Raw genomic sequence first — 113866 nt, 5'->3', positions numbered from 1 at the left:
GATCCAGCGCCAGTTCTGCCGGTTGTTGCCGTTGGGCGCCTGCAGGGCGATGCGCAGGCAGTCCTTGACGCGTTCCGGATCGACCGGCCGGTCCAGATCGAGGCCGCGCCGCACACACCGCGTGGTGGTCAGCAACTCCTCACAGGTCAACGGGAGTTCCGCGGTCATGAATACAGCACCGCCCGCACGACCAGCCCGAGGTACGTGAGCACGACGAAGCCGGTCGCGGTCGGCATCGGCCAGCCGCCGCGCCGCGCGGACAGGAACCTCCGGGTGCCCCAGGCGGGCAGGAGCGCCGCCAGGCAGGGCAGCAGCCCCAGGAGGCCGTCCGGCGCGCACAGCAGCACCTGGCAGCCGGCCGCACCCACCGCGAGCCCCGCGGTCACCGCCGCGCTCCGGCGCGGTCCGATGTCCGCCGCGTACAGACGGGCGCCGGGCGGCGCCTCCCACGCCGTCTTGCGGGCGAACTCGACGTGCAGGAACACGCAGGCGCTCAGGGCGAGCAGCGCCGCGCCGCGCCAGTCGGCGGTCACGGTCCCGGCGGCCACGAGCGAGCCGTACACATAGACGCCGAGCAGCACCTGCACCGGGTAGGCGACCGCCAGCCCGAGCAACTGACGGTCGCGTACCGCGGACGACAGCCGTTCCAGCACGGCGAGGAGCAGCCCGTACCCGAGGGCCGCGAGGAGCAGCAGGGCGGCCGTGGCCGAGAGGACGGCGGCGTTCAGGGCCGTCGCCCCAACAGTGATCGCCGTCATCGCTCCGCGCAGTTCGGCCGCGCTGATCGCGCCGGTGACGAGCGGCCGGTCCGGGTGGTGCACGCGGTCGTGGGCGAGGTCCTTCTGCTCGTCCAGCATCCGCAGGAACAGCAGCGCCAGTACGACGCTCGTGACCCGCACCCAGGTGGCGCCGGAGGGCCGCCAGGGCGTACCGGTGGCAACGACCGCCGTACTCTCCAGGGCGAGAACCCACAGCAGCCCGTAGGTGACGTAGAGATGCGGCCGGAATCTGTGCAGCACGAAACGGCCCAGTCTGGCCGGGGCCGGCGGAAGCGACGTCATACGGCTCCATGGGCTGCCCGGGCCGCGAGGACTCCCGCCCTGCCGGACCGGTCCGGGTCGGCCAGCCGGATCCGGGCCTCGGCGGCGACGGCGCCGGGCTGACGCAGGGTGCACGCGATGTCGGCGCCGGGCAGCACCGGGGCGGTCCGGCACCGGAGCGGCAGGTCCATCTCGGCGAAACAGCGGAACCGCGCGGTCAGGCCGACCGGCAGCGCCGTGGGTGTGCGGACGGCGCCGGCGGCGACGGCCGCGGTGAGAGCGAGCTGCCGGAAGGCCTCCAGCTCCAGCATGCCGGGCACGTGGTCGACCCAGTGGTCGTACAGGCTCGGATGCGTGGTGTCGACGACGAGCTGCGCCGTGCGGGTGCCGTCGCCTGCGGTGCACGGTGGGGAGATGACCGCGTTGGCCGGGTCACGCCGGCCGACGAGAGCGGGATCGACGCGTGGGCCGGGCAGGGCGACGGGCACGTCGGGCAGGCCGAGTGCGCCCCGCTGACGGGCCCGCAGGCGCGTCCAGTCCTCGGGGGGCATCCAGGAGTAGTCGATGCGGGCCAGCAGGGCTTCCTGTGTGCCGGTGGTGCAGGTGAAGCGCAGCCGCAGTCCCGTCACCGCGGCCCGGGTGCGGAACCGGTGCTCGACCCGGACCGATATGACGGCCTCGGTGGGAAGGCCACCGCGGGCGAGGGCCGTCGGGTCCGGCACCTCGAACTCGACCGCGCGCAGCAGGAACTTGTGCCCGAGGGGGACGTCGAGATAGCGGTGGGCCACCACGAAGATGCCCTGCCTGCACGCTTCGAGCAGCAGCAGTGGATCGTGGTGGGTACGGGGCTCCAGGGTGTCGTGGTAGTAGGCGTGGCTGCGGGGAAGTTGCGCGGCCAGCAGCAGCTCGTCCTCGCCGGGGCGCTCGGCGTCGGTCAGGAAGACCTCGGCGACCGCAGCCCGGTGCACCAGTTCCTTGGCGAGTGTCCGGGTGAAGCGCATGGACCGCTCCTCACTTCAGGCCGTCCAGGTGGCGGCGCCAGGTTTCGGCGTCGGCCCCGTCGAGCACGGGAACGCGGCCGGGCTGCCGCATGGGGAGCACCTTGGAGCCGACGATGACGGTGTCCCACGGGTCGAGGTCGATCTCCTGCTGCCACGCGGTCTCCAGCAGCAGGCGCGGGGCCGCCGTCGGATCGGTGCCCGAGCGCCGGGACACGGCGGTGCGCAGCCGTTCGACGGCGGGGTCGAAGTCGAGGTCCCGGGGCTTGGTGGCCGCGTACAGCCGTCCGGTCAGCCGCAGGGCCTCGTCGGTGCGGTCCTGGCCGGTGAGGGCGGAGCGGAAGAGGCGGTCGCGTGCGGTGTCGTCGAAGTGGACGGCCAGCTCCCGCAGCACGTCGGCGGGCTCGTCGGGGGTGTGCACCAGGTTCAGCAGGTAGCTGTGGCGGCCGAGGAGGTGCCGCAGCTGGCCCGGCCTGCGGGCGTCGGGGTCCGTGGGCCCCTTGAGCCGGGTGAGTTCGACCGACGCGGGAATGTCCAGCTGGTGGTCGGGGCGGACGAGCAGCACGAGGGCGTCCGCGTCCTCCAGGAACAGGGCGGCGAGCCTTCTGCGGTAGGGGGTGGCGAGGTTCCACTGGAAGTACCACAGAGCACGGATCATGGTCCGGGTCAGCCGGGTGACCGCCGCTCCGACGATCCTGAAACCCCGCCCGGTCGTCCAGTCCACGGCCGCCTCCAGCCTGCGGGCCACCACGGCGTCCGGCTTCAGCAGCAGCGCGGCGTGCCGGTGGGCGAACCCGGTGACGTCGTCGGTGAGGGCGGCGAGCTGGTCGTGACTCTCCTGGAAGTAGGTGTCCGCGCCGTACAGCCGCTGTTTGGCGGGGTGGCAGGTCAGCAGCGCGGACACGGGTATGCCGTGCGCGGGCCGGGTGAGGTGGGCGGGGGTCATCGGGGGGTGCTCCCGTCGGGTCGGACCGCGGCGGCCGGCGCCCGGCGCGGGGCCGGGCCGAGATAGCCGGTCGCGAGGCAGTGGTCGAGGAGGCGGCGCAGGTAGGGCCGTGCGCCCGTGAGCGCCGGGCGGCTGCTGAAGGCCGCGGCCTGGGCGTCGTCGAAGTGGACGCGCCGCCGGAAGTAGGTGTCGTACAGGGAGATGACACGGTCGTAGTAGGCGCGTTCGCGGTCCGACAGGGACGCGGCGGAGAACGCGGACGGCGGGACGAAGCGCGGCACCTGGAAGCAGGGGTATTCGGCGAGGACGTCGGAGAAGTCCCGCAGGGTCAGTTCGTGGCCGACGGCGTGCAGCGTGCGGCCTTCGGCGTCCTTCGTGCGGGTGGCGGCCTCGGTGACCAGGGCGGCGACGCGATCGACCGGGACCAGGTCGAGGACGGCGTCGTAGTGGCCGGGCACGGTCCTTACCAGGCCCTGGGTGAGGATCCGGAGCACGGGGTAGATGGTCTTGAAGTCGCGGACGCGGCCGCTGCGGGTGGCGCCGGTGACGATGCTCGGGCGCACCACGGACACCGGCAGGCCGTCCGACGCGGCGGTGCGGACCATGGTCTCGGCGGTGAGTTTGCTCTTCTCGTAGCCGTTGCCGGGGTGCTGGCCGACGTCGAGTTCGTCCTCGCGGGCCATGCCGTCGCGCTCCCCGCACACATAGGCGGTGCTGAGGTGCACCAGCGGGGTGCGGACGGCGCGGGCGAGGTCCAGCACGTGCCGGGTGCCGACGACGTTGATGCGTTCGTAGCGTTCGTCCGGCAGCCCGAAGTCGGTGACGGCCGCGCAGTGCACGATCCGGTCGGCGATGGCGGCGAGCCGCCGGTCGTCGTCGGTCATGCCGAGGCCGGGGCGGGTGATGTCGCCGGCGATCCGGGTCAGGGTGCCCGGGCCGGGGGTGAGTTTTCTGCCGTTGTTGCGGATGATGTCGGGGGTGTGGTGCAGCAGCGCCAGCACGGTGTGGCCCTCGGCGGTGAGCCGGGCGGTCACCTCCGCGCCCACGAAACCGCCGGCGCCGGTCACCAGCACCGTCATCGGGTCGGACATCGGTGGCTCCTCCGGACGGAAGGCAGGACGGGGACTCTCACGGGTCCTGGTGTCTGCTCGGGGCCGGGTGGGGCTGGGTGCCGTGGCCGGCCAGCAGGTCGCGGGCCTCTTCGATGGGCAGTTCCGCGTCGAGGTGGGCGCCGATGCGCAGCCAGTCGTAGCCGAGTTGCAGGGTGGCCCGCCAGGTGTCCGCGGAGTCGAAGGAGAGCGGGAAGGAGTCGGCGCCCACGGCGGCGCGGACCTGGGCGATGAAGGCGCGCAGCTCCGCGAGCAGGGTGGCGCCGTGGTCCGCCGAGTCGACGCCGCGCCGCAGCAGTTCGCCGGCTCGTGCCCCGATCGGCCGGGTGGCCGGTGGCAGCAGGTCCAGGCGGCGTACGAGGTCGGGGTCGACGGGCAGCGGATGGACGCCGTGGGCGCTGAACAGGGCGCGCAGCGCGGCGTGTACGGCGCGGCGGGCGGTGAGTGCGGCGACCCGCCACTGGCCGCGTCGCAGGGCACCGGTCAGATCCTCGACGGCGTTCTCGACGACCACGTTGGACCACACCAGCGCCATCGCCGCGGCGGCGAACCGGTCGGCGGGCAGCGGCATCAGGTCCACGGCACGGGGCCCGCGAACGGCGGCGCCGTGCACCGACAGCAGCGGCTGTGCGGTGGAGGGCGGCGGCGTGACGGGACCGGGCGGGGCGGCGAGCGGCAGCGAGGGGGTGACGGTGCCGCCGCCCTTCCAGGCGAGGCGGACCAGCCCGTAGCGCAGGAAGGCGGCCAGCAGCGGGCCGGGGTCGGCGACGCCGGTGTCGGCGGCCGTGGCGAGCACGCGGGGCAGCGGCCGGCCCAGGACGAGGGAGCGCCAGACGGCGCCGGCCTCGTCGCCCAGGGCGAACACGTCGCGCCGGCCGCGGATGACGTGGACCCGTTCACCGGCCTGCCAGGTGGTCACCCCGGCCACGCGTGCGACGGTGAGCCGCTCGGGGTGCCGGGGGACGCCGGTGAGCCCGAGCTCCGTGGCGAACGCGAGGCAGGCGCTGAGGTGCTCACGGGCGGCGTCCGCGTCACGGGATGCGGGGGCGGCGGTCTCCAGTTCCCAGTAGCGGTCGCGTACGTCCGTGCGGCCGGTCCGGTCCAGTTGCAGGGAGAGCCACTTGGGTTCGAGGTAGGTCTCGCCCATCCCGGCCGCCCAGGACTTGACGGTCTGGAGGAGTCCGGCGCGGGTCCAGTCGACCGCCTCGCCGCTCTCGCCGAGGCACAGCAGCGCCATGGCCTGCCGGAGGGACTGGCGGGCCCGGTGCGCCCACCAGTCGGCGGTGATCCGCCGGAACCGTTCGACGGGCAGCAGCGCCTTCACCTCCTCGACCAGGGCGTGCCCGCGCAGCGGGTGGCTGTGCAGCAGCCGCTGGCAGCGGTTGAGGAGGTCCTCGGAGAGCCGGCCGGGCCGTGCGGATGCCTGCTCCACCGCGCGGAACTGGTCGGCGAGTTGCCGTACCGACCGGGTGCGGATCTCCACCCGCCGGCCGTCCACGAAGAGCAGCGACGGCATGGTCGGCGGCTGGTCCGCGCAGCGGGCGACGAACAGGAAGTCGATGTCCGAGGAGGGGTTGCCGAACCCTTCCGCGATGGAGCCCTCGAGGGTCACGGCCCACTCGACGCCGCCCGGAGGTTCGGCGAGGGACTTGTCGAGCAGGTCCTGCAGTCGGTCCTCGGTGAGGATCACGGGTGTGCCTCCGTTCGGGGGCCGTTCCGGGTGGCGGTCGCGCCGTCGTCGGGCGGGTCGGAGAGTACGGTGACGGTCCCGGCGGCGCCGTCGACGCGCAGCCGGGTGCCGGTGCGGATCTCGGTGGTGGCGTCCTTGACCTGGACCACGGTCGGGATGCCCAACTCGCGTGCGACGACGGCGACATGGGTGAGCGGGCTGCCGCGTTCGATGACGAGGGCGGCGGCCGAGGGCAGCGCGGCGACCCAGCCGGGGTCGGTGCGGTAGGTGACCAGGATGCCGCCCCCGATGTCGTGCGGGTGGTCGGTGACCACGGCGGCCGCTTCGGCGACACCGGGGCCGCAGGGGGTGCCGCGCAACTCACGGGCACCGCTGCGGGCGGCGGGACCGCCGGCCCAGCCGGCCCGCTCCAGGTTGCCCGACCAGTACGGGGCGCCGTGCGTGGTGAAGCGGGACGGCGCGTGCAGGGCGGTGTCGGCGGCGAGTCGCCTGCGGCGCAGCGCGACCAGTTCACGCAGTTCGGTGTGGACGATCAGGCCCTCGTAGGCCCCTTTGATCTCCTCCAGGCGCAGCATGAACACGTCGTCCCAGGCATCGAGGGCACCGGTGCGCGCCAGGTCGCGGCCCAGGGCGCGCAGCATGCGCTTGGCCGCGCCGAAGGCCCGGGTGCGGCAGAACCTGAGCCGTTCCCGGTCGGCGAGCGCCGCCCGGGCCTTGCCCCGCACCCGCTCGTACAGCAGCCGGCGCGGGCCGCGCAGGTGCTCGTCGAGGTAGGCGCCGGCCTCACAATCCCGGTCCGGGGCGCCCCCGTTCGCGGTGTCCGGCAACGCGTCCCGCAGCAGCGCGAACAGTCCTGCCGGGTTCTCTTGCAGGTCCGGGACCTCCAGCTTGAGTTCGTCGGGGCTGCGATAGCCGTAGTCGGCGATGTAGGCGTCGACGGCGGCCAGGAACCGGGTGTGGCCGGCCTCGTGCAGCGCCCGGTGGGCCTCGGGGTCGGGGGTGCGCTCCAGCAGGTGCAGGATCTCGGGGTCGGCGCGTGCCCGGGCGGCCAGCTCGCGCAGTACCCGCACCGGTTCGGCCGATTCCACCGTGCCGCCGGGGGCGGCCGCGGCCCAGGTGAACCACTCGGGGGCGTCCGGCAGCCAGCGGCGGGTCAGCAGGGCCAGCAGTCCCACGGAGAGCAGGATGGTGGCGTCCAGGGCCTGCATCGGGCCCCATTTCTCGATGAGGTCGCGCTGCAGCCGGCGGAAACGGCGGTAGGTCTCGTCGCCGGGCAGGGTGTCGTAATCGACATTGTTGAAGATCGCGTACGCCCGGTAGAAATCCCGGTGGAAGGCAGCCACGGATTTCCGGATGGTGAGGAATCGCCAGGCGAAGACGCTCGTGCGGATGAGGCGTGACAACCGGGCGCGCGGCCCGGATCGAGGGGTGAACGGATGTAATGCGCCGGCGGTCTCGTCGGGAATGCTCTCGGCGACCCCGAGGGACTTCTCCAATACGCGCCGGTTGAGCGGGTACAGCGGAGCCAGTCGCACCATGCGGTACCAGTGGAGCAGGTTGTAGTAGACCCGGCCGTGGAAGTATCCGAGCAGGTGCGGGGTCCACTCCCCCACCTCGCGCAGTTGCTCCCCGCGCACGCCCAGGGCACGGGCGTAGCCGTCGTACACCTTGGCGTAGGTGTCGGCGGCGAAGCTGAAGGTGAGGGGGGAGACGACGCCGCTGAAGCTCTCGATGATGTTGGAGTTGTCCCAGATCCGCAGCTCTCCGCCGGGCTCGGGTGCGGGACCCGGGGTGGTGACCGGGCGGCTCTGCAGGATCCACAGGGTGCCTTCGGCGACGGCCCACTCGATGTCCTGCGGGGCGCCGTAGTGCGCGGTGATGCGGCGTCCGGTCTCGTACAGCAGGGCCAGGTCGGCGGTGGTCAGGGCCGGCGCGGCGCGGTCCTCGGCGGCGACGGGTGACACCGCGCAGCCGGATCCGGATCCGGCGTCGTAGCGCTCCTGCTTGTCGCCGATCACCGTGGTGAGGGGCCGGCCGGTGGCGGCGTCCAGGACGACGGTGTTGGCGTCGACCGCGCCCGAGACCAGCCCCTCCCCCAGCCCGTGGACGGCACTGACCACCTGGCGGTCGGTGCGGCCAGTCGTCGGGTCGGCGGTGAAGAGCACGCCGCTGCGCTCGGCCGGCACCATGTGCTGGACGATCACGGCGACACCTCCGGCGCCGGGCGGCAGCCGCCGCTGGGCCCGGTAGCGCAGGGAGCGTTCGGAGAAGCCGGAGGCCCAGCAGCGGCGGACATGGGCGGTGACGTCGTCCAGGCCCCGGACATTGAGGAAGCTGTCGAACTGGCCGGCGAAGGAGTGCCGTGTGCCGTCCTCCTCCGCGCCGGACGAGCGGACGGCCACCGCACCGCCGCCGGCCTGCCGGTAGGCCAGGGCGATGGCTTCGGTGACGCGCGCGCCGAGCGGCGCGTCTTCGATCAGGCGGGCGGCCTCCTCGGCGACCTGCCGGGCCTGCGCCTGCCGGCCCTCGGCGAGCAGCCGTGCCAGACGCTCGTCCAGTCCGCTGCCGCGGCAGAATTCCGCGAAGACGTCCAGACCGAGGACGGACCAGCGCGGTACGTGAAAACCGGACCTGGTCAGGGTGTGGAGGTTCTTGGCCTTTCCACCGGCCCATTCTGCGATCGCGGAATGGGCACTGGACGCTGTGAGAACGTGCAGGGGCAACTCGTTTCCCTTTCAAGGGGGTTACGCAACCGGTGCGCGTTATGCGATCTCGCCCGAATGTTTCACAGCATGGCGTGTCAAAACGTCCGGTGCGCCCGGCGCGGGTGTTTTTCGGCCGTCGTGACATTTTCAATTGTCTCGCCGTCCACACCGTTCCTGCTGTGGCAGCTCGCAGGCGCGTCCGTGGCAACCGTCGGGGCTGTGGGCGCCCACCGGCTTCGCCGTCGGCCTGTCCACCGTCCACGGCTGGGTCGTGAACGGCTGGATCCCGCGCGCGGGCATCTGGCTCATCGCGACCCCGTCGAGCAATACCTCGATGGGGCAGGCCGACCGTGGGCGACCGTCGCGGTGGTACCGTGCCGCACCACCGGTACGCGCCGGAGACGGCCCTCGCGGCCGTCAGGAACAGGAGACCAGTTCCGTGTCCGCGCCTGACTCCGAGCGGACGCGGTGGGACTAGCGGCGCCCCTGCGGCCGTTGTTCCCCTGCCCGGCCCCCGGGGACGTTCTCGTCGTGCAGGAGTCCTTCGAGTGCCGCGAGTACGTGGCCGCAGATCTCGTCCGGTTCCGCGCTCGCCAGCGGCTCCTGGCCGACCACGACCCGCATCAGGCCGATGCCGAGCAGCCAGGCCATGGCGAGCTGCGCGCGCAGCTCGCCGTCGTCGGCGGAGGAGAGGCCGGCGAGGGCGGCGGCGTACTCCTCCCCCAGGGCGCGTACGGTGTCCGGGGCGGCGTCGGCGCTGCCGATGGAGCGCAGGTAGACGGCCAGCAGCCGGTCCGCATCGGGTTTGCCGCCTTCGGCCAGGACACCGCGCAGCGCGGTCTCGAACAGCCGGTCCGCGGGCGTGCTGCTCAGCTGCTCCTTGCCTCCCTGGGCCATGACCTCGGTGAGCAGGGCTTGTTTGGATCCGAAGTAGCGGAATATGAGTGCCTGGTTCACCCCCGCGCGTCCGGCGATGTCACGGACGGTGGCTGCCTCGTATCCGCGCTCGGCGAAGACCGCGCCGGCCGCGTGCAGGATGCGCAGGCGGGTCCCGCGTGCGTCACGCGGGCGGCTCGGGGAGTCCTCGCTCGCGGGGCCGTCGCCGGGCCCGTCCTGCTGCCGCGTGTGCTCGCTGATGTCCACCCTCTGCTCCTTCTGCCGTCCGCCGTGAGCTCGCTCCGCGCCTGCCGAGGAGCCGTCAGAGTAACGGCCGGTTAGCGTGGTTGACCGCTCGGTGAGCGCCTTCTAGCGTTGTAAGCACGTGCTTACACAAGGGAGACAGCAGTGACAAAAACGGACCACACAGCTCTCGCCTATCCCTTCAACTCCAGCCAGGGCCTGGGCCTGTCCGACGCGTACGAACGAGCCCGTGACACGCCGGGGCTGTTACGGGTCCAGCTGCCGTACGGGGAGCCGGCATGGCTCGCCACCCGCTACGCGGACGCCCGGCTGGTCCTCGGCGACCAGCGCTTCAGCCGGGCCCTGGGGCTCGAACACGACGAGCCGCGCGCCTCCGAGGGCAGGCGGGACAGCGGGATCCTCAGCATGGATCCGCCCGACCACACCCGGCTGCGCTCCCTGGTCGCCAAGGCCTTCACCGTGCGCCAGGTCGAGAAACTCCGGCCGCAGATCAGGGAGCTGACGGCCACGCTGCTGGACGAGATGGAAGCGGCAGGGCCGCCGGCCGACCTGGTCGACCGCTACGCCCTGCCCATTCCGGTCGCGGTGATCTGCCGGCTCCTCGGGGTACCGGAGGAGGACCGCCCGCGGTTCCGCACGTGGAGTGACGCGGCGCTGTCCACCAGCTCGCTCACCGCCGAGGAGTTCGACCGCAACCGTGAAGAGTTGCGCGCATACATGGCCCAGCTGATCGCCGCCCATCGCGAGCGGCCCCGGGACGACCTGATGACGGCGCTGATCGAGGCGCGCGATCACGACGACCGGCTGTCCGAGCTGGAGCTCGTCGACCTGTGCGTCGGCATCCTCGTCGCCGGTCACGAGACCACCGCCACCCAGATCCCCAACTTCGTGCTCACCCTTCTCGACCATCCGAAGGCGCTGTCCCGCCTGCGTGCCGAGCCCGCGCTCATCACGAGCGCGATCGAGGAGCTGCTGCGCTTCGTGCCGCTGGGCAGCGCCGCCGGTCAGCCGCGCTACGCCAAGGAGGACATCGAGGTCGGTGGCACCCTGGTGCGGGCCGGGGAACCGGTGCTGGTCGCCATCGGCGCGGCCAACCGGGACGCGCTGCGCTTCACCGCGGCCGGCACGCTCGACATCTCCCGGAGCGGCAACGCGCATCTGGGCTTCGGCCACGGCGTCCACCACTGCCTCGGGGCTCCCCTGGCCCGCCTCGAACTGCAGGAGGCCATCGGCGCGCTGGTGGCACGCTTCCCCCGGCTGCGCGTCGCCGGGGACATCACCTGGAAGACCGAGATGCTGGTACGCGGCCCCCGCGTCATGCCGGTGGGCTGGTGAGGCGGCCATGAGCTGGCAGCTGCACATCGCCTCCGACCGCTGTATCGGCTCCGGGATGTGTGCCGGGGCCGCACCGGACCTGTTCGCCCTCGACGACGACCATGCCCGGCCCGTGCGCGAGCGCATCGCGGAGGACGACGACCGCGCTCTGGAGGCCGCCGACATCTGCCCGATGCTGGCCATCACCGTCCGGGACGCCGACGGGAGGGAGATCGGCCCTCGCGAGTGAACCTCCGCGCCGCGACCCGTCTCGGCACCGTCCCGCCGACGGTCAGCCGGTCGGCCCGCCGTCCGTGATCCTCCGCCGACGGGCCGGCAGCCGCCCCACCCGTACGAGCGGCACCGTCCCGGTCAGTGAGCCGTTCTGCCGGCATACGGGCGCGGACGGGCCCGGGGGGACCGGGATGTCTCACGCACGCGCGCCAAGGGTTGCGTGGAATGCTGGGGCGACGGCCCGGCCGCGACGAACCGGGAGGCGCGGAGGACACGATGGACTGGGCTCGGTTCGCACAGCAGATGGCGGCGATGGCACGGGACCTTCTGGCGCAGGAGTCGGTCGGCGCCACCCTGGAACGGATCACCGACTCGGCCACCGAGCTGGTCGAGGGCTGCGACGCGGCGGGCATTCTGGTGCTGCACGGCACGAAGGTGCAGACGCTCGCGCCCACCCGGCAGCTCGTCGTCGACAGTGACCGGCTGCAGGAGCGGTTGGGTGAGGGGCCGTGCTTCGACGCGGCGCGCAGCAGGGAAAGGGAGCCGGTTTTCCGCATCGCCGACTTCACCCGTGAGCAGCCGCGCTGGCCCGCCTTCGCCCCGATGGCCCATCAGCTGGGCGTGGGCAGCATGATGGGGTTCCTGCTGTACACCGAGGACGAAGAGCTGGGCGCGCTGAACCTCTACTCGCATGGGCCCGGCGCCTTCACGGAGGCCAGTGAACTGGCCGGCTGGCTGCTGGCCTCGCATGCGGCGGTCGCGTTCTCCAGCGCCCGCACACATGCCCAGATGGAGCACGCCGTCGCCACCCGCCACATGATCGGTGAGGCGATGGGCATTCTCATGGGAAGCCACCACCTCACCGAAGAGCAGGCGTTCGACGTGCTGCGCCGTTACTCGCAGGAGAACAACATCAAGCTCCGGGACGTCGCCCGCGGGGTGTGCGAGCGGGGCAGTCTGTCGTGACGGCAGGCAGAGCCGGCCACGTCACCGGCTCTGTCAGCCGCGTCAGAAGCGGGGGGACCGCGGTGTGTGCGGCGGCGCCGGGGCGATGCGGGAGGTCACTCCGGCGCTCTCGCGGCCGGACGGCTTGCAGGTGACATCCCGGGCCGGAAGCCTGCCGTTGCTCAGGTAGGCGTTGACGGTGCGGTCGGCGCAGGAGCGTGGGTCTGTCGCGTAGACGCCGTGCCCCTCGCCTCCCTTGACGTACACCATGCGGGAGCCCTTCAGGGCGCGATGCATACCGAGGCCGCTGGCCAGGGGGGTCTGGGAGTCCCACTGGTTCTGGACGGTGAGCACGCCGACGTTGTTGTCCACCGCGGTGACGGGCTCGGCCGGCTCGGTCCAGAACGCGCAGGGGGTGATGTTGGAGGCGAAGTCGCCGTAGAGGGGGTACTCGGCCTTGTCCCGGATCGCGTCACGCCGGTACTGCTCGGGGTCGCGTGGCCAGGCCGCGGTGTCGCCGCAGACCACCGCCCAGAAGGCCACGGAGGTGTTGTCGGCCGGCGGCTGTGCGGCGGGGGCCTTCGCGAAGCGCGGCTTCGGCTGCTGGTCCGGCACGGGGGAAGGGCGCAGGGCGGCATGGCCGTCGGCGGCCTTCTTGAGGCCGACGACCGCCTCGGCCGCGGACCTGGGGCTGAAGAACTCGGCGCGCAGGGTGGCCCGGATGTCGTCCCCGGTGAGTTTCTGGCCGCCTTGTTCGATCGGAGTGCGGTCGGCCCGCGCGATCAGGTCCCAGAACGTCTTCTTCACCTTGGCCGGGGTGCTGCCGAGTTTGTAGGTACGGTCCCGCTGGGCGGTCCACTTCGTCCAGCGGGTGAACGCCGGCTCGGTGCCCTCGGCCCAGACCTGGATCATGCCGCGCCACACCCGGGCGGGGTCGATCGCGCTGTCGAGTACGAAACGGTCGGTCCGCGCGGGGAACATCTGCGCGTAGACGGCACCCAGGTAGGTGCCGTAGGAGTAGCCCAGGTAGGAGATCTTCTTCTCGCCCAGAACGGCGCGGATGACGTCCATGTCACGGGCGGTGTTGCGGGTGGTGAAGTACGCGAGCCGGTCGCCGTTCCTGGCACGGCACTTGTCGGCCACGGTCCGGGCCCACTTGACGTCGCGGCTGAACGTCGCGGCCTTGTAAGGGTGTTCGGAGTTCTGTTGGGTGGGCGTGAGACCGCAGGTGAGCGGGGTGCTGCGGCCCACGCCGCGCGGGTCGAACCCGATGAGGTCGTACTGCTCGCGGACGTTCTTAGGCATCGCGTCCTTCATCACGACCGGCATGTCCAGGCCCTCGCCACCCGGTCCGCCGGGGTTGAAGAGGATCGCGCCGTGCCGTTTGCCGGGGACACCGGTCTTCATACGGGAGACGGCCAGCTTGATCGTCTTCCCGTCGGGGCGGCCGTAGTCCAGCGGTACCTGGATGGTGGCGCACTGGAACGCCGCGGGCTGCGACGCGGCGCACCGGTGCCAGGCGGCCTTCTGGTTCTCGAATCTCTTCAGCGGTTCCGCCGCGGATGCCTGTGCCGCCGGTGCGAGGGCGGGGAGCAGCGTTGCCGTGATCCCCACGGCGAGCAAGGGTGCCATGCGTCCTGTCCGCACGATGGCCGTTCCTTTCGGTCAACTGCCAGTACGGGACGACCCTTTCGCGTCTACTGGGCCCAAGGATCCCTCTGCAGGACAGACTTCCTACGACTCCCGGCGTACACAGAAAGAGACGTGCGGAGGAGAACCCGAACGGGCTGATCACCGTCCGCGCAGGCGTCCACGTCCCTGTCGCCGAACTCCCGCCTGCCCGCCTGCCTGGCGACGCCAGGCGGGACGGCGGGTGACGGTCCGGACGGCCAAGTCAGCGCCCGCGCAGGCTACTTGACCACTGGGAGGCGCCCAGGGTGAGACGCCGCAGCGCGGTGTGGGCGGGTGGGCCACAGGTGGGCTTGCCGCCGGGGGGGCGGCAACGGCGCCGTCCCGCCCCGCCCTTGGCGCAGCCTGCAAGATCAAGTAGTGTCCTACGTCGTGAACACCGGACCGGCGCTACGCCACACACGGATTGGTCTTCCGGTGGAAGACTGATCGCATGGCGGGTGCGCAGAACGCACCCCCTCCGTTCGGCACGTGGACCTCCTCGCGCTCGTGCACCGCGAGTCCGTTTCCCGTGCCGAACAACAGCGAGGTCAGCCGAATGACAGTCACGTTCAACCACACCATCATCGCCGCCAAGGACCGCCATGAGTCGGCCCGGTTCTTCCGGGACCTCCTGGAACTTCCGGAAGCACCGTCCTGGGGCCCGTTCACCAACATCCAGCTCACCGACGGCGTACTGCTCCAGTTCGCCGAGCCGCCGGTGGAGATCCAGATGCAGCACTACGCGTTTCTGGTCGACGACGAGCTGTTCGACCGGGCGTACCGGCGGCTGCGCGAGCGCGGCGTCGAGCACTGGGCCGATCCGCAGATGCGGCGCCCGGGCGAGATCAACAACGAGCACGGGGGCCGAGGGGTGTATTTCAAGGACCCCGCCGGGCACGCGATCGAGCTGATCACCCGCCCTTACCTGTAACCGGTGTCACCGGTCACGGCAGTCAGTCCGACGCGTGGGCGGATCCGCCCCGGAGGCGTGGCTGAGCTCTGGCGGTGATGTCCACGGCAACCGGTCAAGCGGGTGGCGACTCATCGTCTCCCGCTTGACCGTGACGCTTCCCGGACGTCGGCTCCATGGTGGTGCGCGAAGCGTGATGCAGCCTGCTCCCGCCGGGATCTAGACTCACTTGGTAGCCGCAAGCAACGGATAGTGAGTGATGAGCGACACGGGTAGCCTCCCAGCCGGGCAGTGCACGGGTGGCGGGGCGAGGCAAGGAGATCCGCACGCATGACCACGCCCGCGTCCCCGCCCCGCGGGGAAGCCACCGCGATAGCCCCGCCGGCCCCGCCGGCCGGCCGACTGACGCACCGCCAGATCATGACGATCCTCAGCGGCCTGATGCTGGGGATGTTCCTCGCGGCGCTCGACCAGACCATCGTCAGCACCTCGATCCGCACGATCGCCGACGATCTGCACGGACTCAGCTCACAGGCATGGGTCACCACCGCGTATCTGATCACGTCCACCATCAGCACGCCGCTGTACGGGAAGCTGTCCGACCTCTACGGACGCAAGCCCTTCTTCCTGGCAGCCATCAGCATCTTCATCGTCGGCTCGGCGGCCTGCTCGTTCGCCACCTCGATGACCGAGCTGGCCGCGTTCCGGGCCTTCCAGGGCATCGGTGCGGGCGGTCTGATGTCACTGGCGCTGGCGATCATCGGTGACATCGTGCCACCCCGCGAGCGGGCCCGGTACCAGGGCTACATGCTCGCGATGTTCGGCTCCTCAAGCGTGCTCGGCCCGCTGATCGGCGGTTTCCTGGCGGGCCGCAGCAGCATCCTGGCCATCGCCGGCTGGCGCTGGGTGTTTCTGGTCAACGTGCCGGTCGGCATCATCGCCCTGTTCGTCGTCGCCAAGGTGCTGAACCTCCCGCACACCCGGCGCGAGCACCGCATCGACTGGTGGGGCGCGTTCACCATCGCCGTCGGGGTGGTGCCGCTGCTGCTCGTGGCCGAGCAGGGCCAGGACTGGGGCTGGACGTCCACGAAGGCCTGTGTCTGCTACGCGGTCGGCGTGGTCGGCCTGGTGGTGTGGGTCTTCGTCGAGCGGGCCATGGGCGAGGAAGCCCTGATCCCGATGCGGCTGTTCCGCAGCTCGGTGTTCAGCAAGATGAGCCTGCTGTCCGTGCTCACCGGTATGGGCATGTTCGGCGGGATGATGATGGTTCCGCTGTACCTGCAGATCGTGAAGGGCGTCAGCCCCACCAAGTCCGGCCTGTTGATGCTGCCGTTGATGGTCGGGATGATCGCCGGGACCATCGTGGTCGGACGCATCATCCAGAAGACCGGCAAGTACAAGGTCTTCCCGATCGTCGGCACCGCGCTGATCATCGCCGCCATGCTGCTGTTCCACTACCGGGTGCAGTGGAACACCGCGCTGCCCGAGACCATGGCCTACATGGCGCTGTTCGGCATCGGCCTCAGCGGATGCATGCAGATCCTGACGCTGGCCGTGCAGAACGCCGTGGAGCCCAAGGACATGGGCGTGGCGACCGCGTCGGCCACCTTCTTCCGGCAGATGGGCGGCACCGCCGGTACCGCGGTCTTCCTCTCGGTGCTGTTCAGCACCCTCGGCGACAAGATCGGCTCCGCCTTCCGGTCCTCGTCCGAAACGCCCGCCTTCCAGGCCGCACTCCATGACCCGGCGGTACGTTCCAACCCCGCGAACGCACCGGTGCTGGAGATGTTCGAGCACCCCCGGGCGGGCGGCGGGAGCGGCTCGGGTGTGCTGAACGACTCCTCGTTCATCCAGCGGCTCGACCCGCGTCTGGCCCAGCCGTTCAAGGTCGGCTTCACCGACTCGATGCACCTGGTGTTCCTGATCGCGGCGGCCGTGACGGTGCTGGGCTTCCTGGTCGCGCTGTGGACCAAGGAGGTGCCGCTGCGCAAGGTCTCCGGTCTGGAGGCGCAGGCCGCCGAGGAGCGCGGCGGCCCGGCTGCGGAGGCCGGCCCGGATGTGCAGCCCGGCCCAGCTGTGCAGCCCGGCCCAGCTGTGGAGCCGGCCGCGACCGCCGCCGCGGGGTCAGCAGCCGCCGACGGGCCGGCCGCCGGTGGTGTCCAGGCCGTCGACGAGGCCGCCGTCACCGGTTCCGCCGCCCGAACCGGGCCCGTGGGCGAAGCCTCCGCCGAGCGGGTCGAACCCGCTCACGGCGCCCCGTCGTACGGCATCCGCGGCCGGGTGCTGGACGGCTCCGGCGTGCCGGTGCCCCAGGCCGTGATCACCTTGATCGACGTCGAGGGGCGGCAGCGCGACCGCGCCGTCAGCGGGGAGGACGGCAGCTATGCGGTGGGCGTCCCGCGCCCCGGCACCTATGTGCTGATCGGCGCCGCCGGCGCGCGGCAGCCGCAGGCCGTCACGGTCCTCGTCGGCGACGGGGATGTCGAGTGCGACCTCGCGCTGAGCGGCAGCGCCGCCCTCACCGGATCCGTCCGGGACGCTCTCGACGGACACCCGCTGCCGGGTGCCCTGCTCGTCGCCACCGACGTACGCGGCGAGGTCGTCTCCTCCGGCACCTCGGCCGCCGACGGTGCCTTCGTGCTCGCCGATCTGGTCCCCGGCAGCTATACGCTCGCGGTGAACGCGCCGGGACACCGCCCTGCCGCCCTCCCGGTCGAGGTCACCCCGGGAGCGACGGAGGCCTGCGAGGTCCGCCTCGAACCCGGCGCCCGGCTCAGTGGTGTGGTCGGCACCGCTACCGGCAGGGTGCTCGCCGACGCCAAGGTCACCCTGCTGGACGCGGCCGGTAACGTCGTCGGCTCGGCGGTCACCGGCCCCGACGGCGCCTACGGGTTCACCGACCTCGCCGGCGGCGAGTACACCGTCATCGCCGGCGGCTACGCGCCGGTCGCCGCATCACTGCACGTGGACGCAAGCGGCGTCACCGACCACGATCTCGAACTGTCCCACGAGGACTCGCCCCGGTAGCACACATCAGGGGTCGGGAGCGGTGATACGGATGGGGTGAGGCCCAGGGACCGGCGCGGGATCGGCCCGCTGGTCCCTGGGCGTGGCGCGTCATCCGGGAAGCTCGACAGCGAGGTCGTCCACCACGGCCTCCAGGCGGCCTTGGTACTGTTCCGCGACACGCCGCTGGCGGGCGGAGCCGGTCCCGTTGAGCTGGACATCGCTCAGCCAGTCGCCGACGCACTGGTCGTCGCCGTACCGGCTGAGGTGGGGCTCGACCCGTTTCCACAGCTCCTCGACCAGCCGGCCGACAGGTGTGGCGGCGCAGTCGCGGGTGTGGGTGGCGGGCAGGGTGCCGGTCGGACCGTACCGGGCGGCCTGCCAGCATGCCGCCCGCACCAGCAGGTCGGGGGCCTCCGGCGCGTATTCGCCGGCGCGTACCGCCTCGACGGCGTGCCCGACGAGGCCGCGGACGAGCAGCGCGTACGCGGTGGTGATCCCGGCGTCGGGCATCACGTCCGCTATGCGTACCTCGATGGTGGGAAGATGCGCCGAGGGCCGGACGTGCCAGTAGATCATGCCCGGGTCCATCGCCGCTCCGGTGGCCACGAGTTGGTCGACGACCCGTGCGTAGTGGGCCGCGCCCCGCAGGTAGGGGGGCGGACCCGCAGCGGGCCACCGGCTCCAGATCATGGAGCGCCAGCTCGCGTATCCGGTGTCCGATCCGCCGCTGTACGGGGAGTTGGCGGTGAGGGCCAGCAGCAGGGGCATCCAGCCGCGTAGGTGGTTGACCGCCTCCACGGCTTCTTCCCGGTCGGTCACGCCGACGTGCACATGGCAGGCGTTGACGCCCTGCTCCTGGACCAGGGGCCCGAAGCGGCGGGCGAGGGCGAGATAGCGCGGCTGGTCGAGGAGGGGTGGTGGCCCGGTGCGGCCGAGGACCGCCGTGCCGCTGGGCACCAGCAGGCAGTCGTACTCGGCGGCCGCGACGGCCGCACCCGCGCGTAATCGCAGGATCTCCGCCTCCAGTTCGGCGGCCGTACGGCACACCGCGCTGACGGTCTCCACCTGGGACTGCGAGAGTTCTGGGGTGGCGTGCGGCGCGCCGAGGTGCGTACGGGCGGCACGCACGACGGACAGGGACCTGTACACAGCCGACCTGCTGTGCCGGTCGGCCAGGACGAACTCCTCCTCCACACCGACCGTAGGCGGTGCGGTCGCCTCCGGCGGGAACACTGGCCCGCCGGCGGTAACAGGGGTCACGGCATCAAGCGGCTCTGGCACGTCCATCCCCTTCGGGAGACACGGGACACCGGCATCACTCGTCGCGGGCAGTGCGCCCGAGCTCGACAACGGGTGCGGGAACCGTCATGCTGCGCCTTCGGGCGAGGCCGCTGCAAGCGGTTGCCAAGCCACCCTCAGGGCACGCACCCGGCGCGTTCGGCGGGAGGTGCTGCACGACGAAGCAGGCGGCGAGAGGCGAAGCCGTCGGCCATCCGTCACATCAGTCCGTGCCACGAGCGCCGAGCAGGCCGGTGACCTGTGAGTGGACGGCTTGCCAGGCGGAGGCCGGCAGGTGACCGAGGGCGGTCTCGCTCAGCGCGCGCAAGGTGTCCTCGGCGTCGGTGTCACACGTGACGCTGCCGCTGAGCACGTCATGACCGTCACGGACGGCGACCCGCAGGCGGTGGCCACCGTCGTCGGCGTGGACGGCCGAGGCGACGACGAGGGGTGGCGGTCCGCCTGTCTCCCCGGCCAGTTTGCGGTACGCGGAGACGATCGGTGCACGCCAGCGCAGGCTGACGAGGACGGGACGCTTGGCCACCAGCTCGGCCATGTCCGTCTCCTGGACGCCGTCGGATTCCAGCACTGTCGCCCGGGCATCCAGGACGAGCGCCGCGGGCAGCAGACAGCGCAGCGTACTGCCGACGAGGTTGCCGCCGACCGTCGCCGTCCGCCGCACGGCCCCGGTGCCCACCATGGCGGCGGCCAGGCGGAGTACGTCCGGTACCCGGTCGTCGATCCGGTGCAGGACCACGGCGCCGCCCACCGTCTCCCGCCCCAGTACGTTGGCCTGCGGCAACTCCCGCAGAGACATGGCCAGTTCGGGGAATCCGTCCCGCTGCCAGGTGGCCCAGACAAGGGTCGCCCCGCCGATCGGCACGGCACCCTCGGCCAGGCACTCCTGGGCTTCGGACACGGATGTGGGCAGCCTCAACAGCACAGCAGCCGACCTGCCTTCCGGAGAACTCGGACCCATATCGGTGGGTGATGTTCTGGCCAACCACCCACCGCCAAGGCAGTCTTCTCGACCGGGCGGGGGCGCGTACAGGGCTCACACGAGCACGGCGTGCGCCGCACGGACCGCACCGCCCGGTGGCCGAGCTCGCCGGGCGCCTCCCCGAGCCGGACGTCAGGGCGCGCGGATCGTCTCGTGTCAGCGGATGCGGCGGAGGGCGTCGGGCGTGAGGTCGGCCAGGGTGGGGTAGCCGTCGACGGCCATGAGGAGGTCGGCCTCCGCAAGCAGGGAGCGCAGGACGTGGACGATGCCGTCGCTGCCGTCCAGGGCCAGGCCGTAGGCGTAGGGCCGGCCGATGCCGACGGCGGTCGCGCCCAGGGCCAGGGCCTTGACGATGTCGGCGCCGGAGCGGATGCCGGAGTCGAACAGGACCGGCAGGTCACCGGCGGCCTCGACGACGCCGGGCAGGCAGTGCAGCGCGGGCAGTCCGCCGTTGGCCTGGCGTCCGCCGTGGTTGGAGCAGTAGATGCCGTCCACGCCGGCGTCCTTGGCGCGGCGGGCGTCGTCGGGGTGGCAGATGCCCTTGAGGATCAGCGGCAGGTCGGTCATCGACCGCAGCCAGGGCAGGTCGTCCCAGGTGAGCGGGTTGCCGAAGGTCTGCGCCCAGCGCATCACCGCGGCTGCCGGGTCGTCCTCGGGGGACTGGGCGAGCCGGGAGCGGAAGACCGGGTCGCTGGTGTAGTTGGCCAGGCAGTGTCCGCGCAGCTGAGGGAAATTGCTGACGGCGAGGTCGCGGGGGCGCCAGCCGGTGATCCAGGTGTCCAGGGTGACCACGATGCCCTTGAATCCGGCCTTCTCGGCACGGTGGACGAGGCTCTCGGCCATTTCCCGGTCGGTGGGGGTGTACAGCTGGAAGAGGCCCGGGGTGTCGCCGAACTCGGCGGCCACCTGCTCCATCGGGTCGACGGTCAGGGTGGAGGCGATCATCGGCACGCCGGTTCGGGCGGCGGCGCGTGCGGCGGCGAGGTCGCCGTGGCCGTCCTGGGCGCACAGCCCGATAACGCCGATCGGAGCCAGGAACAGCGGCGCGGGCAGGCGCATGCCGAACAGGTCGACCGACAGGTCCCGTTCCTTCGCGCCGACCAGCATGCGCGGGACGAGACCCCACTCCTCGAAGGCGGTGACATTGGCCCGCTGGGTGTACTCGTCCCCGGCGCCGCCCGCGACGTAGGAGCGCACCGACGGTGGCATCGCGGCCAGGGCGGGCGGCTCCAGCTCCGCGTAGGTCATCGGCAGCCTCGGTGCCACGCCGTGCAGCCCGGCGAGGTAGATCTCGTTCTGGTAGTCGGCGAACGCCATGTTCCGCTCCTCCTCCGGGCCGCCCCGCGCGGGCCTGCCCCTTCAAGAATGCGAGACTGGCCATGGAGGGCGGGTAGATCGCAGGATTCTCGCCGCGGGACACGACATCCCCCGACGTCTGGGCCGAGCCGACGATCTGACAGGGAGGCGGTCTGGTGGCGCTGCCACCGTCGCCTCATCGCGGACTTCGCGGTCCTCGCCCGCGGTGTACCGGCCGACCACCTCATGCACAACGGCCGCATCAGCGCGCACACCGTGACGCCCGGCGTGCGTGTGCGCGAGGACGGGCTTGTCGTCTACGACGGCGCCTCGTAGCCCGCTCCGGCGTCGCGTCCCGGCCAGGGGTGCGGCGCGCCCGGACCGACGGGGGCTGACATTCACGGTGCGGACACCGCTATGTGCGCCATCATGGCGGGCCGGAGATGCCGGCCATGTGGAGTCCGGCCAGGTAGACGGTCGTGGTCGCGGCCTTTTTCGCAGCAGGTGGCGATGCCCCGCCACCGCTTCAGGCAGTTGACGAACCGGCCCCCCTGAAGATGCCGTGCTTGGCCCTCCGCCGGCCCAGTGGGCGTTTCCCGGTGGGGCGGTCGGGAAAACTGCAGTGCCATGGGTGACTCAGCGGACAAACCGGCACATGCGCCGAACGACGTCTGCCCGCCGTGGGTGCTGCGGGCCTACGCCGTCCTCGCCGACGGCGAACGCGGCGCCGTGGTGGACCCGGAGGGCCGGATCGTGTGGCTGTGTGCTCCCCGCTGGCACAGTGACGCGGTGTTCTCCGCCCTGATCGGCGGCGGGGGGTACTTCGGCGTCGAACCGGAGGACCACTGGCACGTATCGGGTGGCTACTACGAGGACGGCACGCTGATCCGGGTCAACCGGTGGGTGACCGCCGACTCCGTGATCGAGTGCCGCGACGCGCTGGCGATGCCGGCCTCCGTGGACCGTCTTGTGCTGCTGCGCCGGATGCGCGTCGAAGAGGGTGAGGCACGCCTGCGGCTGACCCTCGATGCGCGTCCGGGGTTCGGCGCGGGCGGGATGCGCGGCCTTCGCCTTGAGGGCGATGTGTGGACCGCGCACGCCGACGGTCTGCGGCTGCGGCTCCACGGAGCGCAGCGGGCCGCGTGGGACACCGAGTCCGTCCTGCGCGGTGAGTTCCGCCTGCGCAAGGGCGAGCAGCACGACCTGGTCCTGGAGTTGTCGGAGAAGGAGAGCACCGCCCGGCTGGATCCGGAGCGGCTGTGGGCGCGGACGGAGGAGGCGTGGCGGCGGGCCGTGCCCGACTGCTCCGGCCTGGCCGCACCGCGTGACGCCCGGCACGCCTACGCCGTCCTGCGCGGCCTGACGAGTTCGTCCGGCGGTATGGTCGCGGCCGTCACCACCTCGTTGCCGGAGCGCGCGAACACCGGCCGCAGCTACGACTACCGCTTCGCCTGGCTGCGCGACCAGAGCTACGCCGGCCTCGCGGTCGCCGCACACGGGCCGCACGAGCTGCTCGACACCGCGGTGCGTTTCACCGCCGAACGCGTTCTCGCCGACGGTGAGGGCCTGCACCCGGCGTACACCGTCGACGGCGGCCCCGTACCGGAGGAGAGAGGGCTTCCGCTTCCCGGCTACCCGGGAGGCCAGGACCGGATCGGGAACCGTGCGGGCGATCAGTTCCAGCTCGACGCGTTCGGAGAGGCGCTCCAGCTGTTCGCCGCCGCCGCTCACCACGACCGGCTCACGCCCGAGGCCGAGCAGGCGGCCACGGTCGCGGCCCGGGCGGTGGAACGCAACTGGCGGCGGCCCGACGCGGGGCTGTGGGAACTGGACGAACGGTGGTGGACCCAGTCCCGGCTGAGTGTGGTCTGCGGTCTGCGACGCGTGGCCGACGTGCTGCCGGGGCGGACGGGACAGCGGTGCGCCGACCTCGCCGAGGCCGTCTTCGCCGAGACCCGGCACCGCTGCCTGCGCGAAGACGGCCGGTGGCGGCGGGCCGCCGACGACGACGGACCGGAGGCCGCTCTTCTGACGCCTCTGGCCCGTGGCTTCCCTCCCGCCGACGACCCGAGCAACGCGATCACCCGTCGCTTCATCGAGGAGCAGCTGGCCGATGACGGGTACCTCTATCGCTTCGTTCACCAGGGAATCGCGCTGGGTGAGGCCGAAGGGGCCTTCCTGCTGTGCGGGTTCACCATGGCGCTGGCCACCGACCACCTCGGTGACCGCGCCGGCGCGCTGCGCTGGTTCGAACGAACCCGGGCGGCCTGCGGGCCGTCGGGGCTGTTCGCGGAGGAGTACGACGTACGCCAGCGCCAGCTGCGCGGCAACCTGCCCCAGGCCTTCGTCCACGCCCTCCTGCTGGAGTGCGCGGTCCGCCTCAACGACGCCGCGACGCTTCCGCTCTGAGGCTCGGCGCTTCCGCTCGGCGCCATGCCCCTGCCGGGCCGGGCCTCCCGCACGGCCGGAAGCCATGATTAGCTTGCCCGGCCATCACACCACCACCCGGCCCGGGTTCAGGAGGACTCCGCACATGAGCAGCGGCTACACGTACGAGTACAAGGTCGTCACCTTCCGGGAGTCGCTGATCGGCGACGCGCTGGACAGCGACAAGCTGGAGAAGGTCCTGAACAAGCACGCCGAGGACGGCTGGGGTCTCAAGGCCATCACCTCCGCCGACGTCAAGGGCCGCATAGGGCCCGGAGCCGTGGAGGGACTGCTGCTGACCTTCGAGCGTCCGCGCGGGTAACGCTCGGCACAGGACCGGGTGGTCGGCCCGGAGACACACCCGGGTCCATGTGAGACCGTGGTGTGAGAAAACCCGCCTGCGGATGCGGTCGACACCATGGGTCTGAGGGATCTGGACAACAAGCACCAGGACGATCCGTTCGGCATCACCTCTGCCGCCGTCGCCCTCGTGGACGGACACGGCCTGATCCGCTACTGGAATCAGCGGGCGGAGGACCTCCTCGGGTATCCGGCGTCCAGCGTGCTGGGGCGGCCGGCGACCTCCGTGCTGATGGCCGAGGACTCGCCGACGTCCGCGCTGTCCGCGGCGCAGCGGGTCGGCGAGGGCTGGGAGGGCCTGATCACCGCCCGTCACCGTGCGGGCCACCCGGTCGAGCTGGCCCTGCGGGCGTGTCCGCTGAGCGCGGAGCAGGGCTCCGCCTGGCTCGCCGTGGCCTGTGAGGTCTCCGACTCGCGGCGGTGGGAGCTCGATCAGGCAGTGGTGCGCGGCCTGCTGGAGGAGTCGCCGATCGGCATCGCCGTCCTCGACAGTGAGCTGCACTTCCAGTGGGTGAACCAGGCCCTGGTCGCCATGGAGGGCATGCCGGCCCAGTCCGGGGCCGACCGCATCTCCGCGCCCCCTGGACCGGGACAGGTGCCGTCCGGACCGGGACAGGTGCCGTCGGCCGTGGACTGGCAGGCGCGCCAGGCGCTGCTGTCGGGCCGGGTGACGCCCGCTGTCGAGCATGTGCCGCCCCCGCACGGCAGGTCCCGCCGGAACGCGCAGGGTCACCTCAGGCTCCGCTCGTCGTTCCCGCTGCGGGACGTCGGCGGCCGGACGCTCGGGGTGTGTCACACCGCCGTCGACTTCACCGCCCAGGACCGGGCACGTGAGCGGCTCGCCCTGGTCAACGAGGCGGCACAGCGTATCGGCACCACCCTGGACCTCGACCGCACCGTGCAGGAACTGGCCGAGGTCCTCGTACCGCAGCTCGCCGAATTCGTGGCGATCGACCTCTTCCAGGGCGTCCTCGCGGCCAGGGACCTCACCCCTGGACCGGTCGCCGGCGGCACGCTCCAGCGGGCGGTGCACCGGTCGATCCGCGAGGAGGTCCCGGAGGCGATCGTTCCCATCGGGGAGACGGCCGGGTACCCGGCCGTCTCCCCGCAACGACGGTGCCTGACCACGGGCCGGCCGATCCTCGATCCGGTCCTGGAACCGACGACATGGTGGCTGGCCGGTGATCCGGAACGCCTGGCCAAGATCGTCTCCCTCGGTGTGCACACGCACCTCGTGGTGCCGCTCCGGGCCCGGGGCGTGACCATGGGAGTGGTCACGCTGCTGCGCTGGGAGAACCCCAACCCGTTCGACGAGGACGACCTGCTGCTCGTGGAGGAGCTGGTGGCACGGGCCGCGGTGTGCGTGGACAACGCCCGGCGCTTCGTCCGTGAGCACCACGCGGCCCTCGCCCTCCAGACCAGTCTCCTGCCGCCCGATCTGCCCGATCACTGTGCCGTCGAGGTCGCCTACCGCTATCTGCCGACCGATGCCGAGGCCGGCGTGGGCGGCGACTGGTTCGATGTCATCCCGCTGTCCGGCGCCCGCGTCGCCCTGGTCGTCGGGGACGTCGTCGGCCACGGCATCCACGCGGCGGCCAGCATGGGCCGGCTGCGTGCGGCCGTACAGACCCTCGCCGACCTGGACCTGCCCCCCGACGAGCTGCTCGCCCGCCTCGACGACCTTGTCGTGCGCCTGGCGGACGAGGCGGAGGCCGCCACGGACGGACCGGTGGTCATCGGCGCGACCTGCGTCTACGCGGTCTACGACCCGATCTCGCGGAAACTCAGCGTGGCGCGGGCCGGGCACCCCACGCCCGCCATCGCCCACCTCAGCGAACCGGTCGAACTCCCCGACATCCCCGCCGGTCCCCCGCTGGGACTGGGCGGTCTGCCCTTCGAGTCGGCCGAGATCGAACTGGAGGAGGGCAGCGTCGTCGCCCTCTACACCGACGGGCTGATCGAGGCCTCGGACCGCGATGTCGATGTCGGCTTCGAGCGACTCTGCTTCGCCCTGGCCCACCCCGACCGGCCGCTGGAGGAGATCTGCGACACGATGGTCCGCATCCTGCTGCCGGACCATCCACACGACGACGTCGCCTTCCTCATCGCCCGGACGCGCGCCCTCGCCCCCGACCGCGTGGCCTCCTGGGAGGTGCCCGCCGATCCCCGTGCGGTGCACGAGGCTCGCGACAACGCCGCCTGTAAGTTGGCCGCCTGGGGTCTGGAGGACATCGCCTTCACCACCGAGCTGATCGTGAGCGAACTCGTCACCAACGCCATCACGCACGCCGGCGGACCGATCAGTCTGCGTCTGATCCACGAACGGGCTCTCATCTGCGAGGTGTCCGACGCCAGCAACACCTCCCCGCACCTGCGCCGTGCCCGCAGCACGGACGAGGGAGGGCGCGGCCTCTTCCTGGTCGCGCAGGTCGCCCAGCGCTGGGGCACCCGGTACACCGCCGCGGGCAAGACCATCTGGGCGGAGCAGCAGCTGCCGAGCGGCGTTTCCCGGCGACTTCCCTGAGCCGGCACTCCGCTGCCGTCCACTCCGGTGCGGAATTCCCGCAGATTTCCGGCCCGCGCATGATGACACCGTCCGCTTCGGGGAACCCGCAGGGACAGGAGCCATTCATCAACAGGAGGCGCGTCATGATCGCCCTCGGTATCATCCTGCTCGTCGTCGGTTTCGTCACAGGTCTGTCCATCCTGTGGACCATCGGGATCATCCTCGTGGTCATCGGCGCGATCTTCTGGATCCTCGGCTCGATGGGGCACGCGGTCGCCGGCCGACGGCACTACTGGTAGGCATCCAGCCCCTGCCCGGCTGCCGGGGCGAAACCTCCCAGGGCTCGCGTCAGCCCGCCGGTCCACGCAGGCGCGTGCCGGCCCCGGTGGCCACCGATCACGGGAGGCTCGCGTGAGGCTGTTGCCAGACACCGCGGCCCCGCCCGCGACGTTCGCGCTGAACCTCGCGGCGGGGCCGTCCGCAGCCTGACGCCGCCGGCAGGGACCGGCGTACGTACGATCACTCCCGACCGGAGGGAGAGCCGGGGTCTTCGGACCAGGTGCGGGCGCGGGCGGTGTGGTCACGGTCGTTGCAGGCGTCCTGCCCCGGGTCACCGATCCACGGTGCGGCAATGCCGACGAGTCCGAGTGCCTGCTTGCAGAGGTTGTCGGCGTTCAACGGCCGGCCGGCGACGTTGATGCGGCCGTGGTTGGGGTGGCTGCCGTCTTCGTCGGCGTGGGCCGGGGTGGCGAGGGAGAAACCGGCCACGGTGAGCGCGGCAAGCGCAGTGATCTTCTTCATAGCCTGGTCAACGACCTCGGACAGCCCCATGTCACGCCGGTGCTTCTCGTTCCATCGGGTGATCCCGTACGGTTCCGCCCGCGGCATCGCCGTTGGGTAGTTCCTCCGGGCGCCAGGTCTCGTCAGGTCGTCGACCCCAGTCTGTCCAGTTCGCCGCTGATCGTCTCCCGCAGCACGTCATGCTGCGGACCGAGCCGGAACTGCTCGTCTCGCCACCGGTCAGGCGGATACAGCCACACCGGCTTGCCCACCAACTCGTGCGGCTCCCACTCGAACCGCGGCCATACGTGCGCGTGCAGGAACGGGTCCGTGTTGCCCAGGATCTCCAGGTTGACCCGGCGGAAGGCGGAGTCCAGGTGCCGGCAGGCCCGCTCGACCGCCTCTCCGAGCCGGTCCATGTCGGACAGAAACGCCAGCCGCTTGGCCCTCGGCAGGTCGGACAGCCGTTGAACTCCCGGTTCGTCCACGAGGAGGACCGAGTAACCCGGCAGGAACTGTACGTCGCCGATCGCCGCGAACCCCGACTCGAGCCGCCGCAGCACCGTCGGGTTCTCGCCCCGCAGCGCGGCCCCGATCCGATCCGACCGCCAGTCATCATCCATGATCACAACCTAGTCGAGGCGCGCCTCCGTCGTCAGCAGGTGCGCGGGCGCTTGAGCTCGTGGACGTAGCGGGCCCATTGATCGGCGGCCAGCCCCCCACCTGCCCGGGCGCAGGCGAGGTCGCGGGCGTGGGTGCGTGCGTTGTTGAGCTTTTCCAGGCTGTTCAGGTTGACGATGCCGTCCGCGGAGGCGGTCAGGAGCGTCTTGTTGTCGGTGCTGATCGCCACGGACGTGACCGAGTCGGTGTGGCCGCCGCCGACCACGCCGAGGTCGTAGGGGTGGACGCGATCGGTGACGTCCCAGAGGATCGCTGTCTGGTCGGCGCTGCCGGATACCAGGGTGTGGCCGTCAGGGCCGAAGTCCAGTCCGAGGACCCAGCTGTTGTGCTGGATGAGCGGCGGGCCGAAGTGCTGGGCGTTGGCCGGGTCCGTGATGTCCCACAGGATGATGCTGGAGTCCAGGCTGCCGGTGGCCAGGGTGTGTCCGTCGGGACTGAAGGCCACGGAGGACACCCAGTTGGTGTGGCCGGCGAGTGGCTTGCCCAGGGGATGCGGCCGGGCCAGGTCGTCGATGTTCCACAGTCTGGCCGTACCGTCCCAGCTGCCGGTGGCCAGGGTGTGTCCGTCGGGGCTGAAGGCGACCGCGTCCACACCTGCGCGGTGCCCCCTGATCGGCTGGCCGATGGGCCGGGGACGGGAGGGGTCCGATGTGTCCCAGAGCGTGATCGCGGCATCCCCGCCCACGGTGGCGAGGGTATGGCCGACGGGGCTGAAGGCCAGCCCGTCGACTCCGCCGTTGTTGGCGGTGAACTGTGTGATCTTGCGGAGGTGGTGGACGTCAGCGGCGTCCCAGAGGATCACGGTGTGGTCCAGGCTGCCGCTGGCCAGGATGTGTCCGTCGGGACTGAAGGCCATCCCGAACACACTGCCTGTGTGGTGCACGCTCTTGCGTGTGACTCCGCGGGGATGCTTCGGGTCCGCCAGGTCCCACAGCGTCACCTTGCCGTCCACTCCGCCCGTGGCCGCCGCGTGGCCGTCCGAGCGCAGCGCCATCGACTGCACAGCACCGATGCCTCCGATACGGGCGGTGAGCGGAACGCTTCCGTTGTCGCTCTTTCCCTGCCAGAGGATCACCGTGTTGTCGGCGCTCCCGGTGGCGAGCAGGTCGCCGTGCGGGGCGAACGCCACTGCGCCGGTCCAGTTGGACGCCCCGGTGATGGAACTGTTGACCATGCGGGGAGCGGTGGGCCGCGAGGTGTTCCACACGGTCGTGTAATGGTCGGCCAGAGCCACGTCGATCTCATGCCGGAACACTTCCAGTGCCTTCACCGGGGCGTCTCCGACCGACATCTGGCTCACCCAGGTGGGGCGGTCCGGATCACCGGTGTTCCAGAGGTTGGCCTTTCCGTCTCCGCCGCCGGTGACGAGCGTACGACCGTCGGGGGTGAAGCCGAGAGCGGTCACCCCGTCGGGGTGGCTGATCGGGTTCTTGAGCCGCCGGGGGTGAGCGCGATCGGTGACGTCCCACAGCACCGCGGTGCCGTTGAGGCCGCCGGCCACGAGCAGGTGCCCGTCGGGTCTGAACGCCAGGGCCGACACGTCCGTGTCACCGACTGTCAGGGGCTGTCCGAGCCGGTGGGTTTGTCCGGGGTCGCTGGTGTCCCACAGCCAGACCTTGCCGTCCGGCGCGCCGGCCGCCAGCGTGTGTCCGTCCGGTGTGAAGGCCAGCGTGTGGACGTTGGCCGGGCCGGTCAACGGCTCGCCGAGACGGCGTGGTCGTCCCGGGTTGCTCACATCCCACATCTGTACGGTGAGCCCGGCTCGGTCGCTGCCGCCGGCCGCGAGGACACTCCCGTCCGGGCTGAACGCCACGGTGAACACGCCGTAGCTGGGGCCCTGCAGCCGGCTGAGCTTGTGGGGGCGTTGCGGGGAGCTGGTGTCCCACAGGATGACGGTGCCGTCCTGGCTTGCGGTGGCCAGGGTCCGCCCGCCGGGCGCGAACGCGGCACCGGCCACCGCGCCGCTGTGGCCCGAGAGGGTGCTGGCGTAGGGCGTGAACAGGCTGCTGAGGAGGTTCGCGGTGGTCGCGGGGGTGTGGTCCAGGCGGTCGGCGGCGATGCCGAGTTGCAGGGCCAGCCTGGGGTTGTTGGCCCGGGCGGAGTCCGCGTCGCGCACCAGCGCCTCGGCGATCGCCGAGCGCTGCTGTCGCTGCGCTTCGTTGCGGCCCTGCACGGCGAAGCCGGTCGCGATCAGTGATGCCACCAGCAACAGGATCAGTGTGACGGCTGTTCCCGTCCGTATGCGGCGGCGCCGCCGGTCGGCTCGTACGCTGGCGGCGAAGAACTCGGTTGCCAGCTCGCCGAGTTGGCCGTCGTGGCCGCCGTGCCGGCTGGTGTCGCCGAACTGGTCGCGGACGAGTTCCAGTTGGCTGCCCCGGTAGAGACCGCTCGGGTCGCGTCCGTCCCTCTCCCAGGATTCGGCCGCGTCGAGCAGCTTCTGCTGGACCAGCAGGCCCGCGCGGCTGGTGTCGATCCAGCCGCGCAGCCGGTCCCAGGCGCGCAGCAGCGCCTCGTGGGAGATCTGGGCGCTGTCGCCGTCGACGGTGATCAGGCGGGCGCCGGCCAGTGCGTCACGGGCGGCGGCGATGGCGGCGGCTTCGTCCGGCGGGCGTTGGGCCAGCAAGTCGGTGAGATCGAGCCGTCGACGGGTGTCCTCGGTGCTCTCGCTGATCCGGACCATGCGGAGCAGCATCAGCTTGGCGGCCCGCCGAGCCTCCGGGGTCAGGCTGTCGTAGGTGCGGTCGGCCTGTTGGGTGATCGCGTCCCAGATGCCGCCGGTCGCGCCGTACCCGGCGAGCGTCAGGGTGCGGCCCTCGCGGCGGCCCCAGGTCAGCCAGAGCGCGTAGGCCAGCAGCGGGAGGGCGCCGCCGGCGAACTCGCGGTCGGCGCGCAGATCGCGCAACAGCGTGTTGGCCAGGCCGTTCTCGAGCTGGAGACCGGCCACTTCGGCGGGTTTCTCGATTGCCTCGCGCAGTTGTTCCGGCGTCATGGGCTCGACCGGGAACTGACGGTGCTTGAGCACGTCGGCCAGCTCGGGGTGCGCCAGACAGGAGGCGTAGAAGTCCGCGCGGATTCCGAGCACGACCAGGGCGGGTGCGCCGGCGGCGGCCTCGTCGCCCGTCGCGGCCGAGCAGATCGCGCTGATGAAGTCCCGCTGCTCCTGCTCGTCCTGGCACGCGGTGAACACTTCCTCGAACTGGTCAACCACGAGCAGCAGTCGGCCGCCCGGTACGTCCTGGCCGCCGCTCCACCGGCGCAGGGCGCGGCGCATCAGGCCGGCCGAGCGGGTCGGGTCCGCGCGCAGCTCGGCGATCAGCTCGGCCTTCGTGCGTCCGGTCGGGCGGGCCAGCTGACCGGCCAGGCTGTCCAGCGGGTGTTCGCCGGGGGCGAGGATGAGCTGCGGCCAGGTACCGGCGCCGGGCAGCGGGAGTTCGCCGCGCTTGACGGCGGGCAGCAGGCCCGCGCGCAGCAGCGAGGACTTCCCCGCCCCGGACAGCCCCACCAGGGCGACCGGTCCGTCGTCCTGCGACCAGTCGGCGAGCTTCGTGAGCAACTCGGAGGTGACCTGGGCCCGGCCGAAGAAGAACCTGGCGTCGTCGGCGGTGAACGGATCGAGGCCCGGATACGGGCAGACCTGTTCGTCGGACTGCTCGTGCGGCGCAGGGGTGGCCGCCTGCCCGTGCTGAGGTGCGGCGGCCGGGTTGGCCGCCAGCACCAGGTCTCCGGCCCGGCCGCTGAGGTGCCGCTCCGGTGCGGGCAGGTGCCGGAGCGGCAGGACGCGGCGCAGATGCCGGTAGGCGCCCTCGATGGTGAGTCCCGGCGGGCCGCCCGGGTCACCCTCGCGCAGAAAGCGCAGCAGCTCTCCGGTGAACGCCGTGTACGGCTCGTCCGGCAGCGCCAGTGCCTGTTCGTCCCGCGAGGCGGAAGCCAGCACATAGCTGCCGCTGAGCGAGGCCAGCGCGAACGCGTCGGTCGCTGCCGTACCGAAGGATCCGTGTGCGCGTCCGGCGAAGCAGCAGTCCAGCACCACGATGATGGAGCGCGCCCGGCAGTTGCTGAACGCGTCGCGGACCGCCTGATACGGCAGCGCCTTGAACGCCAGCCCCTCGGCCAGGTCGTCCGTCGCGGCCGTGGCCAGATAGAGCTCGTTGCCCGGGCTGACCAGTCCGTGGCCGACGTAGTAGAGCAGGAGGACGTCCTCGGCCTGCTTGGCGGCCGTGACGACGGCGTTGCCGAACTCGATCGGGTCCTTCGGATCGAGGAGCGGCGGGAGAAGGTTCTCCGGCCGCAGCCCGCAGGTGTCGACCAGGGTGCGGCCGAGATCACGGATGGTGGCTGACACCGCGGGCACGTCGGGGAGTTGAGAGCCGGGGAGGTGACGTCCGGTGCCGATGAGCAGGGCGCGCGATCCGGGCGAGCCGAGCCCGGTCGCCAGGGACGCGCCGGGCGGCTCAGCCTGCGTCATCGGTTTCCCGATCGCCGGCGGGGTCGAGGGAACGGGAGAGTTCGGCAGTGATCCGCTGCACCTCCGCCGCGTCCAGGCCGAGGACGTTGGTGGCGCTGAACTCCGCCGCTGTCCCGTCCGGCCGGACCACCTTGACCGAGACGTTTCCGGTACGCCGGCGCAGCCAGGAGATCAGTACGCTCGCGGTGGCCGTCGCCACGCCACCGGGGCCGAGCGCGACCGTCAGGGCCGCCACCAGCGAGCCCAGGGCACCGGGTGCCGGCGGAGGCAGCTCCAGCCTTACCCTGCCGCGCAGTTCCTCCTCGGCCACCAGCCAGTCACGCAGCGACCGAAGCTCGTCGGCGGCCCGGTCACCGGCGACCTCGACCACTAACCGCTCGTCCACGCAGTCCTCCCGTCAGTCCTGCTCCCTTATGTGGTCATCCTGGCAGAGGGACCGGTTGTCAGTGGAGCGATTGGTGTGACTTGACGCGGACCTGCACCGTCGACTGCCCTACCGGACGCGTGGTTTGTCCAGTTGGAACCCCCGAGTTCGTGTGCCGTCGGGTTCGGTCGGTAGCGTGCGGGTCCTGGTGTCAGCGGCGCCGGGCGATGGTCCTCCTGGTAGGCGGGGTCGAAGACGCGGCCGCCGAGGAAGACGTTGTCCAGGACCACCGGCCCGCCGGGGCGCAGCCGGCGCACGATCTCCCTGTAGCACGCCGGGTAGCTGCCCTTGTCGGCGTCGATGAACGCGATGTCGACGACCGGCTCGTCGCCGAGCGCACGCAGTGTCTCGAGCGCGGGCGAGATGCGCAGGTCGATCCGGTCGGCGACGCCCGCTCGCTCCCTGTACGGCCGGCCGATCGCGGCCCATTCCTCGCTCACGTCGCGACGGCGGCCGGCTGTGGCGGGTGATCACGTCCTGTACCCGGCCCAGCGGCTCGGCGTCGACCGCGGTGGTGGCCTTGTGCCCCATGTGCGAGACCAGCTGCGTGAGGTAGCGCGCGGAGCGTGCGGTGGCGACATCGGCGTGGCGAGAGGGATCGGACTCCTTGGGGTCTCTCCGGGGTACGGCGTGGAAGCGCTCGTCTCGGCCGGCGACGCGTGCGGACTCGACGCCGACGGGGCGAAGGCCGGGGAGAGACTCCCCCCGTGCGAGGGCGACAGCGGCTCTACCCGATCGGCCGGTAAGTCCTCCGGCCGACGCGGCGCACCCGCCGTCTAGGATCCGTGCCCGTGGCAGAGGTCCCCGATGAGTTGATCAAGCTGGAACGATCCGCCGAGGTAGAGCGCGCGAAGCTGGCGGGCCTGACCGGTGACGAGTACGACGCCCAGTTGCGCCGCTGGCGCGAGGCGTCCGAGGCGGTACAGGCGGCCCTCACCGCGCACGCCGCGGCCACCGGGGCCAGCCGGTTCGAGGTGGAGCAGGCCGTGAAGAAGGCGGTGCGGTGTGCCCAGGAGGACCCGGCGGTCGAGTAGCCGACGGAGTGTTCCCCGGCGGACTCGGGCGGCCGGTGCGCGCGCATTCGGCCATACTGGCCCAGAGTGGCACCCCTCCATGCGACAAGGAGCACGGTATGCCGACGGATCCGGTAGGACGATTCCTGGCAGCCCTCGCCCCGGATCACCGGGAGGCGATCGGCGCCAAGCCACGCCAGGAGCAGGAAAGGCTCGCGGCGGCCTGGGAACGGGAACTGGAAGCGGATGACGAGCTCGACACGCTCGACGAACTGTCCCCGCCGGCGGCCGAGGCCGAGGCGGCCCGCCGCGTCCTGGACCGCGGAGCCGGCTAGCGCGCGCATGGTTGTCACGACAACTCTGGCCGAGGCGACGTTGACGGGCTACCGGACGGCAGCGGCCGGTGGGCGTTCCCGCAGTGCGCCGTACGCGACGAAGTACGCAGGGAGCCGGCGAAGCCACCGCGACCCGGCGAGCAGGCGTGCCACCCTCCGGGCCCGGTCCGCGCTCCCGAGGGGCGGCCGGCCCTGCAGGACCGGAGCGATGAAGCGGGCGTGGGCCATCCGCTGGAGCGTCTGGGTGGCGACCGTGGTGGGACGGCGGCGGCGCTGCACCCGGTGTACGTCGCGCAGGCCCACGGTTCCCCGGCGCAGCGGTTCGGTGAGACAGCGGGCGGCGGCCACGGCGTCCTGCACCGCGAGGTTGATGCCGATGCCGAAGACCGGGGACATCGCGTGCGCCGCATCGCCGATGCACAGCAGGCCGGGGCGGTGCCAGCGGCGCAGCCGGTCCAGGCGCACGTCGAGCAGTTTGACCTCGTCCCATGAGCGCACGGCGTGCACACGGTCGGCCATCCAGGGAGCAGCGGCGGCGAAGTCGGCCAGGAAACGGTCGAGACCGGCGGCGCGGCGCTGGGCGTCCGTCCCCTTGGGGATGAGCCCGGCGCACTGCCAGTAGTCGCCGCGGTCGATCATCGCGGTCAGGAAGCGGTCACCGGCGGCGCCGACGAGTCCTTGCGGGTCGCTTTCCTTGCGCGGCAGCCGGAACCACCAGGCGTCCATCGGGCAGGCGAAGCCATGCAGTCCCAGTTCCGGGCGGGTGCGGGCCAGTGATCCCCGGCCGTCGCAGGCGACGGTGAGGACGGCGCGCAGCTCGCCGGTGCGGCCGTCGGGGGTGCGGTAGCGCACTCCGGTCACCCGCCCGGATTCGATCAGGAAGTCGGTCGCCTCGGTGTTCATGCGCAGATGGAAGGACGGCTCGCGCCGGGCCTCGTCCGCGAGCAGGTCCAGCAGGTCCCACTGGGGCACCATCGCCACGTAGTTGTAGGGACCGCGCAGCACCGTGAGGTCCGCGACCGTGACCGCCGAGCGGCCGGCCCCGACCGGCAGTTGGACGGTTCGTACGCGGCGCTGCGGCAGCCGGGCGAAGCGCTCGGCCAGGCCCAGGTCGTCCAGCAGCGCCAGCGTGGAGGGGTGGACGGTGTCGCCGCGGAAGTCGCGCAGGAAGTCGCCGTGCTTCTCCAGGACCGTCACCTCGACGCCGGCCCGGGCCAGCAGCAGGGCGAGCACCATGCCCGCGGGTCCGCCGCCCACCACACAGCAGCCAGTCTGTTCCCTCTGTTCCCTCTGTTCGCTCTGTTCCATGGCAGTGCTGCCCTTCAGGAGCAGTAATTCATCGGGTGCTGAATATTATACTCCCGCGATGAATCGGTGTTCCGGAGCCGGTGAGGGGAACACCCGTGCCGCCACGCCGCGCGGCGACGATCTCCGCCACGATCGACAGCGCGGTCTCCTCCGGCGTCCGGGCGCCCAGATCGAGGCCGACCGGTGAGCGCAGCCGGGCCAGTTCCCGTTCGGTCACGCCTTCCGCCCGCAGCCGCCGATTGCGGTCCTCGTGCGTGCGGCGTGAGCCCATGGCGCCGACGAACGCCGCCGGCCGGCGCAGGGCCTCCTTGAGCAGGGGCACGTCGAACTTCGCGTCGTGGGTGAGCACGCACAGGACCGTACGGGCGTCGGTGCCGGTGCGTCGCAGATAGCGGTGCGGCCAGTCGACCACCACCTCGTCCGCGTCGGGGAAACGGGCCCGCGTGGCGAAGACGGGCCGGGCGTCACAGACGGTCACGTGGTAGCCGAGGAACTTTCCGGCCCGCGCCAGCGCCGCCGCGAAGTCGATCGCACCGAAGACGATCATGCGGGGCGGCGGCATGTTCGACTCGACCAGCAGGGTGAGGCCGCCGGGGCAGTGGGAGCCGTCCGCGGAGACCTCCACCGTGCCGGTGCGGCCCGCCTCCAGCAGGGCCCGGGCCTCGGCCGCCGCCGTCCGGTCCAGGTCCGGATGGCCGCCGAGGCCGCCCTCGAAGGTGCCGTCGGGCCTCACCAGCAGGACGTGTCCGAGGAGTCCGGCCGGGCCGCGGGCGACCCGGACCAGGGCCGCCGGCTCGTTCCCGGCGGCGGCCGACAGGGCCGACGCGAGGACCGTCCCGGCCTGTCCGGCCACGGGTGTGACCAGTACGTCGATGGTTCCGCCGCAGGTCAGTCCGACGGCGAAGGCGTCCTCGTCGCTGTAGCCGAACCGTTCGAGCACGCCCTTGCCGGTCCGCAGCGACTCGAGGCACAGGTCGTACACCGCGCCCTCGACGCAGCCGCCGGAGACCGAGCCGATGACAGTGCCCGCGCGGTCGACGGCGAGCGCGGCGCCGGGACCGCGGGGCGCGCTGCCGCTGACGGCCACCACGGTGGCGACGGCGAACTCCCGGCCCTCCTCGGTCCAGCGGTGCAGTTCCCCGGCGAGGTCAAGCATCCGGCGCCCCCGCGGCGGCCGACAGGACCCGGTCGGGGCGGATGGGCAGGCTGCGGTGGCGTACGCCGGTCGCGTGCCAGACCGCGTTGGCGACGGCGGCCGCGGCGCCCACGATGCCGATCTCGCCGATGCCCTTGATCCCGACCGGGTCGTTCGGGTCCGAGTCGTCGATCCAGTCCGCCTCGATGTGCGGTACGTCGGCGTGCGTGGCCACGTGGTAGCCCGCGAGGTCGGCGCCGATGTGGCCGCCCGAGGCGCGGTCCCGGACGGCCTCCTCGTGCAGGGCCATGGAGATGCCCCAGATCATGCCTCCCCGGAGCTGGTTGCGGGCGGTGAGCGGGTTGACGATCCGGCCCGCCGCGAAGACGCCGAGCATCCGCCGCACCCGCACCTCACCGGTGGCGGTGTCCACGGCGACCTCGGCGAACTGCGCGCCGAACGAGTGCCGTTCGGCGGGGGCGAGGGCGCCGATGGCGGCGGTGGTGTCGGACCGTACCGTGATGCCCTCCGCGGGGATCTCGGCGCCGAGGGCCAGCCGTTCGCGCAGTTCACCGGCGGCGGCCGTGACGGCCCAGGACCAGGAGCGGGTGCCCATGGAGCCGCCCGCGATCATCGCCGGGCCGAAGTCGCTGTCGCCGATGCGCACCCGGACGCGCTCCGGCGGCACCCGGAGTGCGTCCGCGGCGACCAGGGTGAGTGCGGTACGGGCCCCGGTACCGATGTCGGCCGCGGAGATCCGGACGGTGTACGTACCGTCCGGGTGCGCGGTCACCGCCGCGGTGGACGGTGCGGCACCCGCGGGGAAGGAGGCCGCCGCCGTACCGGTACCGAGCAGCCAGCGGCCGTCCCGGCGCAGCCCGGGGCGCGGGTCCCGGTCCGCCCAGCCGAACCTGCGGGCGCCTTCCCGGAAGCAGGCGGCCAGATTGCGGCCGGCGAACGGCAGGCCGGACACCGGGCCCTTGTCGGGTTCGTTGCGCAGGCGCAGCTCGATCGGGTCGATCCCGCACCGCTCGGCGAGTTCGTCGAGCGCGGCCTCCAGCGCGAAGGACCCGGGCGCCTCGCCCGGCGCGCGCATCCAGGTCGGGGTCGGCACGTCGAGCCGTACGACGCGGTTGGCGGTGTGGTGGGCGTCGGCGTCGTACATCACCCGGGCCACCCCGGCGCTCGGCTCGACGAACTCGTGCACCGTGGAGGTGACGCTGACCGAGCGGTGCTCCAGTGCGCGCAGCCGTCCGTCGGCGTCGGCGCCGAGCCGGACGCGCTGGACGGTGGGGCTGCGGTAGCCGGCCAGCGAGAACATCTGACGGCGGGTCAGCACCACCCGCACCGGGCGCTGCAGGACGGTCGCGGCCATCACCGCGGCCACCTGGTGGGCGCGGAGGCCCTTGCTGCCGAAGCCGCCGCCGACGTGTTCGGAGCGTACCCGCACCGAGGCCGGGTCGAGCGAGAAGAGCTTCACGAGTTCGCCGACGACCCAGGTGGCACCCTGGTTGGAGTCGATCACCTCCAGCCGGCCGCCGTCCCAGCGGGCGGTCGCCGCGTGCGGTTCCATCGGGTTGTGGTGCTCTTCGGGTGTGGTGTACTCGGCGTCCAGGACGGCGGCCGAGGAGGCCAGTGCGGCATCCAGGTCGCCCTTCCCGGTCACGGCGGGCATGTGGCCGTCCACCGGGTGGGCGTCCGCGCGCTCGCCCGTGAAGTCGGTGTCGTGCGGCTCCTGCTCGTAGTGCACGACGAGTGATTCGGCCGCCTCCCGGGCCTGTTCGGACGTCTCGGCGACGACCAGTGCCACCGGCCAGCCCAGATGGGGCACACGGTCGTGCTGGAAGACCGCGCAGGTCGGGTCCGGTCGCCCCAGCATGCCGGTGTAGTCGGTCTCGACGCGCGGGGCGTTGCGGTGGTCCAGGACGGCGAGGACACCCGGCATGCCGAGGACGGCGTCGGTGTCGAGGGCGCGGATACGACCGCGGGCGACCGTGGACAGCACCAGCCAGCCGTGCGCCAGGTCGGCGAAGGGCACCTCGCCCGCGTAGCGCGCCGCTCCGGTGACCTTGTCCCTGCCCTCCACGCGGGTGCGGGCGGTGCCGACGGAGGGGGCGTGGGTGCGGGTTCCGGTGGTGACGGTGGTCATCGGGCGGCCTCCTCGGCGAGTTCGGTCAGGACGGCCACCACCAGGTTGCGCATGAGGTCCACCTTGTATCCGTTGTGCGGCAGCGGCCGGGCCGCCGCCAGTTCGGCGTCCGCCGCGGCGGCGTAGGTGGCGGCGTCGGCCGTCGCACCGGTGAGCACACGTTCGGCGGCGACGGCCCGCCAGGGACGTGAGGCGACGGCGCCGAAGGCCAGGCGCGCGTCGCGGACGACACCGTCCCGGACGTCGAGCGCGGCGGCGACCGAGCCGATGGCGAACGCGTACGAGGCACGCTCGCGCACCTTGCGGTAGCGGGAGGTGACGGCCACCGGCGCGGGCGGCAGCGATATGCCGGTGATCAGGGCGCCCCGCGGCAGGGCGGTCTCGCGGTGCGGGGTGTCACCGACGGGCAGGTAGAACGCGGCGAGCGGCAACTGCCCCGGCCCGTCGGGCGTTTGGAAGTGGACGACGGCGTCGAAGGCGGTCAGGGCCACGGCCATGTCCGAGGGGTGTACGGCCACACAGTGGCCCGACGCGCCCAGGATCGCGTGGTTGTGGTGCTCACCCTCGATCGCGGGGCAACCGCTGCCGGGGACACGCTTGTTGCAGGCCTTGGTGACGTCGGTGAAGTAGCCGCAGCGGGTGCGCTGCAGCAGGTTCCCGCCGACCGTGGCCATGTTGCGCAGCTGCCCCGAGGCACCGGCCAGCACCGCCTGCGCCAGCGCCGGGTAACGGCGCCGGACCTCGGGGTGGGCGGCCAGGTCGCCGTTGGTGACGGTGGCGCCGATGCGCAGACCGCCCTCCGGCGTCGACTCGATGACGTCGAGCGGGAGTTCGCGGATGTCGACGAGTCGTGCGGGCCGCTCGACACCGGTCTTCATGAGGTCGACGAGGTTGGTGCCGCCGCCGAGGAAGCGGGTGTCCGGATCGGCACCGAGCAGCGCGACGGCGCCGGCGACGTCGGACGCCCGCTGATAGGCGAACTCCTTCATGCCGCCACCTCTTCCGCGCCCGCCGTGGGGGCCGTGCTTCCCTTGCCCGCCGCTTGACCGGCGGCCCGGGCCACCGCCTCGACGATGGAGACGTACGCGCCGCAACGGCACAGGTTGCCGCTCATCCGCTCCCGGATCTCGTCGGCTGTCAGAGGTGGTGGGCCCGCTTCGGGCCGGACGTCGGAGGTGACGGCGCTCGGCCAGCCCGCCGCGTGTTCCTCGATCACCCCGATCGCCGAACAGATCTGTCCCGGTGTGCAGTAACCGCACTGGAGACCGTCCAGATCGAGGAAGGCCTGCTGGACGGGGTGCAGCCGGTCGCCGTCGGCCACGCCTTCGATGGTGGTGATCTCACGGCCTTCGGCCGCCACGGCCAGTTGCAGGCAGGCGACGGCCCGGCGCCCGTCCAGCAGGACCGTACAGGCACCGCATTGCCCCTGGTCACAGCCCTTTTTGCTGCCGGTCAGGTCGAGGCGCTCGCGGAGTGCGTCGAGCAGGGTGGTGCGGTGGTCGACGGGCAGTGTGTACTTCTCGCCGTTGATCTTCAGGCTGATGACACTGGACGTCGATGAGGCCATGAGCTGCTTCTTTCGCGTTTCCAGGGAGGTCGGGAGTGGGCCGGCTGCCGCATGTGCGCGGGGTGCGGGAACGGAACCGGCGGGCCGGCGACTGCCGTAGAACGGCGTCCGCGGCTATGGTGGACGCAACCGGACGGCTGTCCGGTACCTGAAAACGTAACGGACAGCTGTCCGCTTAGCAAGGGCGAGGTTCGGCCACGACCCTCGAGGAGGACGAGTGCCGCAGCAGAAGGAATCACCCCGGCGCTCGGACGCACAGCGCAACCGCGAGCGCATCCTGGAAGTGGCGATCATCGAACTGTCGCGCTGCGCGGACGCCCCGCTCAGCGCGATCGCCAAGAAGGCCGGTGTCGGACAGGGCACCTTCTACCGGAACTTCCCCAACCGGGAATCGCTCGTCCTGGAGATCTACCGCCACGAGATGCAGCAGGTCGCCGACGCCGCGGCCCATCTGCTCCGGACCCGGGCGCCGGAGGAGGCCCTGCGTGCCTGGATGGACCGGCTCTCGGAGTTCGCCATGACCAAGGCCGGGCTGGCCGAGGCGATCCGGCAGGCCACCAGCGCACCGGGCGGCCCCGGGAAGCCGCCCCCCACACCGGTGACGGCCGCGGCGGAGCTCCTGCTGCGCGCCAACGACGAAGCGGGCACCATCCGGCCCGGAGTCACCGCGGACGACTTCCTCCTCGCCATCGCGGGCCTGTGGCAGCTCGCCCCGCACGACGACTGGCGGACCCGCGCCACCCGGCTCCTCGACCTGATCATGGACGGCCTGCGCACGGGGGCACCCGGCACCTGACGGCGGCCCTGCCGACGGCGGCCGGACGGACGGGACGTGCCGGAGGGGGGCGCCGTGCGGCGCCCCCCGTCCGGGGTCAGCGGTCGACGGTGCCCGCCGCGTCCCGGTCGGCCGCGGCAGCCGCGGACTCGGCCGCGTTCACCTTCTTCTGCATCTCGGCCAGTTGCGAGGGCCCGGCGGACGGCGCCGTGCCGGAGGCGGCGTCGGGCGTGGCCTTCGGGGAGGCGCCGTCGTGGTGGGCGCAGCCCGCGCCGAGCACCACCACCAGCGCGGTGGCCGCCGTCAGCGTCAGGGCCCGGCGCCGGGCCCGCATCAGCTCGCCGCCTTCCCGTTGTCGTTGGCCGCGCACCACGTCTTGACGGCCGCCAGGTCCTTCTGTCGCTGCTCCAGGTTGGTCCGCAGCGACTTTCGGAAGTCCAGCCGGTCCTGGAGGAAGCCGGCGATCTCGGTGTGGCCGGCCTTCTTCGCGTTGTCGACCCGCTTCTGCAGCCGCGCCACCGAGCCGCGCGTTCCGGCTCCCGCGTCGAGCCGCTTCAGGGCCCGTTCGATCCGGCGGTCGATCTTCGGCACCCGCTTGCACAGTGCGTGGGCGCCGTCACCGGCCGGTTTCGCGGTGGGTGTGCTGTCGGCCGCGGAGGCGGTCCCCGCCGCGCCCGCCAGGACCGCTGTCACGGCGAGCCCCGCGAGCAGTGTGCGCGTCCGTCGTCGTACGTTCATCTGCCTCTCCATTCGCTTCCGGCGGACGGCCAGGTCTGCCGTCCGTCGCGGAGCAGGTTAGGGAGCGTCTTTGGGGAAACTCTGTGACCGGTTCGCCCCGGCTGTGCCGATGAGCCAGTCCCGCCGGTCCGGCAGCCCGCCGCCGCCCGAGGGCAGCCGTACGGCGAAGCGGGCGCCGATCCCGCCGGGTCCGTCCGTCACCGTGACGCTCCCCCGGTGCAGCGCCGTCTGCTGGGCGACCAGGGTCAGGCCGAGCCCGGAGCCCGCGCTGTCCGGGCCCCGCTGGAACCGCTCGAAGATCCGGCCGCGGGCGGCGGGCGGCACGCCGGGCCCGTGGTCGTCCACCGTGATCGCGACCTGGTCCGCGGTGGCGCTCGCGCCCACCCGGACCCATGCCCGGCCGCGCGCGTCCCGCCCGTGGGCCAGGGCGTTGCCGAGCAGGTTGTCCAGCAGCAGCCTGAGACCGGGCTCCCAGCCGTGCACGGTGAGCCCGGGGGCGGCGTCCAGGATGATGTCGGCGTCCGGGGCCCGGCGGCGGGCCTCGGCGACGGCCGCGTCCGCCACGTCGGCGAGGTCGACGGGGCGGAACGCCTCCGCCTCCACCAGGTCCCCGCGGCCCAGCTCGCGCAGCATCACCAACAGGCCGAGCAGCCGGGCGTGTTCGCGCCGCAGGTCGTCGAGGGCCTCGGCGCGGTCGGGCGCGGGCAGGCCCGGGTGGTCGGCGAGGATGTCGAGGTTGGTGCCCATGCTCATCAGCGGGGTGCGCAGTTCGTGCGCCGCGGCGGCGGAGAAGGAGCGGGCGGTGTCCAGGGCCTCGGCGGTGCGGGCGGCCTGTTCGTCGTAGCGGGCGAGGACGGTCCGCAGGGTGGCGGCCAGCTCGTCGACCTCACTCACCCCGGAGCGCCGGTCGGCCGGCCGGGCGCTGCTGGTGCGCGGGTCGAGGCCGGCGGTACGGCGGGTGAGGCGGCGCAGCGGGGCGCTGGCTCCGGCGGCCAGGCCCCAGGCCAGCAGGCCGGACAGGGGCGCGGCGAGGAGCGCGGCGAGGACCACCCGGCGCCGCACGAGCCGGAGTTGGGTGCGGTCGGCGGTGTCGGTGGAGAAGACCCACAGGGTTCCGGTGGTGCCCCGGACGGGCCGGGCCAGGGCTCGCCAGCTGCGGGCGCCGTCGCGGACGGTGACCGGGCCGGCGGGCCGCGGCGGAAGGGTCACGGACGGACCGGGCTGGGGGCCGCCGCTGAAGTCGGCATCCGGTCCGACGACGCGTACGCCGACGTCGAGGGCCGCGCTGAACAGCTTGCGTTCCCTGGTGTCGGCGGCCTTGGGCCGGCCGTTCTCCGAGGCCCGCAGCAGCGACCGGGCATCCGGGGCGATGGCCGCGGCCCGCTCCCGCAGATGCCGGTCCTCGGTGCGGTGCAGATCCCGGGCGACCAGGTGCAGCAGCAGCCAGCCGGAGGCCAGGACCAGCAGCGGGACGGTGCAGCCGACGGCGAGGCCGATACGGGTCGAGAGTCTCACGGCGTGTCCCGGGCCTCTCTGAGCACGAAGCCGACGCCGCGCACGGTGTGGATCAGCCGCGGACCGCCGTCCGCCTCCAGCTTGCGCCGCAGGTAGCTGACGAAGGTGTCGACGGCGTCGGTGCGCACGTCGAAGTCGTAGCCCCACACGCGTTCCAGCAGCTGGTCGCGGGTCAGGACGAGCCCGGCGTTGCGGGCGAGGACCCCGAGGAGTTCGAACTCGCGACGGGTCAGGTCCAGCGGGCAGCCGTCCCGCTCGGCGGTGCGCGCCGCCGGGTCGATGAGCAGGCCCGCCACCCGTAGCACCGCCCGGTCGACGGGCGGCCTGCGGCGCAGCAGGGCGTGCAGCCGCAGCACCAGTTCCTGCAGGGCGAACGGTTTGACCAGGTAGTCGTCGCCGCCGGCCTGGAGTCCGGCGATACGGTCGGCGGTCTCGTCGAGGGCGGAGAGCATCAGGACCGGCAGGTCCCGCCCCGAGTCGCGCAGCCGCGTGCACACCTCGATGCCGCTCATACCGGGCATCGACACATCGAGCACCAGGACGTCCGGCGGTTCCGTCTCGATCGCGGTGAGCGCCCCGGGGCCGTCAGCCGCGGTCCGCACCATGAAGCCGTTCAGCCTCAGGCCACGCTCCAGCGACCGCCGGATCGCCGCGTCGTCGTCGACGACCAGCACCGCACCGGGGCACGCGCTGTCCCTCATGCACCCTCCCTCATCGCCCGGTCAGGGTACGTCCTGCGGCAACCGCCCCGTGCCGGCTCCCGTCCGGCGACCGCCCACCGAGAACCGCACCACCGACAGCGTCCGGACCTCACCGGCCGCCGACGACTGATCAGAGCCCGGGGCCGGGGAGACGGACCCGGACGAGTTCGGCGGCCTCTTCCTCCGTCTCGACCGAGGGCGGAGAGCCGGCCAGCGGCCGGTTGGCGGTTTCCCTCATGCACAGCACGGCGACGACGCCCACGGCGGCGGCCGTGGCGTAGTAGGCCGGCATGAGATTGGTACCGAAGGCGCTGATCAGGGCGGTGATCACCAGCGGGGTCGTGCCGCCGAAGACCGACGTGGAGAGGTTGTAGGCGACCGACAGGGACCCGTAGCGGACCTGCGTGGGGAAGATCGCCGGGAGCGCCGCCGACATCGTGCCGAGCATCGCCACCAGCGAGAGCCCCATCAGCAGCAGCCCCAGGGTGACGAGGAGGACGTCGCCCTGCCGGACGAGGAGAAAGGACGGCACGGACAGGAAGAGGAAGCCGAGCATCCCCGTCATCAGCAGCGGCTTGCGCCCGAAGCGGTCCGAGAGCCGTCCGACCTGGTTGATGACACACATCTGGAGGACCATCACGATGAGCAGGATCAGCAGTCCGTGCCGGGTCCCGTAGCCGAGCTCGTCGGACAGGTACGTCGGCATGTACGACAGCAGCATGTAGTCGGTGATGTTGTACGCCGCGACGAGCGCGAGACACAACAGCAGCGGCCGCCAGTAGCGGGTGAAGATCGTGCCGAGGTCGGCCGTGGCCGAGGGCTCCAGCGTGTCGGCGGCCTCACTCGCCCTGCTGTGACCGTCCTCCAGCTTCTGGAAGGCGGGCGTCTCGTCCAGACGCTGCGCGTCCAGGCGGAGACCACCCCGTACGACGCCTGGTATCTCCATATGCCCCAGGTGGGCGGAGCGCCTCCCCGAGCGCTGCACGAGATAGCCGAGGTGATCGGCCAGTACCGACACCGTCACCACCGCACGTACGCGGCCCGGCGACGGACCGGGCAGGAGCTGATCGCCCTCGTCGACCTGGGCGACGCCGCCGCCGGAGCGCTGGCGAATGCCCTCGAGTCCTGCGGGCCGCTCGCCGAGGGACCCTGGCGGGTCGTGGTCACGACCACCGGCGGGCGGCTCGCGGACGGTGGCGCCAAGGAAGCGCTCAGAGAGGCGCTTCAGCACCTCCCCGCCACGGTCTTCGCGGTCGGCACAACGATGGACGCCGAAGCCCTCGCTGTCGTACGCATGAGAGACGAGGACACCCTCCGGCTCGACGAGCCCTGGTCCCTGCTCAACGGCTGCCGACCGGACACTCCGCTGTACGCCGGGGTCAGCGGCCCCGCCGGGGAGCCCACCGGGCTCCACGCCGCCCTCACCCAGACCTCGATGCCGAGTTCCTCGACGGACTCCCGCGTCACGAGCGAGACGATGCGGTGCGGTCCCGACTGGACCTCGACCTGCGCGGCGACGTCGTCGAGCGTCACGCGGGTCACGATCCCCCGGAACGCGTTGCGTACGGATGTGACCGGGGGGCCTTGCCGCAACGAATGCATCCCCGCAGCCCGTTCCTTCGCGAACGCGGCCAGGCCTACTCCGTCGATCGCGCGGTTCCCCGGCCCTTCCCGGTCCATACGCAGCCGTCCGGCGTCAGCCCACCTCCGAACGGTCGCCGCACTCACGCCCAGCAGCCTCGCGGCCTGCCCAATGCTGTACGACGGCACAGAGCGAACTCTAGGTCAGGCCCCGACGCCGGCACTGCCGCAAGCCTCGCAAGTTGAGCGCGATGCCCTGTCCGGCGAGTCGGCCGGACAGGGCTGTGGGCTCAACTCACTTGCACTGGCCGCTGCGCTGCCCGTTCACGGTGTTGCCCGACTGCTGCAGGGTGGGTGAGTTGCCCGCGCAGCGCAGCGGCGCCCCGACCTGGTTGCCCTCGAACTCCGGGACGAGGTCCTCGGACAGCAGGCCGCTGCCACTGTTGTCGATGATCCTCACCGGCGCCGACATCGTGTTGGACGAAACCTCAAGGCCGCCGGTGTTGCCGTCGAGGGTCAGCGGGGCCTTGAAGGCACTGCCCGCGCAGTTGGTGCCCTCACCGTCGCCCAGCAGCACGAAGCCACTGGTGCCGCCGAGGGTTACCTGCCCGTCGAGGGTCGAGTGGCAGATGGTGACGGCGAGGGCGCCGTACGAGGCCACCGGGCCGTTGATCTGCGCACCCGACACTGCCAGCGCTCCGCCGGGCTGCACCTGCACCGGGCCGTTCTGCGTAGCGCCGGGGGCGATGCACAGCGACTGGTCGGCGGCCACGGTCAGCGGGCCGTCGTGGTCCGTGATGCACGGCTGGCTGAAGCCGGCGGTGAGGTCGGTGGGCGCGCTCGTGGCGCCGGCCGTGAAGGTGGGGTCGCCGCCATAGGTGGCGGTGATCCTGTGCGCCCCGGGCTGGAACTTGCTGGTCGTGAAGGTCGCCCTTCCACCGTTGAGCGGCACGGTCGCCAGCGTGGTCGTCCCGTCCGAGAAGGTGACCGACCCGGTCGGTGTGCCCGCGCCCGGGTTGGCCGATGCCACCGTGGCCGTCACGCTGACGGCGTGGCCGAACAGCGGGGTGCCTGTGTCCGCGCTGAGCGTGACCGACGTCCCGTACTGGAACGTGACGATCGCCTTGCCGTTGCCGTGGTTGACGCCCTGCAGGAGCGCGATGTTGGTCGCCGACGGATCCGCGTAGCTGCTGCCGCCACCACCGCCCGCGCCCGGGAAATAGCCCGGGTTGCCGCCGCCGGAGCCGCCGCCACCGCCGTGCCAGCCGCCACCGCCACCGCCACCGCCGGGACCGCCCGCACCGCCGTTGCCGCCGGTGCCGCCGCTGCCGGGGTTGGGCTCGCTGGTGATCGGGTCCAGGTCGATGCCCGGGGTGCCGGGGCCGCCGTTCAGGGTGTTGGGGTTGCCGTGACCGGACGCGGTCTGGGTAGCGCCGCCACCGGCCAGGCCGGAGCCGAGCGGGCCGTTGCTCTGGCCACCGTCCTGGCCGACCGGACCGCCGCCGGCGCCGCCCTGCAGCATGGGGCCGCCGTTGCCCGCGCCACCGCCGCCGCCGGCCATCAGGACGCGGTCAAAGCCGCCGAAGGCGCCGATGCGCACGTCCGAGCCGCCGCCGCCCGAACCGCCGCCGCCGTGCGCGCCACCGCCGCCTCGCCCGTGGCCGGTGCCGCCGGGACGGGCGAACTCACCGTGCCGGGACGAACCGGGGATGCCGGCCGCGCCGGCGGTGAGCTGGAGGGTCTGGCCCGGGGCCACCGGCAGGGTCGCGCGGGTCTCGCCGCCGAGACCGCCGGGCGCGCCGGAGATCGCCGGGTGCGGGTCGATGTAGCCCGCCGCGCTGCCGCCCTCGCCACCGAACAGGTCGACGTCGACCGCACTCACGCCGTCCGGGACGGTGAAGGTGTCCGTGCCCACGGAGGTGTAGGTGCACGTGGGCTGCGGGGAGGTGGTGAAGACGCCGCTGGTGCCGCAGGGCTCGGCCGCGCTCGCCGCGCCGACGGCCGCAGTGAGGGGCACGATCGTGGCGGCGACGAGGCCGGTGGTGCCGGCCGCCGACATCATCTTGGATCTGAATACGGTCCGACGGGAGGTCGGGCTGCTGTCGCTCATGGGTGTGGACACTGTTTCTCCGGCCCTGTGGGCAGCTGGGATGGGGGAACGGGTGCTGCGCAGGCGGGCCGGGCCCGCCTGCGGAGCGGGATCAACCGGTGGATCAGGCGCCGTCGTTGGCGCAGAGCGCCCAGACGTCCGCGTAGGTGCTGGCGGAGCCGGCACCGCCCGCGTGGGCGTCCGCGGACCAGTACGAGGCGGTGGTGGTTCCGTCGCCGACCGGGTTGCCGTTGGAGCCGCTGGGGAAGCTGCCGTTGAGGTGGTCGCCGCCCGAGCCGGGACCGGTGTAGTCGGTTGTCGTCACGTTGCCGCCGCTGGCGCCTGCGCCGCCGCTGACCAGGTTGCCGTCGGCGCCGCAGCCGACCGTCACGACGGTGTTCGCGCCCGCCGAGGAGGAGGTGGTCACCTCGCTGTAGTGGACCTTCACCGTCACGCCGCTGACGTTGATGCCGCTGCCGCTGCAGATCGCGTACGCGTATGTTTCGTTCGTGGTGCCGCCACCGCCGCCGTTCCAGCCGACCGCCGTCCAGGAGTCGGGGTTGGTCTCACCGTCGGCCGCGGCCTTCAAGCCGTAGTCGTGCCCGGAGTTGTGGAACGTGGGGAAGCTCGCGATCGGCTTGAGGCTGCCGACGCTCGCCGGGGTGGTCCGGGCGCCGCCGCCGAGCAGCACGGTGTTGGCCGGACAGGTCGCCGTGACCGCGACCGGCGTCGCGGCGGCGGTCGGCCCGGCGGCCTTGTTCATGACGATCTGGGTGTGGTTGATCAGATTGCTGGTGAAGCACACCGCATAGGGGGTCGTGGAGAACGAGCTGTTCACCGCGCCGCCACTGCCGCCGATGCCGAGCCAGTGCGTGTCGTCGGTGCCGACGACACCAGTGGTGCCGGTGTACTCGGTGGAGCCGTCCGAGCTGGGCTCGGTGCCCATCACATGGTTGCCGTTGGACGACGTACCGGTACCGATGGCCTGCTCCAGACCGCCGCCGGAGACGAGACCGCTGCTGCAGTCCGCATGGGTCGAGATCTCGGAGAAGGTGGTGGTGGGCCCGGCGGTCGCGCCGGGGGTCCTCACGGTCACGCTCACGGTGTTGGCGTACGCGACCCCGGGCACAACCAGGGCCAGCAGAGCGGCCATCACCATCCCCTTGCCGGCCACCAGGCGCGGCAGGAATTTCGTCTTCATCGGACTCTTCCTCTCTGATCGCAGCGCTGCGCACGGGGCATGGCAGCGCGGAGAAAATGCCGTGCAGGAGAAGAACCGACCGCTTCGGGGGGAGCGGCCGCCACGGGTCCGGGGGCGGCTGGGGAGCCTTGGACGGCGGGAGACGGAACCCGTACGAGTCGGCACTCAACGCGGCTCGCAGACGCGGACAGTAACAGTCCGCCACAACCGCAGCTACAGGCGAATCACACAGGATCGGTTGGTAGATGCTACATAGGACGGCCATTCGGCCTTGAACCTGCGCGTCGCTCACGCGAGCCGGCAACGCCGCCGCGGCACTTGCCACCGTCGAAGCCGCGTCCGTCTGACCCGACGACGGCGTCCTCCTTGACCGACTGGGAGTCGATCACGAGAGGCTCTGTTCCCATGCCGGGCGCTTACCGCGATCACCCGATCGAGACTCTCGTTCGACGTACACCGCTCAAGATCGGAAACACAGCTACTGAGACAGCAGGATCAACGGTGCTGATTCTCCGGACCGCCAGTCGGGTGTCACGGCGGCAAGGGCGTCGGCGAGGGCCGCGCCGTGCAGGAAGGCGGGGCGGTGACCGCCCAGGGTGCGGGCGGTGGCGCCGTCCCAGGTGACCGGGATCAGCCGGGTGCGGCCGGGCGTGGTGCGGATATCCCCGGTCAGCGGAATGCGGGGGAGGGAGGGCAGAGGACGTCCGGTGAGGCCGGCCAGGAGCGGGGCGAGGAGGGTGTGCGCGGCGGTCAGGGCCGCGTACGGATTGCCGGGCAGGCCCACGATCCAGTGCCCGTCGGGGAGTTGCGCCAGAAGCTGGGGGTGTCCGGGGCGGCAGGCGACCCTGTCGACCACCCAGCGGGCGCCCGAGTCGGCCGGCAGCGGCCGAAGTTGGCCGGTGGCACTGACGGACGTGGAGCCGGTCACGACGGTCACGGCCGCGTCGGTGCACGGCATGGAGGGCACGGCGGCGGCCAGGGATCCGGTGGGCCGGTCAGGCACGTGAGCGATGCCGACGGTCTCGCCGCCCAGGACCTCGACGAGAGGCGGCAGGAGCGGGCTGAGTGCGTCGCGTACCTGGCCGGATGCGGGGCGGCCGCTGTGGATCAGCTCCTCACCGGTGATCAGGATTCGCACGCGCGGGCGGGGTCGTACAGGCAGGGTGTCGTAGCCACAGGCCGCGGCCAGGCCCAGCAACGCGGGGCCGATGCGGGTGCCGGCCGGGGCAAGGGAAGAGCCGACCAGGGCGTCCTCGCCGGTGCGTCGGATGTGCTTGCCGTCGGTCGGGGCCGGTCCGCTGACGAGATCGCCGGCCCGTCGCGTCTGTTCCAGCGGGATCACCGCCCGCGCACCAGCCGGGACCGCTGCCCCGGTGGAGATCCCTACCGCCTCCCCCGGCCCCAGCGTCCCGCCCGTCCAGGCAGTGCCCGCGCGTATCGCTCCCCGCAGCCGCCAGGGACCAGGACCGGGGCCGATCGCGTAGCCGTCCATGGCCGCCGTGTCGAAGCCGGGCAGAGGCTGGTGCGTCCGCAGCGCGTCGGCCAGCGTCAGTCCGGCCGCTCGCGCGAGCGGGACGTGCCGGCCGGGCAGGGGCGCGGGGACCGCATGAGCCAGTTCGCGTGCACGCGCCCACGGCACCTCTCGGCACGAGGTGGTCACCGGGTCCGGGTCTGCGACGAGGACGGTCATGCCCCCACCTTCAACCGGAGCCTGCGCCCTCGCCGAACGCGTCGCCGCTGTTCCCGCTCGGGGTCGCGTCCGTCCTTCTGCCCGTTCTGTCCCGCGTCGCCGCCCCCTTTTGCCGGGCCTGTTCCTCCTCGGCGGCGGCTTCCTCCAGGACGTCCATGACCTCCTTGCCGATGCGCAGCCCGGCGGCGTCATGGTGGCCGCGGACGGTCGTGGAGTCCACGCTGACCAGGGACAAGTCCGCCTTCCCCTGGCGGGCGGCCTCGGCGATCAGACCCTCCAGAAGCGCGGTGAAGACACCGGCGTTCCGCCAGACCCGAAAGCGTCCGTAGACGGTGGCCCAGGGCCCGAACTCTCCCGGCATCTCACGCCACTGGGCACCGGACCGGAACCGCCAGATCACCCCATCGAACTGATTACAGATCCGGACCGGCAAGATTGATCACGACATTACGTCGTCCCTAGGCGTGTGCTTCTTGTCGCTCGGCATCGCGGATCGCGCGAGCGGCGTTGATGAGACCGATGTGGCTGAAGGCTTGGGGGAAGTTGCCGAGGGCTTCTGCTGTGGTGGAGTCGGTCTCCTCGGCCAGCAGGCCGAGGTCGTTGGCGTGTGCGAGGGCGGTTTGGAAGGCGTGTCGTGCACGGGTGGTGTGGCCGGTGAGGGCGAGGGCTTGGGCAAGCCAGAAGGTGCACAGCAGGAAGGCGCCTTCTTCTCCCTGTAGTTCGTCGGTGAGGTAGCGGCGGACCAGGCCGTTGTCGTCGGTCAGTTGGGTGGCGATGGCCAGCACGGTGGACTGGATGCGGGGGTCGCGTGGTGGCAGGAAGCCGACGATGGGCAGCATCAGTGCGGAGGCGTCGAGGTCATTAGTGTCGAATGCCTGGGTGAAGGCGCTCAGGTTGGGGTTCCAAGCGCGTTGTTCGATGGCTTGGCGGATCTGATCTCGCTCGTGCTGCCAGTGGGGCAGGCGTTCGTCGGCCTGGAGGGCAGGGGCCATGCTGATGGCGCGGTCCAGGGCCACCCAGCACATCAGTTTCGAGTGGAGGAAGTGTCTGCTGGGCCCACGTCTTTCCCAGATGCCTTGATCCGGTTGGGTCCACCGCTGGGCGGCTGCCTCGGCTGCCTGGAGCAGGAAGGTGCGGGTGGCTGGGTCGAGAGGCTCATCGGGCGGAAGGGTCTGGGCGGCGGCGTCGAGGAGTTCGCCGTAGACGTCGAGTTGGCGTTGGCGCCAGGCGTCGTTGCCGATCCGAACGGGGCCGCTGTTGCGCCAGCCGGTCAGGTGAGGCAGGGGCCGCTCGCTCAGATCACGTTCTCCACCGATGCCGTACATGATCTGCAGATCGGCGCCGCGGTCGAGTTGGGTTGCCGCGGCCCGGGCGAGGAAGCCGAAGAACCGGTTCTTCTCCTTCTCGCAGGCGGCCGTGGCCAGTGCCTGCAGGGTAAAGCTGGCGTCGCGGACCCATGTGTAGCGGTAGTCCCAGTTGCGCATTCCGCCCGTCTTCTCGGGCAGAGAGGTGGTGGCTGCGGCGACGATGGCCCCGGTGGGTGCGAAGGTCAGGGCCCGTAGCACGCGTCCACTGTGGCTGACTTCGTCCTGCCAGGGGCCGACGTAGCCGCGGTGGAGCTTCGACCAGGAGCGCCAGCCTTCGACGGTGTCGGACATGCGACGCCGGATCCGTCCGGTCCGCCAGGCCGCCGACTCCCTCTCCCACGCCGTCCCGACGTGCAGGGCGAATCCGAGGCGGTGCCCCGCCGAGAGCGGGATTCGGCCGTGAGCCGTGGAGCCGCTCATCCGCAGGTCGACGGGGCTCGACAGCAGCAGCACATGGGCGCCCCCGTACGCCGCAAGCCCACCTGGCACGGCCGAGAGGAGTGGGTGGACGAGTCCGAACTCCGGGCGCGGCGCGTAGTCGATCTCGATGTCCACCCGCCCTTCGGTGCAGGTGATCTGCCGCAGCAGCATGCCGGGGGAAGCGGTGCCGAGCGCGTGCCCGCGTTCGCGCCGTCCCAGGGCAAGGGCATCCCGCAGGACCACCGTGCCCCCGGTCGTGCGGAACACCGTCTCCAGAACGAGGGTGTCCTCGATGTAACGGCGGCTGATTTCGACCGGGCCGGTGACAGGACGGATGGACCAGTGGCCGGCGTCCTCGTCGAGGAGCCGGGCGAAGATCGCCGGGCTGTCGAACCGGGGCAGGCACAGCCAGTCCACCGAGCCGTCGGAGGTCACCAGCGCGGCCGAGCGGCAGTCGGACAGCAGCGCGTGGTCACCGATCGGTCGCGCACTCATGCGTCGCAGCCCGTCCACCTCGGGCAGGACGCGACCCGGCCGGGACGACGTGAGCAGTCGCCTGCGCCGCAGGTCTCTCCAGGTGCCTGACGGGTGACATGGATCCCAGCCTCCCTGAACAGCGGATTCACCTCCAGCCAATCAGCACGAGCGGTGGATCGCACGTGCCGGTTGCCGACGGTTGCTCCGACCGAGTGGCACGAGCTGGTGCCGCGCTCGGCGTCCGGTCGGCGCACGTCGTGTCTCCCCGCCGCCGCGTGGCCGGCCCCGCGTCGTCAGCGAGGTCCCGAGGCCGCATCCGGGCGGCCGAGGGCGAGGAAGCGTCGGCGGCCGTATCCCCACTGGTCGGTGACGCTGAGGGCAAGATCGGCGGCGATCCTGTGGAGCGCTCGTCGTCCGAGCCGCGCCCAGGGAAAGAACGGACCGCTCTGACCCTGGAGGTTCTCGAACCGGGCGGTGCACAGCTCTTCGACGTCGTCGGGGTCGGCCTCGACGACGAGGCGCCCGGTGGGGGCGATGAGGCCGCCGCAGCGGCGCAGCAGGCCATGAGGGTCGCCTCCGATGCCGATGTTGCCGTCGATGAGCAGCACCGTCTGCCAGCCTCTCTCGGCCGGCAGCCGGTCGAAGACCGACCGGCACAGTGCGAGCCCGCCCAGAGCGGTGGTCAGGGCGACCGCGCGAGGTGTGATGTCGACCCCGAGGGCGAAGACTCCCCGGCTCAGGAGCGCTCTGCACATGCGGCCCGGGCCGCAGCCGACATCGAGGACGGGGCCGATGCAGCGTTCCAGTACGGTCTTGTCGGCCATCGTGGGCTGCTCGTGCCATCGGTGGACCGGCATCCGGATCCGGCGCCCGTCGGCCAACCGTAGGTACACCGGTTCACTGCCGGGTCTCAGCGCGAGCGCGTAGGGGTCCTCGTCGGCGTCGTACAGCTCGTCCTCGTCCGTTGTCACGAGGCTGCGCCATGCCCTGCGGCGGGTCGGCTCTCGTCGCCGCGGCCGGCCCGGCGTACGCGGCGCAGTCTCATCGCGAAGGCCAGCGCGGAGGCTGCGAAGAGTACGCCGGTGATTGCCAGCCATCGGCCGAGGTAGACGCTGTAGGACAGTCCGGTGGCACCGGGGTAGGGAGCCGCTAGGCGGAAGACAAGGGGGAACCAGACCAGCAGGAGCAGACCGGACAGGAAGGCGGGGACGCGCAGGTAGTTGATCCACGGGAGGGACGGTCGGCCGGCGGCGCGGTGGCGCGGCACGGAGAGGGCCGACAGGTCAGCGAGCGAGTACAGGGGCAGGAGGATGAGGTCGTGGAGGAGCGCCGCACCGACGAACCAGATCGCCACCTCCCAGGGCTGGACTGCGAACAGGCGAACCATGGCGTAGCCGGTCAGGGCGAAAGAGGCGATCAGGACGAGCAGGTGCAGGGGGCCGGAGCCGTACCAGCGGACGAATCGTGCCATGGTCACGCCCTGAAGGTGAGCTGGTGGACCCACTTGGTGTTGTTCACGCCGGGGTTGGCCGGGACGATGATGCGGGCCGGGTAGCCGTGGTCGAGGGAGAGGTCCGCGCCGTTGACGCGGAGGGCGAGTAGCGCTCGGGGGTCGTGGATCTGGTTGCCCCGCAGCACCACCCTGGTGAAGGGACCGGGGGGTTGGATGGACTTGACCATGACGCTTGCGGCGTCGGGCAGTCCGGCCAGGGCGGCGAGGTCGGCCAGCCTGAGTCCGCTCCAGTGCTGGTCTTCGGTGGACCATCCCTCCACGCAGGCGATCGGCAGTGCAGCGGCGTGCTGGGGCATCGCCAGGAGCTGCTCGCGGGTGAAGACCCGCGGTGCTCCGCGTCCGTACACCTCCAGCCGCCAGTCGGGTCCGACGAGAGCGGGGGTTACGCCCACTTTCGCCGCCGTCTTGTTGATCTGGAAGCTGTTCGGCCCGCCGCCCGGATCACGGTTGTGCGGTGCGAGCAGCGCGGTGGCGCGCAGCCGTCCGCCGATGCTCTGTCCGGCGGTCACGACGAGGAGGAGCAGCGATCCCGCTCCGACCATGCCCACCGCGCCGCGGCGGGTCATCGTCGGCGGGGCGGGAGAAGCTGCCACCAGGCCGTCGGGATCGGGTGGTTCGGGCACGGTGTGGGCCAGGTCGGTGCGCAGTTCGGCGCCCAGGCTGCGCGAGCGCAGAGCCCGCGTCATCCGGCCGAGTCTGAGGCACACGTGGACGACGAAGGCGGCGATGAACACCCAGGCGCCGTAGAAGTGCAGGCGGTAGAACGAGCCCGGGAAGACGTAGTAGAGCTGAATGTTGACGATGCCGGTGACGAATTCAAAGATGACGCCGCCGACCAGCATCAGCAGAGACAGCCTCTCCAGGCCGTGGGCGACGGAGCGTACCGGCAGCCATTCGAACAGCTTCGGGATCACCGACCACAACTTGGCCAGCAGCACCGGCACCAGCACCACACCCAGCGTCACATGCACGCCCTGGAGCAGCCGGTACAACCAGTACGGGTGTGTGGGCCAGCTGAAGAGGTAGAAGCCCAGGACACCCTTGTCAGGTGTCTCGTCGTTGAGGGGGCTCAGCCCGGGGTTGTAGGAGGCGTAGGAGAGCAGTCCGGTGATGAACAGCAGCGGAATGCCGATCAGGAGGACCAGGCCGAACACCGATGTCAGCCAAGGCCCGCGGATCGGACTGCGCCAGAATCCAGGACGGAACGGCCCCGGGGGCGGAGGAGTCTGTTCGGCCCGGCGCACGAGGGCCCTGGTACGAACGGCCCCCTTGGTGGCCCGCGCCGCCGCGGCAGCGCGAACGCGCTTGAGGCGCCCCTGCGCGTGGCCCTCGTCCGATCCCCGCCGCTGCGGCCCGCCGGAGCCCGCGGCCGGTGGCCGTCCGTCACTGTCCAACGACTGCCTCCCCTATTCCCAGACCGTCTCTCAGCGTGTGGATCGGACCCCGCCGCTCCGTCAGTGCCTGTCAAATCGTCAGCTACAAACTGGCACCGCTCGGGTCGGCTCTCCGTGCCTGTCGCGCAGGCGGGTGTCTGCTGTCAGCCGAACGGTTGAACCGGCGCTCCGCACGGCTCGACGGGTCGGTCGCACGGTGGCCTCACGATGGTGGGGTGCGACGCCTCAGCGCACGGGGCAGCGCCGCCACCTGGCTCGGCCGCACCGCGCTGACCAGGGAAATGTTCTGGTTCGTCGTGATCGGCGTCGCCTCCACGGTGGCCCAGACCATGCTGTACGGGGTTCTGCGCCAGTGGTCGCCGCCCGTCCTGGCCAATTTCACCTCCCTACTTGTCGTCACCGTCCTCAACACGAGGCCAACCGCCGGCTGACCTTTCACGGGTCCCCAGAAAGCGCTCGACCACGATCGGGGGGAGGGAGTTCAGCTTTCGCGATCCGCGACGCGGGATGATGTGCACGTTGATGGAGTACTCCGTCATCCTCCGTTGCCCGGGCCGCCACTGCTTCGCGTATTCCGCGACCGTCTGCTGCCCGAGTGCACGGCCAGCCGCGGCAACGGAAGACGCTGTCTTCACTCTTCTCCGCGTAGATCTGCGTCAGGCGCTCGATCGCTTCGTCCTGCGTCCCGAAGCCGGCCTCTTCACGCTGTTTTACCGAGAGCATCCCTGAACCGAATCGTGTACGGGTGCGGGCAACGGGTCGGTCTGGAACAACCACACTCGGCGCAGCAGACCCCTGCCACGGGTGCAGGTCAGCAAGCCGGACACCGTCCGGCCCGATGCTGACCTTTTGCTGACCCGGAGGCGGCAGCCAGGGTCCTGACCTGAGGAAACACCCAAACGCTAGATCTTCTATCAACGTCCCCAGCGGACTCCGGCGGCATCGGCAGCCTCTGGTGGCTGGTCCCCGTCGGCGGCGCGGTCCTCGCCGTCTTCACCCGGTGGCAGCACCGGCTCGTCGGCCGCGGCACCCAGCCGCTGCTCGACCCGCGTCTGTTCACCACCGTGCGCGGCTACGCCGTCGGCGCCGGCGTCGGCACCCTGTACTTCATCGGCTTCAGCGGCGTCTGGCTGGTCTTCGCGCTCTTCTACCAGCACGGCCTGGGATTCTCCCCGCTCCGCTCCGGCCTCGCCGTGACCCCCTTCGCCCTCGGCTCGGCGAGCGCGGCCGTGGTCGCCGGCCGGCTGGTGGACCGGTACGGCCGCCTGCTCACCGTGTGCGGTCTCACGGGTGTGATCGTCGGCCTGGGCGGAACCGCGCTGTTGCTCCGCTTCGCGCCGCTCGGCATCGCCCCCTGGGCCGCCGTCCCCGTCCTGTTCCTGGGGGGCATCGGAGGCGGCTTCGTCGTCTCCCCCAACATCACCATGACCCTGCGGGACGTATCGGTGCGCATGGCAGGCGCGGCGGGCGGTGCCCTGCAGACCGGGCAGCGGCTCGGCGCCGCGGTGGGCACCGCCGCTCTGCCCGGCCTCTTCTACCTGGTGCTCGGCAGAAGTAACGACTACCGCGCCGCCCTCGTCACCGCGCTGGGCGCCGCCCTCGTCGGCATGGCGGCGGCGCTGGCACTGGCGGCGTTCGACTGGCAGCGCGACCGGCGGGTCCGCCCGCCGCACCGGAGGTGTCCCGACGCGGTCGCCGACGACCCGGTGCACACCCGGCAGCCCTGACCCCGCCCCCAGGGAAGACACCAGGGTGACGCTCAGTACACGTCCCGCACATAGCGCTTGTCGGCGGCGAGCTGTTTGACGTACGTCGCCGCCTCCGTCTCGTCGAGGCCGCCGTGGAGGGTGGCGATGTCCCGCAGGGCCCGGTCGACGTCCTTGGCCATGCGGGAGGCGTCGCCGCAGACGTAGAAGTGGGCGCCGTCCTGGAGCCAGGACCACAGCAGGGGACCGTGTTCGCGCATCCGGTCCTGGACGTAGACCTTCGCGCGCTGGTCGCGGGAGAAGGCGGTGTCCACGCGGGTGAGCGTGCCCTCGGCCAGGAACCCGGCCAGCTCCTCCTCGTAGTAGAAGTCCGTCGCACGGTGCTGTTCGCCGAAGAACAGCCAGTTCGGGGCCCGGTGGCCGCGGGCGCGGCGTTCCTCCAGGAAGCCGATGAACGGTGCGATGCCCGTGCCGGGACCCACCATCACCGCCGGTGTGGCCGGGTCGGCGGGCGGGCGGAAGTGCGGGGCCCGCTGGACGCGGACCGGTACCGGCGTGCCCGGCTCGGCGTCGGCGAGGAAGGGCGAGCACACGCCCTGGCGGGTGCGGCCGGCCAGGTTCTCGTAGCGGATGACGGAGACGGTCAGCGACACCAGGTGGGGGTCCGTCAGGGGGCTGGACGATATGGAGTACAGGCGGGGTTGCAGGCGGCCCAGCACGTCGGCCCACTCCTGTGCCCCGGCCCGGATGCCGAACTCGGCGACCGCGTCGACGGCCTGGCGTCCCCAGGACCACCGCGCCAGCTCGCCCTTGTTGTCCGGCCGCAGGAGCTTGCGCAGCTCGCGCGGGTCGCGGGCGCGGCCGGCGGCGAAGCGCAGCAGGTCGGGGGTGATGCGGGTGATGTCCAGATGGCGCAGCAGGGCCTCGGCGAAGGGGACTTCTCCGACGTTCTTGACCTGTACGGCCGCGCCCGCGTCCAGGCCGGTGACGGCCAGCCACTCCGTCACCAGCTCCGGCCCGTTCACCGGGTGCACGGCCAGGGCGTCCCCGGCCTCGTAGACAAGCGGTGTGTCGCTGTCGCGGGTGTCGAAGGTGAAGCGCCGGACCTCCTTGCCCGCACCGGGCATGCTGAGCAGGCGGTTGCCGGTGAGGCGGGCGGTGACGGGGGCGGGGCGGTTCGGCCGGGGAGGCGCGGGGGCTGCCGGCGCCGGGGCGAAGGGAGCGGCAGGGGCTGGCTGCTCGGTCGTCTGCAGTGCGGCGAGCACCTGGTCCAGCCAGGCGCCGGCGGCGGTCTCGTAGTCCGGTTCGCAGTCGGTGCGTGGTGTCAGCCGTACCGCGTCCAGCTCCGCCATGCGCCGGTCGAGGCGGCGGCCGTGGCCGCAGAAGTCGTCGTAGGAGGAGTCGCCGAAGGCCAGGACGGCGTACCGCCTGCCCCCCAGTCGCGGGGCCTCGGGCGCGGCGAGGGAGTCCCAGAATCCGGCGCCGTTGTCCGGGGCGTCGCCGTCGCCGAAGGTGCTCGTGATCAGCAGCAGGTCGGCGTCGGACGGCAGCGCGGCGGGGTCCGCCTCCGCCATGGGCAGGAGGGCGGCGGGATGGCCGTCCGCGGTGAGGCGCTCCGCCGCCGTGGTCGCGAACTCCTCCGCGTTCCCGGTCTGGGACGCCCAGAGGATCACGACCTGGCGGCCCGGGGAGTCGGCGGTCGGCTGCGGGGGGCCGCCGGCGGCAGGCGCCGGCTGCGTCCTGGAGTACATCCCGGCCAGTACGCCGTTCACCCACAGGGCGTGCTCCGGGCTGAACGGGGCGTCCGGCGGCAGCACCGGTACGCCTGGGAAGCCGGAGGGGATACCGGCGAGGAAGCCGGTCAGATAGCGGCGTTCGTGTGCGGCCAGGACCGGGGGCGGCGTGGGCTCCAGTCCGAACGGGTCGGAAGCGGACGGGGTGGGAAGGGCGGGGGGAGGCGGTGCCGTGCCCGCTGCGGCCGTCGGGCTCGTGGCCGCCGTGCCCGCCGGGGCCGGAGCCCGCACTGTCACCGGAGTGGCCACCCTGGTCAGCGACACCGCGCACACCTTGAACTCGGGCTGGAACGACAGCGGGTCGACGGCGTCGCTGGTCACCGCGTTGACGCTCAGATACTCGCCGAACAGGTCGTTCCAGTGGAACGGCGCGAAACAGCAGCCCGGCCGCACCCGGTCCGAAACGACCGCCGGCAGCACGGCCCGCCCGCGCCGCGAGGCGACCTCCACCGAGTCCCCTTCGGCGAGGCCGAGTCCGGCCGCGTCCTGGGGGTGCACCTCGACGAAGGGTCCGGGGTTCAGCTTGTTGAGCTTGGCCACCCTGGCCGTCTTGGTCAGGGTGTGCCACTGGTGCTGCACGCGGCCGGTGTTGAGGAGGTACGGGTAGTCGTCGTCGGGCATCTCCACGGGCAGGATGTGCGGGCGGGCGTGGAAGACGGCACGTCCGCTCGCCGTCGGGAAGGTCGGTGAGCCGTCCTCGCCGACGTAGCGGATCGGGTTGCGGTCGGGGCCGTCGGCGCTCGACGCCGGCCACTGCACGGGCGTCCGTCGCAGCCGCTCGTAGCTCACACCGCGCAGGTCCCAGCCGGTCGCCGGGTTCCAGGCACGCTTGATCTCCTCGAAGACCTCCTCGGCGCTGTCGTACGCGAAGCCCTTCTCGTAGCCCATCCGCCGGGCCACGGCGGCGATGATCCGCCAGTCCGCCGTCGCCTCGCCGGGCGGATCGGTGGCCGGCCGGGCCAGGGTGAGGTTGCGCTCGCTGTTGATCAGGACGCCCTCGGTCTCGGTCCACAGGGCGCCGGGCAGGACCACGTCGGCGTACGCGTTGGTCTCCGTCTCCGCGAACACGTCCTGGGTGACGACGAACTCGGCCGCCTCCAGGCCCTCGATGACCGTCTTGCGGTTCGCGACGGAGGCGACCGGGTTGGTGCAGATGATCCAGCACGCCTTGATGTCCCCGTCGGCCATCTTGCGGAACATCTCGACCGTGCCCCTGCCGACGCCGTCGGCGCGCAGGGTGCCCGGTTCCAGCTCCCACAGCTCCTCGACGAAGGCCCGGTCGGCGTCGGCGAGCACGGACCGCTGTCCGGGCAGCCCCGGCCCCATGTAGCCCATCTCCCGGCCGCCCATGGCGTTGGGCTGCCCGGTCAGGGAGAAGGGTCCGCTGCCGGGGCGGCAGAGCGCGCCGGTGGCGAGGTGCAGGTTGACCAGGGCGTTGGTGTTCCAGGTGCCGTGCGTGGACTGGTTCAGGCCCATCGTCCAGCAGCTCGTCCACTCCCCCGCCTCGCCGATCAGCCGGGCCGCCTCGCGGATGTCGTCCTCGGGGACGCCGGTGATCTCGGCGACGGCGGCGGGCGGGTAGTCGGCGAGGAAGGCGGGCATCGCCTCCCAGCCCTCGGTGTGTGCGGCGATGAAGCCGGGGTCGGTGTGGCCGTTCTCGTGCAGCAGGTGCAGCAGCCCGTTCAGCAGGGCCAGGTCCGTGCCGGGCCTGAGCTGCAGGAACAGGTCCGCCTTGTCGGCGGTGGCGGTACGGCGCGGGTCCACGACGATCAGCTTGGCGCCCGCCGATTTCACCCGGTCCATCATCCGCAGGAAGAGAACGGGATGGCAGTCGGCCATGTTCGAGCCGATGACGAAGAAGACATCGGCCTTGTCGAAGTCCTGGTACGAGCCGGGCGGCCCGTCCGCTCCCAGCGACAGCTTGTACCCGGCGCCGGCGCTCGCCATGCACAGCCGGGAGTTCGACTCGATCCGATTGGTGCGTATGAAGCCCTTGGCCAGCTTGTTCGCCAGGTACTGCGCCTCCAGGCTCATCTGTCCGGAGACGTAGAAGGCGACCGCGTCCGGGCCGTGCTCGTCGACGATCGCGCGCAGCCGGCGGGCGGTCTCGGCGACGGCGTCCGCCATGGGCGCCGGCTGCGGCTCCTCGCCTCGGTCCGGCCGGACGAGGGCGGTGGTGAGCCGGCCCGGGGCCGCGAGCATGTCCGCGGTGGTCGCGCCCTTGGTGCACAGCCGGCCGGAGTTCGCCGGGTGCTCCTTGTCCCCCGACGCCTTCAGGACCGTACGCCGGCCGTCCGGTCCCGTGCCGACGTCGAGGACCAGGCCGCAGCCCACTCCGCAGTAGGAGCAGACCGTCCGCACCTTCGTCGTGCCCTCGCTCAGTGAGCCCGGCGCGGCCACGGGCGCCTCCCCTCCGCTGTGCTCCACCTGCTCTGACCTACCGTGACCGTACGAACCGCTCATTACGTGGGTGTCTCCCCGCCTGATCGTCAGGGGTTACGCGCACCGCACAGGGCCGGGCAGGCGGGTGTGAGCACGGGGTTCCGCGCGCGGGTGGTGCTGAAGACAGACGGTGGACCGGGCGTCAGCGCGCCGCGTGTGCGGCGGTGACGGCGTTGTTGACGGTGCCGAAGTCGGCCGCGCCCCGCATCGCGTCGTAGGTGCCCGCGTCCAGCAGTTCGGCGGCCGCGCGCTGGACGGTCCCGTACGCGGTCTGGGCGAGCGCGGTGCCCACACTGACGCGGCGGACGCCGACCGCCTCGAACGCCGTCACCGGCGGCGCGCCCGGACCCGTCATCACATTGACCGGCAAGGGGCTGCGGCGGACCAGTTCGGCCACCGTGTCCAGGTCCACGAGGCCGGGGACGAACAGGCTGTCGGCGCCCGCGTCGGCGTAGGCCTTCGCCCGGGTCAGCACATGCTCCACGCGCTCCTCCGCGGCGCCGATGCCGAACAGGAACACATCCGTGCGCGCGTTGATCCACAGACCGGGCAAGCCCGTCTCCTCGGCGGCGGAACGGGCCGCGCTCAGGCGTACGGCCTGAGCGGACACGTCGTACAGCGGCCCGCCCGGCGCCTGCGAGTCCTCGACATTGACACCGACCGCACCGGCCGCGATCACCGCGCGGACGGTGGCCGCGACATCGTCGGCACCGGGTCCGTAACCGCCCTCGATGTCGGCGCTCACCGGCACGTCGACCGCGTCGGCGATCCGGCGTACGGCCGCGGCCATCTCCTCCCGGGTCAGACCATGGCCGTCGGGCCGGCCGGCCGACCAGGCGACACCCCCGCTGGTCGTGGCGATGGCCCGGGCACCCGCCTGTGCGATGAGCGCGGCGCTCGCGGCGTCCCACGCGTTGGGCAGCACCAGCGCGCGCCCGTCGGAGGCGCTGTGCAGCGCGCGCAGGGCGTCGGCCAGTTCTCGCTGGGCAGTCTCCATGATGAATCCTTTCGGCACTGATGGCTGTCGAGTCGGTTCGGTCAGGCGGTCAACGCGGGGAGTTCCGCCATGGCCAGGTGGGTCGCGGCGAAGGCGCGCCAGGGGCGCCATCCGGCGCCCGCCTCGCCCCCCGGTGTCCGCGCGTCGGCGTGATCCGCGGCAGGGAAGGCGTCGTCGTAGCCCAGGCGCAGCGCGATCCGGTGTGCGGTGTCCTCGGTGACGCCGGGGACGGCCTCCACGGCACGCAGGAAGTCCGCCAGGCAGGAACCTCCGTCGAACAGCGTGTCGTCCCGTGCGGCGGCCCGGGCGAGGGCGGCGAGCGTGTCCGCCGTGGCCTCGGGCAGTCCGGCGCCCTTCAGGTCGGTCGAGGCCACCGTCCGGGCGGACGGGAAGAGGTGCGTCAGGCCGTGGCCGAGGCCGGGAACCGGCTGTCCGGCCGCCGCGACCAGGGCCGCCAGCTGCTCCCGCACCCGCGGCCGTGCGGCGTACTGGCCGAGCACGGCGTCCACGGCGATCTCGAAGGCTCCCCAGGCGCCGGGCACCCGCAGCCCCGGTCGGGTCGCGATCAGCGGGCCGATCAGTGGATCTGCGGCGAGGGCGGACTCCGCCGGGGCGATGTCCGCGGCCACGCCGAAGATCCGGCCGACGCGTTCGACGACATGGATCAGCCCTTCCCAGAACGGCAGATGGGCCCGCAGCAGCAGATGGTCCGCGCCGGCCGCGCGCACCTCCAGCAGCCCGGCCTCGCCGTCCAGGCTGATCGTGCGCCGGTACACACCCTCCTGCACCGACTCCACGCCCGGTACGGCCCGCTCGGCCAGGAACGCCAGCAGTGCCGGCCAGTGCAGGGGCGGTGCGAACGGTAACCGCATCACCAGCCCGCCGTCCGCCACCAGCCGGTCCGCCCGTCGGCGCCGGCCGCGCAGTTCCAGCGGCGCGGCCCGGAACACGGACCGCATGTCCCGGTTGAACTGCCGTACGCTGCCGAATCCGGACGCGAACGCCACATCGGCCGCCGGCAGATCCGTGTCGTCCAGCAGGCGGCGCGCGAAGTGCGCGCGGCGCGAGCGGGCGAGCTGGTCCGGGGTCACCCCGAGGTGCCGGGTGAACAGCCGCCGCAGATGCCGGGGCGACACGGCCAGTCGGGCACCGAGCTCGGCCTCGGTCCCCGTGTCCAGCGCTCCCACGATGATCAACTGCACCGCTCTGCACATCAGTTCGGGGACGTCCGTGGCGATCGGCCCGGCCACCCGGTACGGCCGGCACCGCAGACACGCCCGGAAGCCGTTCGCCTCGGCCGCCGCCGGGTGCTCGAACGTCCGCACGTTCTCCGCCAACGGCTTTGACCCGCAGCCCGGCCGGCAGTAGATGCCGGTGGTCACCACGGCCGAGTACGTCGTCATGTCCCCTTTGTAGACGATCAGTTGGCCCCGGCGCTGGCCAGATTCGGACATGATCGTGAGCACCGGGCGGGCCGGCCCGGCGGTCCTGGTGTCGTCCGGGGTGTGTCCCGCCGCGAAATCCGTTGTGAGCGGTGCCCGGGCGCCTCTAGCGTGGCGCGATGACGACTCAGGTGATCGTGCTCAACGGTGGTTCCAGCTCGGGGAAGTCGGGGATCGCCCGGTGCCTGCAGGCCGTGCTGCCGGACCCGTGGCTGGCTCTCGGGACAGACACACTGGTCGATGCGATGCCGGCCGTCCTGCACACATCGGCCGACGGGATCGCGTTCGCTCCGGACGGCGAGGTGAGCGTCGGGCCGGAGTTCCGGACGCTGGAAGCGGCTTGGATCGAGGGGGTCGCCGCGATGGCCCGTGCGGGCGCCCGGGTCATCGTCGACGAGGTCTTCCTCGGCGGGGCGTACTCACAGCAGCGATGGCGCAAAGCCCTCGGTGACCTGCGGGTGCTGTGGGTCGGTGTCAGGTGCGACGCCGCGGTGGCCGCAGGCCGTGAGGTCGCCCGAGGTGATCGGACCACCGGCATGGCCGCCTCCCAGGCGGAAGTGGTCCATCGGGGCGTGACCTACGACCTGGAAGTGGACACCACACGGACGGAGTCGATGGAGTGCGCGCGGACCATCGCCGCACATGTCGGCTCCGGCACCGGCTGAGTGGGTGAGGGCAGACCGCTGGTGTCAGCTGGTGACCATGCTCGCGACCAGGTTGAGGGTGGTGGCCAGGATGCCGGTGCCGAACAGGTAGGACAGCAGTGTGTGCCGCAGCACGATCGCGCGGATCATCGGGCTGGAGACGGCGGTGTCGGAGACCTGGTAGGTCATGCCGAGGTTGTAGCTGAAGTAGAGGAAGTCCCGGTAGGCGGGCGGCTGGTCGTTGTTGAAGTCGATCCCGCCGACGGACGCGTCGTAGTAGAGGCGGGCGTAGCGGGTGGCGTACATCAGATGCAGTGCCGCCCATGCCAGGAACACACCGGCGAGCGCGGTCGGGGCAGCGGCATGACCGGCTCCGGCCTTGTTCAGGAGGAGCAGCAGCACGATCCCGACCAGCCCGCACAGCGAGGCGGCCACCACCACCAGCTCTTCCACGACGGGCCGCAGCTCTTCACGCCGGGCGTTGCGGTGGGTCGCGGCGGCGTCCATCGGCCAGAGCACCAGCCAGCCCGACACGACGAAGACGGCTTCCGTCGCCGCGGTGCCGGCGAGGATCCCCAGCGATGGGCGCGTCACCACACCGACGGTCGCACCGACTGCCGCTCCGACGACCATCGCGCCGGCCAGCCTGGGAACCGCGGACAGCGGCAGCCACTTGCTCATGCAACACAAGATAACGGCGTCAGAATGGGCTCATGACCACCGTCCTGGCCTTTCACGCCCACCCGGACGACGAGGTGCTCCTGACGGGCGGCACGCTCGCGCGCGCCGCGGCCGAGGGGAACCGCGTGGTGATCGTGGTCGCCACGGACGGCCTCATGGACGCCGCACCGGCCGGCGAAACGCCACGTCTGGCCGAACTCCGGGCCGCCGCTGCCGCGTTGGGCGTGCAGCGCGTGGTGCACCCGGGGTACGCGGACAGCGGCCACGGCGCGATCCTGTATCCCTATCCGCCGGACCGGGCACGCTTCGTGCGGGCGGACACGGAGGAGGCGACCATGCCGCGCGACGGGGTGGCACGCCTGGTGAAGCTGGTGCGCCTGCTGAGGATCCCTCTGCGGTTCGACCCGGACGCGGTGCGCACCTGCTACACCCCGCGCGCGGCCGTCACCCACACCGTCGATGTCCGACGCTTCGCCGCGCGGAAGCAGGCAGCTCTGGCCGCCCACCGTTCACAGGTCTCGGGCACGGGTCGGCTTGCCGCCGTGATGAGGGTGCCGGTGCGTCTGCCGGTCCCCGTCTTCGGTCGGCTGCTCGGCCGGGAATGGTTCGTGGAGGCCCGCGCGGCGACTTCGTACGATGCCGTCGCGGGCCTCTTCCGCCCCACCTCGTAGCGTCGGCTGCGGGCGCTTCTACATCCGTTCCGGTGCCGAGACGCCGAGCAGCCGCAGCCCGTTGCACAGGACCAGCCTGCTCGCATCCGTCAGCCACAGCCGGGCCCGGGTCCGGTCGTCCGGGGCCTCGCCGGCCCGCGGCAGGACCCGGCAGGCGTCGTAGAAACGGTGGTACGTCCCCGCCAGCGCCTCCAGGTAGTACGCCACCCGGTGTGGCTCGCGCAGGGTGGCCGCGGTGGCCACGACCTGCGGGAACTCCGCCAGCGTGGCCAGCAGGTCGGCCTCCCGTCCATGGCTGAGCAGAGCCGGGTCGAAGTCCTCCGGGCCGCCCTTGCCGAGGCCGGCTTCCTTCGCCTTGCGCAGGACGGAGCACAGCCGGGTGTGTGCGTACTGGACGTAATAGACCGGGTTGTCGTTCGACTGGCGGGTCAGCAGGTCGATGTCGAGGTCGATCACCGCGTCCACGCTGGCCCGCGCCAGCGCGTACCGGGCGGCGTCGACGCCGACCGCCTCGGTCAGGTCGTCGAGGGTGAGGACCGTACCCGCCCGTTTGCTCATCCGGACCGGTGTGCCGTCCTTGACGAGATTGACCAGTTGGCCGATCAGGATCTCCAGATGCCGGTCCGGATCGTCGCCGAAACAGGCCGCCATGGCCCGCATCCGGCCCACATAGCCGGCGTGGTCGGCACCGAGCATGATGACCACCCGTTCGAACCCCCGGGACCGCTTGTTCAGGTAGTACGCGCAGTCCGCGGTGAAGTACGTCCAGGAACCGTCGCGCTTGACCAGGACCCGGTCCTTGTCGTCGCCGAAGTCCGTGGTGCGCAGCCAGACCGCGCCCTCCTGCTCGAAGACGTGGCCGCCGTCGCGCAGTCGCCTGACGGCGGCGTCCAGGTCCCCCTGGTCGTGCAGGTCCTTCTCGTTGAAGTAGGTGTCGAAGCGGGTTCCGAACGCGTCGAGCGATGTCCTGATCTCGTCGAACATCAGCTCCGTGCCCACCGCCCGGAACACGGCGAAGGACTCGGTCCCGGGCAGGTCCAGGGCGTCGGGTCGCCGACGCAGCACGGCCGCCGCGATCTCCTCGATGTACGCGCCGCTGTAGCCGTCCTCGGGCACCGGCGAGCCGTGCGCCACGGCGAGCAGGGAGCGGACGAAACGGTCGATCTGCACTCCGGCGTCGTTGAAGTAGTACTCCCGCGACACGTCCGCGCCGGCGGCCTCGAGCAGCCGGGCGAGGACGTCGCCCACGACCGCCCAGCGGGCTCCGCCGATGTGTACCGGCCCGGTGGGATTCGCGGAGACGAACTCCAGATTGAGCCGCAGGCCGACCAGCCGGTCGGAGCGGCCGTAGGCGTCGCCGGCCAGGACGATGTCCCGGGCCAGGGCGCCGATCGCCGCGGTTTCCAGCGTGATGTTCAGAAATCCGGGGCCTGCGACCTCGGCCTTGGCGACTCCGGGGGCCGCGCTCACCAGCGGCGCCAGTACCTCGGCGACGGCGCGGGCGGGCAGGCCCGCGGACTTCGCGAGCTGCAGGGCGACACTGGTGGAGTAGTCGCCGTGACCGCGGTGACGCGGGCGCTCCGCACGGATCTCCTCGGGCACCTGCGCCGAGATGCGTCCGGAATGGATGGCCGTGTGGATGCCGTCGGAGATGACGGCCGCGAGATCTGCTGGAGTCACGTCGCCGACGCTAGCGGAGCCGGTGCCGTACATGACATCGATTTTCGGGGGCGCGACGGCGGTGTGCGGCCGATGCTCACCAGCCGGTGACACGTTCCCAGACGTGCTCGATCGCCGGTGCCGGGTCTGCGCGGCGCGTGCCGTCGACGATGTGGTAGCCGCGGTGCTGGGCCGCGGTGGCGCAGGCGTGGTTCGGCAGGATGCGCAGGCGGGTGCCCACCGGCAGGTGGGGCAGGTCGGCGCCGTCGCGGGCCGTGAGGGTGCCGTGCTCCTGGCTCGCGGCCGTCATGACCAGGCCCGGGATGAGGTGGCCGGAGAGGTCGGCGACCAGGCCGTAGCCCTGGTCCTGTGCCTGCGCGGCGGTCCCGCGGTCGCGCGACATGGCCATCCAGCCGCCGTCGGTCAGGATCCATCCGTACTCGGGGCGGTGACCGATGACGGTCACGACCACCGACAGGGCGATGTCCTCGACCCGGCAGACCCCCAGCCCGGCCATGACCAGGTCGAAGAAGACGTAGTTCCCCGCGCGCAGTTCGGTGACGCCGGTGAGGTCCTCGGCGGCGTGGGCGGTGGGCGTGGAGCCCACGCTGACGATGTGCACGGGCAGGCCGGCCGCGCGCAGCCGTTCCGCGGCGGCGACGGCAGTGTCGCGTTCGTTCCTCGCCGCCAGGCGCTGTTCCTCGGCGGTGTGGGCGAAGTAGGACTCGCCCGCGTGGGTCAGGACGCCGTCCAGGCAGCCCGCGTCGTGCAGGAGGCGGCCGATCTCGGGGAGCGCGGGGTCCTCGGGCCTCAGTCCGCCGCGGTGGCCGTCGCAGTCGATCTCGATCTGGGTGGGCAGCGGGGTGCCCGCCCGGCGGGAGGCCTCGGCGACGAACGTCGCCTGCTCGGGGCTGTCGAGCAGCAGGCGCAGGGTGACGCCGCGGCGCAACAGCGCGACGACGCGCGGAAGTTTGTGGGGGTCGATGCCGACGGCGTACGTGATGTCGGTGTAGCCGCCGTCGGCGAACGCCTCGGCCTCCGCCAGTGTGGAGACCGTCACCGGGCAGGGCGTGCCGGAGTGCAGGAGGGCGGCGACGTCGAGACTCTTGGCTGTCTTCACGTGCGGGCGCAGGGTGACCCCGAGCCCGTCGGCCCGGTCCTTGAGGCGTGCGATGTTGCGCCGCATCGGGTGGATGTCGACGACGGCGAACGGGGTGTCCGGGTCGGCCAGGGTCACTGGGGTGTGCACAGCGGTGTTCACGGTGGGAGTCCAGCCTCTTCGGGTTCGGACGGGCGCGCCGCACGCTCGGTGGTCGTGCAGTGCCGCCCCTACTTCGCGTAGTTGTAGACGGTGGCCCTGGACACGCCCAGCAGGTCCGCGATGTTCTGGGCGGCATCGCGGGAGTCGAAGTAGCCGTCACGCTGCAACTGCCGTACGAGGGCCTTCTTGTCGTCCCGGCTCAGCGACCTGGGGGTCGCGGCGCGCTCCGCGGCATGGGCCTCCACCGCCCGGCGCAGTGCCCGCGTGTTGCGGTCCCGGAGGGTCTCCAGGGCCTGCTCGCGGTGCTCGGTCTCCGTGGCCACCAGGTTGGACAGCGCGAGGGTCACCGGGGACAGGACGGACACGTCCAGGTTCAGGCAGAGGGCCGCGATGTACTGCCCCGTGGCGTTCTTGATGCCGATGGACGTGCTCTTGGCCGGGCGGCCGTCGGGGAACTGGTTGGGGTAGTTCTGGATGACGCTCGGATAGTCGGGGTCCTCGATGCGGGCCAGCCCCAGCTCCGTGGCGGAGTCGCCGACCCGGCGGCCGGAGAGGTTGTTCTCGATCGCCCGGATCGCGTGCCGCGGATCCCGCAGGTCGTGCAGGACGACTTCGCACAGCCCCGGGAACATGCGGCCCAGCGCTACGGCGATCTTCTCCGCCTCGCGGATGAGGTGCTCGTCGGCCTCGGCGGAGGCTGCCGCACCCTGTGCCACCTCGTCCACGGGAAGCCCTCCACCAAGACCTTGGACTGATTGTCCATCTCTGGATGATCAGTCTAGATGAGACTCCGTGTTTGTCCAGCCGCCGGGGCCGTAAGCGGTCGGCGGCCTGCCCGGGGAGCCGGGCAGGCCGCCGATGTCCGGCGGAACCGGGTTACAGGGCGCGTTCCAGGCGGTCCGCCATCAGCTTGACGAAGCGGGCCGGGTCCTTCGGCTGGCCGCCCTCGGCGAGCACCGCCAGGCCGTGCAGGACTTCGGCGGTCTCGGTCAGCTCCGTGCGGTCCTCGCGCTCCTTGTACGCCTGGTTGAGGCCCTTGACCAGCTGGTGGTCCGGGTTGAGCTCCAGGATCCGCTTGGCGCGGGGTACCTCCTGGCCCATGGCGCGGTACATGTTCTCCAGCGCCGGGGTGAGGTCGTTCGCGTCGGAGACCACGCAGGCCGGGGAGACGGTGAGGCGGGAGGACAGGCGCACCTCCTTGATGTCCTCGTTCAGCTGCTCCTTCATCCAGCCGAGCAGTCCGGCGTACTCCTCGCTCTGCTTCTTCCTCTCGCCCTCACCGTCGCCCTCGTCCTCACCCTTGGCGTCGAGGTCGATCTGCCCCTTGGCGACGGACCGCAGCTTCTTTCCCTCGTACTCGCCGACGGCGTCGGCCCACACCTCGTCGACGGGGTCGGTGAGCAGCAGCACCTCGATGCCCCGGTCCCGGAAAGCCTCCATGTGCGGGGAGTTCTCGATGCTCTGCCGGGACTCGCCGGTGAGGTAGTAGATGTCCTCCTGCCCGTCCTTCATCCGCTCCACGTAACCCTTGAGCGTGGTCGGCTCGGTGTCGTGGTGCGTGCTCGCGAAGGACGCGAGGGCGAGGATGGCCTCGCGGTTCTCCGCGTCGGTGACCAGTCCCTCCTTCAGGACGGTGCCGAACTCCCGCCAGAACGTGGCGTACCGCTCCTGGTCCTTGGTCATCATGTCCTTGACCGTGGACAGGAGCTTCTTCGTGAGCCGTCGTCGCATCATCTCGATGTGGCGGTCCTGCTGGAGGATTTCGCGGGACACGTTGAGCGAGAGGTCGGCCGCATCGACGACGCCCTTGACGAAGCGGAGGTACGGCGGCAGCAGCGCCTCGCACTCGTCCATGATCAGCACCCGCCGGACGTAGAGCTGCAGGCCACGTCTGAAGTCCCGGGTGAACAGGTCGTGGGGCGCGTGCTCGGGGAGGAACAGCAGGGCCTGGTACTCGAAGGTGCCCTCCGCCTGCAGCCGGATCGTCTCCAGCGGGTCGCGCCAGTCGTGGGCGATGTGCTTGTACAGCTCGTGGTACTCGTCGTCGGACACCTCGTCGCGCGAGCGCGCCCACAGGGCCTTCATCGAGTTCAGCGTCTCGGGCTCGGGTGTCTCGTCGCCCTGGCCGGAAGAGCTCTCCGGGACCATCCGGATCGGCCAGGTGATGAAGTCCGAGTACCGCTTGACGATCTCCCGGATCTTCCACGGGGAGGTGTAGTCGTGGAGCTGGTTGTCCGGGTCGGCGGGCTTCAGGTGGAGCGTGACCGAGGTGCCCTGCGGCGCGTCGTCGACCGGCTCGAGCGTGTACGTGTCCTCGCCGCGCGATGTCCAGCGGGTGCCCTGGCTCTCGCCGACGCGCCGGGTCACCAGGGTGACTTCGTCGGCCACCATGAAGCCGGAGTAGAAGCCGACGCCGAACTGGCCGATGAGCCCCTCGGCCCCGGCCGCGTCCTTGGCCTCGCGCAGCTCCTGGAGGAACTTCGCGGTGCCGGAGTTGGCGATCGTGCCGATGAGCTGTCCGACCTCGTCGTACGACATCCCGATGCCGTTGTCCCGCACGGTGAGGGTGCGGGCGTCGTTGTCGATGTCGATCTCGATGTGCAGATCGGACACATCGGCGTCCAGCGAGTCGTCCCGCAGCTTCTCGAGACGCAGCTTGTCCAGCGCGTCCGAGGCGTTGGAGACGAGCTCCCGCAGGAAGACATCCTTGTTGGAGTAGACCGAGTGGATCATCAGCTGCAGCAGCTGACGGGCCTCCACCTGAAACTCGAGTGTTTCAGTCGGCATGTTCGCGTGTTCCTCACAGGTGTTATCGCCGGAAACTGCTGCCAGCCACTGTAAAACACCATGTCAGGAGTCTGCGGCGATACGGCATCGGTGGCTGGATCCCGACCCCGCGAGGGGGATGTGCACCGGCTCCCCTTCTACGCCAGGTGCTCGGTCAGCGGCGTAGTTCGATGTGCTGTGCGCGGGGTCGTCACCTCGGCGAGGCGTTCCCTGGCCGCGGGCCGCGGGCCGCGGGAGCAGTTCGGTGGCGCGTGGCCCGCTCCGGATCCGGTGCCGGGCCAGCCGGTCCCTCTCCACAGCGCGCCGCCACACCTCGGGGCACAACACCGCTCCGTCGGGACCGCGGCGTACAGGCGCCGCCGGGCCCGGTCCACCCTCGTCCGCGGCCACTGGTGCCCCGAGTGGCCGGGGGCGGTCAGGACAAGCGCCGGAACCGGTCCGGAACCGGTCAGCGCGGCGTCCAGCGCGATCCGGCCACCGTCGGACGCGCCGACGACCGCGGCCCGTTGGACACCGCACGCGTCGGCGTCCACCGGCGCGACCAGATCGAGATGGTGGGCGAACTCCCCGACACGTCCCCGGAGGCGCCCCGGCCCCGCCAGTCGTAGCGGATCACCCGGTAGCCCGCTGCCAGGACGGTGAACTGCGCGTCCCACATGCGCCCTCCGCGCAGCCCATGTGCACGAACACGACGGCCTCAGCGCTGCCCGCCTCGTCGTCCGCGACCTCCGCCCGGGTCGCCAGGCCCTGTCTCCACATTCCCGCCTGCCGGGCCGTGCCGATGACCAACACCCGCCTCCCTGCCGTACTTTCGCGCTGCGTACGCGCAGCTGCCTTCCGCCCTCCCCCGGCTCGCATTACCTGGAAAGTCATCGCCCACAGTGCGCCCAGACGGCAGGATGGCGGACAGCCACAGCCGACCGACCAGGAAGGACCCCATGTCCGCCTACGCGATAGCTCACCTCCAGGAAGCCACCCCGCACCCGGAGATCGCCGAGTACATCACTCGGGTCACCGCCACCTTCGAGCCCTATGGCGGCCGGTTCCTCGTACACGGCACTCCGCACGAGGTGAAGGAGGGATCCTGGCCCGGGCACGTCGTCGTGATCGGCTTCCCGTCGATCGCCCAGGCGCGGGCCTGGTGGGACTCCGACGCGTACCAGGCCATCGCCCCGCTGCGTTCCCGGCACATCGAGGGGGACATCATCCTCGTGCCGGGCGTGAGCGAGGACTACGACGCGACGGTCACCGCACAGACCATGCTGGAGGCCCTCGCCGACCACGGCTAGGTTCGGCGACGAGTGCGCGCATCGACTCGGTGTCGACCAGGTGCCTGGGCACGACAGGAGGGCGTCGTTGTCGGTCTTGACGAACCCGAGCAGGTTTCACGGCGCCGCCGCAGACATCCGTACCTTCGACCGAGCGCTCGGCGGCCCCGATCACAACGCCGCCGGGCATCTCGTCACCGGCGAGGGCCGGGCCGACCACGCCGCCCCGCACGTCCCGCATGCTCCGGCCGCCCGACCTGCTCCACCCGCCCGACCTGCTCCACCCGCCCGCAGCGCCTCAGGCCAGGCTCTCGTCCTGTGGTGGCGGGGCCGCGCCCGGCCGGCGGTGTCCGACGGGCAGGAGGGTGCGGCCGTGGGTCTCGTTGATGACGGTCGCCGCCGATGCGTACCAGGCGACAAGTCCCGTGGCGATGCCGAACCATCCGCCCACCTGGGTCATGGCGTGCGGCTCGGCTCCCGTCTGGAAGGCGCCGATGGCCAGGAAGAGGTAGGTGAGCACGAGCAGCACCAGTACCAGCAGGACGGCGAGGCTGACCCGCAGCGCGGCGACCGCCATGTAGGCCGTGAAGATCGCCCACCCGAGCAGGAACAGGCCGAGCGCGTTGTGTGCGTCACCGGCGAGTGCCAGGCGCGGTGCGACCCACCAGTAGGTCAGCCAGAAGGCCCCGTACGAGACGAACACCGTCGCGCCGAACGTGTTGCCACGGCGGAACTCGAACAGACCGGCCGCGAACTGGGCGAGTCCGCCGTAGAAGGCGGCGAGGCCCAGCACCGGCACGATGGCGGCGGGCTCCTGCAGCAGGTGGGTGTTGACGATCGAGAGCAGCAACGTGGTCAGGGCGAAGCCAGCCAGGCCCAGCGGGGCCGGGTCGCCCGCCACCGTCGGGCGCGGGCTGTCCGCGAGTGACCGCTCCGGGTGGAGGTTCCTCGTGTCCTCGTTCATGTCCGGCATCCCTTCGACCAGAGCAGAGGACCAGCAGCCGACGCTCGCCGAGCCCGTGAGCATGCTGGTCGGAACCCCGAGGCGGGCTGACGACACTTATATGCCGCCTGCGTCTACCTTTACGGAAAGTACCCATTTGTCGCATTCGTTAGCCCTTTCCGGGCTCGTTTGTCAGCCCGCGCCGGACACATGCGGTGCGCGGTGTGGGCGGGTCAGCCTGCCGTGGTCGCGACGACCAGGCTGAACCCGATCAGTACGACGCCGAGCGCGGCTGTGAGATGGGTCAGCATGCCTCCGGCCTCCTCCTGGGACGAGCGGCCGGCACGGATTTCGTTTCGGGTGCGTTGGTTCAGTTCAGGGACTTCCAGGCGAGCGGTGGGGGTTGGCGGACGCGCCCTCGGTGCTCAGCAGCACGACCACCGAGGTGGTGTCGAGCCCCAGTGCCGTACGGCGGGCATCGGCGCCCGCTCCGGTGAGCGCGGCATAGAGGCCGGCGAGTGCCGCCGCCCCGCAGGGTCCCGAGGAGACACCGAGAGCCGCGAGACGGGCGGCCGCTCGGGCAGCGGCGGAGTCCGGGACGGCGACGGCGGCGTCCAGCCCGCCGTGCAGGTGCGGCCAGGCCAGACGCGACGGTGTGCCGCAGTTCAGGCCGGCCATGGCGGTTTCTCCGGTGGTGACGCCGACGGCCTCGCCCCGGGTGAGGCCGGCGAGGACACAGGCCGCGGCCTCGGGCTCCACCGCCAGCAGCGCCGGAGCGGATCCGAAGCCGCGGCTGCGGTGGTGGGTGATGACGGCCTGGGCCAGGGAACCCACGCCCACCGGTACGGAGACGAGGTCGGGCCCGTCCGTCACTCCCTGGGCCGCCAACTGCTCGTCGAGCTCCGCGCAGAGGGTGGAGTACCCCTCGACGATCCACTCCGTGATCCGCTCATGCCCCGGCAAGGCGGTGTCCTGGACCAGGACCGCGTCCGGCGCGGCAGCCGCCCCGGCCGCACGCCGTACCGCCTCGTCGTACGGCCCCGGAACCTCGGTGACCTTCGCCCCCTCGTCGACGATCGCCGCGACCGCCCGCGGATGCACTCCCTGGGGGACGAGGACGTGGGCGTGCTGCCCGTGCCGGCGGGCCATGCGGGCCACCGCTCGGCCGTGGTTGCCGTCGGTGGCGGTGACGAAGGTGACCGGGTCGGTCCGCATGCCACCGGCGGCCCGTTCGGCGAGGACGCGGTGGACCGCCCACGACCCGCCGAGCGCCTTGCTCTGCAGGTCCGGTCCGGGCGAATGACCAGGACAGCTTCGCCGAGGCGTGGCACGTGGTCGACCTGGGCTGGGGGCCGACGCCGGCCGAGATACGGCGCGTGCGCAGGCCCGGCGGCCGGCTGATCGCGTCGGTGGACCACCCTTTCGTGGCCCAGAGTTCCGGCGCAGGCCGTTGCACGCGATGACCGATGCCTTCGCCACCGCCGGCTTCCGCCCTTGCGTCATCAGCGAGCCGCAGCCCGACCCGGCCGCCCGTGGTCAGGGCTCGCGGTGTTCGTGTGCGGCCTGCTCCAGTGCCTCCGCCTCGGCCTGGGCCAGGCGTGTCTCGGCGGCCACGTCGATCGAGCGGGTCAGCCACCAGTACAGCAGCGCGGAGACCGGGAGGCCGATGAACAGGGAGATGTCGGCGCCGCCCAGCGCCTTGGCGGCGGGGCCCACGTACAGGGTGCCGACGGAGAAGAAGGGAACCATGACGGCGAAGCCGACCAGGTACGCGATGATGCCGTGCCAGCCCCACCGGCCGTAGATGCCGTGCGGGTTGAAGATCTCGGCGATGGCGTAGTGCCCGCGGCGTACGACGTAGTAGTCCATCAGGTTCACGGCAGTCCACGGGATGAACAGATAGAGCACCAGCAGCAGGAAGTTGTTGAAGTTCGTGAGGAAGTTGGCGGTCGCGGCCAGTGCGCCGATGAGGGAGAGCGCGGCGGTCAGGCCGAGGGTGAGCAGTCGTACGGCCAGCGTCGGCCGGACCCGTTTGAACGAGTCGATGCCGCTGATGAGGGTCAGCGAGCCGCCGTACATGTTCAGCGCGGTGACGGACACCAGGCCAAGGGCGGAGAAGAGCAGCACGATCGCGCCGAAGCCGTCGAACACCTTGTCCCCGGCCGCGTTGATCGACGTGATGGTGTCGAAGTTCTTGCCCGCCCATGCGGCCAGCAGCGAGCCGAGGACCATCAGCCAGATGCCGCCGAGCGCGGAGCCGAAGTACGTCCAGTAGAAGGTCTTACGGACCGTCACGTCAGGCGGGAGATAGCGCGAGTAGTCGGAGACATAGATGGCCCAGCTGATCTGGTAGCCGGCGACCACGCCGAACTGTGCGAGGAACGGGGTCCATTTGAAGGCGCCGAGGTCGAAGGAGCCCGCCGGATAGTGCAGGGTCACGAGGACGCCCACCGTGAAGATCCCGAAGATGATCAGGAAGGTGTACGTCAGGAACCGCTCGGCCTTGTGGATGATGTCGTAGCCCACCAGCGCGATGACGAGCGCGACCACGGTGACCACCACCACCCACAGCTTGACGCCGCCGTGCAGGGTGGTGTGCAGGGAGTCGGCGGCGAGGATGCTGTTGAAGACGTTGAACCCCGCGTACTGCACATACGCGAAGAGCCACACCAGGAGGGCTCCGACATAGCCGAACTGGGGGCGCGACTGGATCATCTGCGGCAGGCCCAGCTGGGGTCCCTGCGCCGAGTGGAAGGCCATGAAGAAGGTGCCGAGGACGGTGCCGGCGACGATGGCCAGCAGAGACCAGATCAGATTGCCGCCCTCGGTGATGCTGATCAGTCCCACGGCCAGGGTCGCGATCTGGGCGTTGGACATGAACCACAGCGGTCCCAGGTGCCAGAGCTTGCCGTGCCGCTCGTCCAGGGGGACGTAGTCGATGGACCGGACCTCGAGGCCGGACACCCTTGGCTCAGCTGATGTGCTCATGACGCCTCCCGCGGTCCGGCCTGCCTCTGGGACACATTGTTCTCCGTCGGGGACGGCGTGACGAGTGGTGCGTACGGAGATACGGCGGCGGATACGGAACGGGAAGCGGACCTCTCCGACCGGCTGGAGCGCCCTGGAAGCGGCTGCGCAGGCTGGCTCAGTCCTGGCGGGCCGTGCCGCCGCCGTTGCGGTGGCTCGCGGTGAAGCGGGACGGGGGCAGGCCGAAAGCGCGCGTGAAAGCGGCGGTCAGCGCGGCGGGAGAGGCGTAGCCGAGGCGGCCGGAGACCTCGGTGACCGAGGCCGTACGCAGCAGCGGCACCGCGGCGAGCAGACGCGCGCGGGTGCGCCAGACCGCCGGACTCTCGCCGGTCTCGGCGCGGAAACGCCGGGTGAAGGCCCGTTCGCTCAGGGCGGCCCGCGCGGCCCATGCCGCGTTGGTGACACCGGCGTCCGGGGCGGCCAGATACTCCCGGCAGATCGACGCGAGGTCGGCGGCGGCGGGGATCGCCACGTGGAACGGCAGCGGGGTGCGCGCGGCGATCTCGTGCAGGAGGAGCGCCACGACGCAGCCTTCCCGGCCGGAGAGGCCGTAGTCGGCCTCGAACTCGACGGCGGCCAGGAGGAGTTCACGCAGCAGCGGCGGAACGTCCACGACCGTGCAGCTGGCCGGCCACCAGGGCACGGCGTCCGGCTCGATGTAGAGGCTTCGGGTGCTCACCTCCAGCATGCGGACGCGGTGCCGGGTGGTGGCGGGGATCAGCACGGCTCGCTCCGGCGGAACGGTCCAGGTGCCCTCGGGCGTGTCCACGACCATCACGCCCGTCGCGCCGTACAGGAACTGCGCGCGCCGGTGCTGGTGCCAGTCGAGCACATGGCCGGACGGGTAGTCGGTGCCGATGGGCAGGACGGCCCGGTCCACATGGTCGAGGTCATCCAGGGAGACGTTCTTCACGCGGCCACTGTAGGGGCCGAGTCTCGAAGGAATGGTGCCGGGCATCGCATGCGGGCACCTCGTCGCTGCTGGTGAGGTGGCCCTGTGAATGATGTGGCGCTTCTTGGCATCGGGCTCCTGTGCGGGCTCACGACGGTCCTGTTCGGGTTCGGCGGCGGCTTCGTCGCGGTCCCGGTGGTGATGTGGGCGAACGCGGTACTCGGCGCGGACGCGATACGGGTGGCGACCGCCACCTCGGCTCTGGTGATGCTGGTGAACGCGGGGTTCGCCACGGCCGTCACGCCCCGGCGCGTCCTGTCCGCCCTGCGCGGCAGCGGCACGTTGCTGCTCCTGCTGGCGGTCGGGGCCGCGGCCGGTGCGCTCGCCACCCGCCACGCCCCGGCCGGCCAGGCCCACTGGGGCTTCGTCGCGTACGTCGCTCTCACCATCGTCGACCTGCTGCTGCGCCCGGGCTTCCTGCGCCGGCGCGGACCGGCCGGGGAGAGCGGCGAGGGACGGGTGGAGCAGGCCCGCGAGGCTCGGGCAGGAGCGGTCCGCGCGGTGCCTCGGCCGCTGCCCGCCGTCCTCGGCGCGCCGATCGGCGCGGTGGCGGCCTTCCTCGGTGTGGGTGGCAGCGTCATGACGGTCCCCGCGCTACGACGCGCCGGGCACCCGATGCGGGTGGCGACCGCCCTGGCCAACCCCCTCACCCTCGCCATCGCCCTCCCCGCCACCGCGCTCTCGCTGACCGGCACGGACGCCGGGGCCGTCGCCGGGCACACCCCGCATCTGGTCGGCCTCGTCGATCTCCGCGCCGCCGGGGCGCTGCTCGTCGGCGCCCTGCCCGTCATCGCGGTGCTGCGACGCCGGCCGCCCCGGATCCCCGACCGCACCTATGCCTGGGCGTATCTCGCGCTGCTCGGCGTCGCGGAGCTCGCGATGCTGGTCGCGGGCTGAGGCGGGTCCTCGCGGCCGGACGACGAGCCTCGGCGGGTGTCCCGGCTCAGGGCCGGCGTCAGGACGCCTTGCGCCGCCGCCTGATCGGTTCGCCCACCCGGTGCAGGTGTGTGAGGGCCTCGCGGTAGGACCGGATCAGGCCGGTCTCGTGGTAGGGCACGCCGATCTCCGCGCAGTACGCGCGCACGATGGCCTGGGCCCGCCGCAGATGGGGTGTGGGCATGCTCGGGAACAGGTGGTGTTCGATCTGGTAGTTGAGCCCGCCGAGCAGCACATCGGTGAACCGGCCGCCGTGTACGTTGCGGGAGGTGAGGACCTGGCGGCGCAGGAAGTCGGGCCGTTCGTCACCGCTGAACGTGGGCATGCCCTTGTGGTTCGGTGCGAAGGTGCAGCCGAGGTAGACACCGAAGAGGCACTGGTGCACGGCGAGGAACGCCACCGCCTTGCCGGGCGGGAGCACGAGGAAGAGCGCGGACACATACGCGGCGAGGTGCAGGAAGAGCAGACCGCCTTCCAGCAGCCGGTGCTTCATGGCCGGCGAGCGCAGCGCGCGCACACTCGCGACGTGCAGGTTGAAGCCCTCCAGGGTCAGCAGCGGGAAGAACAGCCACGCCTGGTGGCCGCCGATGAGGCGGGCCGGACCACGGCTGTCGCGAGCCTGGGCGGTGGACCACACGAGGATGTCCGGGGCGACATCCGGGTCCAGTTCCTCGTGGTTGGGGTTGGCGTGGTGGCGGGTGTGCTTGTTCATCCACCAGCCGTAGCTCATGCCGATGCCGAGATTGCCGAAGAGCCGGCCCCATGTCTCGCTCGGCCGGCCGCGCCGGAACACCTGCCGGTGTGCCAGGTCATGGGCGACCAGGGCCACTTGACCGAACATGAACGCCAGGAAGGCCGCCACCGCCAGCTGCCACCAGGTGTCACCGAGCGCGAGGAAGGTTCCCCAGCCCGCCACCGTCAGCGCGATCACCAGACCGAGCCGTGCCGTGTAGTAACCGGGGCGCCGCTTCAGCAGACCCGCCTCGGTGATACGCCGGGACAGCCGGGCGAAGTCGCTGCCGGCCGCGGAACCGGACGGACGGGAACGGGCGGCCGGCACCTCGGCCGCGACCGGGGCATGAGGGGAAATCGTCATGCCGTCGAGTCTCTGCCCGCCCGTTCGGCCGTAACATCCGGTCAGACCCCCGACCGGACGGGGGGCTTTCCCCAGGACGCGCAGGGTGGTGTCCCCCTGCCGAGCAGCTGACCTCAGCCTTCCCGGGAGGCCTGACCGGTGAGGAGTTCGAGTGTGTCGATCACACGGTGGGAGAAGCCCCATTCGTTGTCGTACCAGGCGACCACCTTCACGTGACGGCCGTCGACGCGGGTGAGGGCGGAGTCGAAGATCGACGAGGCCGGATTGCCCGTGATGTCGGAGGACACGAGCGGGTCGTCGGAGTACTCCAGGATGCCGGCGAGCGTTCCCTGCGCCGCGGTGCGGTAGGCCGCCAGCACGTCGTCGCGGGTCACGTCGCGTGCGACGGTCGTGTTGAGTTCGACGATCGAGCCCACCGGAACGGGCACCCGGATCGAGTCGCCCGACAGCTTGCCGTCGAGGTTCGGCAGCACGAGACCGATCGCCTTCGCCGCGCCCGTCGTGGTCGGCACGATGTTGACGGCGGCGGCGCGGGCCCGGCGGGCGTCCCGGTGCGGACCGTCCTGCAGGTTCTGCTCCTGCGTATAGGCGTGCACCGTCGTCATGAACCCGTGCTCGATCCCGGCGAGTTCGTCCAGCACGGCGGCCAGCGGCGCGAGCGCGTTGGTGGTGCAGGAGGCGTTCGAGACGATCGTGTGCAGGGCCGGGTCGTACGCGTCGGTGTTGACACCGTACGCGAGCGTGACGTCGGCTCCGTCGGACGGTGCGCTCACGAGCACCTTGCGCGCACCGGCGTCGAGGTGGGCGCGGGCGGCCTTCGCCGACGTGAAGCGGCCGGTCGCCTCCAGGACGACGTCCACACCGAGTTCGGCCCACGGCAACTGCGCGGGCTCGCGCTCGGCGAGGACGGTGATGCGACGGCCGTCGACGACGAGGGCGTCCCCGTCGACGGTCACGGGACGGCCGAGCCGGCCGGCTGTGGTGTCGTAGGCGAGCAGCCGTGCGAGGGTGGCGGGTTCCGTGAGGTCGTTCACGGCGACGACCTCCAGGGCGCTGCCGCGTTCGAGCAGTGCGCGCAGCACATTGCGTCCGATACGACCGAAACCATTGATGGCGATGCGAGTCATGAGTGGTGTCCCCTGAGTCCTGCCGGCTTCTGCGGCTTCTGCTGGTTCTCTTCGGTGCGCCACCAGCGTCGCGCGCCGCCCGCGCTCATGACCATGTCGCGAGCGCCATGGTTCGCAAGGATCGCGCCAGCGCCGGCTGGAACGCTGTACCGCGGTCGGGAGGGCCGGCGGGCGGCTACTCACCCTGGGTGAAGGTGCGCCGGTACTCGCTCGGGGTGGTGCCCAGGATCCGCTGGAAGTGGGTGCGCAGATTCGTGCCGGTGCCGAGGCCGACGTCGGCCGCGATCTGCTCGATACTGCGCTCCGAACGTTCGAGCAGCTCGCGGGCCAGGTCGATGCGGGCGCGCATCACCCACTGCATCGGCGTGTACCCGGTGTCCTCGACGAAGCGCCGGGAGAGCGTGCGCGGCGAGACCGCGGCATGCCGGGCGAGCACCGTGAGGGTGAGGGGCTCGCCGAGGCGGTGCAGGGCCCACTCGCGGGTCGCGGCGAACCGCTCGCCGAGCGGCTCGGGCACACTGCGCGGCACGTACTGGGCCTGACCTCCGCTGCGGTAGGGGGCGGCGACCAGGCGCCGTGCCGCGTGGTTCGACGCGGCGATCCCGAAGTCCGTGCGCAGGATGTGCAGGCACAGATCGATGCCGGAGGCGGCGCCGGCCGACGTCAGCACGCTGCCCTCGTCGACGAAGAGCACGTTCTCGTCGACGCTGACGAGCGGGTGCTTCGCCGCGAGGGCCCGCGCGTAATGCCAGTGCGTCGTCGCGCGCTTGCCGTCGAGCAGGCCCGTGGCCGCGAGTGCGAAGGCGCCTGTCGAGATGGCGGCGAGCCGTGTGCCGCGTGCGTGGGCGGCGAGCAGGGCGTCGACGACGGACCGTGGCGGGTCCTCGCGGTCGGGAAACCGGTACCCCGGGATGAAGACGATGTCCGCCCACGCCAGCGCGTCCAGGCCATGGGCCACGTGGTACGACAGCCCGTCACCGCCCGTCACCAGCCCGGGCGCCGCCCCGCACACCCGCACCTCGTACGGCATGCTGGCCCGCGTTGTGAACACCTGGGCCGGGATCCCGACGTCGAGCGGCTTCGCGCCGTCGAGCACGAGGACGGCGACGCGTTGCAGGCGGGGTGACGGCACGGGGGACAGGGTACGAGAGTCACAGGGTGCGAGAGGGGGCAGGCCGTACGACGGCGGGCCCCGCCGGAGGGGAACCGGCGGGGCCCGCTGCCCAAGGGCGTGCGGCGGTTGGTGGTGTCAGTCGGTGCCGGACTCCATCGCGGCACGGTCCAGGGCCACGTCCTCCTCCGAGACCTCTCCGCGGGAGGCGATCGCCTCGGCGCCGCCCTGGGGCATCGCGCCGATCAGACCGGTGGAGGCCGCCTGGGCCGCGCCGATCAGGGCCGGGTGCTCGGTGCCGACCATGCCGAGGCCCGCGTACTGTTCGAGCCGCGCGCGGGAGTCGGCGATGTCGAGGTTGCGCATGGTGAGCTGGCCGATCCGGTCCGACGGGCCGAACGCGGAGTCCTCGGTCCGCTCCATGGACAGCTTGTCCGGGTGGTAGCTGAACGCCGGGCCCGTGGTGTCGAGGATCGAGTAGTCCTCACCGCGCCGCAGCCGCAGCGTGACCTCGCCGGTGACCGCCGCACCGACCCAGCGCTGCAGAGACTCGCGGATCATCAGCGCCTGCGGGTCCAGCCAGCGGCCCTCGTACATGAGACGGCCGAGCTTGCGGCCCTCGTTGTGGTACTGGGCGAGGGTGTCCTCGTTGTGGATCGCGTTGACGAGGCGCTCGTAGGCCGCGTGCAGCAGGGCCATGCCGGGCGCCTCGTAGATGCCACGGCTCTTGGCCTCGATGATCCGGTTCTCGATCTGGTCCGACATGCCGAGGCCGTGCCGGCCGCCGATGGCGTTGGCCTCCATGACCAGCTCGACCGGCGAGGCGAACTCCTTGCCGTTGATCGTCACCGGACGGCCCTGGTCGAAGCCGACGGTCACGTCCTCGGGGGCGACCTCGACCGAGGGGTCCCAGAACCGCACGCCCATGATCGGCTCGACCGTCTCGACACCGGTGTCCAGGTGTTCCAGGGTCTTGGCCTCGTGGGTGGCGCCCCAGATGTTGGCGTCGGTCGAGTACGCCTTCTCCGTGCTGTCGCGGTACGGCAGCCCGTGCGCGAGCAGCCACTCGGACATCTCCTTGCGGCCGCCCAGCTCGGTCACGAAGTCGGAGTCCAGCCACGGCTTGTAGATGCGCAGGTGGGGGTTGGCGAGCAGGCCGTAGCGGTAGAACCGCTCGATGTCGTTGCCCTTGAAGGTGGAGCCGTCGCCCCAGATCTGTACGTCGTCCTCCAGCATCGCCCGGACCAGGAGGGTCCCGGTGACGGCGCGGCCGAGGGGCGTGGTGTTGAAGTAGGCACGACCGCCCGAGCGGATGTGGAAAGCGCCGCAGGCGAGCGCGGCCAGCCCCTCCTCGACCAGGGCCGCGCGGCAGTCGACCAGGCGCGCGATCTCGGCGCCGTAGGTCGTCGCGCGGCCGGGCACCGAGGCGATGTCGGGCTCGTCGTACTGGCCGATGTCGGCGGTGTAGGTGCACGGGACGGCACCCTTGTCGCGCATCCACGCGACGGCGACCGATGTGTCGAGGCCGCCGGAGAAGGCGATACCGACGCGCTCGCCGACCGGAAGGGAAGTGAGGACCTTGGACATGGGAAGAGTATGCATCATTACGCATGCCCATGCATAGTGCGGGCTCGCCGTCGGCCTGCGGCCTGGGGGGGCGGGAGCGAGGCGCCGCACTCCGCGCAGCGCCAGCGCGCCTGCGGGCATCGCCGCACTCGTCATGAAAGAGACCGCGCTGACCAGCACAGGGCCAGCGCCCCGCGGCGGCCAAGACCCTCGCCGACGCGCGAGCCGAACTGTTCATGGATGACCTGGACGGCCATGGATGACCTGGACGACCGCCCGGCCTGCCGCCGGCGCCGGACGGTACCGCGGCCGTCTTCGTCGTACCGCCGGTACCGTACGGACCGCCGCCCTGCACGCCCGGGCTGCTCACCCGGGCGGACCGGCTCGCCGAGTCCGGCGCCGCCGCACCGCGCGCCCGCGTGCGGGCCGCCGTGAGCCGCTCCCGCGCCGACCTGGCACATGGCCCGCGCCTGCGCGTGCGCGTGCATGGAACCGCTGCGGGAGGCCTCCTCAGGGAGCCCGGCGAGCGCTGGGTGCGGGCCGGGAGGGCGGGGGCACCAGGGGCGCGATGACCTGCTGCGCCCGGCGCCGGCATCGGCGGGCGGGGCGCGGCTCGTTCACGACCGCCGGCCGCCGAACGTCCACGCGTGGACGTCAACCTCCGCATAGCGGCCGGGAGTCAGGACGGCTCGTGCCGTATCCGGGTCCGGGGCCCGGAGGAGCGCGGCCGTGCCGAGCCAGGTGGCGCCGTCGTCGGACAACAGGGGCCCGTACGCGATCAACTCGCCCTGGTACGGCGACGGTACGGCAAGGCCGGCGTCGCCCGTCTCCTCCGCGCCGAGGCCGAGCACCAGGTAGCGGTTGCCGTCCGTCGGACCGCCGGGGAAGTCCCACATGGTGCGCCCCAGCATGTTGCGCCACCGGCGCAGCAGGACGTCCCGGTACACCCCGGCCTGGTAGTTGGGCTCGTCGAAGGCGAAGGCCCTGGCAGCCGCGGAGTCCGGCAGGTCGACGATGTGCACACTGCCGGTGGGCGTCTCCCCGTCGCCAGCGAAGGTCGGGCCGCGGGCGATCATCCCCTTGGCGAACTGGTCCATGTAGGACCAGTGCTGTTCCAGCAGCTCGCCGCGCAGGGGCAGGGAGCCGGAACGATCACGGTGGTAGCAGAAGAACTCCATGACCCAGACCCTCCCCCACCACAGGGCAGCGCCTCAACCGCTTTGGCTCCGGGAAAGCCATGGACAGGCCGACACGCTCCTCCAGATTCGCTGGACCTGCTCGCCAGGCTCCAGGGCGTCCGCCGCTTCACCGAACTCATCGCGGAACACCCCCGGTTGACCGCCACCACACTCCAGACGGTCGGCTCCAAGGGCTACGACGGCTTCACCGGTGACCGAAGTCCGGCGCCCGCCGCCCGAGTCGGCGGGCCCGTGTGCACGCCCATCGGCGCTCACACGGGCCACTACCCACCCCGAATCGGCCCTTGCGCGGGCTACGCCCCGGTCAGCTGCCGGTCAGCAGTCGCCGGACCACGTACCCGGCAGAGTCGACACCGGAGCTGCCGCCTTCGACCAGCGCCGCCACCGACATACGGGAGTTGTACGCGGTGAGCCAGCCGTTGGTGTGGTCCCCCTCCTCCGCGGTGCCGGTCTTGGCGCCGACGCCCGCCAGTCCGCCCAGTCGCGGAGCCGCCGTACCGCTGGTGGCCACGTTGCGCATCATCGACTGCAGATAGCCGGCCGTGCGGGCGGAGATCGGCCGGGACGCGGTGTCCTGGTGCTGTCCGGGCAGGATGATCGGCTGCTCGAAGCCGGTGTTGCGGACGGTGGCCGCCACGGATGCCATGGACAGGGGCGTGGCGGTGACCTTGCCCTGGCCGATGAACTGGGCCGCCTGGTCGCCGCCCTGGACGTCCGCCGGGATACTCGGGTCGGTGGTGGCGACGCCGCCGCCGATGGACCAGCTGCCCATGCCGAAGACGTTCACGGCCTCGTCGTGCAGGGCGGAGGCGTCGCCGTCGTGCACGAGGTGGCGGAAACCGTCCTTGATGAAGGAGGTGTTGCAGGACACCGTGAACGCCTGCGCGAGGGAGGCGCCCGGGTCGGCCCGCACACCGGAGTCGTTGTGGAAGAGCTGGCTGTTGGCCACCAGCGAGTCCGTGCACGGGGCGGGACTGTTCGGAGTGAGGCCCGCCTTGTCGAAGAGGGCCGCCGAGGTGATGATCTTCATGGTGGAGCCCGGGGACTTGATGCCGTTGATGGCGATGTCACCGTCGTCGCCCGTGTGCGCCAGCGCGAGGATGTGGCCGTTGCGCCAGTCGAGCGCCACGGTCCCGGCGGGCTTCTGCTGAAGGTGAGGGTCCTTCACGGCGCGCTCGGCCACCGTCTGGAGGGCGGCGTCGATGGTGGTCCTGACGATCGCCGGCCGGCCCTTGGTGAAGACCTTCAGCGCCTTCACGCCCGCGCCGCCGCCGTCGACCACGGCCACACCGGTTCCCGGCGTGCCCCCCGTGGGCTTCGCGTTCTTGCCGATCGTCGCCGCGACGTCCCGCAGCGACGCGAAGTGGGAGAGGTCGGTCTTTCCGTCGCTCGCGACGACCTTCGCGCCGGTCGAGCCGGCCGGCAGCTTGCCCGCCGTCAGCGACTGGCCGTCGCCCAGGCCCGGATAGAGCACGGAGTTGTTCCAGTGGACCGCCAGCTGGCCGTTCGTGCTCTTCCGCACCGCCACCGCGCTCGGATAGCTCCAGGTTCCGCCCGTGACCTCGGCGGTGACGTCGAAGGTGACTTTGGTGGCTCCCGGCGTCACCGATGAGGGTCCGGCGGACAGGATGTGATCGAACGACAGCTTCTTCAGGTGCAGGCCGTCGGCGTAGTCGCGCAGTGCCTGCGAGGCGGTGTCCGGTATGTCGGTGTCGCTCGCAGCACCCTCCAGGTGCTGCTGGGACCAACTGTCCAGGAAGGCATGGGTCAGCTTCTTCGCCTCGGCTCCCGACGGGGGTGTACCCGACACCGCCGAGGGGTCGAAACCGCGTGCCTCCTTGGTCGTGTCCTCACCCGCTGAACCGGAGGTCAGGCCATGCACAAGGTGGTAGGTACCGAGTCCCCCGAGGGCGAGCAGCGCGGTGCACGTACCGGCGAGGCCGATCTTCACAGCTCTGTTCATGAAGAGGATCGTATGTACGTTCCATGAAAACGCGTGCCGAAAGTCGGGAGATCGTTATCGGAACGTCAAGCCACCGGAACTGACGCGATCGAAGACCTCGGCACTCGACAAGGGCCACTCTTTCCAGACCTCTGGCGCGCCGGCCTGGGCGGGGATCTACGGGCAACGGTGGAGTCCTCCGTTCTCGCTGTCGCGGTGGGTCAGGTAAGCGCTGAGGCGCGTGGCGGCGTGCAGCATGGCGAGGCCCTGGGCGGTGAGTCTTTGTTGCCAGGTGTCCAGGGAGGCAGCCAGCGCGTCCGTACCGCCGGCCGTGCGGATCTGCTGGACCACGGTGGCGATGTGGTCGAGGAGATGGCCCCCGCGCCGCAGGAGGTGCGCCAGTTCGGCGTCACGGATGTCGTCGGCGTGGAAGACGCGGTATCCGGTCACCGGGTCCCGGGCGGGCCTGAGGATGCCGGCGCTTTCCCAGTTGCGCAAGGTCGCCGGGGTGACGTCGAGTTGGTGCGCGAGTTCGCCGACGGTGCGGGTTCCGCGATCCGGTGCGGGATCCGGGGCAGCCGGGGACTGCGCTGTCAGGTGGTTCACCGCTGTGCGCACGGCTTCGAGCGTGTCCCGGTCGCGAAGCAGCTGAGCGTGGCCGCGGTCGATGATCGTCAGAGCGTCGTCGCGTCGGTCCCGGTGGACGGCGTTCATGATCTGACCGGCGGCGGCGTACCCGTACGCGGGGACCAGCGAGAGGTAGGCACGCAGTGCTGCCGCGTGCACCTCGGTGTAGATCCGGTAGCCGCTGGAGGTGCGCTCGGCGGCCGGGATGAACCCGTGCTGCTCGTAGTTGCGTACGGCCTGGGTCGAGATGCCGTGCTCGCGCGCGAGGTCGGTCGGTCGCAAGGTGATCATCGGTTGAGACTTTATCCCAGGCCTCTCCCTTGAACAGCATCGTCCGAGCGTAATGGCCTTCCAGAAGCCTCAACCGTCCTTTCAAGGATACGATTGAGGTCCATGAGTCAGGACATCCGAGACTTCGTGACCCCGGCATGCGACCTCTTGGCGCTCGGTGAGCCCACACACCAGGAACCGGCCTTCGGGCGGGTCCGCAACGAACTGTTCGCGCAGCTGACCGACCGTGGCTTCCGGTCGATCGCCCTCGAGACCGACCGCGTGGCCGCGCTCGCCGTGAACGACTACGTCCAGGAGGGAGCCGGAAGCCTCGACGCGGTCATGCGCGAAGGCTTCTCGCACGGCTTCGGAGACCACGACGCCAACAGGAGGCTGGTCGGCTGGATGCGCGACCACAACCGCAACCGGCCGCCGGAGGAACGCCTGGCCTTCCACGGTTTCGACGCGCCGCTGGAGAACTTCAGCGCACCCAGCCCACGAACCTTTCTGGAACACGCCCGCGACTACCTGGGGCTCGATCTCGACCTGGCTGAACTCACCGGCGACGACACACGGTGGAGCCGGCCGGAGGCGGTCCTGGACCACACCATGTCACCCGGCGCCACGGCCGAGGCCGAGCGGCTGCGCCTGATCGCGGACGACATGCACCTCGCGCTCTACGGACGCGCCCCGGAGCTGATGGCGGCGACGTCCCGCGAGGACTGGGTCAGGGCCAGGACACATCTCACCGCCGGCCTGGGCCTGCTGCGCTACCACCGGCAGTCGGCACAGCCCCTCGAACCGGGCTCCCGGGAAGCCTGCCTGCTCGCCACCCGCGACGCGCTCATGGCCCAGAACCTGATGGACATCCGAGCCGTCGAGGAGGAGCGGGGCCCGACCCTGGTCTTCACACACAACTTCCACCTGCAGCGCAACGCGAGTGCCTGGCGCCCGGGGGACCTCGGCGCGCAGTGGTCCGGTGCCGGCGCCATCGTGGCCGCTCTGCTGGGCGAGCGGTATGTCTGCATCGCCGGCAGCCTGGGCCGCAGTGAGACTCTGGGACTCCAGGACCCCGCCCCGGACACCCATGAGGGCCGCCTCCAGAGCCGTATCGCCACCTGGGGCCTGGAACCGGCCACTGCGGACCCGTCCGCCCGCACACGAACGGGCACACACCCGAGGCACGGCTACTTCCCGCTCGACCGGGCGACGCTCGGCGCGGTGGACGCGGTCCTGCACATCAGCGACGGCACAACCGCGGGCACACGCGCACACATCTGACACGGCAGGAGGGCCGGATCCCGCGCCGCCGCAGCGAGCTGCCACGCCGTGACCGTGACGGCTCGCCTGCCTGATGTGCGGCCGGTCGCCCCGTAGGCTGGGTCCGTGACCGGCGAGACTGACCTGCAGACACTTCTCAGCGGCATGCGTCCGGAGCTGAATCCGGGCCGCTATGTCTTCACCATGGCCGAGGGAGGCGTGCCGTCCGGCGTCACCCCGTTGGTGACGGTCGCCGAGCAGGAGGGCCTGACCCTCGTCGTTCCACAGGCGGAGGCGGACGCGGCGGGAATGGCGTACGACTACGTGGCCGGCTGGATCACCTTGCGGGTGCACTCCGCGCTGGCCGCGGTGGGGCTGACCGCGGCCGTCTCCCGCGCCCTCGCCGACGCGGGCCTGAGCTGCAATGTGGTCGCCGGTTTCCACCACGACCACCTCTTCGTGCCCTACGACGACGCCGAGCGGGCCGTGGACGTCCTCCAGCGACTGTCCGACGCCTCCGCCTGAGCCGCTGGACCGGTCCGCTGACGACGGGGCTCAGCGCGGGGCGGAGACCGGTTCGCGGAGCATGAACACGTCCACCGGGCCCTCGCTCTCCCGGTGTGCGTCGTACCGCCCCAGACGGTCCAGCCCCGCCCTCATCACCACAGCCCGCAGTTCGGCCACCGCCTCGACGTCCGCCGCCGACGCCGGCCGTATCTCCCGGTCCATCATGACCCGTCCAGCCACGGAAAGTGTCCCGCTGTGGGCTGTTCGACGAGTTCGGCGTTCGGGAACAGGGCACCGAACGCGGCCACGAGGTCCCGGCCCGGCTGTTCCGACCGCCTTGTGGGCCTGGGCCACATCGTCCCAACGACCGTGGGGCAAGGGCGCGATGCAGGTCCGCAGCGATGTCCACCGTCAGGGGGAGATCTCCTACATCGTGCATCCCCGGATCTGGGGACAGGGCATGGGCACCGCCATCGGCCGCCGGCTTCTCGCCCACGGATTCGGCGAGTTGCGGCTGTGCCACACTCTGCAGTTGCGCGACGGCTGGCGGGACTCGCTGGTCTTCAGCATCCTCGAGGAGGAATGGCGTACCTCCTCGCAACGCACAGGGTTCACTCGATAGAAACCGGTTGGCCCACCCGTATCATCCATGTGTCGGGACACCCCCGCAGGAAACCTCCCCGCTCTGCCGGGGAACCCGCAGTACAACTCCCGCTCCGCGCTTGCCGCACCGGAGGCAAAGGAGCGCACCCCACTCACACCCTCGGAGCGACAGATGCCTGAGCCCACCACCCCCGTCACCGAGTTGACCTCGCAGTACGTCAGCCAGGTGACCAACGACCTCGAGCGCAACGTCAAGGAACAGGAGCGCATCTCCGCCGAAATCGTGTCGCTGCAGGAGCAGTTGACGGCCCTGCAGCATGATCACACCATTCTGACCAGTATGCAGCAGGCGCTCGGTGTGACCTCGGTGGGCGCATCCGCCACCACCGACGGCGCCGTGGTGCCCGGCCCCCGGAAGACGACCACCGCCACCGTCGTCACACGCCGGGCGCCGAAGAAGGCGACCGCGGAGCGGTCCGAGCCCGGGAAGGAGCGGTCCGAGCCCGGGAAGCGGTCCGTCAAGAAGCCCGCAGCGTCCAAGCCCGCGCCGTCCAAGCCCGCAGCGTCCAAGCCCACTGCGTCCAAGCCCGCGGCGAAGAAGGCGGCCGCCCAGACGGCTCAGCCCACGCTCGTCGAGCTCGTCCGCCGCCATCTCGCGGACCAGCAGGAGCCCCGCTCCGCCGCGGAGGTCACCGAGGCGCTCGAGAAGGCACACCCCGACCGGGCGATCCAGACCAAGGTCATCCGCACCACTCTGGAGAACCTCGTGGCCCGCAACGGCGCCCAGCGCACCAAGCAGGGCTCGTCCGTGTTCTACACCCTTCCCACCGGCTCGGAGCCGGCGGCGGCGAACGCGGAGGAGCCCCAGCCCCACTCTGCCGAGTGACCGCGTTCCCCTCGCCCCGTCCTGGCCGTGCCTGAGCGCCGCTGAGGTGCCTCGGTCCCCAGCCCGCTCGGGGGACGGGTTCCGGTCGGCACCGAAGGCGGCTCACAGGCCGGCGCCGGCCCTCTGCCGCGTCTGGTCGAACTCGGTCACCGGGTCGCCTCCGGTCTGCCAGGGCCACGCGGTGACGATGCCACCGATCGCCTCGAAGACGGAACGCGCCTCGGCGCGCCGGTCCGCGGCCATCAGCGCGTAGGCGAGGAGGTTGAGGTCGGCCACCGCCTTGGCGTGGCGGAGGAAGCCGGGCTGACCCCACGTGTGTGCCACGCGGTCGAGGGCCTGCGCGGCCATCGCCTGGGACCAGTGGTTACGCGCGACCAGTGCCTCGAATCCGCCGCGGTCGAGGATGGAGTGGTACTGGAAGATCTGGGCGGTGAGTTCGGTCGCGGCACACGGCGCGTTGGCGGGCATGCGGGCGCCCAGGCTGTCCACGAACTCCAGGACCTGGATACGCGATCCCGCCTCCTGTGGACTGAGGTAGGCCAGCATGCTCATATAGGCCTCGCGGTTCCAGCGATCGCGGGCGAGCACCTCGTTCCACACCCCGAAGACCTGGGACTGCTCACGGCGTTCCAGGCGTGCCACGGCGAGCAGAGCCACCCAGGGAGTGGGGTCGTCCGGAGCCAGTTCGGCAGCCCGCAGACAGGCCTCGATGGTGTCGGCGGGGTCCTCCAGGTGCCCCTGGGCGCGGGCCTGCGCCACCTGGGTCCAGGCGTGCAGGACGAGCGCGTTCGCGCTGTGGGGCTCCCTCGTCACCCAGGACCGCGGCAGATGGGATCCGACGAGGTATCCCGCCAGGACGTCGATGCGATGCGTCCGGCGGTCCCAGTCACCCGGGTCCTGCTCCAGGAGCCGGGACATCTGCGCCACACACAGCTCGGTGGTCCCGAAGGTGCCGGTCCTGGAGGTCGCCACGAGAGACTTCAGCAGCTTGCCCAACTCCTGGTCGTCGAGTTCCGGAGCGAGGCGGGCCCTCTTGCGGCGACTTGAAAGAAATGCCATGGCCGGAGGCTAGGGCGGATCTGTGAGGACACAAGGGCTGGGCCGAGATCGTTATGGTTTACACGTATCATCCGTCATCTGTCCGGGCGACGGTCGGGTTGCCGGTATTCCGGGTGCCGGGCAGGAAGTGGGTGACCCCGATCCTGCGGCGCCCAGCGGTACAGCGCGGAAAACCAGCGCCGCTACGGCCGCCACGCCCGCTGCCGTGGCCAGGGTGCCCGGGAGGGACCATGCCGCGAGCGGGCCGGCGATCGCCGCGCCGGAGGCGAAGCCGGTGATCTTCAGACTGGCACCGGTGGTGAAGATCTGGCCGCGCAGCCGGTCCGGAGCCTCCCGGTGGCGTACCGCGAACAGGGCGGTGAGCTGCGGTCCTTCGCCGATTCCGGTCAGCAGTAGGGCCAGGACGAGCACGTCGGGGCGGCCCGTTGCCGCGAGCGCGAGCGCGCCGGCCTGGATCAGGGCGCCGGCCCAGATGATCGAGTCGGGGGCCGTGGACCATGGGAACCGGGCCAGTACGGCGTTGGCCGCCAGAGCCGAGAGGGCCGCACAGGACAGTAGGAACGCACCTCGGCCCGCTCCGCCGAGAACTCGTTCGCCCAGCAGCGGGGCGCAGACCGTCAGCATGCCCTGCGCCGCAGAGCACAGAACCGAGAGCAGGGTCGCCCGTGCCAGCCGGCGTCTCGTGACGATGACCCGTGTTCCGGCGGCCAGGTCGCCGATCAGCGAACCCCGCTGCCCTCCCCTCGCCCGTACGGGACGTCCCGGCAGGGCCCATGCGGCGGGCGCCGCCGAGCCGATGAGCGCCGCCGAGACCACGACGGCCGCCGACGCGCCCAGGGCCTCTGCCAGGCCGCCGGCAAGACTCGGACCGGCCAGACTCGCCATGCCGAAGGTCATGGCATCGAGCGCGTTCGCGCGTGGCAGCCGGTCGCCGGCCGCCACGCGCGGCAGCTGGCCCGTCCAGCCGCCCGACAGCGCGGGCCCCAGTGATCCGGTCAGTACGGCGATCACGACGGTGACCGTGAACGGAAGCCGGCCGAGCCCGGCGAGGATCGCCACCAGCCCGGTCGCGTACAGGACGAGCGCCGCGGCGAGCAGCCGCCCCGGCCGCTGCTGCCGGTCGAGCACCGCCCCGAGCACCGGGCCACCTGCCGCCGCCGCGACCGTGATGCCCGCGAGCAGTGCCGACGCGTCGGAGGCCGACCGGGCGACGGCGAATCCCGCCAGCATCAGCGCCGGTCCCGACATCTCGTCCCCGGTCCGGGCCGCCCCTGCTCCCGCGACATAGGAGGCCATTGCGTAACGCCTTATCACTCGGACGACGTTACGGAGGTAACTTAAACCTTTGCAATATGCGTTACATTGTGGTGGTGTCCTCCCTCCATGTCACCGACGGCGACTGGTCCACCCGGCACTCCGTCCTGACCATGGCTCGCCGCACCGCCGCCCTCGTCAACGCCCTCTCCGAGGACCACCCCGACCCTTGCGACGTGGCGGAGGTGCTGCGTGCGTACGGCGAGACGGGCCCTGTCGAGCTCACGGCCGGTGAGGTCGCGCGGATGCGGAACGCCGCCGACCGGCTGCGGGAGATCTTCGCCGCCGAGCACGCCGCCGAGGCGGCCGTCATCCTCAACCGCCTGCTGAGCGAGCGCACCGGGCCGCTCCGACTGACCTCGCACGGGGGCGGCACGCCCTGGCATCCCCACATCGACCGCGACGACGACGCCCCCTGGGACGAGTGGTTCCTCGCGTCGTCCTGCCTGGCCCTGACCGTTCTCGTGTGGGACCGTCAGCTCCCGCCCGGCAGGATCTGCGCGTCGGGCGTCTGCCGGAACGTCTTCATCACCCAGGGGCCGGGCCCCGAACGCCGCTACTGCTCCCGGCGCTGCGCGACTCGCGAGCGTGTCGCGGCCCACCGGCGCGCCCGCTCCACGCCCTCACCCGGGTGACGGGGGGTTCGGCCGCGCGGATTCCTCACGGCAGGCGCGCGGGGAGCCACACCAACGCGCCGCGGTCGTCCGTGGAGACGCGGTCACGCTGGAAGCCGAGCTTCTCCGACCCCGAACGACGGCGCCTTCCGGGTCCGCACCGTCACCCACAGCCGTGTCCGCCCGGTCGCGACGGCCGCGTCGAGCACACGGAACCGCGCAGGTCTGCCCCGGGGGAGGCGCGGTCCGTTGCTATGCGCGGTTGCCGTCGCACCGCGACCAGGCCTCCCGCAGCAGGGCCGGGTAGTTCTCACCGTATGTGGCGACGCCCGCGTACACCGCGTCGAGGGCCGCCTGCAGCGGGTCGGCCTCGGCGGCGGCGAGCAGTGCGGGTATGGCCATGTGCGGCTGGGAGAAGCGCAGGGAGGGGTCCAGCTCGCCGATGGTGACCCGCAGGGTGTACTTCTCCGCGCCGGTGGGCCGAGTCGCTGCCGGCGACTCGGGCGGCTCCGGCGCCGGTGCCCAGTCGGCCGCGGGCCCCACGATCAGCGCGGTGGGATCAGCCACGGCAATCGGCAAGGACACCTCGTCCCCGGCGGACGGCGCGTCGAAGGGGGGACGCTCGGGCGGCACGGCCCGGCCGACGGTCCTGTCCGGGACCCGAGGGTCGGTGCCCAGGGTCTGCCAGACCTGGGCCTCGTCGTCGAGCGGCGGCGGCAGCGGTCGTCCCTCGGCGACGGCGGTGAGTCCGGCGGCGATCCAGTCCAGCTCCGCGAGACCCGCCGCCTCGCATGCACGGCGCGCGGCGAGCAGGGCCACCGCGCGCTGTGTGGCGGGGCCGGCGGCGTCGATGGCGTGCACGAGTGCCGCGTCGAATTCGAGCAGGCCGCGTACGTTGCCGTCGACGTCGCGCAGTGCCTGGCTGGGTGATCGCCCGCCCCACTCCCAGCGTTCGTAGGCCAGTTCGCGTTCCCTCTCCGCCTGTTCCTGTGCGAGGCGGGCCTGGCGTTCGGCCTCGGCGCGTTCGGCCGGGGTGGGCGGGGGTGGCAGCGTGCGGGCGTAGTCGTGCCAGTACGCCGCCATGTCCGAGGTCTGTTTCACGACACGGTCCGGCATGGGCGGGGCGGGCCAGAACTGCAGGAGGTAGCAGTCCAGTTGCGGCTCGCCGTGCAGTCGGGTGTCCTCGTCGTGTGCCGCGTCCATGCCCTGGGCGCAGTAGCGGACCCGGTAGTCGATCTCTTCCAGGCCCAGTTCCCAGGAGCCGTCGCCTCCCCACAGTACGAGCTCGGCACTGTCCGAGACGGGGCGGAAGGACACCTCCACGACGTCTTCCCAGCTCGGATCCAACGGCGGGGCGTGATCGTGCACTTCGACGGTGAAGCCGACGTCACCCGTGTGCAGTCCGGTCGTCAGCCACAGGGTTCCGGGGATCGCCGCACCGCACAGCCCGGAGGACTGGCCGGCGAACGCCTCGACGAGATCCGGGCCGTAGCTGTCCGGATCACTCTCGACGTAGAGCTGACCGTAGTGGACGTGGACTTCTCCCTCGACCGGCCTGCGCATCATGACCCCCATCACCTCCGGAAACGCGCCGTGCTCCGCACCCTACGACCCGGCACTGACAACGCCCGGTCCGCGGCGGCGACCAGTTGTGGCTCAACTGGAGGCGTCTGGCCGTGGCCGCCCCCGCTGACCACCCGGGCGGAGGCGGTGGTGGCCGACGGCACCGCCTACATCGACCAGCGCGGATGGAGACGGGTTCGCCTCCCTCAGCTCGAACCACCAGTGCGCCCGCGTCGTCAACTAGCTGCCGCGGCACGGTGACGTGCTGACCGGGCAGGGCGGCAAGCCGAGCGGTCTTGGGTCGGTGATGCGGCGGGACGCTGCCAGGGCCCTCCGCCGTGAGGTCTGCGGTGATCAGACGGAGGGCGTGTCCGGACTTGGAGCCCCGGGTCCGAGGGGCCACGCCCGGTCCGCTCAGCTCCCGGCCATGGCCGCACCCAGCGCGAGTGCGAACAGCATGGGAAGGAGGACGCATCCGAGTCCGGCGCCGGCGGCCAGCACGCGTGGTATCCGCAGGGACCGGCGGTGTGGCGGTGCCCAGGAGAGGGCGAGCAGGCCGACCGACCAGTAGAACGCTCCTCCGAAGGAGCCGACGCCGTCCTCGGATCGGAACCATTTGTATTCCAGCACGAGGAACGGCAGGCCGAGCAGGGATGCCACGAGAGGCGCCTTCCACCACGTCCGGTGGGCTGGGCACGGTTGCACGTCGTCGGGAAGCATGCGACCACCCCATCACCGCCGTCGGGCCGGGGTATCGGGTCGCATACTCATCTGCGCACGCGCGCGTACTCACACCGCCGCACCCGACGCTCAGCGTGCCTGCCTGCCGCGCCGCGAGCAACCGCCGCCTACCGGAATGCGTTTCGCGGGGCCGGTTCACGACCACCGGCTCCGCTTCGCCGTCGACCGCGATCTCTTCGCTCTCCTCACTCGCCGGGAGGTCCGGGCGGAACCGGCGCGACGGGGTGTCCGGGCAAAACGAGGGGCGCCGGGCATCGGCCGGCTCGCCCACGGCGGCGGCACGGCGGCGCCCGTGACGTGCGGATACGCGACGGCGTGGGCGGGCAGCAGCGGCGCCGAGGCCGTACGGTCCAGGGAACGGCGGCGCAGCAGCCACACCACCCGGCGCGTGCAGCCGTCAGGTCGAGGTCCGTTCGCCGCCAGCATCGCGCACGTCCCGTCGGTGAGATGGAGGCATGACTTCACAGGCAGCTCTGAACGGCAGGAAGGCCCTGGTCACCGGCGGCAGCCGGGGCATCGGCGCGGCGACGGCACTGCGACTGGCGCAGGAGGGCGCGGACGTGGCCGTGACCTTTGTGCAGGGGAAGGAGGCGGCGGACGACCTGGTGCGGGCCGTCGAAGCGCTGGGGCGGAGGGCGGTGGCTCTGCGCGCCGACGCCGCGGACGCGGAGGAGGCGGCGGGCGCGGTGGCCCGTGCGGCCGAGGCACTCGGGGGCCTGGACGTCCTCGTGAACAACGCGGCCGTAGGACTCATGCAGCCGTTGGAGAGCATGTCGCTCGCCGACGTGGACCGCCTGATCGCCGTGAACGTGCGCGGGGTGTTCCTGGCGGCCCAGGCCGCCGCCGCCCTGATGGCACCGGGGGGACGGATCATCACCCTCGGCAGTTGCGTCACCCGGCACACGCCGGGCCCCGGCGCCACGTTGTACGCGATGAGCAAGTCGGCGGTCGTCGGGCTGACCAAGGCGCTGGCCCGTGAGCTGGGCGGGCGCGGGATCACGGCGAACGTCGTGCATCCGGGCCCGACCGACACCGACATGAACCCCGCGGACGGGCCCTTCGCCTCCGGCCAGGCCGCCATGACCGCCCTCGGCCGCTTCGGCACGGCCGAGGAGGTGGCGTCGGCGGTGGCCTACCTGGCGGGACCGGAGGCGGTGTACGTGACGGGCGCGGAACTCTCGGTGGACGGCGGGTACGCGGCGTGAGGGAGAGGGGCAGAAGGCGGCACGCCGGAGTCACGTCCCGCGCAGCCTGCGTACGTCCTCCTCGCCCCACTTCCTGGTGTCGCGAGGCTGGGTGTAGGGCTCGGCCCCGGGCGGAAGGCCGCCGGCGACGGCCCGTTGCCGTACCGTCTCCGCGTCGAACTCCAGGCCCAGCAGGATCGCCAGGTTGCTGATCCACAGCCAGACCAGGAAGACGATGACGCCGGCCATGGTGCCGTAGGTCTTGTTGTAGGAGGCGAAGTTGCCGACGTAGAAGGCGAACCCGGCGGAGGCGATCATCCAGATCGCGAGCGCGAGGACGCTGCCGGGGGTGATCCACTTGAAGCCCTTGACCCTGGCGTTCGGCGTGGCCCAGTACAGGATCGCGATCATCACGGTGACCAGCAGGACGAGCACCGGCCACTTCGCGATCGACCACACTGTCAGGGCCATGTCGCCGACGCCCAGGGCCTGGCCGGCGTGGCGGGCCAGGCCGCCGGTGAAGACGACGATCAGCGCGCTGGCCACGGCGAGGACCATCAGCACGACCGTGACACCGATCCGCACCGGCAGGATCTTCCACACCGGCCGTCCCTCCGGCATGTCGTAGACGGCGTTGGCGGCACGGATGAAGGCGGCCACGTAGCCGGAGGCCGACCACACCGCCAGTACGAGGCCGGCGACGGCCATGACGGAACCGGTGCCGGCGTTGTTCTGCAGCTGCTCCACGGCCCGGGTGAGGATGTCCCGGGCGGAGCCGGGCGCGAGGTGCCTGAGGTTGGCCAGCACCTTGTCGGTGGTCGACCTGCCGGCGACGGACAGCAGCGACACCAGTACCAGCAGCGCCGGGAACAGGGCGAGAACCCCGTAGTACGTCAGGGCGGCGGCCCGGTCGGTCAGCTCGTCGTCCCGGAACTCGCGCAGCGAGCCCTTGAGCACGGCGCCCCAGGCCCGCCTGGGCAGCTTCGCCGGGGTGTCGGGGGCGGCCTGCTCGACCTGCCGGCCGGGCCCGGCCTCCTCCGGTGCCGGGACGCGGGGCGCCGGAGCCGTGTCGGCGTCGTGGTGGTGGCGCCGGGGAAGATGCAGCTTCGCCATGCCGGTCGGGTAACCCGGTCGCGCGGCCTCAAGCCCCGGCTTGCGCGTCAATCGGCCGTGGCACCCGATTGACCGCGCCATCGGGGTGGGTTTGGATGTGCCTCATGTCGGGTGCGGAGCAGACGGGTGGAGCACGGAAGGCGGCCGATCCGGTCCTCGCCTTCGCCTCTCAGGAGGCGTGGGAGAAATGGCTGGAGGAGCATCACGCCGACGTGCGGGGTGTCTGGCTGAAGATCCCGAAGAAGGACTCCGGGATCGCCGGCGTCGACTACGCGGGAGCGCTCGAGTCGGCGCTCTGCTTCGGCTGGATCGACGGGCAGAAGAAGAAGCTGGACGAGCGGCACTGGCTGCAGCGCTTCACCCCGCGCCGGCAGGGCAGCAAGTGGTCGAGGGTGAACCGGCAGAAGGCCACCGAACTCACGGAACAGGGCCGGATGCGACCGGCCGGCCTGCGGGAGGTGGAGAAGGCCAGGGCGGACGGCCGTTGGGAGGCGGCGTACGCGAACCAGGGCGCGGCCACGGTGCCCGACGATCTCCGGGCCGCCCTGGAGGCCGCCGCCCCGGAGGCGCGGGACTTCTTCGCCTCCCTCGACAGCCGCAACCGGTACGCGATCCTCTACCGGATCCAGGACGCCAAAAAGCCGGAGACCCGGGCGGCGCGCATCGAGAAGTTCGTCGCCATGCTCGCCGCGCAGCAGAAGATCCACCCCTCTGGGACTCCCTGGCCGCCGAGATGAGGGACATCTGCGCCTAACGGTCGCCCGCCACCTGGCCCGCGAGAAGGCCGGCGCATCAGCACTGAGGCCGTTTCCCGTGGTTGGCGGCATGGCCGCGCCGCGACTTCTTCTTCCGGCGTCGCTTCGAGGACATGGAAAACCTCCTGAGAGAGAGAACGCGATACGGGCGGAATACGGATGGTCTATCCATAAATACGCTATATCGGGACTGACCACCTCTCCACACGCCACCCTCGTTGATACGATGCGAAAAATGCCCGACTCGTGAATGTCCTTCCCTGGACCAGAGGAGCCGGAATGGCCGGTGACCCGAAGCCGATCAGCGCCACGGCCCGGCACGCGCTGGAGCAGGAACTGGCCGATCTGCGCGACGAGCGCCGCCTCGTCGCCGGAACGCTGCACGACAGCGCCGGTGTGGGCGACCAGGCAGACCAGGCCGACGAGTTGCGGCGCGCCGATCAGCTCGACCGTCTGGACCGCCGTATCGAGGACATCACCGAGCGGCTGCGCCAAGCGGACGTGTCCGGGCCTCCTCCTACGGATGAGGTCGGTGTGGGCAGCACGGTCACCGTCCGCTTCCCGGACGGCGCGCAGGAGACGCTCCAGATCGGCGAGGTCGCCGAGGCCTTCGACCAGAACCTGGTCACCTCGGACAGCCCGCTCGGCCGTGCGCTGCTCGGGCGTCGCGCCGGTGACTCGGTGCACTTCGACACACCGGACGGCCCGTCGAGTGCGGTGGTCGTGTCGATCGGGGACGGCCAGTCCCGTTGAGGAACCGGCGCTGAGGAACCGGGGTGAGCCCGGCTGGGCTCATACGGGTGTGTGTCCTTGAAGGTACGCGCGTACGACTGCCGGGAGCACGGAGTCGGCGGCCTCGGGGATCGGCACCCAGCGCACCTGCTCCGGCGCGAGGGCGGCTCCGTCCGACGGGGACTCGCTCAGCAGTTGGCACACCACCGCAGAGGCCCCGTCCGCCGGGGCGGTGCCGTGCGTGGCCAGGGGCTCGGTGCCGTCGACAAGGTAGCCGGTGAGTTCGTAGACGACGCGCTCCGCGGTGGCCTGGGCCGGCTCGGACGGCTGCGGAGTGCCCGACGGCAGCGTCCATGCGTCGCCGTCCGCCACCAGCAGCAGCCGTCCGTCGTACAGGACGACCGCCTGCACCACACCCTCGGCAGGCTCCAGCCTCATGACCGACCACCTTTCCCCCGGCGCGCCCGGCCGGTCCTCCTCCCTTACCCGAGGCCGGCCCGTCCTGCACCGACGCCGTGTCACCTCCCGTGAAATCGTGGTCAGTACAGCACGGGGAGGTCTCCGGGACGCACCCGCACGGTGACCGGGAGGGTGGCGTCGACCTCGCCGTCGGCTCCGTAGGGGATGGACCGGCTCGCCTCGATGCGCAGCTCCCTGCCGCGCAGGACACGCACCTCGGGGCGGTGGATGTGGGCGCCCGTCTTCAGCTCGTTCATGAGGGTGAAGAACAGCCTGCGCGGTGCCTCGCGGATCATCACCACGTCCAGCAGTCCGTCGTCGACGCGCGCGTCGGGGGCGATGAGCCGGCCGGAGCCGTAGTAGGGGGAGTTGGCGGCGACGACCGTGTAGCCGCGGTGGGTGTGCTCCTCGCCGTCGACGGTGACGCGGTAGTCGGCCGCCCGCCACGTGGTGACGGCGCGCAGGCCGCCGGCGTAGTAGGAGGCGGCGCCGCGCAGCAGCCGGGCGTGGTTGGCGTGCCGGTTGGCCACGGCGTCCACGCCGGCGTAGACGCTGCCCAGGACCACGGTGCGCGGGTGGACGGCCGACTCCACCTCGATGGTGTCGACGGGCCGGGGCTCGGCGTGCAGCAGGACGTCGGCGAGTGCGGCGGGGTCGGCGGGCAGCCTCAGGGCGCGGGCGAAGTCGTTGCCGCGTCCCGCCGGTACCAGGCCCAGGACGGTGCCGGTGCCGCTGAGCGCGCCGCCGATGCCGCCGGCGATCCCGTCGCCGCCGACGGCCAGCACGATCCGGCCGCGCTCGCCGGCGCGGCGGGCGATGTCCTGGGCATGGGCGAGGCTGTGGCTGTACTCCGTCGCCAGCTCGGCTCCTGCCTCGCGCAGCAGCCGGGCCAGGTGCAGCACGGTCGCCGCCCCGGTGGAGCCGCCCGCGGTGGGGTTGACGACGGCGGTGAACTGTCGCATCGGTGTGCCTCCGAAGCAGGCGGATCTGATGGGTCGGCCGGACTGGTGGACGAGTCGTATCAGGGGGTCAGTCGGTGGGGAGCAGGACGCCGGGGTTGAGCAGCCCCTCGGGGTCCAGGCGGCGCTTCACGGCGCGCAGGGCCGAGATGCCGAGCGGTCCGGCCTCACGGACGTACCAGTCGCGGTGGTCGGTGCCGACCCCGTGGTGGTGGGAGATGGTGCCACCGGCGGCCAGTACGGCTTCGTTGGCGGCGTGTTTGGCGGGCGTCCAGTGGGCCACCGGGTCATCGCCCTGGGCGCTGACGACCGTGAAGTACAGGGAGGCGCCGTTCTCGTAGACGTGGGAGATGTGGCACATGACCAGGGGCGGGGTGCCGGCCTCGGTGAGGGTGTCGGTGAGTGCGGTGCGGACGGCCGTGTAGAGGTCGGGGATGCGGGACCAGAAGGCCGCGGTCTCCAGGGTCTCGGCGAAGGCGCCGACGTCGAGGAGGGCGTCGCGGAGGTACGGCGCCGAGTAGCGGCCGTGGGCCCAGCGTTCGCCCGGTTCCGCTCCGACGAGGGTGCCGCCGCAGGCGGTGAGGACGGCCGCCGCCTGTTCCCGGCGCAGCGCGGTGTCCTCGGCCGTGCCTTCGTAGCCGGTGATGGCGAGGCAGCCGGCGGTGCTCTGCGCCAGGTCGCCGCCGATGGCGTCGGGCTGGGCGAGGCCGATGAGGGTCTCGGTCTCGTCCGACAGCCGCAGCACGGTGGGCCGGGGTCCGTCCTGGGCGAGCCTGCGCAGCGCGGCGGCTCCTTCCTGGAACGAGGCGAACCGCCAGCCCTCGTGGATCCGTTGCTGTGGCAGCGGGCGGATGCGTACGGTGACGGAGGTGATGACACCGAAGGCGCCTTCGGAGCCCAGGATGAGCTGGCGCAGGTCGGGGCCGGCGGCGGAGCGCGGGGCGCGGCCCGTTTCGAGCGTGCCCTCGGGGGTGGCGACGGTCAGGCCGAGGACCATCTCGTCGAAGCGGCCGTAGCCGGCGGAGGCCTGTCCGCTGGAGCGGGCCGCGGCGAAGCCGCCGATGGTGGCCCATTCGAAGGACTGCGGGAAGTGGCCGAGCGTGAAGCCGTGTTCGGCGAGCAGGGCTTCGACCTCGGGGGCGCGCAGGCCGGGCTGGAGTACGGCGGTGCGCGAGACGGGGTCCAGATCGAGCAGGCCGTTCATGCGGCGCAGGTCGAGGGCGATGAACGCGGTGCGCTGGGGGGCGAGTCCGCCGACGACCGAGGTGCCGCCGCCGAAGGGGACGACGGCGAGGCCGTGCGCGGCGCAGGCGCGCAGCACGGCGAGGACCTCGTCGTGGGAGGCGGGCAGGACCACGGCCTGCGGGACGTCCGAGAGGTCCCCGGTGCGGATGCGCAGCAGGTCGGGTGTGGACTTGCCGCGGGTGTGCCGGATGCGGCTCTCGCCGTCGGTGCGGACGTGGTCGTCGCCGCCGACGGCCTCGACGAGGGCCTTGAGTGCGGCCGGGGCGGCCATGGTGCCGGGCAGGCGGATGTCCTCGAGGCAGAGGGCGGGGGTGGTGCGGGGCTTGACGCCGAGCAGGTCGCGCAGCAGTCCGGTCACCGAGTCGGGCAGCGGTGCCGCCTTGGCCGGGTCGCCCCAGCCGTTCCACAGCATGTCCATTGAACGGTCGTCCTCACAGGTCGGTGTGCTCGGTGTGCTCGGTTCGCGCAGCGGCCGGTGGCCGTGCCCGGGGCGACGGTGGCTGCTCCGCCCGACTCCCGGGGCGTTACACTGTGACACATGACGCCTATTCGTCACAACGGTTCGGACAACGATCATGTGCTCGACGCGGTGCGCGACTGCGTGCTGGCCGTCGGCGTCCGCCGCACCACCCTCGCCGACGTGGCCCGCCGCGCCGGCGTGTCCCGGATGACGCTGTACCGGCGCTGGCCGGACCTGCGGACCCTGGTCGGCGATCTGATGACCCGGGAGTGGATCGACGTGGCAACCCGGGCGATCCCCGAGCCCGCCGACGGCACGGACACCCGCACCCGGATCGTGGACGGACTGGTGGCGGGCGTCGAGGCCTTCCGGGCGCACCCGCTGTTCCGCAAGATCGTCGACGTCGACCCGGAACTGCTGCTGCCGTATGTGCTCGACCGGCGCGGAGCGAGCCAGGAGGCACTGCTGGCGCTGCTGGCCGACGCGGTGCGCGCGGGCCACGCGGACGGGTCGGTACGCCCCGGCCATGTCGAACGGCAGTCCCGCGCCCTGCTGTTGACCGTGCAGTCCTTCACCCTGTCCCTGCGCACGATGACCGACGAGGACGATCCGGAGCTCGACTCCACCGCCTTCCTCGCCGAGCTGCGCACCCTCCTGGAGAGGACCCTCACGCCATGAGCCACAGCAGGTCCCACGCGGGCTCGTCCCTCAGCGCCCACCGCCGCAGGCAGGAACTGGCCGACGCCGCGGACGGCAGGGTCGCCGACGTCCTGGTCGTCGGCCTCGGCGCCACGGGAGCCGGAGCCGCACTGGACGCGGCGGCACGCGGGCTCGACGTCGTCGCCGTCGACGCCCACGACCTGGCCTTCGGCACCTCCCGCTGGAGCTCGAAGCTGATCCACGGCGGGCTGCGCTATCTGGCCTCCGCCCAGTTCGACGTCGCACACGAGAGCGCGGTCGAACGCGGGGTGCTGCTGACCAGGACCGCCCCGCACCTGGTGGCCGCCCAGCCGTTCGTCCTGCCGCTGACCCCGCTGGTGTCCAAGGCCCAGACCTCGCTGGCCTGGGCCGGGTTCCGGGCCGGGGACATGCTGCGACTGGCCGCCCGGACCCCGCGCCAGGTGCTGCCCGGGCCGCGCCGGCTGACGGCGACGGAGGCCCGGCATCTGGCGCCCTCGGTGCGCGCGGCCGGGCTGCGCGGCGGACTGCTGTCCTGGGACGGCAAGGTGACCGACGACGCCCGGCTGGTCACCGCCCTGGCCAGGACCGCCGCCGCGCACGGCGCACGGGTGCTGACCCGGGTCAGGGTGCTGGAGCTGACCGGCACGGGCGCCCGCATCCGGGACGAACTCACCGGCGAGGAGGGCGAGATCAGGGCCCGGGCGGTCATCAACGCGGCCGGGGTGTGGGCGGGCGGTCTCGTCGAGGGCATCCGGATCCGGCCCTCCCGCGGCACCCACCTGGTCCTGCGCTCGGAACGGCTCGGCACCCTGCCGGCCGGCCTGCACATCCCGATCCCCGGCGAGACCAACCGCTTCGTCCTGGTCCTGCCCCAGGGCGACGGCCGGGTGTACGTCGGCCTCACCGACGAGCCGGTCGAGGGCGGGATCCCGGACGTCCCGGAGGTGCCCGAGACGGACATCGGCTTCCTGCTGGACGTGCTCGGCTCGGTCCTGGACACACCGGTGGCCCGGGAGGAGGTCGTCGGCGCCTTCGCCGGGCTGCGGCCCTTGCTGGACACGTCGGCACCCGACGGCCCGGACGGCGCACCGGCCCGCACCTCCGACATCTCCCGTCGGCACGCGGTGCTGACCTCCCCCGACGGGGTCACGACGATCGTCGGCGGCAAGCTCACCACCTACCGGCGGATGGCGCAGGACGCCGTGGACGCCGCGACCGCCGCCCGTGGCCTGCCCGCCGCACCCTCCCCCACCGCCGCACTGCCGCTGGTCGGCGCCGCCGCGCCCGCCCGGCTGCGCGCCCTGTCGGCACCCCGGCACCTGGTGCGCCGTTACGGCATCGAGGCCGAGGCCGTACACGCCCTCGCGGCACACGACCCCGCCCTGGCCGAGCCGGTGCTGCCGGGTCACCCGGTCACCCGCGCGGAACTGCTGTGGGCGGTGCTGCACGAGGGCGCGCTGGACGAGTCCGACCTGCTGGACCGCCGTACCCGCATCGGTCTGGTGCCGGAGGACCGCGCCGAAGTACTCCCCGTGGCACGGGAGGTACTGGCCGAGGCGGCGGCCGTACAGGCCTGACGTACCGGCACCCGGCGGCGGGCGGCGTCACAGCAGGCGGCGGATGTCACCCCGCACGCGGTAGAAGCCGCCCGCCGCCGGGTGGAGGGCGTCCACGACGTAGCGGGCGCCCGGCTGGCGTATCGCGCGCGGGAACTGGACCTTCCAGGAAGGGTCGTAGCCCTCGGACATCACGTGCACCCGAAGCCGGCCGCCCTCCTGCACACACTCGACCACGACGGTTCCGGAGGGAGCCCGGTCGACGGTGGCCACCGCGGCCACGGCCGTGGCAGGTGCGTAGGTCGGCAGGGCGGCGGCGAGTTTGACGTCCCGTGCCACCGGCACCGTGCCCTGCTGGGCCGCGGTGACGGCCGTCTCGCTCGCGTCGACGCACACCAGCGAGCCGTCGGTGGTCACCAGGTACAGCCGCTCGTCGCGGTACTGCATCGAAAGAGCCGAGCCGCCGCCCGTGCCGAGCTTCCACAGGCGCGTGCCGTCCTGGTCGAAGCAGTAGACGGACGACGCGGCGTCCCCGGCGAAGACGAACCGCCCGCCCGGGGACGTGGCGCACGAGTAGACCGCGCTGTCGCACGTGTACGTCGCCTCGATCGCGCCGGATGTCTTCGACAGCCGCTGGACCACGCGGTGTCCGGTGCCCGCGTACACGGCGGCGTCCTCCTGCCAGCCGAACAGCACGCTGCCCTTGGTGGCCGTGTGCCACAACTCGCCTCCGCCGTCGGGCGCGTAGGCGGTGACACCCCTGTGGTGGCCGTGGTAGACGGCCTGGTCGTCGGCGCGGACCATCCAGGCGTGCTCGCCCTGGCTGCGGCGGGCCCACTGGTGTTCGTCCTCGTGGTCGATGACGGTGAGCCGGCCGTCGCGGTCCGAGACGTTCAGGATGCCCTCGTGGATGTCCAGCCAGAAGATGTCGACGTCGGCGGCGATGTCGTACGCGGCGAAGGGCAGTTTGGAGGAGAGGTCGTAGACCTTGCCGTCGTCGCATCCGGCGTAGATCCAGAAGTCGTCGGCGACCAGGCACTTCACTCCGTCCGGCAGGCTGAACCGGGCGAGGACGGCACCGTCGTGTCCGAGGGTGTAGACGTCACCCGCCTGATTGCCCACCCAGCAGTGCTCGTCGTCGACATGGATGCCGAACGCCGAGGAGCCGGTGCGGAACCGCCACAGCACGGGCGCCACCGACCGCGCCGTGGACGGGGCCGAACTGACCTGACGCCGGGTCACCGCACGCGGAGCACGCTGCCCCTGGACGGCGGGGGCATAGCCCTTGCGGACCTTCTCCCCCACCTTCTTCGCGGCGGCCGCCCTGGCCTTCTCGGCGGTAGGAAAGGCGGTCGTCTGGGTCTGCCCTGCGGCGCCGATCCTTCCGTACCGCACCGTCACCACCGAACCGTCGACGGTCACCTCGTAGAACTTGTGGGCGCCCCCGCCCTCCTGCGACAGCTCCAGATACGTCGTCGACACCGCGGACGCCGTGGTCATGGCAGACCCCTCCCCAGGACGGACCCGCGGCCGTTCCGGCAGGTCCTCACTGATCGAACCGTAAAGGCGACCACTGACAACGTGACGGTGGTCAACGGCCTTGGGCTGCGGGCGGGGTGAGGGCGACCAGGGCTCGGTAGTCCTCGCTCCACAGCTCGTCGTCCGCGTCCGGCAGGAGCAGGACGCGGTCGGGGCGGAGGGCGTCGAGGGCGCCCTCGTCGTGGGTGACCATCACGATCGCGCCGGGATACGAGCCGACCGCGGCCAGGACCTCGTCGCGGGAGACCGGGTCGAGGTTGTTGGTCGGCTCGTCCAGCAGCAGGACGTTCGCCCCGGAGTGAACCAGTGCGGCCAGCGCCAGCCGGGTCCGCTCGCCGCCCGACAGGACACCCGCGGGTTTGCCGGCATCGTCGCCGCTGAACAGGAACGCGCCCAGCACCCGCCGTGCCTCACCGGTGTCCAGGTGCGGTGCGGCTGTGCGCAGGTTCTCCATGACCGTACGGCCGGTGTCGAGTGTGTCGTGCTCCTGGGCGACGTAGCCGAGGCGCAGTCCGTGGCCGTGCACCACGCGTCCGGTGTCCGGCTGTTCGGCACCGGCGAGGATCCGCAGCAGGGTGGTCTTGCCGGCACCGTTGAGCCCGAGCACGACCATACGGCTGCCCCGGTCCACCGCCAGGTCCACCCCCTCCAGGACCCGGTGGTCGCCATAGGACTTGGCCAGGCTGATCGCGCCGAGCGGCGTCCGCCCGCACGGGGCGGGCTCGGGCAGCCGGATCCTCGCCGTCTTCTCGGTGCGCCGGGCCGGTTCCAGCCCGGCCAGCATCCGGTCGGCGCGGCGGGCCATGCTCCGGGCCATGGTGGCGGTGGCGGACCGGGCCTTCATACGGTCCGCCTGTGCCTGCAGGGCAGCGGCCTTGCGTTCGACGCCGGCCCGCTCCCTGGTACGGCGCCGCTCCTCCGTCTCGCGTCGGGTCGTGTATGTGGTCCAGCCGGTGTTGTGGACGTCGATCGTGGCTCGTGCGGGGTCCAGGTGGAAGACACGGTTGACGACGTCGGCGAGCAGAGCGGTGTCGTGGCTGACGACCACCAGTCCGCCCTGATGGCCTTGCAGAAAGCCGCGCAGCCAGCCGAGCGAGTCGGCGTCGAGGTGGTTGGTGGGCTCGTCCAGCAGCAGGGTGCCGTGGCTTCCGGCGAACAGGATGCGGGCGAGCTCCACGCGCCGCTTCTGTCCGCCGGACAGGGCGCCGACCGGCTCGTCCATGACCCGTTCGGGCAGGCCTAGTCCGGCGGCCACCCGGGCGGCCTCGGCTTCGGCCGCGTAGCCGCCGCCCGCCTGGAAGGCGGCGTCGGCACGGGCATAGGCGTTCATCGCCCGCTCCAGCGCCGCCGGACGGGCGGCGTCGGCCATCGCCGCCTCAGCCTTGTGCAGTTCACGCAGGGCGGTGTCGAGGCCCCGGGCGGACAGGATGCGGTCGGTGACCGTGACGGCGGGGTCGGCGGCACGGGAGTCCTGGGCGAGGAAGCCGACCGTACCGGTGTGCGTGATCGTGCCGGCGGCGGGCCGGGACCGTCCGGCGAGCGCGGTCATCAGGGTGGTCTTGCCGGCGCCGTTGCGGCCGACGAGGCCGATCCGGTCCCCGGGGGAGACGGTGAAGGAGACACCGGAAAGAAGCAGGCGCGCACCGGCGCGCAGCTCGACATCACGAGCGGTGATCATGGGTAACGCTCCGACATAGCAGGAGGACACACTTCTGGCGTGGAAGCGGGTCCTCGGCTAGGAGATTCGGGGCGTAGACATGCGGTCACGGTAACTGACGCGCTCCGAGCGGCGCATCCGATTTTCCGGGCCGGGGTCCGGGGCCCGGCTGATGCCCGGCGCGGGAAGGCGCACCCGCGCCGGGCACGGGAACCGGTCTGTTCCCGAGGGCGGACCAAGTGTTCGGATCAGCCGGTCACTTGAGGTATCCGAGGATGGTCATCATGCCGCTCTCCGAGTGGTACTGGTTGTGGCAGTGGAGCATCCACAGGCCCGGGTTGTCGGCGTCGAAGTCGACGACGAGTTTGCGGTGGGGCAGCACCACCGCGGTGTCCTTGCGCGCGCCCTCGCCGTCCAGACCGGTGACCGCGAAGCTGTGGCCGTGCAGGTGCAGGGGGTGCCACATGTCGGTGGCGTTGATGAGGGTGAGCCGTACCCGTTCACCGGCGCGCACCGGGTGGCGCCTGCGCGGGTCGTACGGCTGGTGGTCGAAGCTCCAGTCGAACCTGCGCATGCTGCCGGTGAGCCTGATGCGCAGCTCACGGTCGGGCTTACGGTCGTCCAGCGCCACGGACTCGTCCGGTACGAGACGACGCGCGGCTACGATCCTGCCGTCCAGCTCGTCCGGGCGGACGTTCCGCCCGGGAATGCTCCTGCCCCCGTCGGTGCGCAGCACGGCGAGTGCCCGGCCCTGCTTCCCCTCGGCGAGGGCGACCAGGGGGAACACGCCGTCCTCGGCGGTGACCAGGACGTCGTACCGCTCGGCCATGCCGACGAGGAGCGCGTCGGTCTCCTCGTGCTGCACGGGATAGCCGTCGGTGTGTGTCACGGTCATGGTGTGGCCGCCCAGCGCCACCCGGAAGGCGGTCTCGGAGCCCGCGTTGATGATGCGCAGCCGGACGCGCTCGCCCGGGCGGCACCGGAACACCGGGGGGTTGGCGGGCAGCCGGCCGTTGACGAGGTAGTACGGGTAGGCCACACTGCCGCCGGGACTCTCGAGCATCCGGCTGTACGAGGTGCGCAGCACCCGGGAGGGGCCGGTCGGCAGACCACCGCTTCCCGGGCCCATGGCCATGCCTCCGCGCCCCATGGACATGCCCGTTCCGGGCTGCAGCTGGTCGAGTACGCGATCCGGGGTGGAGCCGTTCACGCCGTCGACCCAGTCGTCCAGGACGACGATCCACTCCTTGTCGTAGGAGAGGGGTTCCCTGGGGTCGTCGACGATGAGCGGGGCGTACAGCGCCCGGTCGGGCTGGACGCCGACATGGGAGTGGAGGAGGTAGGTGCCCGGGTGGGAGACGGTGAAGCGGTAGGTGAAGTCGGTCCCCGGGCGGATGCCGTTCTGCGTGACGGCAGGTACGCCGTCCATGTCGTTGCGCAGGCGCACTCCGTGCGCGTGGAGCGTGGTGGCGGCCGGCAGCCGGTTGGCGAGGGTGAGGTTCAGGACATCACCGGCGGTGACGCGCACCACCCGGCCGGGCAGCGCGCCGTCGTACGCCCAGCTCCGGACGGTCCGCCCGCCCAGGTCCAGCGTGGCCTGGCCGGCGGTGAAGGCAAAGCTGCGCACGGGGCCGGAACCGCGTCTCCGCTCGGCGGCCAGGACCTCCGGACCCGACGGGTCGACATAGGTCCCGGGCCCCGGCGGGCCGAAGGCGGACTCGCCGAGCGCGGTCCCCTCGGGGCCGCGGTGGGAGCGGAGAACGGAGTCGGGACGGACAGGCAGGAGTCCCGCGCCGGCGGCAGCGAGCGGGGCACGGAGCAGAGTACGCCGCGAAGGTGTGTGCATGGCTGTAATAAGACACAATTTGCGGCGTGATAGGGGGAAATGCGGCGTGCGCGTCGGTGATGTCGGACTCCGTGACCCGGTCGGCGGGCGATGCCTCGGGCCGCGCCGTGGACGGTCGGCAGTGACGGCCCTTCCGATTCCGGTGACGCCGGTGCGCCTCGCACGGCCCGGCTGTTGAGCGGCTCGGCTCGCGCGGCGCGCGTAACGCTCCTCAGCCGCTCACGAGTTCGTTGAACCGGCGGGTGTCGATGTTGCCGCCGGAGGCGATGACGCCGATGCGGGGCGGGAGGTTGTCGACGTGGCCGGCCAGGAGTGCGGCCAGACCGGTGGCGCCGCTGGGTTCCAGGACGATCTTCAGACGTTCGAAGGCGAAGCGCATGGCGCTCACGATGTCCGCGTCGCTGACCAGGGCGATGGCGTCCACGAGGCGCCGGTTGATCTCGAAGGTGGTCTCGCCGGGGGTGGGCAGGGCCTGGCCGTCGGCGATGGTCCGGGGCACGGGCAGGGTGACCCGGGCGCCGCGCTCCAGGGAGCGCCGGGTGTCGTCCCCCTCTTCCGGTTCCACGCCGATGATCCGGATGCCGGGGTGCAGGGCCTTGGCGGCGGTGGCGCTTCCGGCGATCAGGCCGCCGCCTCCGACGGGTACGACCAGGGCGTCGAGCGGACCGGTCTCGTCGAGGAGTTCGAGCGCCGCGGTGCCCTGTCCGGCGATGACGTCGGGGTGGTCGTAGGGCGGGATGAGGGCGAGGCCGCGGTCCTCGGCCAGCGCCGTACCGAGCGCGGTGCGGTCCTGTGTGTAGCGGTCGTAGGTGACGATCTCGGCGCCGTATCCGGCGGTTGCCTCGCGCTTGGAGCGCGGGGCGTCCTCGGGCATCAGGATGACGGCGCTGGTGCCGAGTTCGCGGGCGGCCAGGGCGGTGGCCTGGGCGTGGTTGCCGGAGGAGTAGGCGGCGATGCCCTTGGCCAGCTGTTCCGGGGAGAGCCGGGCGGCCGCGTTGTAGGCGCCGCGGATCTTGAAGGCGCCGGCCCGCTGGAAGTTCTCGCACTTGATGAACACCTCGGCACCGACGAGGGCGTTCAGGGTGCGTGAGGTGAGGACGGGGGTGCGGTGGGCGACGCCTTCGATACGCGCGGCAGCCGCACGGACATCCTCGAACGTTACGTGTGAAGCGGCGTCGGCCATCGGCGGTCTCCCTCGATTCCCGTCCCAGCGTCCGCACGCTTGCAGGCTGGCCCGATTGGACTGATTATCCATTCCTGGACAGGAACTCTAGGGAGATGTACGCCCGTCTGTCCAGGGAACGGCCGGACGGGCGTGGGTGGTGGCGTGCGTCGCAGTCGGCCTCAGTGACCGCTGATCCCCCTGGGCGTGTACGGCTCCTCGAGTTCCCGCACCTCGTCGTCGGTGAGCCGGAGGTCCAGGGCGGCGAGCGCGTCCGGGATGTGATGTGCCTTGGTGGCGCCGACGATGGGTGCGGTGATGCCCGGGCGGGAGGCGACCCAGGCCAGGGCCACCTGGGCGCGCGGGACTCCACGGCGGGCGGCGATCGCGGCGACGGCGTCGACGATCCGCTTGTCGTCCGGCTGGTACAGGGTCCGGCCGAACGCGTCCGTCTCGGTGCGCACGCTGGCGGCGTCCCAGTCGCGGGTGAGGCGGCCACGGGCGAGCGGGCTCCACGGGATCACGCCGACGCCCTGGTCGGCGCAGAGCGGCAGCATCTCGCGTTCTTCCTCGCGGTAGAGGAGGTTGTAGTGGTTCTGCATGGACACGAACTTCGTCCAGCCGCGCCGCTCGGCGGTGTGCTGCAGCTTGGCGAACTGCCAGGCGTACATGGAACTCGCCCCGATGTAGCGGGCCTTGCCGGCCTTGACCACGTCGTGCAGCGCCTCCATGGTCTCCTCGACCGGGGTGTGCGGGTCGAAGCGGTGGATCTGGTAGAGATCGACGTAGTCCGTGCCGAGGCGGCGGAGGCTGTGGTCGATCTCGGTCATGATCGCCTTGCGGGAGAGGCCCGACCGGTTGGGGCGGTCGCTGCGGGCCGCGCCGTTCTCCACCGCGAAGTAGACCTTGGTGGCGATCACGACGTCCTCGCGCCGGGTCATCTCCCCGAGCGCCCTGCCGACGATCTCCTCGCTGGTGCCGGCGGAATAGCTGTTGGCCGTGTCGAAGAACGTGATCCCCGCGTCCAGGGCCTGCCGGACGAGCGGGCGGGCGGCGTCCTCGTCCAGGGTCCACGGGTGCGGCCCCCGGTCGGGAACGCCGTAGCTCATGCAGCCCAGCGCCAGCCGGGAGACTTCCAGGCCGCTCGTGCCGAGCTTGACGTACTCCATGGTGCGGTTCCCCTCGTCGGTGTGGTCCCGCCGCGTGCGCCTCGGCGTGGGGACCGGGACACGGGCGGGACTTCTCCGTCTGCGTGATCATGATCGTATCGGGGTGGATCCGGCCGACGCCGCGTCGGTCCGGGCCACGCTTCCGCCGGTTCGGGCCATGCCCTCCGCAGGTCGGCCCCCCGCGGCGGTCGCCGTTGGCCAGGGGCCACGAGCTCGGCGAAGAGGCCGTCGGCGTGGACGAGGTCGTCGTAGCCGCCCTGCTCGACGACGCGGCCGTCCTGCAGGGCGACGATCCTGTCCGCGAGGCGGGTGTTCTCCGGCGGTTTCCCGGCTGTGGTGTGAACACGGCTGCGTGGCACGGGTGTTGGATCAGGTCTACGTTCTCGGCGACGATCGCGACCTGCCCAGGAGGCTCATGGCAAGAGCGGCGCCATGCGTGAGCGGATGCGGGCCTGCCACCGACTCCAGCAGCCCGAGAGCGCCATCTGCCGGGCCGGCGGCTGGGCTGCGACGTCGAGGGCGCCCACGTGCACGCCATCCGGCGTGAGCACGAGAACCGCGCCTGGCCGAAGTCGAAGAAGTCCTGGGCCATGCCGGTCGACTTCCCCGTGGTGCAGGCCTTGCGACCAGTACGCGCTGGAGCGCCACGAGCGCCTGGGAGCCGACGGCAGCGCCTGCTCAGGTGTCGGGGTGTCGCTGAGGCTCCGTGTCAGGACGGGGCGAGGACGCAGAACTCGTGCCCCTCGGGGTCGACCAGGC

At 71.8% G+C, this 113866-nt stretch carries 93 protein-coding genes and 9 pseudogenes (2 of these 102 cut by a window edge); 31 read left to right on the top strand and 71 right to left on the bottom strand.

The genetic code is table 11. The annotated features are described in order from the left end of the window. The 8 genes from ABZ624_RS03025 to ABZ624_RS02990 all read right to left on the bottom strand — a co-directional run. A protein-coding gene (locus ABZ624_RS03025) for a nitroreductase family protein (RefSeq protein WP_360081896.1) crosses the window boundary here: on the bottom strand, positions 1 to 168 show its start. Its footprint begins 477 nt before the window's first position; the window shows 168 of its 645 coding nt (coding positions 1-168); its start codon is at positions 166 to 168; its stop codon lies off the left edge, out of view. Continuing rightward, a complete protein-coding gene (locus tag ABZ624_RS03020; RefSeq protein WP_360081894.1) occupies positions 165 to 1061 on the bottom strand; it encodes a hypothetical protein in 897 nt (298 codons plus the stop codon). Before ABZ624_RS03020 ends, ABZ624_RS03025 begins: the two co-directional genes overlap by 4 nt. Then, positions 1058 to 2041: a ScbA/BarX family gamma-butyrolactone biosynthesis protein gene (locus ABZ624_RS03015; RefSeq protein WP_360081892.1), complete on the bottom strand. Its 984-nt coding sequence runs from the start codon at positions 2039 to 2041 to the stop codon at positions 1058 to 1060. Before ABZ624_RS03015 ends, ABZ624_RS03020 begins: the two co-directional genes overlap by 4 nt. 10 nt (positions 2042 to 2051) lie before the next feature. Further along, positions 2052 to 2984, bottom strand: coding sequence for a nucleoside-diphosphate kinase (locus tag ABZ624_RS03010; protein WP_360081890.1), 933 nt, complete (start codon positions 2982 to 2984; stop codon positions 2052 to 2054). Then, the gene (locus ABZ624_RS03005) at positions 2981 to 4075 is read right to left on the bottom strand and encodes an SDR family oxidoreductase (RefSeq protein WP_360081888.1); all 1095 of its coding nucleotides are present in this window, start codon (positions 4073 to 4075) and stop codon (positions 2981 to 2983) included. Before ABZ624_RS03005 ends, ABZ624_RS03010 begins: the two co-directional genes overlap by 4 nt. A gap of 37 nt (positions 4076 to 4112) precedes the next feature. After that, complete coding sequence (locus ABZ624_RS03000) at positions 4113 to 5783, bottom strand: hypothetical protein (RefSeq protein ID WP_360081886.1); 1671 nt, start codon at positions 5781 to 5783, stop codon at positions 4113 to 4115. Further along, on the bottom strand, positions 5780 to 8506 hold the full coding sequence (locus ABZ624_RS02995; RefSeq protein ID WP_360081884.1) for a phosphoenolpyruvate synthase: 2727 nt from the start codon (positions 8504 to 8506) through the stop codon (positions 5780 to 5782). Before ABZ624_RS02995 ends, ABZ624_RS03000 begins: the two co-directional genes overlap by 4 nt. Before the next feature lie 456 nt (positions 8507 to 8962). Further along, positions 8963 to 9631 carry a TetR family transcriptional regulator gene (locus ABZ624_RS02990; protein ID WP_360081882.1) on the bottom strand — a complete coding sequence of 223 codons (669 nt, stop codon included), beginning with the start codon at positions 9629 to 9631 and terminating at the stop codon, positions 8963 to 8965. 141 nt (positions 9632 to 9772) lie between these two features. Between ABZ624_RS02990 and ABZ624_RS02985 the strand changes: the two genes are divergently transcribed. The 3 genes from ABZ624_RS02985 (at position 9773) to ABZ624_RS02975 (ending at position 12142) form a co-directional block, all read left to right on the top strand. Continuing rightward, positions 9773 to 10963, top strand: a complete 1191-nt coding sequence (locus ABZ624_RS02985) for a cytochrome P450 (protein ID WP_360081880.1) — start codon at positions 9773 to 9775, stop codon at positions 10961 to 10963. A gap of 7 nt (positions 10964 to 10970) precedes the next feature. Continuing rightward, on the top strand, positions 10971 to 11192 hold the full coding sequence (locus ABZ624_RS02980; protein ID WP_360081878.1) for a ferredoxin: 222 nt from the start codon (positions 10971 to 10973) through the stop codon (positions 11190 to 11192). A 260-nt stretch (positions 11193 to 11452) separates the two neighbouring features. Continuing rightward, a complete protein-coding gene (locus ABZ624_RS02975) occupies positions 11453 to 12142 on the top strand; it encodes a GAF and ANTAR domain-containing protein (RefSeq protein ID WP_360081876.1) in 690 nt (229 codons plus the stop codon). Between the two features lie 42 nt (positions 12143 to 12184). On the opposite strand, the gene ABZ624_RS02970 is transcribed toward ABZ624_RS02975, so the two are convergent. Next, positions 12185 to 13753, bottom strand: a complete 1569-nt coding sequence (locus ABZ624_RS02970; protein ID WP_360081874.1) for an alpha/beta hydrolase — start codon at positions 13751 to 13753, stop codon at positions 12185 to 12187. 595 nt (positions 13754 to 14348) lie between these two features. Between ABZ624_RS02970 and ABZ624_RS02965 the strand changes: the two genes are divergently transcribed. Continuing rightward, on the top strand, positions 14349 to 14723 hold the full coding sequence (locus tag ABZ624_RS02965; RefSeq protein ID WP_360081872.1) for a VOC family protein: 375 nt from the start codon (positions 14349 to 14351) through the stop codon (positions 14721 to 14723). 309 nt (positions 14724 to 15032) lie between these two features. Next, positions 15033 to 17729: a DHA2 family efflux MFS transporter permease subunit gene (locus ABZ624_RS02960; RefSeq protein ID WP_360081870.1), complete on the top strand. Its 2697-nt coding sequence runs from the start codon at positions 15033 to 15035 to the stop codon at positions 17727 to 17729. A gap of 90 nt (positions 17730 to 17819) precedes the next feature. Here the strand turns inward: ABZ624_RS02960 and ABZ624_RS02955 are convergent, their stop codons facing one another. The 3 genes from ABZ624_RS02955 to ABZ624_RS02945 all read right to left on the bottom strand — a co-directional run bounded on the left by ABZ624_RS02955 (position 17820) and on the right by ABZ624_RS02945 (position 21306). After that, positions 17820 to 18971 carry a glutamate--cysteine ligase gene (locus tag ABZ624_RS02955; RefSeq protein WP_360081868.1) on the bottom strand — a complete coding sequence of 384 codons (1152 nt, stop codon included), beginning with the start codon at positions 18969 to 18971 and terminating at the stop codon, positions 17820 to 17822. Positions 18972 to 19212: 241 nt separating this feature from the next. Next, positions 19213 to 19932, bottom strand: coding sequence for an FAD binding domain-containing protein (locus ABZ624_RS02950; RefSeq protein ID WP_360081866.1), 720 nt, complete (start codon positions 19930 to 19932; stop codon positions 19213 to 19215). 213 nt (positions 19933 to 20145) lie between these two features. Further along, a complete protein-coding gene (locus tag ABZ624_RS02945) occupies positions 20146 to 21306 on the bottom strand; it encodes a lactate 2-monooxygenase (RefSeq protein ID WP_360081864.1) in 1161 nt (386 codons plus the stop codon). A gap of 144 nt (positions 21307 to 21450) precedes the next feature. Between ABZ624_RS02945 and ABZ624_RS02940 the strand changes: the two are divergent. The 5 genes and pseudogenes from ABZ624_RS02940 to ABZ624_RS02920 all read left to right on the top strand — a co-directional run. Continuing rightward, positions 21451 to 21621 (top strand): annotated as a pseudogene (locus ABZ624_RS02940) (DNA repair protein); the annotation flags it as partial. A 291-nt stretch (positions 21622 to 21912) separates the two neighbouring features. Further along, positions 21913 to 23694 carry a glycoside hydrolase family 15 protein gene (locus tag ABZ624_RS02935; RefSeq protein ID WP_360081862.1) on the top strand — a complete coding sequence of 594 codons (1782 nt, stop codon included), beginning with the start codon at positions 21913 to 21915 and terminating at the stop codon, positions 23692 to 23694. A 124-nt stretch (positions 23695 to 23818) separates the two neighbouring features. Beyond that, positions 23819 to 24034, top strand: a complete 216-nt coding sequence (locus tag ABZ624_RS02930; protein ID WP_031168938.1) for a DUF4177 domain-containing protein — start codon at positions 23819 to 23821, stop codon at positions 24032 to 24034. A 96-nt stretch (positions 24035 to 24130) separates the two neighbouring features. Next, positions 24131 to 26596 (top strand): SpoIIE family protein phosphatase, encoded by a 2466-nt coding sequence (locus tag ABZ624_RS02925; RefSeq protein WP_360081860.1) that lies wholly within the window; start codon positions 24131 to 24133, stop codon positions 26594 to 26596. Between the two features lie 125 nt (positions 26597 to 26721). Further along, positions 26722 to 26877, top strand: coding sequence for a DUF6131 family protein (locus ABZ624_RS02920; protein ID WP_360081858.1), 156 nt, complete (start codon positions 26722 to 26724; stop codon positions 26875 to 26877). Between the two features lie 220 nt (positions 26878 to 27097). Here ABZ624_RS02920 and ABZ624_RS02915 read toward each other — a convergent pair whose 3' ends face one another. The 5 genes and pseudogenes from ABZ624_RS02915 to ABZ624_RS02895 all read right to left on the bottom strand — a co-directional run. Continuing rightward, positions 27098 to 27379: a hypothetical protein gene (locus ABZ624_RS02915; RefSeq protein WP_360081856.1), complete on the bottom strand. Its 282-nt coding sequence runs from the start codon at positions 27377 to 27379 to the stop codon at positions 27098 to 27100. A 122-nt stretch (positions 27380 to 27501) separates the two neighbouring features. Further along, positions 27502 to 27981 carry a diadenosine tetraphosphate hydrolase gene (locus tag ABZ624_RS02910; RefSeq protein WP_360081854.1) on the bottom strand — a complete coding sequence of 160 codons (480 nt, stop codon included), beginning with the start codon at positions 27979 to 27981 and terminating at the stop codon, positions 27502 to 27504. Positions 27982 to 28013: 32 nt separating this feature from the next. Then, the gene (locus ABZ624_RS02905; RefSeq protein WP_360081852.1) at positions 28014 to 32504 is read right to left on the bottom strand and encodes a caspase family protein; all 4491 of its coding nucleotides are present in this window, start codon (positions 32502 to 32504) and stop codon (positions 28014 to 28016) included. Continuing rightward, the gene (locus tag ABZ624_RS02900) at positions 32491 to 32889 is read right to left on the bottom strand and encodes a hypothetical protein (protein WP_360081850.1); all 399 of its coding nucleotides are present in this window, start codon (positions 32887 to 32889) and stop codon (positions 32491 to 32493) included. The genes ABZ624_RS02905 and ABZ624_RS02900 overlap by 14 nt, the downstream gene beginning before the upstream one ends. A 221-nt stretch (positions 32890 to 33110) precedes the next feature. Beyond that, positions 33111 to 33371, bottom strand: a pseudogene (locus ABZ624_RS02895) (class I SAM-dependent methyltransferase); the annotation flags it as partial. A 348-nt stretch (positions 33372 to 33719) separates the two neighbouring features. Here ABZ624_RS02895 and ABZ624_RS02890 point away from each other — a divergent pair. Beyond that, entirely contained in the window at positions 33720 to 33962 is a 243-nt protein-coding gene (locus ABZ624_RS02890) for a hypothetical protein (RefSeq protein ID WP_360081848.1), read from the top strand. Between the two features lie 98 nt (positions 33963 to 34060). Next, positions 34061 to 34276: a hypothetical protein gene (locus ABZ624_RS02885; protein WP_360081846.1), complete on the top strand. Its 216-nt coding sequence runs from the start codon at positions 34061 to 34063 to the stop codon at positions 34274 to 34276. Positions 34277 to 34324: 48 nt separating this feature from the next. On the opposite strand, the gene ABZ624_RS02880 is transcribed toward ABZ624_RS02885, so the two are convergent. From ABZ624_RS02880 to ABZ624_RS02860, 5 genes are read right to left on the bottom strand one after another with little or no spacing between them, the layout of a single operon-like run. Beyond that, entirely contained in the window at positions 34325 to 35584 is a 1260-nt protein-coding gene (locus ABZ624_RS02880) for an FAD-dependent oxidoreductase (protein ID WP_360081844.1), read from the bottom strand. Positions 35585 to 35612: 28 nt separating this feature from the next. Further along, positions 35613 to 36740, bottom strand: a complete 1128-nt coding sequence (locus ABZ624_RS02875) for an XdhC/CoxI family protein (RefSeq protein WP_360081842.1) — start codon at positions 36738 to 36740, stop codon at positions 35613 to 35615. After that, positions 36733 to 38868: a xanthine dehydrogenase family protein molybdopterin-binding subunit gene (locus ABZ624_RS02870; protein WP_360081840.1), complete on the bottom strand. Its 2136-nt coding sequence runs from the start codon at positions 38866 to 38868 to the stop codon at positions 36733 to 36735. Before ABZ624_RS02870 ends, ABZ624_RS02875 begins: the two co-directional genes overlap by 8 nt. Next, entirely contained in the window at positions 38865 to 39857 is a 993-nt protein-coding gene (locus tag ABZ624_RS02865; RefSeq protein ID WP_360081838.1) for a xanthine dehydrogenase family protein subunit M, read from the bottom strand. Before ABZ624_RS02865 ends, ABZ624_RS02870 begins: the two co-directional genes overlap by 4 nt. Beyond that, positions 39854 to 40435 (bottom strand): 2Fe-2S iron-sulfur cluster-binding protein, encoded by a 582-nt coding sequence (locus ABZ624_RS02860; protein WP_360081836.1) that lies wholly within the window; start codon positions 40433 to 40435, stop codon positions 39854 to 39856. Before ABZ624_RS02860 ends, ABZ624_RS02865 begins: the two co-directional genes overlap by 4 nt. A gap of 217 nt (positions 40436 to 40652) precedes the next feature. Here ABZ624_RS02860 and ABZ624_RS02855 point away from each other — a divergent pair, with 217 nt between their 5' ends. After that, on the top strand, positions 40653 to 41231 hold the full coding sequence (locus ABZ624_RS02855) for a TetR/AcrR family transcriptional regulator (RefSeq protein WP_360081834.1): 579 nt from the start codon (positions 40653 to 40655) through the stop codon (positions 41229 to 41231). A 76-nt stretch (positions 41232 to 41307) separates the two neighbouring features. On the opposite strand, the gene ABZ624_RS02850 is transcribed toward ABZ624_RS02855, so the two are convergent. The 14 genes and pseudogenes from ABZ624_RS02850 to ABZ624_RS02785 all read right to left on the bottom strand — a co-directional run bounded on the left by ABZ624_RS02850 (position 41308) and on the right by ABZ624_RS02785 (position 55746). Continuing rightward, positions 41308 to 41544 (bottom strand): hypothetical protein, encoded by a 237-nt coding sequence (locus ABZ624_RS02850; protein ID WP_360081832.1) that lies wholly within the window; start codon positions 41542 to 41544, stop codon positions 41308 to 41310. Further along, positions 41544 to 41948 (bottom strand): hypothetical protein, encoded by a 405-nt coding sequence (locus tag ABZ624_RS02845; RefSeq protein WP_360081831.1) that lies wholly within the window; start codon positions 41946 to 41948, stop codon positions 41544 to 41546. The genes ABZ624_RS02850 and ABZ624_RS02845 overlap by 1 nt, the downstream gene beginning before the upstream one ends. Before the next feature lie 57 nt (positions 41949 to 42005). Continuing rightward, the gene (locus tag ABZ624_RS02840) at positions 42006 to 43463 is read right to left on the bottom strand and encodes a HAMP domain-containing sensor histidine kinase (protein WP_360081829.1); all 1458 of its coding nucleotides are present in this window, start codon (positions 43461 to 43463) and stop codon (positions 42006 to 42008) included. After that, positions 43460 to 44164, bottom strand: a complete 705-nt coding sequence (locus ABZ624_RS02835; protein ID WP_360081827.1) for a response regulator transcription factor — start codon at positions 44162 to 44164, stop codon at positions 43460 to 43462. The genes ABZ624_RS02840 and ABZ624_RS02835 overlap by 4 nt, the downstream gene beginning before the upstream one ends. Positions 44165 to 44294: 130 nt before the next feature. Continuing rightward, a pseudogene (locus ABZ624_RS02830) lies at positions 44295 to 45062 on the bottom strand (MFS transporter); the annotation flags it as partial. Between the two features lie 530 nt (positions 45063 to 45592). After that, positions 45593 to 45934, bottom strand: a pseudogene (locus ABZ624_RS02825) (TOBE domain-containing protein); the annotation flags it as partial. Between the two features lie 106 nt (positions 45935 to 46040). After that, positions 46041 to 47855, bottom strand: coding sequence for an Ig-like domain-containing protein (locus ABZ624_RS02820; protein ID WP_360081825.1), 1815 nt, complete (start codon positions 47853 to 47855; stop codon positions 46041 to 46043). A 103-nt stretch (positions 47856 to 47958) separates the two neighbouring features. Then, positions 47959 to 49035: a hypothetical protein gene (locus tag ABZ624_RS02815; RefSeq protein ID WP_360081823.1), complete on the bottom strand. Its 1077-nt coding sequence runs from the start codon at positions 49033 to 49035 to the stop codon at positions 47959 to 47961. 478 nt (positions 49036 to 49513) lie between these two features. Continuing rightward, on the bottom strand, positions 49514 to 50725 hold the full coding sequence (locus ABZ624_RS02810) for a molybdopterin molybdotransferase MoeA (protein WP_360081821.1): 1212 nt from the start codon (positions 50723 to 50725) through the stop codon (positions 49514 to 49516). Positions 50726 to 50733: 8 nt separating this feature from the next. Further along, positions 50734 to 51137: pseudogene (locus tag ABZ624_RS02805) on the bottom strand (transposase); the annotation flags it as partial. A gap of 46 nt (positions 51138 to 51183) precedes the next feature. Beyond that, positions 51184 to 53007: a glycoside hydrolase family 15 protein gene (locus tag ABZ624_RS02800; protein ID WP_360081819.1), complete on the bottom strand. Its 1824-nt coding sequence runs from the start codon at positions 53005 to 53007 to the stop codon at positions 51184 to 51186. A 275-nt stretch (positions 53008 to 53282) separates the two neighbouring features. Further along, positions 53283 to 53960, bottom strand: coding sequence for a class I SAM-dependent methyltransferase (locus tag ABZ624_RS02795; RefSeq protein WP_360081817.1), 678 nt, complete (start codon positions 53958 to 53960; stop codon positions 53283 to 53285). Beyond that, positions 53957 to 54460: a hypothetical protein gene (locus ABZ624_RS02790; RefSeq protein ID WP_360082171.1), complete on the bottom strand. Its 504-nt coding sequence runs from the start codon at positions 54458 to 54460 to the stop codon at positions 53957 to 53959. The genes ABZ624_RS02795 and ABZ624_RS02790 overlap by 4 nt, the downstream gene beginning before the upstream one ends. 2 nt (positions 54461 to 54462) lie before the next feature. Then, entirely contained in the window at positions 54463 to 55746 is a 1284-nt protein-coding gene (locus ABZ624_RS02785; protein WP_360082169.1) for a molybdopterin-dependent oxidoreductase, read from the bottom strand. A gap of 365 nt (positions 55747 to 56111) precedes the next feature. On the opposite strand from ABZ624_RS02785, the gene ABZ624_RS02780 reads away from it, so the two are divergent. Together ABZ624_RS02780 and ABZ624_RS02775 are read left to right on the top strand one after the other, a co-directional pair. Further along, positions 56112 to 56327, top strand: a complete 216-nt coding sequence (locus tag ABZ624_RS02780; protein WP_360081815.1) for a hypothetical protein — start codon at positions 56112 to 56114, stop codon at positions 56325 to 56327. A gap of 495 nt (positions 56328 to 56822) precedes the next feature. Further along, positions 56823 to 57623 (top strand): annotated as a pseudogene (locus ABZ624_RS02775) (MFS transporter); the annotation flags it as partial. 32 nt (positions 57624 to 57655) lie between these two features. Here the strand turns inward: ABZ624_RS02775 and ABZ624_RS02770 are convergent. From ABZ624_RS02770 to ABZ624_RS02760, 3 genes are all read right to left on the bottom strand, one after another. Beyond that, on the bottom strand, positions 57656 to 61795 hold the full coding sequence (locus ABZ624_RS02770) for a bifunctional nitrate reductase/sulfite reductase flavoprotein subunit alpha (RefSeq protein ID WP_360081813.1): 4140 nt from the start codon (positions 61793 to 61795) through the stop codon (positions 57656 to 57658). Positions 61796 to 61979: 184 nt separating this feature from the next. Further along, complete coding sequence (locus tag ABZ624_RS02765) at positions 61980 to 62834, bottom strand: isocitrate lyase/phosphoenolpyruvate mutase family protein (protein WP_360081811.1); 855 nt, start codon at positions 62832 to 62834, stop codon at positions 61980 to 61982. A gap of 41 nt (positions 62835 to 62875) precedes the next feature. Continuing rightward, the gene (locus ABZ624_RS02760; protein WP_360081809.1) at positions 62876 to 64288 is read right to left on the bottom strand and encodes an AlkA N-terminal domain-containing protein; all 1413 of its coding nucleotides are present in this window, start codon (positions 64286 to 64288) and stop codon (positions 62876 to 62878) included. Between the two features lie 107 nt (positions 64289 to 64395). Between ABZ624_RS02760 and cpt the strand changes: the two genes are divergently transcribed. After that, complete coding sequence (gene cpt / locus ABZ624_RS02755) at positions 64396 to 64941, top strand: chloramphenicol phosphotransferase CPT (RefSeq protein ID WP_360081807.1); 546 nt, start codon at positions 64396 to 64398, stop codon at positions 64939 to 64941. A gap of 24 nt (positions 64942 to 64965) precedes the next feature. Here cpt and ABZ624_RS02750 read toward each other — a convergent pair whose 3' ends face one another. Continuing rightward, positions 64966 to 65601 carry a DUF1345 domain-containing protein gene (locus ABZ624_RS02750; protein WP_360081805.1) on the bottom strand — a complete coding sequence of 212 codons (636 nt, stop codon included), beginning with the start codon at positions 65599 to 65601 and terminating at the stop codon, positions 64966 to 64968. A gap of 32 nt (positions 65602 to 65633) precedes the next feature. Between ABZ624_RS02750 and ABZ624_RS02745 the strand changes: the two genes are divergently transcribed. Beyond that, a complete protein-coding gene (locus tag ABZ624_RS02745; RefSeq protein WP_360081803.1) occupies positions 65634 to 66272 on the top strand; it encodes a PIG-L family deacetylase in 639 nt (212 codons plus the stop codon). Between the two features lie 18 nt (positions 66273 to 66290). Here the strand turns inward: ABZ624_RS02745 and argS are convergent, their stop codons facing one another. From argS to ABZ624_RS02720, 5 genes are all read right to left on the bottom strand, one after another. After that, positions 66291 to 67952 (bottom strand): arginine--tRNA ligase, encoded by a 1662-nt coding sequence (gene argS / locus ABZ624_RS02740; protein ID WP_360081801.1) that lies wholly within the window; start codon positions 67950 to 67952, stop codon positions 66291 to 66293. Between the two features lie 76 nt (positions 67953 to 68028). After that, a complete protein-coding gene (locus tag ABZ624_RS02735; protein ID WP_360081799.1) occupies positions 68029 to 69192 on the bottom strand; it encodes a DSD1 family PLP-dependent enzyme in 1164 nt (387 codons plus the stop codon). 68 nt (positions 69193 to 69260) lie between these two features. Next, positions 69261 to 69917, bottom strand: coding sequence for a PAS domain-containing protein (locus ABZ624_RS02730; protein ID WP_360081797.1), 657 nt, complete (start codon positions 69915 to 69917; stop codon positions 69261 to 69263). 151 nt (positions 69918 to 70068) lie between these two features. Then, positions 70069 to 71979, bottom strand: coding sequence for a molecular chaperone HtpG (gene htpG, locus ABZ624_RS02725; protein WP_360081795.1), 1911 nt, complete (start codon positions 71977 to 71979; stop codon positions 70069 to 70071). 448 nt (positions 71980 to 72427) lie between these two features. Beyond that, a complete protein-coding gene (locus tag ABZ624_RS02720; RefSeq protein ID WP_360081793.1) occupies positions 72428 to 72637 on the bottom strand; it encodes a hypothetical protein in 210 nt (69 codons plus the stop codon). 280 nt (positions 72638 to 72917) lie between these two features. Between ABZ624_RS02720 and ABZ624_RS02715 the strand changes: the two genes are divergently transcribed. Next, complete coding sequence (locus ABZ624_RS02715; protein ID WP_360081791.1) at positions 72918 to 73268, top strand: DUF1330 domain-containing protein; 351 nt, start codon at positions 72918 to 72920, stop codon at positions 73266 to 73268. Positions 73269 to 73545: 277 nt separating this feature from the next. Here ABZ624_RS02715 and ABZ624_RS02710 read toward each other — a convergent pair whose 3' ends face one another. Next, positions 73546 to 74211 carry an acetate uptake transporter gene (locus ABZ624_RS02710; RefSeq protein ID WP_360081789.1) on the bottom strand — a complete coding sequence of 222 codons (666 nt, stop codon included), beginning with the start codon at positions 74209 to 74211 and terminating at the stop codon, positions 73546 to 73548. A 354-nt stretch (positions 74212 to 74565) separates the two neighbouring features. Then, positions 74566 to 75474, bottom strand: coding sequence for a pyridoxal-phosphate dependent enzyme (locus ABZ624_RS02705; protein ID WP_360082167.1), 909 nt, complete (start codon positions 75472 to 75474; stop codon positions 74566 to 74568). A 44-nt stretch (positions 75475 to 75518) separates the two neighbouring features. Between ABZ624_RS02705 and ABZ624_RS02700 the strand changes: the two are divergent. After that, positions 75519 to 75724: pseudogene (locus tag ABZ624_RS02700) on the top strand (SAM-dependent methyltransferase); the annotation flags it as partial. A 2-nt stretch (positions 75725 to 75726) separates the two neighbouring features. Here ABZ624_RS02700 and ABZ624_RS02695 read toward each other — a convergent pair. Together ABZ624_RS02695 and ABZ624_RS02690 are read right to left on the bottom strand one after the other, a co-directional pair. Further along, entirely contained in the window at positions 75727 to 77178 is a 1452-nt protein-coding gene (locus ABZ624_RS02695) for a cytosine permease (RefSeq protein WP_360081787.1), read from the bottom strand. A gap of 157 nt (positions 77179 to 77335) precedes the next feature. Continuing rightward, the gene (locus ABZ624_RS02690; protein WP_360081785.1) at positions 77336 to 78130 is read right to left on the bottom strand and encodes a helix-turn-helix transcriptional regulator; all 795 of its coding nucleotides are present in this window, start codon (positions 78128 to 78130) and stop codon (positions 77336 to 77338) included. Positions 78131 to 78214: 84 nt separating this feature from the next. Between ABZ624_RS02690 and ABZ624_RS02685 the strand changes: the two genes are divergently transcribed. After that, positions 78215 to 79066: a TSUP family transporter gene (locus ABZ624_RS02685; RefSeq protein ID WP_360081783.1), complete on the top strand. Its 852-nt coding sequence runs from the start codon at positions 78215 to 78217 to the stop codon at positions 79064 to 79066. A 58-nt stretch (positions 79067 to 79124) separates the two neighbouring features. Here the strand turns inward: ABZ624_RS02685 and ABZ624_RS02680 are convergent, their stop codons facing one another. The 5 genes from ABZ624_RS02680 to ABZ624_RS02660 all read right to left on the bottom strand — a co-directional run bounded on the left by ABZ624_RS02680 (position 79125) and on the right by ABZ624_RS02660 (position 85183). Beyond that, a complete protein-coding gene (locus tag ABZ624_RS02680; protein ID WP_360081781.1) occupies positions 79125 to 80201 on the bottom strand; it encodes an acyl-CoA desaturase in 1077 nt (358 codons plus the stop codon). A 113-nt stretch (positions 80202 to 80314) separates the two neighbouring features. Then, positions 80315 to 81328 (bottom strand): type I glyceraldehyde-3-phosphate dehydrogenase, encoded by a 1014-nt coding sequence (gene gap / locus ABZ624_RS02675; RefSeq protein WP_360081779.1) that lies wholly within the window; start codon positions 81326 to 81328, stop codon positions 80315 to 80317. Between the two features lie 175 nt (positions 81329 to 81503). Beyond that, positions 81504 to 82460: a helix-turn-helix domain-containing protein gene (locus ABZ624_RS02670; RefSeq protein ID WP_360081777.1), complete on the bottom strand. Its 957-nt coding sequence runs from the start codon at positions 82458 to 82460 to the stop codon at positions 81504 to 81506. Between the two features lie 117 nt (positions 82461 to 82577). Continuing rightward, entirely contained in the window at positions 82578 to 84026 is a 1449-nt protein-coding gene (gene argG, locus ABZ624_RS02665; RefSeq protein WP_360081775.1) for an argininosuccinate synthase, read from the bottom strand. Positions 84027 to 84622: 596 nt separating this feature from the next. After that, a complete protein-coding gene (locus ABZ624_RS02660; RefSeq protein WP_360081773.1) occupies positions 84623 to 85183 on the bottom strand; it encodes a YciI family protein in 561 nt (186 codons plus the stop codon). Positions 85184 to 85288: 105 nt separating this feature from the next. Between ABZ624_RS02660 and ABZ624_RS02655 the strand changes: the two are divergent. Further along, a pseudogene (locus ABZ624_RS02655) lies at positions 85289 to 85390 on the top strand (methyltransferase); the annotation flags it as partial. A gap of 118 nt (positions 85391 to 85508) precedes the next feature. On the opposite strand, the gene ABZ624_RS02650 reads toward ABZ624_RS02655, so the two are convergent. Next, positions 85509 to 87167 carry a penicillin-binding transpeptidase domain-containing protein gene (locus ABZ624_RS02650; protein WP_360081771.1) on the bottom strand — a complete coding sequence of 553 codons (1659 nt, stop codon included), beginning with the start codon at positions 87165 to 87167 and terminating at the stop codon, positions 85509 to 85511. A gap of 156 nt (positions 87168 to 87323) precedes the next feature. Further along, positions 87324 to 88064: a TioE family transcriptional regulator gene (locus ABZ624_RS02645; RefSeq protein ID WP_360081769.1), complete on the bottom strand. Its 741-nt coding sequence runs from the start codon at positions 88062 to 88064 to the stop codon at positions 87324 to 87326. A gap of 102 nt (positions 88065 to 88166) precedes the next feature. Between ABZ624_RS02645 and ABZ624_RS02640 the strand changes: the two genes are divergently transcribed. Both ABZ624_RS02640 and ABZ624_RS02635 read left to right on the top strand, forming a co-directional pair. Then, positions 88167 to 89324, top strand: a complete 1158-nt coding sequence (locus tag ABZ624_RS02640; protein ID WP_360081767.1) for an erythromycin esterase family protein — start codon at positions 88167 to 88169, stop codon at positions 89322 to 89324. A gap of 105 nt (positions 89325 to 89429) precedes the next feature. Further along, positions 89430 to 89828, top strand: a complete 399-nt coding sequence (locus ABZ624_RS02635) for an ACT domain-containing protein (RefSeq protein WP_360081765.1) — start codon at positions 89430 to 89432, stop codon at positions 89826 to 89828. 90 nt (positions 89829 to 89918) lie between these two features. On the opposite strand, the pseudogene ABZ624_RS02630 reads toward ABZ624_RS02635, so the two are convergent. Continuing rightward, a pseudogene (locus ABZ624_RS02630) lies at positions 89919 to 90050 on the bottom strand (GNAT family N-acetyltransferase); the annotation flags it as partial. A 145-nt stretch (positions 90051 to 90195) separates the two neighbouring features. On the opposite strand from ABZ624_RS02630, the gene ABZ624_RS02625 reads away from it, so the two are divergent. Together ABZ624_RS02625 and ABZ624_RS02620 are read left to right on the top strand one after the other, a co-directional pair. Next, positions 90196 to 90432: a GNAT family protein gene (locus tag ABZ624_RS02625; protein ID WP_360081763.1), complete on the top strand. Its 237-nt coding sequence runs from the start codon at positions 90196 to 90198 to the stop codon at positions 90430 to 90432. Between the two features lie 153 nt (positions 90433 to 90585). After that, complete coding sequence (locus ABZ624_RS02620) at positions 90586 to 91299, top strand: hypothetical protein (protein ID WP_360081761.1); 714 nt, start codon at positions 90586 to 90588, stop codon at positions 91297 to 91299. 102 nt (positions 91300 to 91401) lie between these two features. Here the strand turns inward: ABZ624_RS02620 and ABZ624_RS02615 are convergent, their stop codons facing one another. Together ABZ624_RS02615 and ABZ624_RS02610 are read right to left on the bottom strand one after the other, a co-directional pair. Next, entirely contained in the window at positions 91402 to 92358 is a 957-nt protein-coding gene (locus ABZ624_RS02615) for a hypothetical protein (protein WP_360081759.1), read from the bottom strand. A gap of 51 nt (positions 92359 to 92409) precedes the next feature. After that, on the bottom strand, positions 92410 to 93654 hold the full coding sequence (locus tag ABZ624_RS02610) for an MFS transporter (protein ID WP_360081757.1): 1245 nt from the start codon (positions 93652 to 93654) through the stop codon (positions 92410 to 92412). A gap of 56 nt (positions 93655 to 93710) precedes the next feature. Here ABZ624_RS02610 and ABZ624_RS02605 point away from each other — a divergent pair, with 56 nt between their 5' ends. Beyond that, a complete protein-coding gene (locus ABZ624_RS02605; protein WP_360081755.1) occupies positions 93711 to 94307 on the top strand; it encodes a CGNR zinc finger domain-containing protein in 597 nt (198 codons plus the stop codon). Positions 94308 to 94538: 231 nt separating this feature from the next. On the opposite strand, the gene ABZ624_RS02600 is transcribed toward ABZ624_RS02605, so the two are convergent. Both ABZ624_RS02600 and ABZ624_RS02595 read right to left on the bottom strand, forming a co-directional pair. Continuing rightward, complete coding sequence (locus ABZ624_RS02600) at positions 94539 to 95852, bottom strand: hypothetical protein (RefSeq protein ID WP_360081753.1); 1314 nt, start codon at positions 95850 to 95852, stop codon at positions 94539 to 94541. Positions 95853 to 96263: 411 nt separating this feature from the next. Beyond that, entirely contained in the window at positions 96264 to 96509 is a 246-nt protein-coding gene (locus ABZ624_RS02595; RefSeq protein WP_360081750.1) for a hypothetical protein, read from the bottom strand. Positions 96510 to 97045: 536 nt separating this feature from the next. On the opposite strand from ABZ624_RS02595, the gene ABZ624_RS02590 reads away from it, so the two are divergent. Beyond that, entirely contained in the window at positions 97046 to 97795 is a 750-nt protein-coding gene (locus tag ABZ624_RS02590) for an SDR family oxidoreductase (RefSeq protein WP_360081748.1), read from the top strand. Between the two features lie 30 nt (positions 97796 to 97825). Here the strand turns inward: ABZ624_RS02590 and ABZ624_RS02585 are convergent, their stop codons facing one another. Next, positions 97826 to 98887, bottom strand: a complete 1062-nt coding sequence (locus ABZ624_RS02585; protein ID WP_360081746.1) for a YihY/virulence factor BrkB family protein — start codon at positions 98885 to 98887, stop codon at positions 97826 to 97828. A gap of 104 nt (positions 98888 to 98991) precedes the next feature. Between ABZ624_RS02585 and ABZ624_RS02580 the strand changes: the two genes are divergently transcribed. Both ABZ624_RS02580 and ABZ624_RS02575 read left to right on the top strand, forming a co-directional pair. After that, a complete protein-coding gene (locus ABZ624_RS02580) occupies positions 98992 to 99624 on the top strand; it encodes a YdeI/OmpD-associated family protein (protein WP_360081744.1) in 633 nt (210 codons plus the stop codon). A 297-nt stretch (positions 99625 to 99921) separates the two neighbouring features. Further along, on the top strand, positions 99922 to 100395 hold the full coding sequence (locus ABZ624_RS02575) for a GreA/GreB family elongation factor (protein WP_360081742.1): 474 nt from the start codon (positions 99922 to 99924) through the stop codon (positions 100393 to 100395). Positions 100396 to 100434: 39 nt separating this feature from the next. On the opposite strand, the gene ABZ624_RS02570 is transcribed toward ABZ624_RS02575, so the two are convergent. The 3 genes from ABZ624_RS02570 to ABZ624_RS02560 all read right to left on the bottom strand — a co-directional run bounded on the left by ABZ624_RS02570 (position 100435) and on the right by ABZ624_RS02560 (position 103455). Further along, positions 100435 to 100812 carry an NUDIX domain-containing protein gene (locus ABZ624_RS02570; protein ID WP_360081740.1) on the bottom strand — a complete coding sequence of 126 codons (378 nt, stop codon included), beginning with the start codon at positions 100810 to 100812 and terminating at the stop codon, positions 100435 to 100437. Positions 100813 to 100913: 101 nt separating this feature from the next. Continuing rightward, positions 100914 to 101795, bottom strand: a complete 882-nt coding sequence (locus ABZ624_RS02565) for a YegS/Rv2252/BmrU family lipid kinase (RefSeq protein WP_360081738.1) — start codon at positions 101793 to 101795, stop codon at positions 100914 to 100916. A gap of 67 nt (positions 101796 to 101862) precedes the next feature. After that, the gene (locus ABZ624_RS02560) at positions 101863 to 103455 is read right to left on the bottom strand and encodes an FAD-binding oxidoreductase (RefSeq protein WP_360081736.1); all 1593 of its coding nucleotides are present in this window, start codon (positions 103453 to 103455) and stop codon (positions 101863 to 101865) included. A gap of 120 nt (positions 103456 to 103575) precedes the next feature. Between ABZ624_RS02560 and ABZ624_RS02555 the strand changes: the two genes are divergently transcribed. Together ABZ624_RS02555 and ABZ624_RS02550 are read left to right on the top strand one after the other, a co-directional pair. Next, complete coding sequence (locus ABZ624_RS02555; RefSeq protein WP_360081734.1) at positions 103576 to 104175, top strand: TetR/AcrR family transcriptional regulator; 600 nt, start codon at positions 103576 to 103578, stop codon at positions 104173 to 104175. Further along, positions 104172 to 105755, top strand: a complete 1584-nt coding sequence (locus tag ABZ624_RS02550) for a glycerol-3-phosphate dehydrogenase/oxidase (RefSeq protein WP_360081732.1) — start codon at positions 104172 to 104174, stop codon at positions 105753 to 105755. The genes ABZ624_RS02555 and ABZ624_RS02550 overlap by 4 nt, the downstream gene beginning before the upstream one ends. Before the next feature lie 27 nt (positions 105756 to 105782). Here ABZ624_RS02550 and ABZ624_RS02545 read toward each other — a convergent pair whose 3' ends face one another. The 6 genes from ABZ624_RS02545 to ABZ624_RS02520 form a co-directional block, all read right to left on the bottom strand. Then, positions 105783 to 107234 (bottom strand): WGR domain-containing protein, encoded by a 1452-nt coding sequence (locus ABZ624_RS02545; RefSeq protein WP_360081730.1) that lies wholly within the window; start codon positions 107232 to 107234, stop codon positions 105783 to 105785. 91 nt (positions 107235 to 107325) lie between these two features. Then, positions 107326 to 108951 (bottom strand): ABC-F family ATP-binding cassette domain-containing protein, encoded by a 1626-nt coding sequence (locus ABZ624_RS02540; RefSeq protein WP_360081728.1) that lies wholly within the window; start codon positions 108949 to 108951, stop codon positions 107326 to 107328. Between the two features lie 235 nt (positions 108952 to 109186). Further along, positions 109187 to 110776, bottom strand: a complete 1590-nt coding sequence (locus tag ABZ624_RS02535) for a multicopper oxidase family protein (protein ID WP_360081726.1) — start codon at positions 110774 to 110776, stop codon at positions 109187 to 109189. A gap of 211 nt (positions 110777 to 110987) precedes the next feature. Further along, entirely contained in the window at positions 110988 to 111959 is a 972-nt protein-coding gene (locus ABZ624_RS02530) for a threo-3-hydroxy-L-aspartate ammonia-lyase (protein WP_360081724.1), read from the bottom strand. A 161-nt stretch (positions 111960 to 112120) separates the two neighbouring features. Beyond that, positions 112121 to 113107 (bottom strand): aldo/keto reductase, encoded by a 987-nt coding sequence (locus ABZ624_RS02525; RefSeq protein WP_360081723.1) that lies wholly within the window; start codon positions 113105 to 113107, stop codon positions 112121 to 112123. 709 nt (positions 113108 to 113816) lie between these two features. Continuing rightward, a protein-coding gene (locus tag ABZ624_RS02520) for a VOC family protein (protein ID WP_360081722.1) crosses the window boundary here: on the bottom strand, positions 113817 to 113866 show its 3' portion. 691 nt of this gene lie beyond the right edge of the window; only the last 50 of its 741 coding nucleotides appear in the window; its start codon lies beyond the right edge, outside the window; its stop codon occupies positions 113817 to 113819.

Origin of the sequence: Streptomyces sp. NPDC007205 (assembly GCF_040634095.1) — a bacterium.
Classification (GTDB): domain Bacteria; phylum Actinomycetota; class Actinomycetes; order Streptomycetales; family Streptomycetaceae; genus Streptomyces.
Note: the sequence above shows the minus strand (reverse complement) of the source record. Positions and strands in the feature narration are given on the sequence as shown.

Bases quoted from the DNA above. Each gene is read 5' to 3' on its own strand.
- ABZ624_RS03020 (WP_360081894.1), bottom strand. From the start codon at position 1,061: ATGACGTCGCTTCCGCCGGCCCCGGCCAGACTGGGCCGTTTCGTGCTG.
- ABZ624_RS03015 (WP_360081892.1), bottom strand. From the start codon at position 2,041: ATGCGCTTCACCCGGACACTCGCCAAGGAACTGGTGCACCGGGCTGCG.
- ABZ624_RS03010 (WP_360081890.1), bottom strand. From the start codon at position 2,984: ATGACCCCCGCCCACCTCACCCGGCCCGCGCACGGCATACCCGTGTCC.
- ABZ624_RS03005 (WP_360081888.1), bottom strand. From the start codon at position 4,075: ATGTCCGACCCGATGACGGTGCTGGTGACCGGCGCCGGCGGTTTCGTG.
- ABZ624_RS02980 (WP_360081878.1), top strand. From the start codon at position 10,971: ATGAGCTGGCAGCTGCACATCGCCTCCGACCGCTGTATCGGCTCCGGG.
- ABZ624_RS02975 (WP_360081876.1), top strand. From the start codon at position 11,453: ATGGACTGGGCTCGGTTCGCACAGCAGATGGCGGCGATGGCACGGGAC.
- ABZ624_RS02970 (WP_360081874.1), bottom strand. From the start codon at position 13,753: ATGGCACCCTTGCTCGCCGTGGGGATCACGGCAACGCTGCTCCCCGCC.
- ABZ624_RS02965 (WP_360081872.1), top strand. From the start codon at position 14,349: ATGACAGTCACGTTCAACCACACCATCATCGCCGCCAAGGACCGCCAT.
- ABZ624_RS02960 (WP_360081870.1), top strand. From the start codon at position 15,033: ATGACCACGCCCGCGTCCCCGCCCCGCGGGGAAGCCACCGCGATAGCC.
- ABZ624_RS02945 (WP_360081864.1), bottom strand. From the start codon at position 21,306: ATGGCGTTCGCCGACTACCAGAACGAGATCTACCTCGCCGGGCTGCAC.
- ABZ624_RS02935 (WP_360081862.1), top strand. From the start codon at position 21,913: ATGGGTGACTCAGCGGACAAACCGGCACATGCGCCGAACGACGTCTGC.
- ABZ624_RS02930 (WP_031168938.1), top strand. From the start codon at position 23,819: ATGAGCAGCGGCTACACGTACGAGTACAAGGTCGTCACCTTCCGGGAG.
- ABZ624_RS02925 (WP_360081860.1), top strand. From the start codon at position 24,131: ATGGGTCTGAGGGATCTGGACAACAAGCACCAGGACGATCCGTTCGGC.
- ABZ624_RS02920 (WP_360081858.1), top strand. From the start codon at position 26,722: ATGATCGCCCTCGGTATCATCCTGCTCGTCGTCGGTTTCGTCACAGGT.
- ABZ624_RS02915 (WP_360081856.1), bottom strand. From the start codon at position 27,379: ATGAAGAAGATCACTGCGCTTGCCGCGCTCACCGTGGCCGGTTTCTCC.
- ABZ624_RS02910 (WP_360081854.1), bottom strand. From the start codon at position 27,981: ATGGATGATGACTGGCGGTCGGATCGGATCGGGGCCGCGCTGCGGGGC.
- ABZ624_RS02905 (WP_360081852.1), bottom strand. From the start codon at position 32,504: ATGACGCAGGCTGAGCCGCCCGGCGCGTCCCTGGCGACCGGGCTCGGC.
- ABZ624_RS02885 (WP_360081846.1), top strand. From the start codon at position 34,061: ATGCCGACGGATCCGGTAGGACGATTCCTGGCAGCCCTCGCCCCGGAT.
- ABZ624_RS02880 (WP_360081844.1), bottom strand. From the start codon at position 35,584: ATGGAACAGAGCGAACAGAGGGAACAGAGGGAACAGACTGGCTGCTGT.
- ABZ624_RS02875 (WP_360081842.1), bottom strand. From the start codon at position 36,740: ATGCTTGACCTCGCCGGGGAACTGCACCGCTGGACCGAGGAGGGCCGG.
- ABZ624_RS02870 (WP_360081840.1), bottom strand. From the start codon at position 38,868: ATGACCACCGTCACCACCGGAACCCGCACCCACGCCCCCTCCGTCGGC.
- ABZ624_RS02865 (WP_360081838.1), bottom strand. From the start codon at position 39,857: ATGAAGGAGTTCGCCTATCAGCGGGCGTCCGACGTCGCCGGCGCCGTC.
- ABZ624_RS02860 (WP_360081836.1), bottom strand. From the start codon at position 40,435: ATGGCCTCATCGACGTCCAGTGTCATCAGCCTGAAGATCAACGGCGAG.
- ABZ624_RS02850 (WP_360081832.1), bottom strand. From the start codon at position 41,544: ATGCGGGCCCGGCGCCGGGCCCTGACGCTGACGGCGGCCACCGCGCTG.
- ABZ624_RS02845 (WP_360081831.1), bottom strand. From the start codon at position 41,948: ATGAACGTACGACGACGGACGCGCACACTGCTCGCGGGGCTCGCCGTG.
- ABZ624_RS02835 (WP_360081827.1), bottom strand. From the start codon at position 44,164: ATGAGGGACAGCGCGTGCCCCGGTGCGGTGCTGGTCGTCGACGACGAC.
- ABZ624_RS02820 (WP_360081825.1), bottom strand. From the start codon at position 47,855: ATGAGCGACAGCAGCCCGACCTCCCGTCGGACCGTATTCAGATCCAAG.
- ABZ624_RS02815 (WP_360081823.1), bottom strand. From the start codon at position 49,035: ATGAAGACGAAATTCCTGCCGCGCCTGGTGGCCGGCAAGGGGATGGTG.
- ABZ624_RS02810 (WP_360081821.1), bottom strand. From the start codon at position 50,725: ATGACCGTCCTCGTCGCAGACCCGGACCCGGTGACCACCTCGTGCCGA.
- ABZ624_RS02800 (WP_360081819.1), bottom strand. From the start codon at position 53,007: ATGAGTGCGCGACCGATCGGTGACCACGCGCTGCTGTCCGACTGCCGC.
- ABZ624_RS02790 (WP_360082171.1), bottom strand. From the start codon at position 54,460: ATGGCACGATTCGTCCGCTGGTACGGCTCCGGCCCCCTGCACCTGCTC.
- ABZ624_RS02765 (WP_360081811.1), bottom strand. From the start codon at position 62,834: ATGGAGACTGCCCAGCGAGAACTGGCCGACGCCCTGCGCGCGCTGCAC.
- ABZ624_RS02760 (WP_360081809.1), bottom strand. From the start codon at position 64,288: ATGTCCGAATCTGGCCAGCGCCGGGGCCAACTGATCGTCTACAAAGGG.
- cpt (WP_360081807.1), top strand. From the start codon at position 64,396: ATGACGACTCAGGTGATCGTGCTCAACGGTGGTTCCAGCTCGGGGAAG.
- ABZ624_RS02750 (WP_360081805.1), bottom strand. From the start codon at position 65,601: ATGAGCAAGTGGCTGCCGCTGTCCGCGGTTCCCAGGCTGGCCGGCGCG.
- ABZ624_RS02745 (WP_360081803.1), top strand. From the start codon at position 65,634: ATGACCACCGTCCTGGCCTTTCACGCCCACCCGGACGACGAGGTGCTC.
- htpG (WP_360081795.1), bottom strand. From the start codon at position 71,979: ATGCCGACTGAAACACTCGAGTTTCAGGTGGAGGCCCGTCAGCTGCTG.
- ABZ624_RS02720 (WP_360081793.1), bottom strand. From the start codon at position 72,637: ATGTGGGACGCGCAGTTCACCGTCCTGGCAGCGGGCTACCGGGTGATC.
- ABZ624_RS02715 (WP_360081791.1), top strand. From the start codon at position 72,918: ATGTCCGCCTACGCGATAGCTCACCTCCAGGAAGCCACCCCGCACCCG.
- ABZ624_RS02710 (WP_360081789.1), bottom strand. From the start codon at position 74,211: ATGAACGAGGACACGAGGAACCTCCACCCGGAGCGGTCACTCGCGGAC.
- ABZ624_RS02695 (WP_360081787.1), bottom strand. From the start codon at position 77,178: ATGAGCACATCAGCTGAGCCAAGGGTGTCCGGCCTCGAGGTCCGGTCC.
- ABZ624_RS02680 (WP_360081781.1), bottom strand. From the start codon at position 80,201: ATGACGATTTCCCCTCATGCCCCGGTCGCGGCCGAGGTGCCGGCCGCC.
- gap (WP_360081779.1), bottom strand. From the start codon at position 81,328: ATGACTCGCATCGCCATCAATGGTTTCGGTCGTATCGGACGCAATGTG.
- argG (WP_360081775.1), bottom strand. From the start codon at position 84,026: ATGTCCAAGGTCCTCACTTCCCTTCCGGTCGGCGAGCGCGTCGGTATC.
- ABZ624_RS02660 (WP_360081773.1), bottom strand. From the start codon at position 85,183: ATGGAGTTCTTCTGCTACCACCGTGATCGTTCCGGCTCCCTGCCCCTG.
- ABZ624_RS02650 (WP_360081771.1), bottom strand. From the start codon at position 87,167: ATGAACAGAGCTGTGAAGATCGGCCTCGCCGGTACGTGCACCGCGCTG.
- ABZ624_RS02645 (WP_360081769.1), bottom strand. From the start codon at position 88,064: ATGATCACCTTGCGACCGACCGACCTCGCGCGCGAGCACGGCATCTCG.
- ABZ624_RS02640 (WP_360081767.1), top strand. From the start codon at position 88,167: ATGAGTCAGGACATCCGAGACTTCGTGACCCCGGCATGCGACCTCTTG.
- ABZ624_RS02625 (WP_360081763.1), top strand. From the start codon at position 90,196: ATGCAGGTCCGCAGCGATGTCCACCGTCAGGGGGAGATCTCCTACATC.
- ABZ624_RS02620 (WP_360081761.1), top strand. From the start codon at position 90,586: ATGCCTGAGCCCACCACCCCCGTCACCGAGTTGACCTCGCAGTACGTC.
- ABZ624_RS02615 (WP_360081759.1), bottom strand. From the start codon at position 92,358: ATGGCATTTCTTTCAAGTCGCCGCAAGAGGGCCCGCCTCGCTCCGGAA.
- ABZ624_RS02610 (WP_360081757.1), bottom strand. From the start codon at position 93,654: ATGGCCTCCTATGTCGCGGGAGCAGGGGCGGCCCGGACCGGGGACGAG.
- ABZ624_RS02605 (WP_360081755.1), top strand. From the start codon at position 93,711: ATGCGTTACATTGTGGTGGTGTCCTCCCTCCATGTCACCGACGGCGAC.
- ABZ624_RS02600 (WP_360081753.1), bottom strand. From the start codon at position 95,852: ATGATGCGCAGGCCGGTCGAGGGAGAAGTCCACGTCCACTACGGTCAG.
- ABZ624_RS02590 (WP_360081748.1), top strand. From the start codon at position 97,046: ATGACTTCACAGGCAGCTCTGAACGGCAGGAAGGCCCTGGTCACCGGC.
- ABZ624_RS02585 (WP_360081746.1), bottom strand. From the start codon at position 98,887: ATGGCGAAGCTGCATCTTCCCCGGCGCCACCACCACGACGCCGACACG.
- ABZ624_RS02580 (WP_360081744.1), top strand. From the start codon at position 98,992: ATGTCGGGTGCGGAGCAGACGGGTGGAGCACGGAAGGCGGCCGATCCG.
- ABZ624_RS02575 (WP_360081742.1), top strand. From the start codon at position 99,922: ATGGCCGGTGACCCGAAGCCGATCAGCGCCACGGCCCGGCACGCGCTG.
- ABZ624_RS02570 (WP_360081740.1), bottom strand. From the start codon at position 100,812: ATGAGGCTGGAGCCTGCCGAGGGTGTGGTGCAGGCGGTCGTCCTGTAC.
- ABZ624_RS02565 (WP_360081738.1), bottom strand. From the start codon at position 101,795: ATGCGACAGTTCACCGCCGTCGTCAACCCCACCGCGGGCGGCTCCACC.
- ABZ624_RS02560 (WP_360081736.1), bottom strand. From the start codon at position 103,455: ATGGACATGCTGTGGAACGGCTGGGGCGACCCGGCCAAGGCGGCACCG.
- ABZ624_RS02555 (WP_360081734.1), top strand. From the start codon at position 103,576: ATGACGCCTATTCGTCACAACGGTTCGGACAACGATCATGTGCTCGAC.
- ABZ624_RS02550 (WP_360081732.1), top strand. From the start codon at position 104,172: ATGAGCCACAGCAGGTCCCACGCGGGCTCGTCCCTCAGCGCCCACCGC.
- ABZ624_RS02545 (WP_360081730.1), bottom strand. From the start codon at position 107,234: ATGACCACGGCGTCCGCGGTGTCGACGACGTATCTGGAGCTGTCGCAG.
- ABZ624_RS02540 (WP_360081728.1), bottom strand. From the start codon at position 108,951: ATGATCACCGCTCGTGATGTCGAGCTGCGCGCCGGTGCGCGCCTGCTT.
- ABZ624_RS02535 (WP_360081726.1), bottom strand. From the start codon at position 110,776: ATGCACACACCTTCGCGGCGTACTCTGCTCCGTGCCCCGCTCGCTGCC.
- ABZ624_RS02530 (WP_360081724.1), bottom strand. From the start codon at position 111,959: ATGGCCGACGCCGCTTCACACGTAACGTTCGAGGATGTCCGTGCGGCT.
- ABZ624_RS02525 (WP_360081723.1), bottom strand. From the start codon at position 113,107: ATGGAGTACGTCAAGCTCGGCACGAGCGGCCTGGAAGTCTCCCGGCTG.